Below are 113,293 nucleotides of genomic sequence, written 5' to 3'. Positions count from 1 at the left end.
TTCGCCTACCAACAACCTAAATACTTCGTAGTACCTTGCCTCTTTTCTTGTAGGAAACTTCCGAAACTGGAAATGTAGCCCCGTCTCCTCGTACGACCCTGACTTAACTGGGCTAAGGTGCGCGCTTTATTCAGTTCGCAGGGGATTTATTCATGAACTCCGTTTTCATTGTCGACGATCATCCGGTCATCCGCCTCGCCGTTCGAATGCTGCTGGAGCATGAAGGTTATAAAGTTGTAGGAGAAACCGACAACGGCGTCGACGCGATGCAAATGGTCCGTGAATGTATGCCGGACCTGGTCATTCTGGACATCAGCATTCCCAAGCTTGATGGGTTGGAAATTCTTTCACGCTTCAACGCAATGACCGCCCCGATCAAGACGCTGGTGCTCACGGCGCAATCACCGACGCTGTTTGGCATCCGCTGCATGCAATCTGGTGCCTCTGGCTATGTGTGTAAACAGGAAGACCTCAGTGAACTGATCAGCGCAATTAAGGCCGTACTGTCCGGCTATAACTATTTCCCGAGCCAGGCGTTGACGCCCCTGCGTCATGATGATCCGCGCAGTATCGAGCTGGATCTTTTCAAAAGCGTCAACGATCGCGAATTGATGGTGCTGCAACTTTTCGCGCAGGGTCGTACCAACAAAGACATCGCCAAAGGCATGTTTCTCAGCAATAAAACCGTCAGCACGTATAAAAAACGCTTGATGCAGAAGCTCAAGGTCAAGTCCCTGGTAGATCTGATCGAGATGGCCAAGCGCAACGCACTGGTCTGAGAAATAACAGCATGTACAGATGTCTACGCGAACTTCTTCTGCTGTCGTGCGCAGGACTCTATGCCGCGACCCTCATGGCCGCCCCGCAGTTGCCCGAGCGCTATACGCTGCTGAGTCGGGCGACGGCGGATCCCATGCAGATCAGACTCGACGCTCCCCATCGCGCCTGGCTGCAAGGTCGTCAGGAGCTGGTCCTGGGTACATCCGCACCGGATTATCCCCCGTTCGATCTTTCCACCAGTGGCCGCGATTATGAAGGCATGACTGCCGATTACGCGGGTGTCGTCGCCCAGGCGACCGGTTTACCGATGAAGGTATTGCGCTTCAGTTCCCGTGGCGAAGCGATTGCCGCGCTCGAAAGCGGGCAAATCGACTTGCTCGGCAGCGCCAACGGTTTCGAGGCCAGCAATCCGGGTATCGCCCTGTCGAAACCCTATGCAGTAGACCAGCCCGTCCTGGTTACCCGGACGGGCGACAGCCCATCCCTGACCGAAGATCTCGAAGGGCTGCGGCTGAGCATGGCCTATCACTACCTGCCCCTGGATGAAATCAGAAAACTCTATCCCAAGGCGCAGATCACCACCTACACCTCCTATCAGAACGCCATCAATGCCGTCGCCTTCGGCCAGGCCGACGTATTTCTCGGCGACACCGTTTCTACCCACTATCTGATCAACAAGGGTTACCTGAGCAACGTCCGCATGGCCAGCTTCGGAAAACACGAAACCTACGGTTTCAGTTTCGCGGTCCGCCGGGATAATGCCCTGCTGCTGGAAATCCTGAACGCTACGCTGAGCCAGCTCCCGATTGCGGAGCAGACGGCGATCTCAAAACGCTGGAGTGCCGGCAGCGACCTGTACCTCACGGATCAGCGGATACAACTGACTGACCGCGAACAACGTTGGCTGACGAAGCATCCCGTCGTTCGCGTGGCCGTAAACGAAACGTTCGCGCCGTTTACGTTCTTCGATCCGGACGGTGATTTTCGCGGTATCAGCGCCGACCTGCTGGAACTGATCAGGCTGCGTACCGGCCTGCGCCTGGAGATCCAGCGGCGCCAGACTGACGGCGAAATGATCTCCGCGGTGGTGAACGGCGAGGCCGACATGATTGCCGCGCTCCTGCCCAGCAGCGAACGGCAACAGTTCTTGAAGTTCAGCCGTCCCTACCTCGACAGCGCCTTTGTCCTGCTGACCCGCAAGCAATCCGACACGCCCGCGACCCTCGACCAGCTCGCCGGCAAGCGTCTGGCAATCGCCGCGGGCAATCCCATCATCGACTGGCTGCGCAGCGAATATCCGCATATCCAACTGGTCGAGGCCGCCGACTCCCTGCGGGCCGTCGATATGCTTGCCCAGGGTGAGGCCGATGGCAGCGTCAGTTCGCTGGTCATGGCCAATTATTTCCTGTCTTCCCACACGCTGCGCGACACATTGCAGATCAGCAGCACCGTAGGCACCCGACAAGCCCTGTTCTCGTTGGCCAGCGCAACGAACTTACCAGAGTTGAGCTCGATCCTGGACAAGGCCCTGACCAGCATCGAACCCGCCGAACTGGGGGTCATCAACAACCGCTGGCGAGGGCATATCTCGGCGGCGGAGCTTACCTGGCGCACCTATCACCGGCTGTTCCTGCAGTTTGTCGCAGGCGCCGGCCTGTTGTTGCTGCTGTCCCTGGCGTGGAATGCCTATATGCGGCGGCAGATCAGGCAACGCCAGAAGGCGGAGCTGGCGCTCAACGACCAGCTTGAATTCATGCATGCCCTGCTCAACGGCACCCCCCATCCGATCTACGTGAGGGACCGCCATGGGCTTCTGCAAAGCTGTAACGACAGTTACCTGGAATCGTTCAACGCAACACGCGAAGAAGTAATCGGCAAGGACGTCGCGGCGGTATCCATGAGCAATGCTTTCGAAGCGCAGGAATATCGGGCGGACTACCAGCGTGTCATGGCCGAAGGCACCGCCTTGATCACCGACCGGCCGCTGCACATTGGCGCTCGGAAGCTGACGATCTATCACTGGATCCTCCCCTACCGTAACGCCGCGGGACACGTGCAAGGCATCATCGGTGGCTGGATCGACATCAGTGAACGGCGCCAGCTTGTCGAGGAACTGCATGCCGCCAAGGAACAGGCCGACGCCGCCAATCGCGCGAAAAGCACCTTCCTGGCGACCATGAGCCATGAAATCCGTACGCCTATGAACGCAGTGATCGGCATGCTGGAACTGGCCCTCAAGCATGCCGACAAGGGACAGGTCGACCGTTCGACCATAGCGGTCGCGTACGAATCGGCCTCAGGCATGCTGGAGCTGATCGGCGATATCCTGGACATTGCCCGCATCGAATCAGGCCACCTGACCCTGGCCCCCGAACGAGTGAATGTCAGCGCCTTGCTGCGCTCGGTGGTCCGGGTATTCGAGGGACTGGCCCGGCAAAAGAATCTGCTGTTGTCACTGCAAGTAGAGCCCGCCGACGACAAACACGACGTCCTGATAGACCCGTCGAGATTCAAGCAGGTGATCTCGAACCTGATCAGCAATGCCTTGAAATTTACCGAACAGGGCGAGGTGAAGGTCCGCGCCAGGCTTTCCCGAACCGCTCACGAAAATACGTTGCGGATGCAGATAGAAGTCAGCGACAGCGGCATTGGCATCAGCCCGGAGGACATGCAGCGCCTGTTCGAACCGTTTGCCCAGGCCGACAACAGCAGTCGGATGGCCCGCAAAGGCGCGGGGCTGGGCCTGGTGATCAGCCGCCAGTTGTGCCAGATGATGGGCGGTGAGTTGTCCCTGGACAGCCAACCGGGCGTCGGTACCCAGGTCCGGCTTACCCTGGAGCCGAGCATCCTGGCCGAAACGACGATCGGCGTCCCGGCGGAGCCTGCGGTCGAAACGGCCACGGCCCGATTGAGCGTCCTGGTGGTGGATGATCACCCGGCCAATCGTTTATTGATGACGCAGCAACTGGAATACCTCGGTCATCGCCACTCCCTCGCCAACGATGGCGCGCAAGGGCTCAAGGCTTGGCATGAGGGTGATTTCGACCTGATCATCGCCGACTGCAACATGCCCGTCATGAGCGGTTACGAGCTTGCCAGGGCCATCCGTCGGTACGAGGCCGAACATCAACAGCCGCGCTGCACCATCCTCGGGTTCACCGCCAATGCGCAACCCGAGGAGAAGCAGCGCTGCAAGGAGGCCGGAATGGACGACTGCCTGTTCAAGCCGATCAACCTGAGCACCCTGAGCCAATGGATGAACACGATCAAGCCCGCGAGCCGCCCAGCCGTGTTCAATGTCCGGAGCCTGCACATGCTCACCGGCGGCGACCCGATCTCCGTCCGGCGGCTGCTGGCGGAACTGCTCAGCAGCAACCGTTCCGACCGCCAGGAGCTGCTCCAAGCCGCCCGTACCGGCCCTTCCCAAGCGCTCGCCGAAACGGCGCACAAGATAAAAGGTGTCGCCCGTATCGTGCAGGCAAATGTGCTGATCGAATTGTGCGAGGCTCTGGAAATCGCCTGTCATCAGGAGCAGGCGCCCGGACAAATCGACGCCTGCGCGAAAGCGCTCCACCGGGCGATGACCGAACTGGAACAGGCGCTGGAAACGGAGATCGCCAAGACAGGATAATCCAGTGTTTACTATGCTGTTGGCTCAGCAGTGCGTATCAGGGGGCGATCTCCCCCCGAACACTTGGAGTGACGGATATGCCCAGCGCACCGCGTCCGGAAAAACGCCGGTTTCCCCTGCACGTCCATATCAGCGTGATGTTTACCCTGCTCTTGCTGCTGACCGGCGTCGTGCTGGGCGTCTTCAACTATCGGCAAACCACCCAGATCATCCTGTCCAGCAGCGAAAAGCTGTTCAATCGAATTGAACAGGACGTACGCCTGGACCTGTACGACACCTACGAACCGATCCGTCATCTGCTGGGCCTGCTGGCCGATTACCCGGCGACGCGTGCGCCTGGGATGGCGCAACGGCTGGACCTGCTCGTGCCGTTCAGCCAGGCGCTGCGAGACAACCCGAACCTGGCGTCGCTGTACCTGGGTGACAGCAAGGGCGAGTTTTTCATGGTCCGGCCGTTGCGCACCGATGCCTTGAGGGCTGCGATGAAGGCACCGGTCGGCGCGCTGTATCAGGTCTGGACCGTGGAGCGCGCCGGCAACGAAGGCCTGGTTCGCTCGCAATCGCTGTTCTATGACCGGGACCTGAACCTTCTCAGCCGCCTGCAACATCCTGACGAAACCTACGATCCGCGCAGCCGGGGCTGGTTCCGTAGCGCCTTGAACAGCCATGAACAGATCACCACCGAACCCTACGTGTTCTTTTCCACCCGAAACATCGGCACCACCCTTGCGCGGCGCAGCGGCGAGCAGGCCGTCATCGGCGCTGACCTGACCCTGGCCGCCCTGTCCCAGACATTGGCCAAGCACAAGGTGAGCGCCGGCACCGAAATTGTCCTGATCGATCCCCAAGGCAACGCGGTGGGCTATCCGGACAGTCCCCGATTGATCGCCGACATTCAGTCGTCCCGCCTGATCAAGGCGCGTGACCTTGCCCCGGCCATCGCCGCTGCGCTCGATGACCACACTGACACGCCACGCCTGGAAGCGGCCGGACGCCAATGGATCGTTTCCCGCAGCCACATGCAGGAGGGCGGGCCGCAGGGTCTGGAGTTGGCCTTGCTGGTGCCGGAGGACGAACTGCTCGCCGATGCCTATCGCCTGCGCTGGCAAGGCGCGCTGATCACCCTCGCCACGTTGCTGATGTGCCTGCCCCTCGGCTGGCTGACCTCGCGAATCCTGGTCAAGCCCTTGCGCGCACTGGTCAAGGAAGCCGACGCCATTCGCAGCTTCGATTTCAACTACCCGGTGTCCCGCCGTTCTCCGGTGCTGGAGGTCGATCAACTGGGTGTTTCGATGGCCCGCATGAAAGAAACCCTGGCGAGTTTTTTCGAGATCACGGCCAGCCTGCGCGCTGAAACCCGCTTTGCCCCGCTATTGGAGCGGGTGTTGTTCGAGACGGTGAAAATCGGCCAGGCCCAGGCCGGCCTGATCTATCTGCGCGAACACGACGAGGAGCAAGTCAAGCCCTACGGGCTGGTGATCGATGGGACGCCTCGGGACCTGCAAGCCTTCGCCCTGCGAGGCTACGCACTGAATGGCGCGGACAGCCCGCCGTGGTTACAGGAACTGGCGACGGCGGAGACCCTGGTGTCCTCGCTGGGCTTCGAGCAGGCTGCCGATTTGCGCAGCGTCCTGCTGGAGCTGGATGCCCCGCGCGTGCACCTGATCGGCATCCGCTTGCGTAACCGCCATCAGGAAACCGTTGGCATCTTGTTGCTGTTGATCACAGACAGCGGCGCCGAAGCCGACCTGGAGAAACTCCAGCCGGACCGCATCGCCTTTCTCCAGGCCGTTTCCGGCACCGCGACGGTGAGCATCGAAAGCCAGCGCCTGCAAGCCAGGCAAAAGCAGCTGCTGGACTCATTCATCCAACTGCTCGCCGGGGCGATCGATGCCAAGAGCCCTTACACCGGCGGCCATTGCCAGCGAGTGCCAGCCCTGACGCTGATGCTCGCCCAGGCCGCGGCCGCCAGCCGGGCACCGGCGTTCGACGCCTACCGGCCAACGGACGATGAATGGGAAGCGCTGCACATCGCTGCCTGGCTGCATGACTGCGGCAAGGTCACCACACCCGAGTATGTAGTGGACAAGGCCACCAAGCTGGAAACCCTGAACGACCGGATCCATGAAATCCGTACCCGCTTCGAGGTACTCAAGCGCGACGCCTGGATCGATTACTGGCAGGCCCTGGCAACCGGTGGCGAATCGTCAGCCCTGGCCCGCCAGCGCGACGCGACGCTGGCCGCCCTCGATGATGACTTTGCCTTTGTCGCACGCTGCAACCTGGGCTCCGAAGCCATGGCCGAGAGTGATTTGCAGCGTCTGCAACGCATCGCCCGGCGCACGTGGACGCGCACCCTGGATGACCGCCTGGGAGTTTCCTGGGAGGAAAGCCGACGCCAGGCGCGCACACCCACGCCGACGCTTCCGGTGACTGAATCGCTGCTGGCGGACAAACCCGAGCATTTGATCGAGCGGCATGCAGCCGAGCTGATTCCGGCAGACAACCCATGGGGCTTCCAGCTCGATGTACCGCGCTGGAAATACAACCGCGGCGAACTCTACAACCTCAGCATCACGCGCGGCACACTGACCCGCGAAGAACGTTATGTGATCAACCACCATATGGTGCAGACGATCCTGATGCTCAGCCAGCTGCCCTTCCCCAGTCACCTGGAAAACGTTGCGGAAATCGCCGGCGGCCATCACGAGAAAATGGATGGCAGCGGTTATCCGAAGCGACTCAAGCGCGAGCAGATGAGCCTGCCGGCTCGAATGATGGCGATTGCCGATATCTTCGAAGCGCTGACCGCAGCGGATCGCCCGTATAAAAAAGCCAAGAAACTGAGTGAAGCCCTCGGCATCATGGCCACCATGTGCCGCGACGCCCACATCGATCCCGAGCTGTTCCAGCTGTTTGTCGACGAGCGAATCTACTTGCGTTATGCCGAGGAGTTCCTGGACCCGAGCCAGATCGATGAGATCGACCCGGGCAGCCTGCTGGTCAAGGCCGGGCTGAAGGTGTGATCAGCAATCGGTCAGCCGCAGGAAGATTGCCGCCAGTTGCTCGATGCCGGTCTGGTCGTGCTCGGTGAAGCGCGCCGGTTTCGGACTGTCCAGGTCCAGCACGCCGATCAGGCGTCCCTCTTTGACCAGCGGCACCACCAGTTCGCTGTTCGAGGCGCTGTCGCAGGCAATGTGCCCGGGAAACGCGTGGACATCTTCGACACGCTGGGTTTGGCGAGTCGCTGCCGCCGTGCCGCAGACACCACGACCGAAGGGAATGCGCACACAGGCAATCTGGCCCTGGAACGGCCCCAACACCAGTTCCTCGTTACGGTTGAGGTAGAAACCGGCCCAGTTCAGATCATCCAACTGACTGAACAGGAAAGCCGAGAATTGCGCGGCATTGGCGATGAAGTCGCGTTCATCCGCCAGCAACGATTGCAGCTGTGCCGACAACAGGCCGTAGCCTTCGAGGCCTTCACCGGTATGGGTCAAATCGATCATGCCTTGTGCCCCAGGAGTTTGAGCCCCACCCAATAACGGGCAAATTGATAGGCGCAACGTCCGTTGCGGTTGCCACGTCCGGTTGCCCAGCGCACCGCCTCCACATCCAGTGCTTCGTCACGCTGCCAGTCGAGCCCGGCCTTGGCCGCCAGCTCGCCGATCCAATGCTCTACCACATCGAGGAAATGCTCCTGGGTAAACGGATAGAACGACAGCCACAACCCGAAGCGGTCGGACAAGGCGATCTTGTCTTCCACCGCCTCGCTGGGGTGCAGCTCGCCGTCGACCCGTTTCCAGTTCTCGTTGTCGCTTTCCTTTTCCGGTACCAGGTGACGGCGGTTCGAGGTGGCGTACAGCAGCACATTGTCCGGCGCCTGTTCCAGGGAACCGTCGAGCACACTCTTGAGCACGCGGTAGTCGCCTTCGCCGGACTCGAACGACAGGTCATCGCAGAACAGCACAAAACGCTGGGGCAGTTTTGCCACCTGCTCGACTAGCCGGGGCAGATCGGCCAGGTGGTCACGCTCGATCTCGATCAAGCGCAGGCCCTGCCCGGCATGCTCAGCCAGCAAGGCCCGTACCAGCGACGACTTGCCGGTGCCGCGCGAGCCCCAGAGCAAAGCGTGGTTGGCCGGCATGCCATCGATGAACTGACGGGTGTTGCGGCCCAGTTGTTCAACCTGACGGTCGACACCGATCAGGTCCGACAGGCGCATGTCGAGGCTGACCGTCAACGGCATCAGGAAACCGCTGCGCCCGTCACGTTGCCAGCGCGCGGCCAGGGTCTGGTTCCAGTCGATGTCGGGCCGCGGGGCGGGCAACAAGGGCTCGATACGGGCAAGCACCGCATCGGCGCGCTCAAGAAAAGCATTCAATCGGGCGTCCACGTCTTTTCCTCGGACAAGTTCACGGTAATGATGACGCTACAGCGACGAAACGACGAGGCCAGCTGCGGGTCTGTTTCAGACAATGCAAACCGGCCGCACCGGTATTCGGAAATGATCAGCTATGCTTGACCGGCGAAGGGAAACGTAAGTGGTTCACCATCCCATGGACATCAGATTCACCCAACGGCTGTCGTACAAACAGGCTCGACTGACCGTCATGGTGGGTTTCGTGCTGGGCACCTTCCTAAGCCTGGTACAGATCGGCATCGATTATGCCAGCGAAGACGCGTCGATCAACCGTGAAATCCTCTCGTTGCTGGAAATCAGCCACAACCCGGCCTCGCGCATCGCCTATAACATCGATGCCGAGCTTGCCCAGGAATTGGCCCTGGGCCTGTTGCGCTCGCCGGCCATCGTCGGCGCCGAACTGATCGATAACAACAATACGGTGCTGGCCAGCGTCAAGCGACCCGAGCTGCAAAGCAGCTACCGATTTATCAGCGACTCGCTTTTTGGCGCCCAACGACAGTTCGAAGACCGGCTCTACCTGAATCATTCGCCGGGCGAGTCCCTCGGCGTGCTGCGACTGGATGTAGACACTTATGCGTTCGGCAGCCGTTTCCTGCGCCGGGCCGAGGTGACACTGCTCAACGGTTTCGCCCGCAGCCTGATCCTGACCGGCCTGCTGCTCGCGCTGTTCTACGTCATGCTGACCAAACCCTTGGTGCGGGTTATCCGCGAACTCAGCAGCCGCGACCCGGGCAGCAGCGAACAGCGCCCGCTGGAATGTCCTTCCGGCCACCAACACGACGAAATCGGCGTGCTGGTCTCGGTCGCCAACCAGCAGTTCGAGAATGTCTCCACTGAAATCCAGCAACGGCGCGCGGCTGAAAATCGTCTGACCGATTACCTGGCGCAACTGGAGAATATCGTTTCGGCGCGCACGGCCGAGCTAAAGGCCATCAATGCCCGGCTCAGCCAGTCCAACGAGGAGCTGGATATTGCCCGGCGCACCGCCTTGGACATGGCTGACGCGCGCTCCGCGTTCCTGGCCAACATGAGCCATGAAATCCGCACCCCCCTAAATGGCTTGCTCGGGATGATCGCCCTGTCCCTGGATGGCCCGTTGACGGCCGAGCAACAACAACAGCTGTCGATAGCGCATGACTCCGGCAAGGTATTGGTCGAACTGCTCAACGACATTCTCGATCTGTCCAAATTCGACGCCGGCCAACTGGAACTCGAACGTATCCCGTTCGACCTTGGCGCGCTGGTCGAAGACACCGCCAACCTGCTGTCGCAGAACGCGGCGCCAAGCGTCGAACTGGCGTGTCTGATCGACCCGCAGTTCCCAGCCCAGGTACTGGGCGACCCGACCCGCGTTCGCCAGATCGTCAGCAACCTGCTTTCCAACGCGTTGAAGTTCACCCGTTTCGGTCGGGTCGATGTGCGCTTGAATCACTATGAAGGCGGCGTGCGGGTCGAGGTCTGGGACACCGGCATCGGCATTCCCCAGGAGGACCAGGCGCGGATTCTCCAGCCGTTCACCCAGGCCGGCGCGGGCATTACCCGCCAGTTCGGCGGCACCGGGCTGGGCCTGGCACTGACCTACAACCTCTGCGAGGCGATGCGGGGCCGGTTGACGATCAGTTCCGAGGCGGGCTTCGGAAGCCAGTTCTGCGCCGACCTGCCGCTGCCCGCCCACAGCCCGGCCGCGCCCGTCGAGACCTTGCGGGGCAACGTGGTCGCCATCACCACCGCCAACAGCGGGCTGGCCGAATTGCTGGGCATGTTGCTGCCGGTCTGGGGACTGGACTACATACAACGCACCGTGGACGACGGCTTGCTGGGGCTCAAGCCGGACATCCTGATCACCGATTGCCCGGAATGCCTGTTCAATTTACGCCCGACCTTCGACGCCCCGATCCTGCTCGTCACCGCCTATGGCAGTTTCATGCCCAGCGAAGAAGCCGCCGCCCTCGCGCCTTTGCTGCAGCAGGCCCGACCGCTGGCGCGCCACGCGCTTTACCAGATCCTGCGCCGGGCCCTGCAAAGCGAGGCGACGACCATCAACGACGCGCAGATCGAAGCACTGGCGCCCTCGCGGCGTGGCCGGGTGCTGCTGGTGGAGGACAACCCGGTCAACCAACTGGTGGCCAAGGGCATGCTGGTCAAGCTGGGCTGTGAGGTAGTGGTCGCGGCCCATGGCGCCGAAGCCCTGGACCAGCTCGAACAGCAAGCGTTCGACCTGGTCCTGATGGACTGCAACATGCCGGTCATGGATGGTTACGAAGCCAGCCGGCAGATTCGCCGCAGCGGCCGCTGGCCGGACCTGCCAATCGTCGCGCTGACGGCCAACGCGATGCCCGAGGAGCGCGAACGCTGCCGGGCCGCCGGCATGAGTGATTACCTGTCCAAGCCGTTCCGTCGCGAGGAACTGGCGGCATTGCTGGACCAGTGGGTGCCGACTACGTCAGCCCTTTGATCTGCTTGAGCAGGTGATCCAGGCCATCGCGCAACTCGCCCACGCGATCCAGATCGATCCCGCTGTCGCACAGCAGGCGCGCCTTGAGCGGGCCGACCTGCTTGCGCAAGGCGCGGCCCGCATCCGACAGGCTCAAATGCACCTCTCGCTCATCCTGGACCGAGCGTTGGCGGCGGATCAGACTCAGTTGCTCCAGGCGCTTGAGCAACGGTGTCAGCGTGCCGGAATCCAGCAGCAGACGCTCTCCAAGCGCCTTGACCGTGGGCTGCTCCGGGGTGTTGTCCTGCCATTCCCACAGCACCAGCATCGCCAGGTACTGCGGATAGGTCAGGCCAAGCTGATCGAGCATCGGCTTGTAGCCACGAATCACCGCCCGTGATGCGGCGTAAAGCTTGAAGCACAACTGACTGTCGAGCTTCAGCGAATCGACTGACAGGTCGCTCATTTGAGCAGGGCTTCGATCTCGCCGGTGAGATCCTCGGGCTTGGTGGTCGGGGCGAAGCGCTTGACCACCTGGCCGTCCTTGCCAATCAGGAACTTGGTGAAATTCCACTTGATGCCCTTGGACCCCAGCACACCGGGCGCCCGCTGCTTGAGCTGGACAAATAGCGGATGGGCGTTGGCCCCGTTGACATCAACCTTCTTGAACAGCGGAAAACTCACGCCGAAGTTGAGCTCGCAAAATTCGGAGATCGCCCCTTCGTTGCCTGGTTCCTGCTTGCCGAACTGGTTGCAAGGAAAGCCCAGCACCACCAGGCCCTGGTCCTTGTAGGATTGCCACAAAGCCTCAAGGCCTTTGTACTGCGGGGTGAAGCCGCATTGGCTGGCGGTGTTGACCACCAGCACGGCCTTGCCGGCGAAATCGGCGAGCGTCTTCTGCTCGCCCTTGATGGTGGTGCAGGGAATGCTCAGCAGATTGTCGGTCATGGGACGGCTCCAGAGGGAAGTTGGATGCCGAAGATAGCGAGCAATTAAATTGTGTGCAATTTAATTTAGCTGCAAAACCGAGTCCTGTGGCGAGGGGATTTATCCCCGCTGGGTCGCAAAGCGACCCTGGAAGGTTGGATACTCTCGCTCTGCACACAGAAGAATGGGGCTGCTTCGCAGCCCAGCGGGGATAAATCCCCTCACCACAAAGACTGTGCCGATTACTCGCGAGGCACGAGATCCAGGCACACCGAGTTGATGCAGTAACGCAGGCCAGTGGGCGGTGGGCCGTCGGGGAAGACATGGCCCAGATGCGCGTCGCATCTGGCGCAGACCACCTCGGTGCGAATCATGCCGTGGCTGACATCTCGCACCTCCACCACCGCGCTACCTTCGATCGGCGCGTAGAAACTCGGCCAGCCGCAGCCGGAATCGAATTTGGTCGTCGAATCGAACAACGGCTCGTTGCAGCAGATGCAGTGGTAGATGCCGTCGGTCTTGGTCGCGTTGTACTTGCCGGAAAATGGGCGTTCGGTGCCTTTGAGGCGACAGACGTTGTACTGCTCCGGGTCGAGCATCTCACGCCATTCTTCAAGGGTTTTCTGCAACTTTTCCATCGTCCTACCTCGGCAATTGAAAAAGCCCGATCCGACGCTTTTCCGCAGATCGGGCGGCACGTATGATTGCGCCTCGTCAGGCGCCAGTCTGGCAGTCACGTCATGCGCATTCAAATGGATTGTGGCGCATCTACCGCGTCCGGCCCGGGCACAGACGCAGGATCCCCAGTACGGTAGTTCATACGCCGCCTGGATCGTTCATTTTCGGGAACACATCGCCATGCAGGTCAGCAAATCGAACAAGCTCGCCAACGTCTGCTACGACATTCGCGGCCCGGTGCTCAAGCACGCCAAACGCCTGGAAGAGGAAGGCCATCGCATCCTCAAGCTGAACATCGGCAACCCGGCGCCCTTTGGTTTCGAAGCCCCCGATGAAATTCTCCAGGACGTCATCCGCAACCTGCCGACCGCGCAAGGCTACAGCGACTCCAAGGGCCTGTTCAGCGCCCGCAAGGCCGTGATGCAGTATTACCAGCAGAAGCAGGTCGAAGGCATCGGCATCGAGGACATCTACCTGGGCAACGGCGTGTCCGAGCTGATCGTGATGTCGATGCAGGCCTTGCTCAACAACGGCGACGAAGTGCTGGTGCCGGCGCCGGATTATCCGCTGTGGACCGCCGCCGTCAGCCTGTCCGGTGGCAACCCGGTGCATTACCTGTGCGACGAGCAGGCCAACTGGTTCCCTGACCTGGCGGACATCAAGGCCAAGATCACCCCGAATACCAAGGCCCTGGTGATCATCAACCCGAACAACCCGACCGGCGCGGTGTACTCCCGCGAGGTGCTGCTGGGCATGCTCGAACTGGCCCGACAGCACAACCTGGTGGTGTTCTCCGACGAGATCTACGACAAGATCCTCTACGACGACGCCGTGCACGTCTGCACCGCCTCGCTGGCACCGGACCTGCTGTGCCTGACCTTCAACGGCCTCTCCAAGTCCTATCGTGTCGCCGGCTTCCGCTCCGGCTGGATCGCCATCTCCGGCCCCAAGCACCACGCTCAGAGCTACATCGAAGGCATCGACATGCTGGCCAACATGCGTCTGTGCGCCAACGTGCCGAGCCAGCATGCGATCCAGACAGCGTTGGGTGGCTACCAGAGCATCAACGACCTGGTCCTGCCCCAGGGCCGTTTGCTGGAACAGCGCAATCGCACCTGGGAACTGCTCAATGACATCCCCGGCGTCAGCTGCGTCAAGCCGATGGGTGCGTTGTATGCCTTCCCGCGAATCGACCCGAAGGTCTGCCCGATCCACAACGACGAGAAATTCGTCCTCGACCTGCTGCTGTCGGAGAAATTGCTGGTCGTCCAGGGCACAGCGTTCAACTGGCCATGGCCGGACCATTTCCGCGTCGTGACCCTGCCGCGGGTTGACGACCTCGATCAGGCCATTGGCCGCATCGGCAATTTCCTCAAATCCTACCGTCAATGATCCAGACGGAGTGCGGGGCGTTCGCCTCGCGCTCTGTTTGATTCAGCAACATATCCATTTTCCTGCCTTCGCAGGTTTCTGGCGCGGGGACTCGTTGTCCGATGGACGACGAGACGCAACGTTCACGGGGCGCAGCGGCCACATTTCTTTTCCGGCGCAACTTTCAGAAAAGTCTTTCAAACAATGAGGACCGCTGTAGGACACAGTTTGAAATAGAAGGCGAGTTGAATAGCCTGCGGCAGCACCTTATATACCCCGCATAACGCTACATCTTTAGCATGAGGAGATTGCTACCACCATGATGCGCATCCTGCTGTTCTTGGCCACTAACCTGGCGGTCGTGCTGATTGCCAGCATCACCCTGAGCCTTTTCGGCTTCAACGGGTTCATGGCGGCCAACGGGGTTGATCTCAACCTCAATCAGCTGCTGATCTTCTGTGCGGTGTTCGGTTTTGCCGGTTCCCTCTTCTCGCTGTTCATCTCCAAGTGGATGGCGAAGATGAGCACCGGCACCCAGATCATCAGCCAGCCGCGCACTCGTCACGAACAATGGCTGCTGCAGACCGTCGAGCAGTTGTCCCGTGAAGCCGGGATCAAGATGCCGGAAGTCGGGATCTTCCCGGCGTACGAAGCCAACGCCTTCGCCACCGGCTGGAACAAGAACGACGCCCTGGTCGCCGTCAGCCAGGGCCTGCTGGAACGGTTTTCGCCAGATGAAGTGAAAGCTGTGCTGGCCCACGAGATCGGCCACGTCGCCAACGGCGACATGGTGACTCTGGCGTTGATCCAGGGTGTGGTGAACACCTTCGTCATGTTCTTCGCCCGCATCATCGGCAACTTTGTCGACAAGGTGATTTTCAAGAACGAAGAAGGCCAGGGTATCGCCTACTACGTGGCGACTATCTTCGCCGAGCTGGTCCTGGGCATCCTCGCCAGCGCCATCGTCATGTGGTTCTCGCGCAAACGCGAGTTCCGCGCCGATGACGCCGGTGCGCGACTTGCAGGCACCAGCGCCATGATCGGCGCCCTGCAGCGCCTGCGTGCCGAACAAGGCCTGCCGGTGCACATGCCCGATACCTTGAACGCCTTCGGCATCAACGGCGGCATCAAGCAGGGCCTGGCTCGCATGTTCATGAGCCACCCACCGCTGGAAGAGCGAATCGACGCACTGCGTCGTCGCGGCTAACCGCCAACTGATACAAGAAAGCCCGCAGCGATGCGGGCTTTCTTTTGCCTGCTAAGTCAAAAGCGGCAGCGGGCCCGTCCGGGACGGGGTCATTGAGCGCACCCCACGACTGGACACCAGATATGCCCGTTCATCCAGCCGCTTCACGCCCGCCTGCAAGAACTTCCAACTCTCGCCCAGCACATCCTGCTCCTGCAGGACTTGCAATTGCCAAGCCCTGCCCAGCAACCGCTGCACCTCTTCATGTCCTACCGAAAACGGCGGCCCAGGCATCTCGTCCTGGTTGTAGTCCAGGGTAATCAGCAGCCCGACGCAGTCCGGCATTATGTTCTGCAGATGGGCCGCATAGCGCTCGCGCATCGGTGCAGGCAGGGCGATCAGTGCCGCACGGTCATACAACGTCGCGCAATCCGCGACGTCCAAAGGCGTCAACGCAAAGACATCACCGCAGCGGATCTCGATGGCACCAGAACGAAATACCTTGAAGGCGCCCTCCTCACTCACGTTTGGCTCAAGCTGATGCTCCTGGAAAAAATCAGTGACGGCCTTTTCCGATAGCTCCACCCCCAGCACGGAAAAACCTTGTTGCGCCAACCACAGCAGATCCAGCGTCTTGCCGCACAAGGGCACTAATACTCGAGTTTCTTCAGGCAATCCCAACTGTGGCCAGAAACGCTGCAAGTAAGGGTTCACTTCCGGCAGATGAAAACCGATCTGGTTGGTTGACCAACGCTTGTGCCAAAACTCGGGGTCCATGGGAATCCCTCCATAAATTCGATCAAAACGGGTTAAAACTTATATTAGATTTCGATCGTTGACCTGACCGAAGATGAACCCATCTTAACGCTCAGGAGCCCGTCCATGCTGCCCAGCCTGTTTATCTCCCATGGTTCACCGATGCTTGCCCTGGAACCCGGCGAGAGCGGCCCGGCCTTGGCTCGCCTGGCCGCGCAAATGCCGAAGCCCAAGGCCATCGTGATTGTGTCCGCCCATTGGGAGAGCAATGAACTGCTGATCAGCGCCAACCCGCGACCGCGCACATGGCATGACTTCGGTGGCTTCCCGAAAGCGTTGTACGAAGTGCAATATCCGGCGCCAGGCGATCCCCTGCTGGCAACGCAGGTCGCCGAACTGCTCAATGCAGCGCAATTGCCGGCACGCCTGGAGACAGGGCGGCCATCGGACCATGGCGTCTGGGTGCCGCTGTCGTTGATGTACCCCGAGGCCGATATTCCCGTGGTACAGGTTTCCCTGCCCAGCCAGCGCGGCCCGACACTGCAGACGCAGGTCGGCCGGGCTCTGGCAGGACTGCGCGAACAGGACATCCTGCTGATCGGTTCCGGCAGCATCACGCATAACCTGGGGGATCTGGACTGGAACGCCGGCCCTGACAGCATCGAGCCCTGGGCCAAGGCATTCCGCGATTGGATAGTGGCGCAACTGGCGGCCAACGACGAGTTCGCGTTGCATGATTACCGCCGCCAGGCCCCCAATGCGGTGCGTAGCCATCCCAGCGACGAGCACCTGCTGCCGCTGTATTTTGCCCGGGGTGCGGGTGGGAAATTCAGTATTGCCCATGAAGGGTTCACGATGGGAACGTTGGGGATGGACATTTATCGGTTTGATTGACGTACCGAGTCGCTCCAATTCGCGAGCAGGCTCGCTCCCACAGGCAATACAAATCCAGTGTGGGAGCGAGCCTGCTCGCGAATGGCGTCACCCATCTATCCCACCAGCAAATGACAGGCAAAAAAAATCCCCGAACCAGTCGGGGATTTTCTCATGCTCGATCAATCAGCCTGCGGGCCGATCAATCCTCGCGATAACGACGCAGCTTGAGCTGCTTGCCAGCCACGCGAGTGTCCTTGAGCTTGGTCAGCAACTTTTCCAGGCCTTCTTCCGGCAGTTCCACCAGGCTGAAGCTGTCACGCACCTGGATGCGACCGATCGCTTCGCGGGCCAGGCCGCCTTCGTTGAGGATCGCGCCCAGCAGGTTCTTGGCGGCAATGCCGTCACGAGCGCCCAGCGCGGTACGGCAGCGGGCACGGCCTTCGCCCAGCGGGATCGGCGCGCGACGCTCGCGATCACCACGGTCCGGACGATCACCGGTACGCTCGGGACGATCGCCACGCGGTGCGCTGTTCGGCACCAGTGGACGTTCCTTCTCGATCGCCGCCAGGGTCAGCGCCTGACCGTTGGTAGCCTTGCGCAGCAGGGCAGCGGCCAGGGCACGCGGGGTGCAACCGATGTCGGCGGTCAGGCGATCGAGCAGATCACCATGGGTCGATTCGGCGTCAGCCACCAGCGGCGACAGGCTGTTGGTCAGTTTCTTGATGCGGGCATCGAGAACGGCCTGGGCGTCCGGCAGGCGAACTTCCGCGACCTTCTGACCGGTTACACGCTCGATCACTTGCAGCATGCGGCGCTCACGCGGAGTCACCAGCAGCAGCGCGCGACCTTCCCGACCGGCACGGCCGGTACGGCCGATACGGTGGACGTAGGATTCCGGATCGTACGGCATGTCCACGTTGAACACGTGGGTGATGCGCGGAACGTCCAGACCACGGGCAGCAACGTCGGTCGCCACAACGATGTCCAGACGGCCATCCTTGAGGGAATCGATCACGCGCTCGCGCTGGTTCTGGGCAATGTCACCGTTCAGCGCAGCGGCTTTGTAGCCTTTGGCTTCCAGGGCGCTGGCCAGGTCCAGGGTCGCTTGCTTGGTGCGCACGAACATGATCAGGGCGTCGAAGTCTTCCACTTCCAGCAAGCTGAGAACGGCGGAAGTCTTCTGGTCAGCGTGAACCAGCAGGTGAGCCTGCTCGATCGCGGTAACGGTCTGGGTCTTGGTCTGGATCTTCACGTGTTGCGGATCGCGCAGGTGGCGCTCGGCAATGGCACGGATCGATTGCGGCAAGGTGGCCGAGAACAAAACAGTCTGGCGAGTCGCTGGCAGGGCCTTGAAGATGACTTCCAGGTCATCCATGAAGCCCAGCTTGAGCATTTCGTCCGCTTCGTCGAGAACCAGGTGGTTCACGGTAGCGAGGACTTTCTCGTCACGACGCAGGTGGTCGCAGAGACGGCCCGGGGTGGCGACAACGATCTGCGCGCCATTACGGATTGCTTTCAGTTGTGGGCCCATCGGGGCGCCGCCGTAAACGGCCACAACGGTAACGCCAGGCATTTGCTTGGAGTAGGTTTCGAAAGCGGTTGCTACTTGCAGCGCCAACTCACGGGTTGGCGCCAGGATCAGGGCTTGCGGCTCGCGCTTGGCAGGATCGATGCGATGCAGGATCGGCAGGGCGAACGCAGCGGTTTTACCCGTACCGGTTTGCGCCTGGCCAATCATGTCGTGGCCGGCCATGATGATCGGGATCGATTGCTGCTGAATAGCCGAAGGTTCTTCGTAGCCAGTCGCAATGACGGCAGCAAGAATGTTCGGGTTGAGATTAAAAGCGGCGAAGCCGCCGGTTTCCTGGGTCATGGGTCTGCCTCTAAGTGCATCCGCAAAGACCCATGCTCCAAAGCTGCGCATGCCGTGTTGAGACTCAAGAGTCGCCCTGGCTGCTTTGTCGGCGGGGATTTGCGAAAACGAATGAATGAAAAAGAACGTCGTGGAAGCATCCGTTGTGCGGACATGCAACCGAAGCTGGCTTCGGGGAATTGCGCTACCGTGACGCGGCCCGGCTAAAGGCCGGCGCGCACTATACCGGAATTCGTTGAAAAAGGGAGATTTTTTTATCGACGAAGGGTGTGGTGACGCGCTGTCCAGCAGGCGTTGGGGGCGTTAGCTAAAACGATTCATCTTTGGATGGCTAAGCCCCTGTGATGAGCTCCCTGTGGCGAGGGAGCTTGCTCCCGCTCGGCTGCGAAGCAGACGCCTGGCTTGATATCTGGAATCGAAGGGGCCGCTTCGCGGCCCAGCGGGAGCAAGCTCCCTCGCCACGGGGGAACCCAACCAAAAGAATGCTGGAAAATCCGATCAAGTCGCCGGGCGGATCGCCTTGATCAACGATTGCAACGAATAACCCAGCCGCGGCGCGAGCCCTTCGGCACGGGCGACCAGACCTTGCATGTCCAGTACCTGGTCCAGGTCCGCCGGCACGATCAGGATGACGTTGCCCTCCTTCACCGGCAACTCCCAGTAGTGCCGGTGATACAAGCCGCGCAGGAGCGCCGCGCCCAGCGGCTTGCCATCGTCGGTGGCCCACTGGTTGATCACCAGCCAGCCGCCGGGATTGAGGCGCTTCTGGCAGTTTTCCAGAAATCCCCAGGCCAGGTGACCGACGCCGGGACCGACATCGGTATAGAGGTCGACGAAAATCAGGTCCGCCGGCTCCGCCGTTTCAAGCAGCTCCAAGGCATCACCGACACGAATGTACAGGCGCGGATCATCGTCCAGCCCGAGGTATTCGATGGCCAGGCGCGGCACGTCGGGGCGCAGTTCGATGGCCTCGACATCTTCCAGCGGCAGGAACTTGAGACAGGCCTGGGTCAGCGTACCGGCCCCCAGCCCGAGGAACAGCGCGCTCTCCGGTTGCTCGTGGCACAACGCACCGATGAGCATGGCGCGGGTGTAGTCATATTCGAGCCAGCTCGGATCAGCCGTGAACACGCAGCTCTGCTCGATCGCATCGCCAAATTCGAGAAACCGGTAATCGGCCACTTCGAGTACGCGGATCATGCCGAACTCGTCGTGCACCTCGGCGAGCAAATGCTCGACGCGCTCCTCTGTCATTTCCTCTCCTGATGTTGCCGTGCTGGCTCAAGCCCGCGCAAACGGGGCAAAGGCGCGATTGTCGGCGAAGCGAGCGGAACAGGTCACGCACTAATTTGCTGATAACATGAGCGCCCGAGCGTAAATCACCTAGAGATCATGATGAGCCAACCCTGGAGCCCTGACAGCTGGCGCGCCCTGCCGATCCAGCAACAACCCCGCTACCCCGACGCGGCGCATCTGCTGCAGGTGGAGCAGACCCTGGCCAGTTATCCGCCGTTGGTGTTTGCCGGTGAAGCCCGGGAATTGCGTCGTCAGTTTGCCGAAGTCGCCCAGGGTCGGGCATTCCTGCTGCAGGGCGGCGATTGCGCCGAGAGCTTTGCCGAATTTTCCGCCGCCAAGATCCGCGACACCTTCAAGGTGCTGCTGCAAATGGCGATTGTCATGACCTTCGCCGCCGGTTGCCCGGTGGTCAAGGTCGGGCGCATGGCGGGCCAGTTCGCCAAACCGCGCTCGGCCAACGATGAGACGATCGATGGCGTGACACTACCGGCCTACCGGGGCGACATCGTCAACGGCATCGGCTTCGACGAGAAAAGTCGCGTGCCGGATCCGGAGCGGCTTTTGCAGTCCTATCATCAGTCCACCGCGACCCTCAACCTGCTGCGGGCGTTCGCCCAGGGCGGGTTCGCCGATCTGCACCAGGTGCATAAGTGGAACCTGGACTTCATCGCCAACTCGGCCCTGGCGGAAAAGTACAGCCACCTGGCCGACCGCATCGACGAAACCCTGGCATTCATGCGCGCCTGCGGCATGGACAGCTCGCCGCAACTGCGCGAGACCAGTTTTTTCACCGCCCACGAAGCGTTGCTGCTCAACTATGAAGAAGCCTTCGTACGTCGTGACAGCCTGACCAACGATTATTACGACTGCTCGGCCCACATGCTGTGGATCGGCGATCGTACCCGCCAGCTGGACGGAGCGCACGTGGAGTTCCTGCGGGGGGTGAACAACCCGATCGGGGTCAAGGTCGGCCCGAGCATGAACCCTGACGACCTGATCCGCCTGATCGACGTGCTCAACCCGGATAACGACCCCGGTCGACTGAACCTGATCGCGCGAATGGGCGCCAACAAGGTCGCTGATCACCTGCCGCAACTGTTGCGCGCCGTGCAGCGTGAAGGCAAGCAGGTGCTGTGGAGTTCCGACCCGATGCACGGCAATACCATCAAGGCCAGCAGCGGCTACAAGACCCGCGATTTTGCGCAGATTCTTGGCGAGGTAAAGCAGTTCTTCCAGGTGCATGAAGCCGAAGGGACCTACGCCGGCGGGATTCATATCGAGATGACCGGGCAGAACGTCACCGAATGCATCGGCGGCGCCCGACCGATCACCGAAGATGGATTGTCGGATCGTTACCACACGCACTGCGACCCGCGGATGAATGCCGATCAGTCGCTGGAACTGGCGTTCTTGATTGCCGAGACGTTGAAGCAGGTTCGGCGGTAGATCAGCAGAGCTTTTTTCGCCTGCTCAATCGCTTCGCGAGCAGGCTCGCTCCCACAGGTGATTGGCTGCGGACACAAAAGCCGTGGTCACCGTAAATCCCTGTGGGAGCGAGCCTGCTCGCGAAGGGGCCAGCTCAGCCACCGTCACCCCGCGCCAACGCCACCGCCAACCGCACCCCACCCTCCCGCTGGCAATTGAGCTGCACCCGCTCCAGTCCCAACCAGTCAGCCATGCGCCGCAGATTCATCGCCAGCGCCTGCATGCCCTCCTCGTCAAGCCCCGGCTCTTCCTCGTGCACGGCATGCACGGCCAGCCGCCCCAAGGCCCGCTCCGCACGAAGATCGACCCGCGCCGCAATCCGCTCATTGTGCAAAAAAGGCAAGACGTAATAGCCATACACGCGCTTGTGCACTGGCGTGTAGATTTCCAGCCGATAGCGGAAGTCGAACAAGCGCTCGGTGCGGCTGCGCTCCCAGACCAGCGAGTCGAACGGCGACAGCAAGGCACTGGCAGCGACCTTGCGGGGGATTTTCACGGTGGGTTGGCACCAGGCCGCCTGCTTCCAGCCCTGCACCTGACATCGCAACAACTCACCCGCCTCCTCCAACTCGGCCAGTCGAGCGCGGGTGTCGGCCGGATCCAGGCGGAAGTAATCACGCAGGTCCTTCTCGGTGCCGACGCCCAAGGCCTGCGCCGCATGCAGGAGCAACGCGCGTTGGGCCTGGGCTTCGTCCGGCTGCGGTTGGCGCAGGACCGACTCGGGCAGCACCCGCTCAGGCAGATCATAGAGCCGCTCGAACCCACGCCGCCCGGCTACGGTGACTTTGCCCGCGGCGAACAGCCATTCCAGCGCATGTTTCTCGGCGCTCCAGTCCCACCAGGGACCGGCCTTCTCCTGACGTGTGGACAAGCTGCCGGCGCCAAGCGCGCCCTGCTCCTGAACCGCCTGAAGGACCCGATGAATCACGTTCTGCTGCTCACGACCAAACCGCGCCAACTGCTGGTAAATGCCTTCGCCACGGGCCGCCCGCGCCATGCGCCAACGCATCAGCGGATACATCGTAACCGGCAGCAACGAAGCTTCATGCCCCCAATACTCAAACAACGTGCGGCGGCGCCCCTGGCTCCAGGCTGCCTGATCGAGCAAGTCGCGATTGTAGTGACCAAGGCGGGAGAACAGCGGGAGGTAATGCGAGCGCACCAAGGCATTGACTGAATCGATCTGCACGACGCCGAGGCGCTCGATCAGACGGTTGAGGCGCGCGGGTTGCACCGAAGCTGGCGATGGCCGCCCATCGAATCCCTGGGCGGCCAATGCCAGGCGTCGGGCCTGTTTGAGGGTAAAGGACACAGTCGCGGGCATGGAGATCTCCTTGTCTGCTCGCAACCTACCTCACCATTAAGCGGTTTGTGTAGGGAAGGATGGCTCATTTGTGCATCGGGTCATCCCAGAATGGCCGAACCACTTCCTTTTCAACATCGGCACGGCTGACACCTATGTCCTTGAGCGCCTCATCGCTCATCGAGGCGAGCAGTTCACGCTCGTGGTGCAATTCGTACCAGCGGCTAAACTTGTGCAACAGCGCGCTGAGCGAAAAACCGTGGGATGAGAATTTATCAATCAGCAAATAACCTTTTTGACCTTTCATCGTGATGTCCTCCGTTGGGGATGGCTCTAGTCTCGCGCCAGGGATAAGATCAATCCAACGAATGTTTCTTATGCAATACATCTCGGAGATTGATCAATTGTCGAGTTACCCGAGCATCGATACGGAAGTGCTGCGGACCTTCGTCGCCATCGCCGACCAGGGCGGCTTCACTCGCGCCGGGGAGCTGGTCAACCGTACGCAATCGGCCGTCAGCATGCAGATGAAGCGCCTGGAAGAGGACGTCTTGCAGCGCCGCCTGTTCGAGCGCGACGGGCGGCAGGTCAAGCTCACCGCCGAGGGCCAGGTGTTGCTGGGTTATGCCCGGCGGATCCTCAAGCTGCACAGTGAAGTGTTCAACACGCTGCGCGAACCGCACATGGTCGGCACGGTCCGCATCGGCACGCCGGACGATTATGTGATGCGGTTTTTGCCGGGAATCCTGCAGCGCTTCGCCCAGTTCTATCCACTGATCGAAATCGAAGTGCACTGCGAATCGTCCAAGCAACTGCTGCTGCGCCAGGATCTCGACCTGTCCATCGTCACTCGCAAACCAGGCGACGAGATCGGTCAGTTGCTGCGCAAGGAACGTTTTGTCTGGGCCGAGGCGGCCTGCTTCAACACTCATGAACAAACACCGCTGCCGCTGGCGATGTTCAACAGTGATTGTTTCTGTCGGCAATGGGCGTGCAATGCGCTGGACGCCATGGGGCGTGATTATCGCGTGGCGTACAACAGCTCAAGCCTGTCGGCGATCATGGCGGTGGTCGGCGCGGGTCTGGCGATCACCGCGCAACTGGAGAGCCTGCTGACCCCGGACATGCGCGTCCTCGGCGAGGCCGAGAACCTGCCGGAGCTGCCCGAGGCCAGCATCATGTTGATCCGCAACCTGCACAATCCGTCGCCGATCACCGAGTGCCTGGCCGAACACATCGTCGAAGGTTTCAAACTTTAAGCAGGAGCAACACCGCGCACAGCACCAGGAAACCGCAGAACAGCCCGCGCAGCAATCGCTCCGGCATCGCGTGGGCGACCTTCACCCCCCAACTGATGCTCATCAGCCCACCGACAGCCAGGGGCAGCCCGATCCACCAGTTCACCTCATGGTGAAACGCATAGGTGGCAAGGGTCACACCCGTGCTGGGCAAGGCCAGCGCCAGGGACAACCCTTGGGCGACGACCTGGGAAGTGCCGAACACGCTGGTGAGTATTGGCGTGGCGACAACTGCTCCGCCCACCCCAAACAGACCGCCCATGGTGCCCGATGCCGCGCCCAGCACGGCGAGCCAAGGCCAGCCGTGGCGCATCCGCGCCGAAGCCGGCGCCGTCGCCGCGAACATGCGAATCAGGTTGTAGGCCGCCAGGACCACCAGGAACACCACAAAACCAATCCGCATGCTTTGCGCGTCAATGCCCACGGCCCAGATGGAGCCAAGCCACGCGAAGCAGAAGCCCATGGATGCCAGCGGCAGGACATGGCGCATTTCGATACGATTACGCTGGTGATAACGCCACAGCGCCAGCATCACGTTGGGGACGACCATCACCAATGCCGTACCTTGGGCGAGATGCTGATCCAGGCCGAACCATACACCCAGCACTGGAATCGCGATCAGCCCGCCACCAATACCGAACAATCCCCCCAAAGTGCCCAGCGCGGCGCCCAACAGCAAATACAGCATGACCTCGATCACAGACGACTCTCCCCTTAATCAGGGCGCCTATCCTACCCAGTTGGTGGTCACCAGGAAACGTAACGGCTGATCAATACGTCAGAATTATCTGGTGCATTAAAGGCTTGTCCGCTAGATTCGTAAGGATCATTGATGAAAGGTTTTGCCATGACTACCCAACACGACACCCCCGATCCTTGCGAAGCCCTGCTGCTGGAAAACCAGGTCTGCTTCGCCCTGCACTCCACGTCGCTGTTGATGACCAAGGTCTACAAGCCCCTGCTCCAGGCGTTGGGCCTGACCTATCCGCAGTACCTGGCGATGATGGTGCTGTGGGAACAAGACGGGCTGACCGTCGGCGAAATCAGTAACCGCCTGCTCACCGACCCTGGCTCCCTGACCCCGCTGCTCAAGCGCCTGGAGGCCGAAGGCCTGTTGAGTCGCACCCGCAGCCGTGAAGATGAACGCGTGGTCATTGTCGAGCTGACCGAACAGGGCCGCGCCCTGCAGAAAAAGGCCCTCGACATCCCCCAATGCATCCTCGCCGCCAGCGGCCAGACGCTGGAACAACTGAAAAAACTGCAACATGACCTGCAGGAACTGCGCGGGCATTTGCAGGACAGCCTTTGATTTTCTGACGCAACCAATCCTGTGGGAGTGAGCCTGCTCGCGAAGGCTCCGGCACCTCCAACATCGCCGCCAACTGAACCACCGCTTTCGCGAGCACGCTCGCTCCCACATTGACCTTTACTGGTCACAAAATCTGTGGCCACCACCAATCCCCTGTGAGAGCGAGCCTGCTCGCGAAGGCGCCGGCATCTCCAGCATCGCCGCCAACTGAACCACCGCTATCGCGAGCAAGCTCGCTCCCACATTGACCTTCATTGGTCAAAAAAACTGTGCATATCAGCAATCCCATATTGAACACCAGTGATCACAATATCTTGTGCCCACCACCAATCCCCTGTGGGAGCGAGCTTGCTCGCGAAGGCGCCGGCACCTCCGGCATCGCCGCCAACTGAACCACCGCTTTCGCGAGCAGGCTCGCTCCCACATTGACCCTCACTGACCACAATATTAGTGCCCACCACCGATCCCCTGTGGGAGCGAGCCTGCTCGCGAAGGCGCCGGCCGAACTGCCAGACCTCGTACATCAAAAAAATTCATCCCCCCTAAACCGCTCTAAACCAAGGCTTTCAGCCATCCAGGGTTGATCTGTTCAGACGCATCTCAAAAATTTATCTTGCGCGCAAAATACCTGTGCATTACATTCTCTCCACACCTACTTAGCGCACAAACATTTAGCGCAACAAACCAACCATAAAACGAGGCGTCCACCATGAAAACTCTCTACACCGCAATCGCAACTTCCACCGGCGGCCGTGACGGTCGTGCCGTCTCCAGCGACAACATCCTCGACGTCAAACTTGCTACGCCCAAGGAACTCGGCGGTGCGGGTGGTGCTGCGACCAACCCAGAGCAACTGTTCGCCGCCGGCTACTCGGCCTGCTTCATCGGCGCGCTGAAATTTGTCGCCAGCCAGAGCAAACGCAAGATCCCAGACGACGCCTCGATCACCGCTCACGTCGGCATCGGCCAGATCCCCGGTGGTTTCGGTCTCGACATCGACCTCCACATCAGCCTGCCAGGTCTCGACCAGGCCGACGCCCAAAGCCTTGTGGAAGCCGCTCACCAGGTTTGCCCGTACTCCAACGCCACCCGCGGCAACGTTGATGTTCGCCTGCACGTAACCGTCTAAACCCCTACCCCGGACCGACCTTCAAGGAGATTCACATGAACACCCTCAGCAAAGCCCTGACCGGCACCCTTCTCGCCCTGAGCATCAGCAACGCCTTCGCCGACGGCATCGTCGAGCACAACACCCAAGCGTTCCTCGACGCACTGAATGCCGGCACCGGCAAACCGCTGGAGCAGCTGTCGCCCAAGGACGCCCGTGCCGTACTGGTCGGCGCCCAGGCGGGGGTGAAGTTGACGCTGCCCAAGGCCGATGTCAGCGAGAAAACCATCCAGGTCGATGGCCAGTCGATCAGTCTGACCGTCGTTCGTCCGGCCGGGGTCAAGGGTGAGCTGCCCGCGTTCATGTTCTTTCACGGCGGTGGCTGGGTACTGGGCGATTTCCCCACCCATGAACGACTGGTTCGGGACCTGGTGGCGGGTTCGGGTGCCGTTGCGGTGTTCGTCAACTACACACCATCGCCCGAGGCGCATTACCCGGTAGCGATCAACCAGGCCTACGCCGCGACAAAGTGGGTGGCCGAGAATGGCAAACAGATCAATGTCGATGGCAAGCGCCTGGCCGTAGCGGGCAACAGCGTCGGCGGCAACATGGCGGCGGTCGTCGCGCTGATGGCCAAGGACAAGGGTACGCCGGCGATCCGCTTCCAGGCATTGTTGTGGCCGGTGACCGACGCCAGCTTCGAGACGGCGTCCTACAACCAGTTCGCCGAAGGGCACTTCCTCAGCAAGAACATGATGAAGTGGTTCTGGGATAACTACACCACCGATGCCGGGCAGCGTAACGAGATCTATGCCTCGCCATTGCGGGCAACTACCGCACAACTCAAGGGCCTGCCGCCGGCGCTGGTGCAGACCGCCGAGGCTGATGTGCTGCGCGACGAAGGTGAAGCCTACGCTCGCAAACTGGACGCGGCGGGTGTACCGGTTACAGCCGTGCGCTACAACGGCATGATCCACGATTATGGCTTGCTTAACGTGGTGAGCCAGGTACCGGCGGTGCGTTCGGCGATGCTGCAGGCGTCCGAGGAACTCAAGCAACACCTGAAGTAATGGTGGAGCCACAGAGCCCGGATCGAAAGTAAAGGAAATAAAAAGCCCGACTCAATGGTCGGGCTTTTCTTTCATACAGAAGGCTTCGCTTATTTAGCGCGGCCTTTGTAGGAACCGCCTTCGCGGGTATCGATCTCGATTTTGTCGCCGATTTCGATGAAATCAGCAACTTGCAGCTCAGTACCGTTGCTCAGCTTGGCAGGCTTCATGACCTTGCCGGAAGTGTCGCCGCGAGCGGAACCTTCAGTGTAGTCAACTACACGCACGATAGTGGTCGGCAGTTCCACGGAAACCAGGCGCTCTTCGAAGAATACGGCTTCGCAGACGTCGGTCATGCCTTCTTCAACGAATGGCAGGACGCTTTCGATGTCTTCGGCGTTCAGTTCGTACATGGTGTAGTCAGTGGTGTCCATGAACGTGTAGGTATCGCCGCTGATGAAAGACAGGGTCGCCTCTTTACGGTCCAGGATCACGTCGTCCAGCTTGTCGTCCGCACCGTAGACGGTTTCGGTTTTGTAGCCGGTCAGCAGGTTTTTCAGCTTGGTCTTCATGATCGCGCTGTTACGACCCGACTTGGTGAATTCAGCTTTCTGAACCAGCCAAGGATCGTTGTCGATACGAATCACGGTACCGGGTTTGAGTTCTTTACCAGTTTTCATTGCGAATATCCGAATTTGGATGGGATTTACAAAAATCTAGGCCGCGTATCATATCCAATTTCGGTAAAACTTCACCAGCGCCGTGGCAAGATCGGCTCGAGAGGCCTGTTTCTGGCACCACGCCTGGGCATGTTCGGCGAGCACCTGGTGTTGCTCGCAGGCGGCGCTCCAGTGCTCTGCCACGCCTTGGCCGGCGTTCCAGGCCCGCCAGAGACCGCTGATCGCTTTTTCCGCAGCCTCCGGGAGCCCCTCGGTATACAAGCGGAGAAACGCCTCGAGTTTTTCCAGGTGGACGTCTTCTTCCTGTTGATAGATATGCCAGAGCAGCGGCCGGCCGGCCCACTGCGCGCGCACGAAGGAGTCTTCGCCACGCACGGCGTTGAAATCACAGCACCACAACAGTTGGTCGTATTCATCCTGGCGCACGAAAGGCAGCACCTGCACAGTCAGGGCGCCACGGCGATGCACGGCACCGGCTTTCAGGCCGTCGATACCAACCCAACGCTCCACATCGGCGAGGATCCGGCTTTCCGGAACCAGCACATGCGACGGACGAGCATCCGTCGCCAGCGCATCAAACCAGCTGGCCAAACCGTCGTTCTCATAGGCAAACAGCGAAATCAGCCGCGCCCCGGACTCGCGCTCGACGCCCAATCCTTGCAGGAAAGCCCTTTGTGCCTCGCCATCCTGCTGAAATTCTCGACGACGCTCCAACAAGCCGGCCTCACGCAGCAAGCCACCGGTGCCCTCCTGAAAGCCCGGAAAAAAGAAATATTTCTGCACATGTTTGTACTTCACCGACGGCAAACCGTGACAACCGATCACCCAGTCCTCGGCGCTCAGGTAATCGAGGTTCATCCACAAAGGCGCCGCCGGACGCTCGGCCATCGCGTCCATGTAGGCGCTGGGCAACTGGCAGGCAAATGCGGCGATCACTACATCGGCAGCTTCGGTGGGCTGCCAGTCCTTGGGCCAGTGACGCACCTGTACGCCTTGCTGCCATTGCTCGGTCAGCGTGACATCGATAGACGGACATAACCGCTCGAAGGCGCGCAGGTCGTCGACCCACAGCCGCACCGCGCATCGATGCTCGGCGACCAATTGCCGAGCCAGGCGCCAGGTGACGCCGATGTCGCCATAGTTATCGACGACGGTGCAAAAAATATCCCAACGCACAGTCATTCCCGACTCCCTGTGGTAAAGCCTGATTGTCCCGCATTAAAGCCGTGGAGCAGAAGGGCCGACGGCGATTAATCTTCATGCGACAATCAACGCATCCTCCATGTTCATCGCCAGGAAGCAGACATGCCCGACCACTCCTCTCCCCGCCTCACAACGTTGCAACTGACGCTGGGCATCGCCTTGGGTTTGTGGCTGGGATTCCTTGCCATCGTGCTGACGGGATGGCTGCTGTCCAGGTTTCTGTTCGATGAGCAACTGGCCCCGGTGGCCGCCGCGGTTCATCAATTGGCGCAGCCGCCGGCAGCACCGCCAGCCCCGGAGCCGACCCCAACGCCAACCCCAATGTTCGAGCAGTATCAACAGAACCTGCAGAAGAACGAGCAACGCCAGGCCCTCGACCAGGCCCGTAGCAACCCTCGCAACCTGTCCAACCCAAAGTGTCAATTCTGGCTCCAACAGGACCAGAACGCGCCTAGCGAGAAAAGCCGCGCCAATGTCCTACAGTTCTGCGAATGAACATGAACAAACAGACCGTCCACCAACTGATTCTCGACAAGCTCAGGATTGACCTCGATATCGCCGAACGCGCCGCGCAGACCGCCTACGAAACCGCGACCCACGAGGAAAATATCGCCGAAAACAAATACGACACCCTGGGCCTGGAGGCTTCATACCTTGCCGCCGGGCAAGCCAGGCGCGTGGAGGAAATCCGCCAGGCACTGGTGCTTTGCCAGAACCTGGCGCTAAGACCGTATGATGAAGAACGCGGCATCCAGGTCGGCACATTGATCGGGCTGGAAGATGAGGAGGGTCGCCAGCAGTGGCTGTTCCTGGGACCCGACGCGGCGGGGCTGAAGGTCTCGCTGGTGGGGCAGCCGATTACCGTCATCACCCCTCGCTCACCACTGGGACGAGGCCTGTTGGGCAAATTCGAAGGGGATGAAGTGGAGATCGTCGTGGCAGGCGCCCGGCAACAGTTCGCTGTCACCGAGGCGGTCTAGAGGTCTGTTTAATGCACCGGCAGTTCGACGCCGTCGAACAGTTCTTCGAGTTCCTGCTTGTTGTGGCACTGGATGGCCTTGGCCATGACTTCCCGGGTCAGGTGCGGGGCAAATTTCTCGATGAAATCGCACATGAATCCGCGCAGGAACGTACCGCGGCGGAAACCGATCTTGGTCACGCTGGATTCGAACAACTCGCTCGCATCCAAAACCACCAGATCATTGTCGAGCTTGGTGTCGACCGCCATCTTCGCGACGATGCCCACGCCCAGTCCGAGGCGCACATAGGTCTTGATCACGTCGGCGTCGGCAGCGGTGAACACCACTTTCGGCGTCAGGCCGCGATGGCTGAAAGCTTCGTCGAGTTTTGAACGACCGGTGAAACCGAACACATAAGTCACGATCGGGTATTCGGCCAGCGCTTCGAGGGTCAGCTTCGGCAGCTTGGTCAGCGGGTGCCCCTGAGGCACGACCACGCAGCGGTTCCAGCGATAGCACGGCATCATCACCAGGTCCCCGAACAGTTCCAGGGCCTCGGTGGCAATGGCGAAATCGACGGTGCCGTCAGCGGCCATTTCGGCGATCTGCATCGGCGACCCCTGGTGCATGTGCAGCGCCACGTCCGGGTATTGCTTGATGAAATTGCTGATGACCGGCGGCAAGGCATAACGCGCCTGAGTGTGGGTGGTCGCGATGGACAGGGTGCCTTTTTTCTCGTTGGAGAATTCCTGGGCGATCTGCTTGATGCTTTCGACCTTGCGCAGGATCTCGCCGGCGGTGGTAATGATGCGTTCACCGGCGGGAGTGACGCGAGTCAGGTGCTTGCCGCTGCGGGCGAAGACTTCGACGCCCAGCTCGTCTTCCAGGAGGCGGATCTGCTTGCTGATGCCAGGTTGCGACGTGTAGAGGCTTTGAGCGGTTGCGGAAACGTTGAGGTCGTGGTGCGCCACTTCCCAGATGTAGCGCAGTTGTTGAAGCTTCATATGTATCCCTCAAAGCAGTTGGACGTCACGGGCATCAGCGACGGTGTATATAACTATATGAATGGTCGCACCAATAAATCTAGAACTTTTTATAAAAAGCCATCATTTAGCCTCAAGCTTCGCCCTGGCGCCTGCGCTGGACCAGCGGCACCAGGTAGACCGGCACGCGGGATAACTGCAATACCCGCGCGGCAGTCCTGCCCAACGGCGTCTCGCCGCTCGCCCCCTGGCAATGACTGCCTACGATCAGCAAATCGACAGAGAGTTTCGCAGCCTGTTCAAGAATGACCTGGGAGGGGTCGCCCTGGAACACCCGAACCGACTTGATCAATTTCAGGTCCTGCTGCCCCTCGCCCAACTCTTCGCGAAAATTGTCGAGGACCCGCTGCTCGATGTTAGCCATCACCGTACTCAGACCCTGGCGATGGAATTCGTTCAACGCCTGCTCATCGAGATAGCTCTGCAACACCGATTCGGCGAACAGCCCCATCGGCTCTACCGCATGCACCACATACAACTCGGCTTCAAACGTCCGTGCCAACGCCAAGGCATGCTGCATCACATACGGGGCGTACAGCCCCAGGTCCGTGGCATACAGCATCGAACGAATCATGTGACCTCCTCGAGTGCCAGGATGGCGGAGATTGATTCAGCTTAGCAGCGCCCCGGGGAACGGGCGCTCAGGGCTTCACTTCGTTACTGATGCCGTGGGGCACATGCCCGGTGGCGACCACTTCCCGGGCAAGCTCGCAGTGCCCGGTCTGGTCGTCGAAAAACACGTCGGCGGCAAAGGCTTCGAGGAAGGCGGACTTGGTCAGACCACCGAGAAACAGCGACTCGTCCAGGCGGATGTCCCATTCGCGCAGCGTGCGGATGACCCGCTCATGGGCCGGCGCCGAACGGGCGGTGACCAGCGCGGTCCGGATCGGGCAGGCGTCCTCGGGGAATTCGCGTTGCAGCGCATTGAGCGCCGCCAGGAACCCCTTGAACGGCCCTCCTCGCAGCGGCTCGCGCGCGGCCTGGCGTTCGCTGGCCTGGAACGCCTCCAGGCCACCAGCCTGATAGACGCGCTCAGACTCGTCGGAAAACAGCACCGCGTCGCCGTCAAAGGCAATGCGCAGCTCTTCGCTGGCGGCGCGGCTGGCACCGCCCGAAAGGATCGTCGCCGCGGCAAATCCGGCATCCAGGGCACTGCGTACATCTTCAGCGTGAGTGGACAGGAACAGATCACAGCCGAAAGCCTTGAGGTACGGGTATGGGCTGCGACCGCCGACAAACGCGGCACGGGAAATCGCCAATCCATAGTGGTGAATCGAGTTGAAGACCCGCAGGCCGGTGTCGGCGCTGTTACGCGAAACCAGGATGACCTCGACGCGGGCACGGCCCAGGTGCTCGTTGAGGTTGAGCAGTTTCTGCACGAGCGCGAAGGCATCCCCCGGCTCAAGGACTTCATCCTCGTGTTCGATCTGGTATTGCCGATAGGCTTCGACGCCCCCCGACAGGTAAACCTTGTGGCTTTCGCTCAGGTCGAACAGCGCTCGCGACGAAATCGCCAGCACCAGCCTGTCATCGATATTGTTTGCCATGCTTCCCCCGTTTCGTCCGATCAGTGTTTGCGTCGATCGATGAACGCCAGCGCCTGATACAAGGCTTCGATTTTCGGCAACTCGCACCCCGCCGCCCTGGCCCTCGCCAGTGGCCGAGCGTAGATCGCCTCCAGCTCCAACGGGCGCCGTTGGGAATAGTCGTGGTACATGCTGGGCCAATAGTCGGGCATTTTTCCGGTCATCGTGAACAGATATTCCGCGTAGCCTGGCGCGATCTCATGACCGCAGGCTTGTGCGCCACGTACCACTTCAGCCATCAGCGCCTGGATCAGTCCACGACTGTGGTCGTCTGCCATCAACGGCGTGGTGCTCGCGCCGAGCAGAACCGAAAGGCCGTTATAGGGCACGTTCCACACCAGTTTCTGCCAGCGTGCCTGCCCGAGGTCTGGCATGGCCTGGGAATCCAGGCCCGCAGCCCGGAACAGCCCCGCGCCCTCCTCGACGATCGCCATGCGTGCGGCCTGATCCGTCCCAGGACCGCTGTGGTAACCGATGTTGATTGCTCCGAGCGCCTGGTGGGCAATGACGCCCGGGCCGAGCCGATTCACGCAGATCAGGCACAAGCCGCCAAGCAGGTGCAGTGAATCGGGTAACAGTGGCCGCAGTTCCTCTTCGACATCGAGGCCATTCTGCAGCAACAGGACTTTCGCGCCGTCGGCCGCGGCCTGGATGATGGCTGGGGCCAGGTCGGCATTGCTGGTGGTCTTGGCACCGACCAGCAGCCAGTCGCAAGGCGGCATGTCGGCCGCCGAGCGATAGGCCTGGGCCGGCTGGAGCGTCAGCGCGCCATGCACCGCGCTGTCGACCCGCAGGCCAGCCTCGGCCACGGCGGCAAATTCGCTGCGCAGCAGAAAGTGAACGTCGTAGCCGGCACGAGCCAGCATCACGCCATAGAACCCGCCAATCGCGCCTGTGCCGATCACCCCGATCCTCGGTTTACCGCCTGCCTGCATCACACGACTCCTCTGGTGAACAATCCCTGCACACTATCAGCGCGAGCGGCCAGGCATGCAAACGTCCTTACACCCGGTTACCTATTCCTTCGCGGGCCGACTCGATCACGGTTACCCGGAAAATAGGGGAGTAAACCCGCCCCTGCCCATTGTCGAGCCACCTCTTAACGCGCTAAGGTTCGGCTCCCCGCCGCGCTTAAATCCGCTGTGCACCGCCGCGCGGGGATCGCTGGCGGCCGGCACCCGTGACCTGACGAGTAACACGATGGCTGATTTACCGATCAATGACCTTAACGTCGCCTCCAACGAGACCCTCATCACGCCTGACCAGCTCAAGCGCGATATCCCCCTGAGCGATGCTGCGCTGCGCACCGTGACCAAGGGCCGGGAAGTCATCCGCAACATTCTCGACGGCACCGACCATCGCCTGTTCGTGGTCATCGGGCCCTGCTCGATCCATGACATCAAGGCCGCCCATGAATATGCCGAGCGCCTGAAAGTGCTCGCGGCGGAAGTCTCCGACACCTTGTACCTGGTGATGCGGGTGTATTTCGAAAAGCCCCGGACCACCGTCGGCTGGAAAGGCCTGATCAACGACCCTTACCTGGACGACTCCTTCAAGATCCAGGATGGCCTGCACATCGGTCGCCAGTTGCTGCTGGACCTGGCCGAAATGGGCTTGCCCACCGCCACCGAAGCCCTGGACCCGATCTCCCCGCAATATCTGCAGGACCTGATCAGCTGGTCGGCCATCGGCGCGCGCACCACCGAATCCCAGACCCACCGCGAAATGGCTTCCGGCCTGTCATCTGCAGTGGGCTTCAAGAACGGCACCGACGGCGGCCTCACCGTGGCGATCAACGCCTTGCAATCGGTGTCCAGTCCTCACCGTTTCCTGGGCATCAACCAGGAAGGCGGCGTTTCGATCGTCACCACCAAGGGCAACGCCTACGGCCACGTCGTGCTGCGTGGCGGCAACGGCAAGCCGAACTATGACTCGGTCAGCGTCGCGCTGTGCGAGCAGGCGCTGAACAAGGCGAACATCAAGCCGAACATCATGGTTGATTGCAGCCACGCCAACTCCAACAAGGATCCGGCATTGCAGCCGCTGGTGATGGAAAACGTCGCCAACCAGATCCTCGAGGGCAACCAGTCGATCATCGGCCTGATGGTCGAAAGCCACTTGAACTGGGGCTGCCAGGCGATTCCGAAGGACCTTGCCGATTTGCAGTACGGCGTCTCCATCACCGATGCCTGCATCGACTGGAGCGCCACCGAGAAGACCCTGCGCGGCATGCACGCCAAACTCAAGGACGTGCTGCCAAAGCGTCAGCGCAGCTGATCGGGTTTTATTCCCAAACTTCAACACATAAAAAAACGCCGGGCTTCTCAGTCCGGCGTTTTTTATCGGGAATCATTGCGTCAGAGCTTCGCCGCGTGCCGCTGGTGCCGCTCCATGTAGCGCTCCACATAGGAGCAGGACGGGATCACCGTGTAGCCCATTTCTTCAGCGTACTTCAACGCCTCTTCGGTCAACTTCGCAGCAATCCCCCTGCCACGCAGCGCGTTAGGCACGAAGGTGCGATAGATGTCCAGGGTCTGTTTGCCCAGGTCCATGTAGGTCAGATAGGCACGATGACCGTCCACAATGGTCTCGAACTGATGACCAGCCTGGTCATGGTGGATGGAAACCGCCTCGCTCATCACTACTCCTCGCGGGTCTGAATGCCGACCCCTACCTTACCGATGTTTTTCCGGCGAAGGAACATCTACGCCACCCCGTGCCTGTCTGGTCACCGAGCGCAAAAAACCAATCGCTCAAACCCGAGCACGTCGTGAATAGTAGGCACCAATGACGCAAATGCTCAAGGCACGCCTGTCACCGAGGTGTTAAACCTCGACGGGTTTATCGATTGAGCGACACGGTCGCGCGGTAGTCGGCCAAGGCGCAATAGGTGAACATCGCCAGTTGTTGAGTCTTGGACGAGCGCCGATTGTTAAAGTCACCGTCACCGGCAATAAAAAGATGCCGGGACGATTGCACAAAAAATGAACAAAACTCTAAGGGAATCAATAAACAGCGACTTTAGCGCAGGCCTGTGAGTTGCCGCGTCAACGGAACTTTTCTTCATCGCCGTGCTCCATTCCGGGGCTTGGCGCTGGGTATTTTTCAAACACCGCTCGGAAAAGTTGCTTGAAAAAGAATCACCGCCTACAATTTTTTTGCTTCTTGCGCTACGTCAGTTTACTTACTACAAGTAATGAGTAGTATGTACGCCGGCTAACTCCTCACTCTGGGGAGACAGTCACTAAATAGAAAGTCCTTTGAAGGGGAACACGATGAACAACGTTCTGAAATTCTCTGCTCTGGCCCTGGCCGCAGTTCTGGCTACCGGTTGCAGCAGCGCATCGAAAGAAACCGAAGCACGTCTGACTGCCACCGAAGACGCAGCAGCTCGCGCCCAAGCTCGTGCAGACGAAGCCTACCGCAAAGCTGATGAAGCTCTGGCTGCTGCTCAAAAAGCACAACAGACTGCTGACGAAGCTAACGAGCGTGCTCTGCGCATGCTGGAAAAAGCTAGCCGCAAGTAATAGTCCTTCGGGATTGTTATCGAGCCGACCCATTACTGGGTCGGCTTTTTTATTGCCCGGAGTTTTCCCCGGCGATAAAAAACCCGCCGACATCCTTGGATGTGGGCGGGTCAGGTTGGCGCGTCGCCCTATTGCGTCAGGTCGATCGGCGCGCTCGATACCATCGGTGCCGAGGCACTCGGAACAGCGATCTCTATCGGCAGGCCGTCTTCAGCGGCCACCACGTCACGCACCACATCCCAGTTCATGCGCAAGTTGCTGGTGATGTCCTCACGCTTGAGCATCGCGTTGATGACCGCGGTGTGTTTGTCCACCACCGACGGGTTGCCCTTGTCGTCCAGCGGAGTGTGGGCTTCCAGGTAAACCTTGCCGCCACTCAGACCCAGTTTGTACGGGTCGTTGATGATCCGGACCGAAGTCCCCACCGGCACCATGCCGGCCATCTCCAGCACGTTGTTGTTGAACATCCGGAAGCAGCCGTGGCTGGTACGCATGCCAATGCCGAATTTCTTGTTCGAGCCATGGATCAGGTAACCCGGCGTCCCCAGCGTGAACTTGAACGGGCCCAGCGGGTTATCGGGGCCTGCCGGAACCACATTTGGCAAGGGATCGCCGTCGGCGGCATGTTCAGCCTTGATCGAGGCCGGCGGGGTCCACGTCGGGTTTGGCGTCTTGGCGATGATGCTGGTGTGGGCGATGGGCGAGCCCCAACCTTCGCGACCGATTCCCAGCGGGAAGGTGTAGACCACGTTCCGCCCCTTGGGGAAATAATAGAGGCGGTATTCCGCGAGGTTGATCACGATGCCTTCGCGCGGGCCCGGTGGCAGGATGAAACGGGTCGGCAAGACGATTTCAGTGCCAGCACCCGGCAACCACGGATCAACGCCCGGGTTGGCGGCGACCATCTCGGTGTAACCCAGGTCATAGGTGGTGCCCAGGTCAGCGAAGGTGTCTTCGTACTTGGCCTTGATGACCTGCACCTGGCCGATGATGTCTTCACCCGGTGGCGGCAGAGGCAACTCCAATGCAGCAACGGGACCCGCCATACACAGGGCGGCAAGAGACAGGCAGCGGGCGACGGCAGGCAAGCGCGGCAACATCCGGGAAATCCTTCGCAGATCGAACAGAGGGTATGAAAACGCGATTGTACACTGCGTCCCGTTATTTCGGGGAGAGCGGTGCCGAAGCGTCCGATGTGTAGCATTCTGGACGGGAGCGCAATCCCGTGGGAGCGAGCCTGCTCGCGAATGCGATGGATCAGCTTGCATGGATGCCCGACGTGCGGCCGCCCTCGCGAGCAGGCTCGCTCCCACAAGGGCGTCGGATCAAGGGATCACAACTCGAACCGCAGCTCCGGCCAGATCGGCGAGGTACCGCGCTTCTGCGATTCCAGGATCGCCCGGCACAAGGAGCAGAGGCGATGGTCCTGGAAAATCCTGCGGTCGACGGCCGACCAGCGTGGCTGCGCCGGCAAAAGACTGCCGCAAAGGGTCCGGTCGGCCGAGCCGCCGAGCTCCAGCTGCCGGGTCACCAGATGCACCCGCACTTCCTGGCAGGCGAACAGATCCAGCTGTTCGTCAGGCTCGATCAGTTGGTAGGCAAACAGGGACCAGGCGGGACGCGGCATCGGGGGCTCCAAATCGGGGGCGCCACATTAGCCGAAAGACCGCCTGTAGAAAAGCGTCAAAGCAGCGGTTTCAGCGTCGGCCAGACATTTTCCAGCAACTTGCCCTGGGCCGCGACGGACGGGTGCAATCCGTCGCCCTGCATCATTCCCTGGACGCCGCCGACATCCTTGAGGAAAAACGGCACCAGCGGGACTTTTTTCTCCTCGGCCAAGGTGCTGTAGACCTTCGAGAAAGCCTCGGTGTAGCGTCGCCCATAGTTCGGCGGCAACTGCATGCCCAGCAAAAGCACCTTGGCACCGCTGGCGCGGGAGCTGTCGATCATCGCTGCAAGGTTTTGTTGCAATTGTGTTGGCGGCTGTCCACGCAGGCCATCGTTGCCTCCCAACTCCAGGACCACCAGCTCCGGCTTATGGGCTGCAAGCAGCGTCGGCAGGCGCGCCAGGCCGCCTGCGCTGGTGTCGCCACTGATCGATGCATTGACCACTTTATCGTCGAAACCCTCGGCCTTGAGCCGTTGTTCCAGCAACGACACCCAGCCTTGGCGGGTATCCAGGCCGAAAGCCGCGCTGATACTATCGCCAACGATCAGGACTGTACCCGCCGCTGCGTTCTGGACCATGCACATCAAGGCCAGGCCGGCACTCAAAAACCACACTCGCATCGGATTCTCCATGGGCTCAAGCATTCTCACCGCGAAGGACCTTAGCAAAGTGGTTCCCAGCGCGGAAGGTGAACTGACCATCCTGCACGAACTCAGCCTGGAACTGAACAAGGGCGACAGCCTGGCCATCGTCGGCGCGTCCGGTTCCGGCAAATCCACGCTCCTTGGACTGCTGGCCGGCCTCGACCTGCCCAGCAGCGGTGAAGTGACCCTCGCAGGCCAAGCCCTCAGCGCACTGGACGAAGACCAGCGCGCCCGGGTTCGCGCCGAACACGTCGGTTTCGTTTTCCAGTCGTTCCAACTGCTCGACAGCCTCAACGCGCTGGAGAACGTCATGCTGCCGCTGGAACTGGATGGCCGCAAGGATGCCCGGGAACGCGCTACACAACTGCTGCAACGGGTCGGCCTCGGCCAACGGCTGACGCATTCGCCACGCCAGCTCTCGGGCGGCGAACAACAACGCGTCGCGATTGCCCGCGCCTTTGCCGCCGAGCCCGACGTGCTGTTCGCCGACGAGCCGACCGGCAACCTCGACAGCCACACCGGCGAACGCATCAGCGATCTGCTGTTCGAGCTGAACAAGGAACGCGGCACCACCCTGGTGCTGGTGACCCACGACGAACGCCTGGCCCATCGCTGCCGGCGCCTGATCCGACTTGAAGCCGGCCTGATGGTCGCGCCCCTGGAGCCTTGATGGCACGCTTGCCCTTGTTGCGCCTGTTCAGCCTTGCCCTGCGCCAGTTGCTGCGCGATGCCCGCGCCGGCGAGTTGCGCGTGCTGTTCTTCGCCCTGCTGGTGGCCGTGGCGGCGAGCACCGCCATCGGTTACTTCGGCGCCCGCCTGAACGGCGCGATGATGATGCGCGCGACCGAATTTCTCGGCGCCGACCTGCTGCTCGAGGGCAGCTCCCCTGCCCGCCCGGAGCAGATCCGCAGCGGCACCGAACTGGGCCTGGAACATGCCCGAGTGGTGGAGTTCTCCAGCGTTGTCGCCACCGACAACGGTATCCAGCTGTCCAGCGTCAAGGCAGCCGATGACATCTATCCCTTGCGCGGGGAACTGAAAAGCGCCCCGGCGCCCTTCGCCCCGGAAGAGACCGGTGGACGACCAGCCCCCGGGGAGGCCTGGGTCGAAGCACGGCTGCTGACCGCGCTGGACCTGAAGATCGGTGACAGCATCGATGTCGGCAACAAGACCGTTCGCCTCAGCCGCGTGCTGACTTATGAGCCGGACCGAGCCGGTAACTTCTACAGCCTGACCCCGCGCGTCATGATCAACCTCAAGGACCTGGACGCCACGGGCGTGGTGCAACCCGGCAGCCGGGTCAGCTATCGCGACCTGTGGCGCGGCCCGGCGTCGGCGCTGCAAACCTATCGCGACCTGGTCAAGCCAGGTCTTGAGCCGAACCAGCGCCTGCAGGACGCTCGCGACGGCAATCGCCAGATCGGCGGCGCCCTGGGCAAGGCCGAGCGCTACCTGAACATGGCCAGCCTGGTGGCGGTGCTGCTGTCCGGCGTTGCCGTGGCCCTCTCCGCCAACCGTTTCGCCACTCGACGCTTCGATGCCAGTGCTTTGCTGCGCTGCCTTGGCCTGTCGCGCCGGGAAACCATGGTGCTGTTCAGCCTGCAACTGGCCGTGCTGGGCCTGTTGGCGAGCATCAGCGGTGCGCTGCTGGGCTGGGTGGCCCAGTTGGGATTGTTTGCCTTGCTGCATGACTTGCTACCCACCGCCGTTCCCCCGGGTGGCCTGTTGCCAGCGATCGCCGGGATCGGCACTGGGCTGGTGGCACTGGCGGGTTTTGCCTTGCCGCCGCTCGCTGCACTGGGCCGGGTCCCACCGTTGCGCGTACTGCGTCGGGACATGTTGCCGATTCCCTCCAGTAGCTGGGTGGTCTACGGTGCGGCCCTCGGTGCGCTCGGGCTGATCATGTGGCGCCTGAGCCTGGACCTGGTGCTGACTTTCGCGCTGCTCGGTGGTGGGGTGATTGCCGCACTGGTGCTCGGCGGACTGCTGTTGCTGGTGCTGCAGAGCCTGCGTCGGATGCTGGCCCGGGCCTCGCTGCCCTGGCGGTTGGGACTCGGTCAGCTGTTGCGCCATCCCTTGGCGGCAGCCGGCCAGGCCCTGGCGTTTGGCCTGATCCTGTTGTCCATGGCCTTGATCGCGCTGCTGCGCGGCGAGTTGCTGGACACCTGGCAAAACCAGTTGCCAAAAAACGCCCCGAACTATTTCGCCTTGAACATCCTGCCCAACGACAAGCAAGCCTTCACCGACAAGCTGATGGCGTTGTCGGCGCAGTCGGCCCCGCTCTACCCCGTGGTACCGGGACGGCTGATCAGCATCAACGGCGAGCCGGCCAAGGAGTTCGTCACCAAGGATTCGGCCGGTGACCGTGCGCTGCAACGCGACTTAAGCCTGACCTGGGCGGCGGAGCTGCCGGCGGGCAACGTCGTCACGGCCGGGAACTGGTGGCCGCAACAGCCACCGGACGATATCCCGGGGGTTTCGGTGGAAGGCAAGGTGGCCGAGAACCTCAAGATCAAACTGGGCGACCGCCTGGTGTTCAACGTCGGCGGCCTCAACCGGGAAGCCAAGGTCACCAGCCTGCGGGAAATCAACTGGGACAATTTCCAGCCGAACTTCTTCATGATTTTCCAGCCCGGTACGCTGAAGGACCTGCCGGCGACCTACCTCACCAGCTTCTACCTGGCTCCCGGCCATGACCAGCAGATCGTCGACCTGTCCCGCGCCTTCCCGGCCGTGACGATCCTGCAAGTCGAGGCGTTGCTCGAACAGCTGCGCAGCATCCTGGCCCAGGTGACCCTGGCCGTGGAATACGTATTGCTGTTTGTGCTGGCGGCGGGGATGGCGGTGCTGTTCTCCGGCTTGCAGGCCACCCTCGACGAAAGGATCCGCCAAGGCGCGCTGCTGCGTGCCCTGGGCGCCGAGCGGCCGCTGTTGACCAAGGCCCGGCGCATCGAATTCGGCCTGTTGGGTGCGGTCAGCGGTTTGCTCGCGGCGCTGGGTTCGGAACTGGTCAGCCTGGTGCTCTACCGTTATGCCTTCGACTTGCCGTGGCATCCGCATCCATGGCTGCTGGTATTGCCGCTGGTGGGCGCGTTGCTGATCGGTGCGGCGGGCGTATTTGGCACTCGCCGGGCGCTCAACGCCAGCCCACTGACAGTGTTGCGCGAGGGTTGATAGACTTCGGGCCTCGCCATCACTAGAAGTTGCCATGAGCCGCTATCGTCCACCCCGTACCGCCGGCACCGCGCTGATCACCCCCGAGGGTGAAGCGCGGATGCGCGCTGAACTCCATGAACTGTGGCATGTCCGCCGCCCCCAGGTGACCCAGTCGGTCAGCGAAGCGGCGGCCCAGGGTGATCGCTCGGAAAATGCCGAATACACATACGGCAAGAAAATGCTGAGGGAAATCGACAGTCGCGTGCGTTTCCTCACCAAACGCCTCGAAGCACTCAAGGTCGTCAGCGAAAAGCCCAGCGACCCGAACAAGGTGTATTTCGGCGCCTGGGTCACCGTTGAGGATGAGGACGGCAAGGAATCGCGCTATCGCATTGTCGGGCCTGACGAGCTGGACCTGAAGCAGAACCTGATCAGTATCGACTCGCCCCTGGCCCGCGCCCTGATTGGCAAGGCGCTGGACGCTGAAGTCAGGGTCCAGGCGCCAACCGGAGAAAAGCTCGTCTACATCGTCGATATCAGCTATCCGTAGCCCGACTCGCCTCAACGGCGAGTGATCAGCCCCTGCCGTGCAACACGGGTCAAGTGCCGGATCATTTCGGCAGCATCCGCCGCCGTTGGCGACTGGATCACCGCCAGGTCGAAACTGTCATTGGCGAAACGCGCCAGCGATTCACCGTCTTCGACAAACTGGATCAGGAAAGCCGCGGGGCCGTGGCTGCGTCGCGGCCAGCCGTCGAGATAACGCAACAGCGTTGGCTGATGGGTACCGCCCAGGAGAATTTTCGGATTGCGTTGCAGCAGGTTCGCCGTGATCGGCGCCAGGCGTACGAGGGGGCTGGGTGCGTTCATTGTGTCGTGTCTCTGCCTCAAAAGTCTGCATGGCAGGTGAGAGGCAACACCGAACCAGCGCTTTAGCGGTATTTCGAAGCCTTGTTTCATGGCTTCTGTCGGTGACTGGATGAGTCACCTGGCGCCCCGCAAGTAGCTGTTTAAATCGGCGCATGAGCGGCATCCTAGAGAAGCTGACTGACCAGTGTCAAGAATCGATGCGCACAAAAAAGGCCCGTACTGGACGGGCCTTGTTGTCTTGGGCGAGTTATCGACGGGCGATGGCGTTATCCGCCGACAGCTTGCCTGCACCTTCGATCAACACCGCGATACTGCCGGCCAGCAAGGCCAGGGCAAACTCATAACCGTTGTTGGCCATGAACAGACCGTTGCCGATGTGCACGGAGAAAATCGCCACCAGTGACAGGAAGGCCAGACCCAAAGCCGCCGGGCGCGTCAGCAGGCCGATGATCAAGGCCAGCCCGGCGAAAAACTCGGTGCCACCGGCCAGGGTTGCCATCAGGTAGCCAGGCGTCAGGCCGATGCTGTCCATCCATTGCGCCGTGCCCGCCAACCCGTAGCCGCCAAACAGCCCGAACAGTTTCTGCGAGCCATGGGCGGCAAAAATGACCCCGACGACGATGCGCAGGACAGTCAGGCCGTAGCCGGCGCGGGAAAACAGAACCTTGTTGATGAAAGTGCTCATGAGGTGCATTCCTTGGGAGATGTGTGTGTTGGGCGCCATATTAATCAAATAATCGTGAGCAAAAAGCGCAAAAAACCCACCAAACCAATCTATAAATTAGATTATTTAGTCGAAGCCACTTTCCGCTCTTGCGGCTCCAGGGATTCACGCTCTCGATCAAACGCCAGGTAATACTTGTTCACGCTGTTAACGTAGCTGACGGCGCCCATGCCCACCTGCTCCATGGCTATTCGCTCGACCTGGAAAAACCACTGGTCAGGGTTCAAGCCTCGCCGCCGGGCCTCGGCTCGCATGCCTTGGACGCGTTCCGGCCCCATGTTGTACGCAGCCAGGACAAACGCCATGCGTTCGCGCTCGTTGAGCTTGGGGCTGGAGAAGAATTTGCGGCGGATCATGGCCAGGTATTTGGCGCCGGCCTGCACATTGGCATCCAGGTCCTGGATGTTGTTGACCCCGACCCGCTGGGCCGCGGACGGCGTGATCTGCATCAGGCCGGTTGGGCCGCTGCCGCTGCGCGCGTTGGGTTGCAAGGCTGACTCCTTGAACGCCAGGGCCGCCAGGTTGAGCCAGTCCATGCCCTGGGCCTGGGCATGTTTTTGCAGCACCGGCCGAAGTTTTTCCAGGCGTTGGCGATTGGCCCGGGCCAGCGGATAGTGAACCTGGTACAAGCGTCGGTAGATACGCAGGAATGCAGCGTCCTGGTTGTCGGGGACTTTATAGGTGGTGAGGAATCGATCAATGCTCGCCCGCAGCATGGCGGCGTCGCGGCGGACGAACCAATATTCATCGCTCGGCTCGCCGATGAGCACCTGGCGGTCGAAACGCAACTTGGGCAGGATCTTGCCCCAGCGTTCGGCAATGGGTTGTTCCACGATGGTGAGGTGGAAGATCCCGCCCTGGACCATCTCCAACACGTCTTCCACCGCCAGGGTGGGATCGACCCATTCGATTTTCACCGGCGGCAACTTGAGCAACGCCAGCTTCTGGTTGATCTGGCTGACCGCATCCCCCGCCGCGCTGCCGTTGGGCAGCGCCAGGGTCTTGCCAGACAATTGCTCCACGCGCGAATAACGCTTTTCGCCCTTGATCCCCACCAGCAGCAACGGCACATCCGTGCGTATCGGCTCACTGGCGCTCACCGCATGGCCGGCTTGCGGCTCAAGCAGTTCGCCTGGCGCCACCAGATCCCCTTCCCCGCGCTGCAGTGCGCCGAGCAATTGATCCTTGGCCTTGGGAATGATTTTGAGGGTGATTTCCTGGCCATCCCGGGCATGACCATTGAGGTACTGTTCGAAGGCCCGCAAGCGATGGTATTCGACGCCGATGGGCTGGCCCTGGACTTCACCGGAGCTGTTGCGGCTCTGGTTGACCAACACCTTCAGTACCCGGCTGCTACGGATCTGCGCCAGGTCACGCACGGTGCCCGGCGCTACCACTTGCAGCGGTCCGGGCAGGCGTGCTTCGGCCGCCATTGGCAACAGCAGCGAGCAACACAGCAGTAGCAATACCTGGGGACGAACCATCCACACTCCGGAAGGATGTTGCCGAGCCAACCCGGTGGCAAACCGTGGTTGATTCGGCAAAACAGAGCACCGTGGGGCGCTGAAAAGTGCGAAAGACTGGCACAGCGATGGCATTGATACCACCCCGACCTGTCTCGTGGCCTCAACAGACAGCCGCAACTCATTGTAGTTCTTGGCTTTTTTTATAAATCTACAGCTCTGGTATGCTTTCCGACCTTTGGGCCGAGGTAGCACCATGCAACTCATCGATATCGGCGTCAACCTGACCAACCCCAGTTTCGCCGAAAAACACCAGGCGGTGCTTGAGCGCGCCTATGCCGCCGGGGTCTGCCAGTTGGTGCTGACCGGCACTAGCATCGAGGGCAGCGAACAGGCCTTCGAACTATGCCGGCAGCTCGACGAGGACGGGACGCGACTGTTTTCCACCGCCGGCATCCACCCCCACAGCGCCAGCGACTGGACAGCTGACAGCGCCAGGCATTTGCACGAGCTGCTCAAGCAGGACCGTGTGCGCGCGGTGGGTGAATGCGGGTTGGATTTCAATCGTGATTTCTCGCCCCGCCCGCAGCAGGAAAAAGTCCTCGAAGAACACCTCGCGCTTGCCGTGGAGTTGCAAATGCCGGTGTTTCTCCATGAGCGCGACGCCGACCAGCGACTGCTGGAAATTCTTCGGGATTTTCGCGACCGATTGCCCGCCGCTGTGGTGCATTGTTTTACCGGTGAGAAAAAAGCGCTGTTCAGTTACCTGGACCTGGACTTGCACATCGGCATTACCGGGTGGATCTGCGATGAGCGCCGAGGCACACATCTGCATCCGTTGGTGCGGGAAATTCCCCGCGGCCGGCTCATGCTCGAAAGCGACGCCCCGTATCTGCTGCCCCGCACCCTGCGCCCAAAGCCCAAGAACGGTCGCAATGAGCCGGCCTATCTGACAGACGTATTGCGTGAAGTGGCCTTGCACCGGGGCGAAAGCGAGGAAGACCTGGCGGCCCACAGCACGGCGTGCGCGCGGGCGTTTTTCGGCTTGCCGGTGATTTCCTGACCGGAATGGGCCCCTGTGGGAGCGAGCCTGCTGGCGAAAGCGGTCTGTCAGTCAGATTATCTGCAGTAGATCGATCGCCTTCGCGAGCAGGCTCGCTCCTACAAGGGTTCCCTGGTATCCATTGACCCACATCAAAACCCCGCCCCCTGGATAGCAGCAGAATACTGGCACCTTGCCAAAACTGTTTCCGCTATCAGAGAAGACCTTCCATGGGTGCCTGGCTTAGCAATATCTCGCTGAAGTACAAATTCTGGGCGGTCAATGCGGTCGCCTTTGTCACCACATTGCTGTTGGTGCTTTATGCCATGCACCTTGAACAGCAGGTCCGAGGGGTCAGCCTGGGCCAGGTGTTCGGCGAACGCTTCAGTCAATATGCCGTGGCAGTATTCGTGCTGATGCTGGCGATGTTGGGAGCATCGCAGCTATTGATCCGCTTTCTCCTCAGTCAGCTCAACACGTTGAAAGACGTGATGCTGCATGTGGAGAAAAGTGGTGACCTGTCCGCCCGCGTGCCTTTGGCCTGCAAGGACGAAGTGGGCCAGATGGCCGCTGCGTTCAATGCCATGCAGGCCGGCTACCAGCGGGTGGTCGACACCGTTGCCAGCACTGCTCGACAGCTGGATAGCGGCGCGACGCGCCTGGCTTCGAGCATGAACGATGTGCGCCAGGGCATGCTCGGCCAGCAGAGCGAAACGGATCAGGCCGCCACGGCCATCAATGAGATGACCGCCACGGTCTATCACATCGCCCAGCACGCCGGCGCCACCCGCGACCTGTCGAAAACCACCGATATCCTGGCGGGTAACGGACGGCAAGTGGTCAGTCGCGTGCAGCAATCGATCACCGGGCTGTCCACTGGCGTGCAGCAGACCGCCGAGATGATCCAGCGCCTGGCCGAAGACAGCCAGAAGATCAACGGTGTGGTCAATGTGATCCACAGCATCGCCGAGCAGACCAACCTGCTGGCACTCAACGCCGCCATCGAAGCGGCGCGAGCCGGCGAAATGGGCCGGGGTTTCGCAGTCGTGGCCGATGAAGTCCGCAACCTCGCCAAGCGGGTCCAGACCTCGACCGACGAGATCACCGCCATGGTGTCGGCCTTGCAGGCAGGCACCCGCGATGCGGTGGAGTTCATGCAGCAAAGCTCGCAGAAGGCTGATGACTGCGTGCAACAGGCTTGCGAGGCCGGCGACGCGTTGCTGCAGATCACCGAGGCGGTGGCGCAGATGCGCGAGAGCAACACGCAGATCGCGGTCGCAGCCGAACAGCAAAGCCAGGTGGCCGAAGACATGAACCGCGCCGTAGTGAGCATCCGCGACGTGACCGAAAATACCGTGCGCCAGACCGTGGATTCGGCCACCACCAGCGATGAGCTGGCGACGCTGGCGAGTGAGTTGAACAAGGCGATTGGGCAGTTGAAGCTTTAACTCCAGATCTGCTGCATAGCTTCTCCTCACAAAGGAAGCCTCCTCATCAGGGCTGGCCTGATCACAACAGCCTTATGCCTATGACGCCTATCGTTACGATAGCCAACCGTGATTCGCCGCTCTGCCCGGCCCGGCCTATTCTTGGGTTATTCGGATTTCACGGACTCAAGGATAAAGCATCATGGGCAAACGTCACCCCAACCTTCCGGCCTGGCAATGGCGCGCCTACCCCGAGAATCACCGCCACCCGACCAACCTGGTGTTGCATCTGATCGCGGTGCCGCTGTTCATTGTCGCGTTTCTGTTGATCGTATCGGGCGTCTTCAGCCTGAGCCTGGGCGATGTCGCCATCGGCGTGATCGGTGTACTCGCCGCACTCGGATTGCAGCGCCATGGCCATGGTCTTGAGGCGCAGGCCTCAGAACCTTTCAGCGATCGCAAGGACGCCATGTCGCGCCTGCTGGTGGAACAATTCCTGACCTTCCCACGCTTTTTCCTCAGCGGCGGATGGTGGCGCGCCTGGCGGGATCGCCACCGTCACTGAATCGCCGTAACGCCTTAGCCGAAAATCGTCACCGTCTGCCGGCTCATGGCGATCAAGCGGCCATCGGCGCTCCAGAACTTCGCCGCGACATGGCCATACCCATCCTGGGCGTGCTCGATCTCGGCCAGGTACTGGCACCAATCCAATGTCGTGAGCTCAAGCAATGGCTGGACGAACTCGATGGTCCAGGTCAGCGTGCTGCCCGGTGCCATTTGCGTCAGGTGAGGCAACAACGCCGGCGGCCAGGCGTCCACCAACGCCAGGATATGGCCTTCGTCCAGCGCCTCCTCTTTCACATCACCGCGCAAGCGCACCCAGCCGCCCATGCTTCGGGACTTGTTACCGGAAAACGGCAGGCCGCCGACGCTCCAGCGCATCGCCAGATGCCGCATGAATTCCGGTGTCCCGCCTTTGATGTAGGGCAGTTCCTGGCATTGCTCGACGTCCTTGAACGGCGGCGCGGGATCAGCCTGTACTGCCACCACCGAGGTTCGCGATGCGCCAAAGCTGCCTTGCACCACAGTCACCACCTGGCCTTTCTGCACAGCGCGCCCCAGCACCTGGCTGACAGCCTTGCCCTCACGCAATATATCGACCTCGAAACTGACCGGGACATCCGGTTCGACCGGGCCGACAAAGGTGATCGCCAGCGAGCGCACCGGGCGGTCGGCCGGAACCCGGGCACGCATCGCCTCGTATTGCAGCGCCGCCACCAGGCCGCCAAAACTGGCCCGGCCCTGACCCCACTCAGGTGGAATGGTGACGGCGCCTGGCTGATGACGCACGGCATCGATCAAATCGGAAAAGCGCATGGCAACCTCGAAAAGACGGGAAAACGATGATGGATATTAACTATCCCGAGCGGGCAGTACAGCGCTCATTCCGGCCAAAGAGGCTGACAGAAAAGCCGTGTGTTCTGAATACGCCTTGATTCCCTGTGGGAGCGGGCTTGCTCGCGAATGCGTTGGGCCAGTCACCACTGTGCTTGCTGATCCGCCGCTTTCGCGAGCAAGCCCGCTCCCACAAGGATTACGCAGGAGTCAGGATTTCTCGAAGCAGCTTACGAGGAGTTTTTCGAGTACCCGGTCGGACTTGGCTTCGGCCTTTTCCATGGTGATCCGCCAAACCGGTACGCAGGCCCGCAAGTCGGCTTCCTGCTCGGCACGCGCCAGCCATTGCCAGCAATCATGCCAATCGCCCAACGCGCCTTGGGCGGCCTTGAGTCGGGGCATGGCCGCTTCCGGCAAGCGGTCGAGTTCGGGATAGGCTTCGATGGCATAACGCACGCGCTTGATCAGCAGGCGCAGTCGGTGGCGGTCGTGAGCCGGATCGCGCAAGGCCTCGCCGAGCTTTTTCCACTGTTTGTCGAGGCGCTTTTCGACGCGTTTGCGCAACCCCACAAGCAGACCCTGGCGCTGGGCAGCACGGATGAAGCGTGGGAACGCATCGAGGATCATCAGCAAATGCGCCAACTCCGGACTGCTGGCCACGGCGGGATAGGCCTCGGCCATTTGCAGCTGGCGTCGTTGCGCGGCCTCGGTCTTGCCGTGCTGCTGAAGATAAGCTGCCAGCACCTCACGGTCGCGCAAGGGGGTGGTCAGGCTGCCGACTGCCGATGCGGCTGTCTCCAACTGCTCGACGCCGGGCAACCCGCGCAGCGGACGAAGCAGGCTGCGCAGACGGCGGACGGTGGTCCGCAGGTCATGCAGAGCTTCGCTGTCGGTGTGAGCATTCAAGCGGGCCTGACAGGCCAGCAGGCGGACTTCCAGGCCCAGAATCCGGGCCACCAGCCGATCAATCATCGGGCTACTCCGTACGCAGCTTCGAGTTTCGAGCCACAAGCCGCAAGAAAAAGCAGTTTCGCTTCTGCTTACAGCTTGCAGCTCGCCGCTGTGTTTATCGCCCCGCGCGGGATTCGCGAATGTAGAAACGCGCCTTCTCGGCTTTCTTGGCGCAGCCCTCGAAAGCTTCGAATTGCTGCTGGGTCTTGGCCCCGGTCAGCAATGAAAGAGCCTTGGAGTAGCTGACGGTGCCAGCGAAGCCTTCGGCCTTGGCCAGGTCAAGTTCGCGCCACGCGCTGTCGAGCTGGCTGCCGCAACTGTCGCGGTAAGCGGTCTTGCCGGCACAACCGGCCAGGGCCAGAACCATCAGGGACGCCACCAGGGGCAGGCAGATCCGGGCTTTCATCGATAACACCTCAAGTCAGGTCAACAGTCGTGCTGGTAAGACGGTTTCGCCGGCAAAAAGTGCCTCGGCGCGGCCGCTATATTCAAGTGGGCACGAGCATACGCAAATGCTGCTGCGACGTGTCAAAAAACGACGCCTGCGCCACAGCGATTGAGCCGGCCCGTCGATGAGTGCATTGTTGACGTCTGTTTGACAAGAGGCCTGCTCATGACAAAACGTGTCGCATTGGTATTGGGCTCGGGCGGCGCCCGGGGCTATGCCCATATCGGAGTGATCGAGGAAATCGAACGACGCGGCTATGACATCGCCTGTATCGCCGGTTGTTCCATGGGTGCGGTCGTAGGCGGGATCTACGCGGCGGGCAAACTCGAAGACTACCGCAACTGGATCGAAAGCCTCGACTACCTGGATGTGCTACGGCTGGTGGATGTCAGCTTTCGCCTTGGGGCCATTCGCGGCGAAAAAGTCTTCGGGCAGATCCGCAAGATCGTCGGCGAGCTCAATATCGAAGACCTGCGCATTCCTTACACGGCGGTAGCCACCGACCTGACCAACCAGCAGGAAATCTGGTTCCAGGAAGGTTGCCTGCACCAGGCGATGCGCGCCTCGGCGGCGATTCCCAGCCTGTTCACCCCGGTGATGCAAGGCAACCGCATGCTGGTGGATGGCGGCTTGCTCAATCCGCTGCCGATCGTGCCGGTGGTGTCGAGCCATTGCGACCTGATCATCGCGGTCAACCTCAACGCCACCAACCAGAAACAATACCGGTTGCCTGTGATCCAGCGCCCCGCCGCGTTCCGGCGGCGCTTCGACACCTTGGTCAGTTCCCTCGGTTCACGGTTGCCGTTTCGCCGCAAACAAGCCGAGCAACTGTTGCTGTTGGAACAGGAAGCGCTGAAGGCCGAGGCGGCCGATATCAACCCATGGCTCGATTCCGCCGAGCCGGAAGGCCAGCAACCGGCCGCCGCGCCGGAAATCGAAGGCGCGCCGAAATCCGCCACCGGATCTTTCATCATCGATAACGTCGGACCGGCCTCGTTGCTCGACCTGATCAACCAGAGCTTCGAGGTGATGCAGACCTCGCTGGCCCAATACAAGATCGCCGGCTACCCGCCGGATGTGCTGATCAACGTGCCAAAACGGGTGTGCCGATTCTTCGAGTTCTACAAGGCACCGGAGCTGATCGCGCTGGGACGGGAGATAGCCAGCGATACGCTGGATCGGTATGAGAGCGAGCAGAGCTAACAATCGCAAGACTCCCGTGGCGAGGGAGCTTGCTCCCGCTGGGCTGCGAAGCGGCCCTAAAACCTGAACACTCGGTGTGTCAGGAAAAAATCATGTCTGAAGTTTTTGGGGCTGCTTCGCAACCCAGCGGGAGCAAGCTCCCTCGCCACAACAGCACTTGGCTTGAAACTCAAGCTCCACCCTCCTCCAACAACCGATACCCCACGCCCGCCTCAGTCACGATGAACCGCGGCCGGGTCGGGTCGTCGGCGAGTTTCTGCCGCAGGTGACCGATGACGATGCGCAGGTAATGGCTGTCCTCGACGTGGGTCGGGCCCCAGATGTCCTTGAGCAATTGTTGCTGGGTGATGACCCGCCCCGGATGCCGCGCCAGTTGCGCCAGCACCGCGTATTCCTTGCGGGTCAGGGCCACTTCGGCGCCGTCCAGCAGGACCCGGCGGTAAGCCAGGTCGACCGTCAGCGGACCGAACGTCAATGCCGCCGACGGTGCCTCGCCCGCCGGCGCCTGGCGCAGGAGCGCGCGCACGCGGGCGAGGAACTCCTGGATGCCGAAAGGCTTGGTCACGTAGTCATTCGCACCGTTGTCCAGCGCCTCGACCTTCTGTGCTTCGCTGGCGCGTACTGACAGGACCAGCACCGGCACGGCAGACCATTGGCGAAACTCGCGCAGTACCTGCTGGCCGTCCATGTCCGGCAGGCCAAGGTCGAGCACCAGCAGATCAGGCTTGTTCAACGCCGCCTGGGCCAGGCCCGCTGCGCCGGTCTCGGCTTCGAGCACCTTGTAGCCTTGCGAGGTCAGGCTGATCCGCAGGAACTTGCGGATCTGCGGTTCGTCATCGATGACCAAAAGGGTCGCGTTCTGGCTCATGGGGTCCGTTCATTTCCATCAAGTGGCGAGAGCATAACGCAGCGCCAGTCAGGCTTCATCGTCCATGCCCGGTTGTGCCTGCAAGGGCAGGTGCAAGGTGATGCAGGTGCCGCGCCCATCGAGCCCCTCGTCGACGCTGATCCGCCCGCCATGGGCGCCGACCATGCCCTGACAGATCGCCAGCCCCAGCCCGGTGCCCTGCCCGCCACGGTCGCCGCGCGCAGCGGTGTAGAACATGTCGAAGATTTTCTCACGCTCCGGCTCGGGAATTCCGGGCCCTTCATCGGCCACGGCGAAGCATATTTCATCGGTCGTCGCTGCGGCGCTCAACAGCAACCGACCATGGGCCGGCGAAAACCGCGCGGCGTTTTCCAGCACGTTGACCAGCGCCTGTTCGATCAGCGCCGCATGGACATACAACAGCGGCAAGCCGGTTGGCACCTCGATGCTGACCGCCAGTGGCGCCAGTACCGCCCGCAACCGGTTCAACGCACTGGCAACGATATCGGCCGGCGATACCCAATCGCGCGCCAGCTTCAGCGCACCGTGGCCGAGGCGGGTCATGTCGAGCAGGTTCTGGATATAACGATCCAGGCGCTCGGCTTCGTCGCGGGTGCCTTCGAGCAATTCGCGACGGTCCTGCAGCGGGATCGCCTCGCCCAGCGCCAGCAGGCTGTCGATGCTGCCGCGCATGGAAGTCAAGGGCGTGCGTAAATCATGGGAGACGGAGGCCAGCAAGGCGCTGCGCAATTGCTCGGTTTCGCCGTGCAGCCGCGCCGCTTCCAGGTCCTGCGCCAGCTGCGCCCGAGCCAGCGCCTGGGCCAGCGGCTGGCTGAGCGCCGCCAGCAAGCGGCGACGCTGACCGCTCAACGGCTTGCCGTCCTTCAGGCAGACTCCCAACAGGCCCAGCGGGCCACCCTCGGACGACAAGGGCCACCACCACCAGCGCCCGGACGGCAGCGTCGCGGTGCCGGCGCCGGCCGGCTGATCGTGCTGCCAGGACCAGTCGGCGGCAGCGCGCTCGGCCTCGGTGAAGGTCAACGGTTCTGCCGTCTCGACGTGCCAGCCGTGCTGTGCGTCGCGCTTGAGCAGGCACAGTTGCAGATCGCCCTCGCTGTTGAGGTGTTGCACGGCGGCGCTGATTACGGCCTGGCGATCGGTCGCGGCCGTCAGTTTGCGCGACAGATCCAGCAGCTCAGCGGTTTCCTGCTGGGTGTCGCGCAGCGCCTGCAATTGCCGACGCTGGCGCGCCGCGAGGTTGCCGGTCAGGGCGGCCATCAAGAGGAAAAACACCAGCGTCAGTACGTCTTCTTCGCGCTGGATCGTCAGGGAGAAATTCGGCGGGATGAACAGAAAGTCGTACGCCAGGAACGACAGCGCCGCACAGGCCAGCGCCGGGCCGAGGCTGCTGCGCACCGCCACCAGCAACACCGCCATCAGGAATACCAGGGAGATATTGGGCAACGCAAGCAACCCGGAAATCCCCCAGGCCAGGGCACTGGCGGCCAGCGTAGCGACCACCGCCAGCGCATAGTCGAACCCGGTCTGGACGGTGCCCGGACGCAGGCGGGGCGGCGGCGGTGCTTCATCGCCGTCCAGCACGTTGATCTCCAGCCCACGGGCATCGCGCAGCAATCGCGAAGCCAGGCCGCCGCCGAACAGGCGCCTGCGCAAACGCCGGCGGGACTGGCCGACCAACACCAACGTGGCACGCCGTTGCATCGCGTGCTGGATGAGCGTCCTGGCGACCTCTCCCGCCCGCAGCAGCACCACCTCCCCGCCAAGGCGTTCCGCCAGTTGCTGGGCGCTCTGCAGACGCTGGCGCGAGGACTCGTCCCGTGCCGTGCCGTTGTCTACATGCACCACGCTCCAGGGCAGATGCCGGCGCTGGGCGACCCGGCTGGCGTGGCGCACCAGCCGTTCGGCCTGGTGATCAGCGTCCACGCCCACCAGCAACCGGCCCTGGACCGCCGGAGCCGACTGGCCCAGTTGCCGATAACCCTGGGCCAGGTCGTTGTCCACTTGCGCGGCAGCGGTCTGCATGGCCAGCTCACGCAGGGCGGTGAGATTGGTCTGGGTGAAAAACGCATCGATCGCCGCGCGGGCCTGTTCCGGCACATAGACCTTGCCGTCGCGCAGACGCTCCAGCAGTTCGCGCGGTGGCAGGTCGATCAGCAGCAGCTCATCGGCTTCCTGCAAGACCCAGTCCGGCAAAGTCTCGCGCACCTGCACTCCGGTGATGCCACGAACCTGATCGTTGAGGCTTTCCAGATGCTGGACGTTGACCGTGGTGAAGACGTCGATACCGGCGGCGAGCAGTTCCTGGATGTCTTGCCAGCGCTTGGCATGGCGGCTGCCGGGGGCGTTGCTGTGGGCCAGCTCGTCCACCAGCGCCAGGCTCGGGCGAGCGGCAAGCAGGCCGTCGAGATCCATCTCCTCGAGCATCACGCCGCGGTATTCCGAACGCACCATCGGCTGTTGCGCCAGGCCATTCAACAAGGCTTCGGTCTCGGCGCGCCCGTGGGTCTCGACGACCGCGGCGATGACGTTTGTTCCTTGGCGCAACCGGGTATGGGCCGCTTGCAGCATGGCGTAGGTCTTGCCCACGCCTGGGGCGGCGCCGAGGAAAACCTTGAGGCGGCCACGGTCGTTGCGTGGCAGGTTGGCTAACAGTGCATCGGCGCGGCCGGAGTCGCTCATGCTATGTCTCTTTCAGATTTGATCAAGATACCCTGTGGGAGCGAGCAGGCTCGCTCCCACAGCGGTTTACAGGTTTTCCAGGGCCAGGTTCAGCGCCAGCACGTTCACCACGGGCGGGCCCACCAGGGACCGCTCGATATGGCTGTCAAGCAACTGCTGCAACGTCGACACCGGCAAGTTGCGCGCCGCGGCGACACGCGCCAGTTGATAGGCAATCGCGGCCGGAGGCAAGTGCGGATCCAGGCCGCTGCCGGAAGTGCTCAGCAGCGCCAGGGGCACCGGTCCCTGGCCGGGCACTTGCAGCTTGCCGGCGTCATCGATGACCCGGGCGGCCAGCGCCGGGTTGCTCGGGGAAAAGTTGCTCGCGCCGCTGGCGACCGTGGCGAAGGCGCCGGCCGAAGGGCGCGGATGAAACCAGGCATCGCCGGTGAAGTCCTGGGCGATCAACCGGGAACCGCGGACCTTGCCGTCGGCATCGTGGATCAGACTGCCGTTGGCCTGCTCCGGAAAAGCGATTTGTGCCACGCCGGTGACGAACAGCGGGTAGGCGACGCCGGTGATCAGGGTCATCAGGAGCAAGAGGCTCAGGGCCGGGCGAATCATGGTGAACATTTCAAATCCTCAGTTGAAAACACATCTGTGATGGATGTCTTCAGGCTCAAACCAACCCCAACCCCGTCAGCAGCAGATCAATCGCCTTGATCCCCACGAACGGCACCGCGATCCCGCCGAGGCCGTAGATCAGCAGATTGCGTCGCAGCAACGCCGCCGCACTTGCCGCCTGCACTCGCACGCCACGCAAGGCCAAGGGGATCAGCACGACGATAATCAGGGCATTGAAGACAATGGCCGAGAGGATCGCGCTCTGTGGGCTGTTCAGGTGCATGACGTTCAACACGCCGAGCTGTGGATAAATCGAAGCGAACAGCGCCGGCAGGATCGCGAAGTACTTGGCGATGTCATTGGCGATGGAAAAGGTTGTCAGCGCCCCGCGGGTTACCAGCAATTCCTTGCCGATCTGGACCACGTCCAGCAACTTGGTCGGGTCACTGTCGAGATCGACCATGTTGGCCGCCTCCCGCGCCGCCTGGGTGCCGTCGTTCATCGCCATGCCGACATCGGCCTGGGCCAGGGCCGGGGCGTCGTTGGCGCCGTCGCCGCACATGGCGACCAGCCGGCCGTCGTTCTGTTCGTGACGGATGCGCGCCAGTTTTTTCTCCGGCGTGGCCTCCGCCAGTACATCATCGACACCCGCCTCGGCGGCAATCGCGGCAGCGGTCAGCGGGTTGTCACCGGTGACCATGACGGTGCGGATGCCCAGCTTGCGCAGCTCGGCAAAGCGCTCGCGGATGCCGGGCTTGACCACGTCCTTGAGGTGAATGGCACCGAGCAATCTGCCGTCCACGCAGACCAGCAACGGCGTGCCGCCGCTCTGGGCGATCCTGTCGATTTCCCGCGCCAGTACCGGCGGCAGCTCGTTGCGTGGCAGGCCGATGAAACTCAGCAAGGAATCCACCGCGCCCTTGCGATAGACGCGCCCCTGATAATCCACGCCGGACAACCGCGTCTCGGCGCTGAATGGCACCGCCGTCAGCGCGTCCAAAGCCGGCTCGGGTTGGGGATGCAAGCCGCGCAGATACTCGACGATGGATTTGCCTTCGGCCGTATCATCGGCCAACGAGGCGAACAACGCGCCTTCAGCCAGCTCCTTGGCGCTCACCCCAGGGGCGGCATAGATCGCCGCACAGCGACGGTTGCCAAAGGTGATGGTGCCGGTCTTGTCCAGCATCAGCACGTGGACATCGCCCGCCGCCTCCACCGCGCGGCCGGATTTGGCGATGACGTTCAGGCGCACCAGACGGTCCATCCCGGCGATGCCGATCGCCGACAGCAGCCCGCCGATGGTGGTGGGAATCAAGGTCACCAACAGTGCTACCAGAAACACCAGCGGCAGGCTGCCATTGGCGAAATGGGCGAACGGCTGCAGCGTCACCACCACCAGCAGGAAGATCAGCGTCAGGCCGATCAGCAGGATGTCCAGCGCCACCTCGTTCGGGGTTTTCTGGCGCTTGGCGCCTTCGACCAGCGCAATCATGCGGTCCAGGGTGGATTCGCCGGGATTGCTGGTGATGCGTACCAGCAACCAGTCGGAGACCAGCCGCGTATTGCCGGTGACGGCCGAGCGATCCCCGCCGGATTCACGAATGACCGGTGCCGACTCCCCGGTGATCGCCGCTTCGTTGACGGCCGCGATGCCCTCGATCACTTCCCCGTCGCCAGGGATCATTTCCCCTGCGGCGACACGCACCACGTCACCTTTGCGCAAACGGGTGGCGGGAATCACTTCAAAGCCGTCCGCCGTCTGGCGACGAGCGCTGAGGCCTTCGCTGCCGGCCTTGAGGCTGTCGGCACGGGCCTTGCCACGACCCTCGGCCAGGGCTTCGGCGAAGTTGGCAAACAACACGGTGAACCACAGCCACAGGGCGATCTGCGCAGCGATGAAAGTCGGCACGGCGTCGTCGGGAACCAGGCAGAGCACGGTGGTGAGGATTGCGGTCAGCTCCACCACCAGCATCACCGGGGCGCGGTGCAACTGACGCGGATCGAGCTTGACGAAGGCTTGCACCAGCGCCGGCCGCCACAGCGCCGACAGCTGGGTTTGCGGTTGTTCCGGCGCCTTGGCGACGACGGTTTTGCTCATTGGCATATTCATCATCTGTTCCTCAGAAACCCATGCTCAGGTGTTCGGCGATCGGCCCCAGGGCCAGGGTCGGCAAGAATGTCAGGCCACCCACCAGGAGGATGGTCACGGTCAGCAGGGTCACGAACAGCGGGCCGTGGGTCGGGAAGCTGTTCTGGCCGATCGGTGCGGTTTTCTTCAGCGCCAGGCTGCCGGCCAACGCCAGCACCGGCAGGATGTAGCCGAAACGGCCAATCAACATGCCCAGGCCCAGCATCAGGTTATGGAACGGCGTGTTGGCGCCGAAACCGGCAAACGCAGAACCGTTATTCGCCCCCGCCGAGGTGTAGGCGTAGAGCAACTGACTGAAGCCATGAGCGCCAGGATTGCTCACCGCCGCGGCGGGCCCGGGCAGGCTTGCGGCAATCGCGCCGAGCACCAGCACACTCACCGGCATCACCAGCAGCGTCACCACCAGCAACTGCACTTCCCGGGCGCCGAGTTTCTTGCCCAGGTATTCCGGCGTGCGACCGATCATCAACCCGGCCAGGAACACCGCGATCAATACGTTGAGCAGCATCCCGTAGAGCCCGGCGCCAACACCGCCGAAAATCACTTCGCCCAGCATCATGTTCACCAGCGCGACCATGCCACTCAGCGGGTTGAGGCTGTCGTGCATCGCATTGACCGAGCCGTTGGACGCCGCCGTGGTGGTCACCGACCAGAGCACCGTGGCCGTGGTGCCGAAACGTGACTCCTTGCCTTCCAGCGGCGCGGCCTGTTCAACGGCCGCGTGATCAAGGGCCGGGTTGGGTTGGAATTCCGCCCACAGCGACGTTGCGCCGCCGATCAGGAACAGCGCCAGCATGCAGGCGATGATCGCCCGACTCTGGCGCAGGTCCTTGACGTAATGGCCGAACGTGAACACCAGCGCCGCCGGGATCAGGATGATCGACGCGACTTCAAACAGATTGCTCCAGGCCGTCGGGTTCTCGAACGGGTGCGCCGAGTTGACACCGAAAAAACCACCGCCGTTGGTGCCCAGTTGCTTGATCGCAATCTGGCTGGCGGCCGGGCCCAATGGAATCACCTGGTCGACGCCCTGCATCGTCACCCCGTGCACATACTGCGCGAAGGTTTGCGGCACGCCCTGCCACACCAGAAACAGCGCCAGCAGCAGGCACAGCGGCAACAGCCCATAGAGGGTGGCACGGGTCATGTCGACCCAGAAATTGCCCAACGTCGTCGCGGACTTGCGCCCGATCCCACGACACAGCGCCACCAGCACGGCCAAGCCGGTGGCGGCGCTGACGAAGTTCTGCACCGTCAGACCGACCATCTGGCTCAAATAACTGAGGGACGCCTCGCCGCTGTAGGACTGCCAGTTGGTGTTGGTCACGAAGCTGACCGCCGTATTGAAGGCCTGGGTCCATTCCATGCCGGGCAGGTTTTCCGGGTTAAGTGGCAAATGACCCTGCAACAACAGGATCGCAAACAACAGCAAAAATCCCGCCAGATTGAACGCGAGCAAGGCCAGGGTGTACTTCTGCCAACTCTGCTCGGCAGTCGGATCAACGCCGGCCACCTTGTAGCAACCGCGCTCCACCGGCCCAAGAATCGGCGACAGCCAGGTACGCTGGCCCTCCATCACCCGGTAGTAAAACCGTCCCAGAAACGGTGCCGGAATCAGCACCAGAGCAAAAAAGCCGAGGATCAGCCCGAAGTCATAACCGTGCATAACCGCTCCTAGTTCCGATCCGCGCGCAACAGCGCAACCAGCAGATAAATGAACAGCGCCACTGCCAGCAGCAATGACACCCCGTCCAGAACACTCATGGGATTTCTCCGTGGTACGGCGTCATGCCGTGTGTGGGGGGATTGTCGGCAGGGAGGGTGTAAAGGCGCGAGATCGAGGCAGGGGGTGGGGGATAAAGAATCTGTAAAAATCGACTTGATGGTTGGCTGGGCGGGGCCCTTCGCGAGTTTGCTCGCTCCCACAACGGCTCTGTTGTGAACAGAGATTTTGCGTCTACCGAAGATCCCTGTGGGAGCGAGCTTGCTCGCGATGAGGCCAGCCCAGGCACCTACGCTCCGAACTGGGGCATAAATCCGGCCAATCCAGCAGTGAACATTCCCGATACGACACGATTTCGCCTATTACGACCGGTTCCAGCCCTGTGGCACGTCCACTGCACTGCCCTCTCCCCAGCGCTTTTGCTATTTATCGAGGGGAGCCACCGATGAACACACAACTCAAACCCACCCTGGGCACCCTGCACTTATGGGGCATCGCCGTTGGCCTGGTGATTTCCGGTGAGTATTTCGGCTGGAGTTACGGCTGGGGAGTCGCCGGGACGCTGGGCTTTCTGGTGACGTCGTTCATGGTCGCGGCCATGTACACCTGCTTCATCTTCAGCTTTACCGAACTGACCACCGCCATTCCCCACGCTGGCGGACCGTTCGCTTACAGCCGTCGAGCCTTTGGCGAAAAAGGCGGCTTGATCGCCGGCCTGGCAACCCTGATCGAATTTGTCTTCGCACCACCGGCCATTGCCTTGGCCATCGGCGCCTACCTGAATGTGCAATTCCCGGCGCTCGACCCGAAACACGCTGCCGTTGGCGCCTACATCGTGTTCATGGGCCTGAACATCCTCGGGGTGAAACTGGCCGCGACCTTCGAGCTGATCGTCTGCGTGCTTGCCGTCGCCGAGTTGCTGGTCTTCATGGGCGTGGTCGCACCCGCGTTCAGTTTCAGCAGCTTTGCCCTGAACGGCTGGGCCGGTTCCGACGTGTTCGGTGCACCGGCCATTGCCGGAATGTTCGCCGCCATTCCCTTCGCGATCTGGTTCTTCCTCGCCATCGAAGGCGCGGCCATGGCCGCTGAAGAAGCCAAGGATCCGAAACGCACGATCCCCAAAGCCTACATCAGCGGCATCCTGACGTTGGTGTTCCTGGCCATGGGCGTGATGTTCTTCGCCGGTGGCGTCGGTGACTGGCGCACCCTGTCAAACATCAACGATCCCCTGCCGCAAGCCATGAAAACCGTCGTCGGTGAAAGCTCCGGCTGGTTGCACATGCTGGTGTGGATCGGCCTGTTCGGCCTGGTAGCCAGTTTCCACGGGATCATCCTTGGCTACTCACGCCAGTTCTTCGCCCTGGCCCGCGCCGGTTACCTTCCCGCGTCCCTCGCCAAACTGTCACGCTTCCAGACCCCACACCGGGCCATCATCGCCGGCGGCCTGATCGGCATCGCGGCGATCTACAGCGACGGCCTGATCAACCTCGGCGGCATGACCTTGACCGCGGCCATGATTACCATGGCCGTGTTCGGCGCAATCGTCATGTACATCATGAGCATGCTCAGCCTGTTCAAACTGCGCAAAACCGAACCGAATCTCGAACGTACGTTCCGCGCCCCCGGCTATCCGATCGTACCGGGGATCGCCCTGGCACTGGCGGTGGTGTGCCTGGTGGCGATGGCCTGGTTCAACACGCTGATCGGGCTGATCTTCCTCGGCTTCATGGCAGTCGGCTTCGTCTATTTCTTCCTCACGGCACAACTGCGCGCAGACGCGCCGGCCGATGCGATGCTGACCGGGCTCTGAAAGCGTAACCGACATAACGGGCGTAGTATGGAACCACTTCGAACAGCCTTCGCTCATAAGTGGTAGAGGCAATGGCCAGCGAAATACTCGCTTGGCCACTGCCCCACTCAAGGAGAGCCCTATGCCCTGGTATGCCTGGTTGATCCTGATCGTCGCCATCGGCTCGATCGTTGGCGGCCTGATGATGCTGCGTGACACCGCCAACAAAGTGGAGCTGACGGATGAGCAACGCAAACGTGTTGCCGAGCGCAATGCGGAAATGGATGCGAAGGAGGCCAAGGATCGCTGAGCTGCTGTTGTGGCGAGGGAGCAAGCTCCCTCGCCACAACAAACCAGCAAACACAATTACTTCTCCCAATCCGCCTTGGCAATATGCAACCCATGCAGCCCCTTGTAAGCCGCCCGCTCCGGTTGACTCCAGCCCTGCAGCAACGAATCCTCCAACCGGTAAACCTCCACCCCCAGCGGACGACAGACGCTTAAAGGATCCTCGGCATCCGGCCCCCACATGGCCAACGACAGATCCCCCCCAGGACAGGTCGATAACGCGCACAACAAATCAATCTCTGCGAAGAACTCCAAGTAATCACCCTTCTGCGCCGGACACGCCTTCATGAAATACATGTCGTCATGATTCAGCCCGGTGCATTGGAAAATATTCAACACATCGTGCACATCGAACTCGGTCAAACCATGAGGCAATACCGCCCGGGTCAGATTCGAGTGGCAATGATGATGGAAATCCTCACCGGTCAGCATCTTGTTCACGTAAGGATCACAACGCGTCCCCAACAGATCATGTAGACGCCCGCCATGCTCGTCGATGCCGTAGCCGGCCAGGCTGTCATCAGTAATCGTCACCAGTGGACGTAGAAACGGCAAGTTCGACCACAACCGATCGTGGGTGCTGACATGCGCACCCTGGAGTTGCCGAGTACGGGCAGCCCACAGGCGCTCTCGCGGATCATGGGCATTCCAGACGTTGAAGTCTCCCACCTGCGGCCCCACCGGTGTGGTGACGCGAAACACATGCCCCGCTGGCACATGCCAAGCGCGACCGGTGCGGATCGGCACCTCGAACTGCTCGATGAGCGTGCGCTTGCCCTGCTCGGCGCGGATGCGCTCGTAGAAGGGTTGGTCTACTTGCAAGGCTGAGCCTTTGCTGACCTGGTAAGCAGCTGGGTAGTCTTTGTACATGGCGAGGTCCTTCGTTCATTGAGGTGTGGCGCAAACCAACAGGTGCAGAAGCAACTGTTCGGAATCGTCGAGATAAAGGTTCATCCCCTCCAGGGCTGCGAGCTTGTTGCCTTCAGCCAACCAGTCATGGATTTGTCGATCTCGGGCGAGCCAAGGCGCCTGGAAGCGCGCCTCATCAGTAGCGGAACAAAACACCAGGCGCATCTGGGCAACCACGTTAGTGAAAAACTCATCAAGCAAAGGACTGCGCATCAGCCCAACGATGTGCTGGTGGAACGCCAAGCCGTGGGTTCCGACGGCGCGCCAGTCCTCGCGCTCACGAGCCAGCTCAGCCGCTTCAAGGGTTTCGAGCATCCGGTCGGACTGATAGTCGCTCAAGGGCTTGCTGGCCATGATGGCCTGCAGCTCCAAGGTACGACGGACCTTGAACAGATCCCGGACGTCATCGACATCCAACCTACGGACCATCACGCCTTTGTTACGCACGTAACGGGTCAACCCTTCCTGGCCGAGACGATGCAAGGCTTCGCGGATGGTATTGCGTGATGCGTTATAGGCGGATGCCAGGTTGTTTTCTATCAGCGCCATGCCTGGAACCAGCCGACCACCGATAATATCGGCTCGCAGTTCGAGGGTGATCTGGTCGGCCAGGGAGTGAGAGCTAGTCATGGGTAAGCCTGGGATTGTTGAACAATCGTTTGCCAACAACCAACCATTTATCGTGCCAGATCGACCAGATATAAAAAGGCCAGTCGATTCGACCGGCCTCCTTCGTTACCTCAATTCACTTCCAGTTTGTCGCGGTTCCTGTCGAGGATCGCCTTTCCGATCCCTTTGACCTCCAGCAGCTCCTCCACTGAAGAGAAAGGTCCATTACTATCCCTATATGCAACAATCGCCTCCGCCTTACCCTTGCCTATGCCGGACAGTTCCCGCTGCAATGTCGCAGCATCTGCCCCATTGATATCGACCTTGGCGCTTTGCGTGGTGACCGGTTGCTCCACCGCTTGTGCCGCAGCCATTGACATCGGCTTGGCCGCTGGGGCCGCGATAGCAACGATCGAGGCGCTGGTAAGCAAGGCAAAGATCACCGAGTAGAGGTAGCTTGTACGCATAAGTGACGCTCCATGACATCGTTAAGAGAAAAGCAGCTTTTCCGAAGCTGCTTCTCAAACTTAGGCGATGATGAATGGCTGTCAAAAATGTGTACGTTTCGAAGTGTGTAACAATCAGGGTTCGAGACGGCGCTGCTGGTACACCCAGTCGACGATCTCGCCGTCGGGTGTATAGCCGTGGACAGTCTCGCGCAGCAGCTGTCGCACTCGAGTGTAATCATCTCCCTCGACCGCGACGAGCAACTCGCCCAACTTGAGCTTGAGTACGTCCCAAGGCAGATGATCCTCGTTGGCGGTCATGATCATCGGATGCTCGGTAGCCGCAACGTTGTCGCCGATCAGCAGCTCCTCGTACAGCTTCTCACCAGGCCGCAGGCCGGTGAACTCGATGGAAATGTCACCCTGGGGATTGCGCTCCGAACGGATGCTCAAGCCGGAAAGATGAATCATCTTCTCCGCAAGCTCGACAATCTTTACCGGTTCGCCCATATCCAACACGAAGACATCCCCACCCTGCCCCATGGACCCCGCCTGGATCACTAACTGCGCAGCTTCGGGGATCGTCATGAAATAACGGGTAATTTTCGGGTGGGTGACCGTCAGCGGCCCCCCAGACTTGATCTGGCTGTGGAACAAAGGAATCACCGAACCCGAGGAACCCAATACATTGCCAAAGCGAACCATCGTGAAACGGGTCTTGTTTACCCGCGATACATTAGCCCTGTCGCCAAACAACACAGGCGCAACCTCCCGACTCAAGGCCTGAAGCGTCAACTCAGCCAAACGCTTGGTGCTACCCATGACATTCGTCGGCCGCACCGCCTTGTCGGTGGAAATCAGAACAAAATTGGAAACCCCCGACTGCAGTGCAGCCTGCGCCGTGTTCAACGTACCTATAACGTTGTTCAACACGCCCTCGGCAATGTTGTGCTCTACCATCGGCACATGCTTATACGCCGCCGCGTGGTAAACGGTGTCCACCTTCCAGGTTTTCATCACATCCAGCAATTTTTCCGGATGACGGATAGAACCCAGGATTGGTAACAACTTGATCGAAGTAGACTCGCGATCAGTACGCTGCTGCAGCTCGGAAAGAATGCTGTAGAGATTGAACTCACTGTGATCGAACAGCAGAAGCGTGGTCGGCCCCAAGGAAAATATCTGCCGGCACAGCTCCGAACCGATTGAGCCCCCAGCGCCTGTCACCATCACTGTCTTACCCTTGACGCAACGCTTGAGCAAGTCAGGGCGAGCCGGTACGGCATCCCGACCGAGCAGGTCGGCGATGTCAACTTCCTGGATATCGTCCACTTTTACCCGGCCACTGGCCAGATCGGAAAAATTGGGTATGCTGCGGACGTGCAATGGAAACCGCTCAAGCAGTGAGAGAATTTCTCGGCGACGTGCACGGGTCGAGGATGGCAAAGCAAGAAGAATTTCCTGAGCCCCCGTCGTATCAATCATCTGCTGGATATGTCTGGGTTTATAGACCTGCAGACCGGAAATGGAACGATCACAGATGCTTGGATCGTCGTCGATGAAGGCCACAGGACGCATCACACGCCCCATACGTAACGCAGCTACGAGCTGATTACCGGCCACCCCCGCACCATAGATGGCGACCTTGGTCAGCCCTTGATCACGATTGGTGAACGGTACGTGCTGAGCGGCGGTGAACCAGTCCCCCATGAAATACTGCCGCATGCACAAACGTAGCCCGCCAATAATCACCAGGCTCAACCACCAGTAATTGAAGATAATGGAGCGCGGGACCACCGAGTTGTGATTGCTGTACCAAAATACAACCACTGCCAGAATGAGCGCGGAAAGACTTACCGCCTTGATAATTGCAATCAGCGCATCGTTGCCGAAATAGCGCATCACTGCTCGGTACATGCCAAAGCGGATGAACAACGGGATCGCGATCACGGGCGCGCTGACGAACAACCAGACGTGCGTCTTGAGCGGATCGGTTATGTCCTCAATCCCCAAGCGAACCACGAATGCTCCCCACAGCGAGAGCCAAACCAGAACCACGTCTGCAACTACCTGAATCAGACGCTTCTTCTGACGAGGCATACCCAGCAGGTATAATCGTAGTCTATCCATCATCCGCTTTTCCTTTTTTCAGTCATTCCCGAACCCTACCGGAATGCACCAACAGTCATCGCGCCTTAGGAAAGGTAGTGGCCGTTTAGTGGCAAAATACCGTACACCAACGATAAGCAGGCATTTTGACGCTAATGGGTAGAGACCAAACCTTCCAAACCGATAAAATACACGCTTCAAGGCGTTTTCACCTATCAGCCCGCCCTACAGTTTGGTCGAGCAAGGCTACCCGTTTTGCCCAGCCTATCCCTAACCCCGAGATGCGAGGACGCATGGATCCGCAAACACTCCGCGCTGGCAATGCAGGCACTGAGCCACTCGTCAAGAATGCTGAAACGCCGCCCTCCACATTTGAAATAGCTATTTTTTTATGCACGTATAATGGTCGACTATTTCTCAAAGATCAAATTGACTCGATCATTGCTCAGACCTATGAAAACTGGACGATATATATTTCAGACGATGGTTCGACTGATGGAACTCTCGAACTCCTGAAGCACTACCAGGCGCTGGTCGACACCCAGCGCATACAGATACTCAGCGGCCCCCGCAAAGGATTTGCTGAAAACTTCATGTCGCTCATTAGAAACACCGAAATCAGCGCGGATTTTTTTCCTTTTGCGACCAAGACGATATCTGGTTTCACAATAAGCTGGAAAAAAGTGTCGCTCAGCTCCAATCGCTCCCCACCCATCTTCCCGCTCTTTACTGCTCTCGCACTCGCCTGGTTGATGCGCATCAGAAAGTATTGGGGCTCTCATCTCATTTCAAAAAAAGTCCGTCCTTCCAGAACGCACTGATCCAAAGCCTCGCCGGCGCCAATACCATGCTACTCAATAACGCTGCCAGAACTATTCTAAGTAAAGTCCCGCATTACACGCACGTTGTCGCACACGACTGGCTGGCCTATCTCTTGACAACCGGCTGTGGCGGAACCGTTATCTACGACTCCGAACCTACCCTGGATTACCGCCAACACGAGGCCAATGTCATCGGTGTGAACACTGGCCTTAAAGAGCAGCTGACACGAGCGACCAAGTTGATCGACGGCCGTTTTAAACAATGGAGCGACTCCCATATCGAAATCCTTGAGCTGCTCGAGCGAGAACTGACACCTACACATCGGCAGGTATTCGACGATTTCAAACAAGGGCGCCAAGGGTCTCTGTTCAAGAGGCTCTACCTCTTCAAGAGAGCGGGTGTCTATCGCCAGACCCTGGGAAGTAACATCGGGCTATTCCTGGCCGTTCTCCTGGGCAAAATCTGACCATCAAACGGATCACGACCGGGCGCCTCTTTCCAAGGTCGCACAGAAAGGACACACTAAAAAACAAGCAGGGCCTGAAGCAGCAATCACAGCAAAACTTACCCGACCCTGCCGATCCTCAGAGCAATTTGTGGCCCCGGACCAAATCGCTTTTCTTCTCCTCGCTGATGACTGCCACATCAGATAAAACCGCCTGCATTTTTTCAATACCTTGCTGACCGCGACGAACGTCCGTTATGACGACACCTGTTGAACTCAGTTCTTTAGAGACTGCGTCCAGATACTCATCAATCGGATAATGAAAGCCCCACGACTTACGCGATATCACGCAATCAAAGGGCCCTGCCCCCTCAAGACTCCAGGCACCTACTTCACACAAGGAGATATTTTTCTCTTCAACCCCGTTCAAAAGCAGAAACTGCTTGGTTATTTCCAGCGACGCCGTAAATTTATAAGTTTCATTAAAGCCAGTAGGCGCAATGTCCGCAGGCGTCAGGCTTTTCATGTCAACTGACTGATCGAACAGATAAAGCTTCGGTTTCTCACCCTGTAGATAATTGTGAATCAATAACGGAACCAACCCAATGCCACATCCAATATCCAAAATATTTGCGCATTTTTCAGGAAGGTATGGCAGGACGTTTTTGACGTACGCCTTGCTGGCTGTGACAACGGAATCAAGAAACGCTGTTTGAAACTCTTCGTTGCCTTTCAGAATCTCGAAAATATCTTCCCCTTCCCGTTCATATTTCCGGCGAACCTCGGCGGAAGCGCTCTGTGCCAAGAGCACCTGAAGCGCAGCCATGGGGTATTTCAAGCCTTGGAATTCGATAGCTTCGTTAGTCATATCCGTCCTCGAAACATGGGGTACAATAGCCTCTCGATCGGCCAATAGCGCCTGCAATGCAGTGAAAGCCTGCCAGGAACGCACACCTTAAATCTCTAAGGAATGCATGATGGTGGGCATCTTGCCATAAAGCCTGGTAATGGTCATTAGCGATAGCTGTCGCGGAAAGCCCAAGCGTATCCACCACCTTACGCGCTCAAATAGCTCACGGACACTGGAAGGGTAGATTCATGACAAAAAATCTAGTCGCACAAGCGACATTGGTAGGTAGCGACCAGCGCGGACAGTTGAAACATCAACGCCCGCTTGTGATCTGGTTTACCGGCCTGAGCGGCTCGGGCAAATCAACTCTGGCCAACGCCTTGGAACTTGCCTTGGCCGATAGCAAGCGACATACCTATTTATTGGACGGCGACAACATTCGTCTGGGACTGTGTCAAGACCTTGGATTCAGCGACGCCGACAGGAAAGAAAATATCCGACGCATCTCTGAAGTAGCCAAGTTGTTTATTGATGCTGGCCTCATAGTTATTACCGCCTTCATTTCACCTTTCCGTAGCGACCGCGACCTGGCCAGATCGGTCATCGGGGAAGATTATTTTATTGAGGTTTTCATCGATACCCCTCTCGCCGAATGCGAGCGTCGAGATCCTAAAGGATTGTACGGCAAAGCGAGGCAGGGACTTATCAAGAATTTCACAGGGATTGATTCTGCCTATGAAGCACCTGAAAATCCTCATATTAAAATAGATACCACCTCGGAGTGTTTGACCGACTCCGTGAACCGCATACTTGAATATATTGACGCTCGGATAAAAACCAACACGGCCTGACACGCCAGAAAGATCCGCTTATCTATAATCCTGGCGAACAGCTGTGCTTTCGTTATTTACAGGCTAGTTACGCTTCGAGTCTGCCACCTCGAGCCGTGCTGTCCCATCCGGACGCTTCGGATATAGCTTCTTCAACGAAAGCAAAGGCTTCTCCAGACACACAAACGAAAGACTAGCCAAACCCAAGGAAAACAAGCTCACCACAATAAAAACCAAATAAGGCTGCAGCACCTCAGGAAAATATTCCTTATTTCGAGCCACCCACTCAACCCCACCGGGCCTGGCAATATAATGTATGACGTACACGCCATAACTGATACGCCCGATCCATTTAAAGACACTCAACTCCAGCAGCCGCACCAAGCCACCCTGCTGGTTCTGCGAGACGTAAGCAATCAACGTCACAGAAAACAGTGCAAAACACAAGTGCGCCAAGGAGGTATAAAGTACATCCTGATTTATTCTTGCACGAAAAAAATAAAAATAAACGGATGCTGCAGTCAGGCACAGGAAGCCTGCCAGCACCGCTGACCCGCTGCCCACCCAAGTCACAGTGGACCGTTTATATGCTAATAACGCTCCCAGACAGAGCCCCTCGACGCAGCCCCACAATGGATGTGTCGCGTAGTTCCATACATAAAAACCACCGCGAGCAGAAAATGAGTAGGCAAAAAGCATTTTCAAAATGATGCCGCCTATAAAAAACATGACGATCCATAGAAAAGAACGTCGCGGCGCCAAAAGAATCAAAAAAAACGGAATAATAAAATAAAACTGCTCTTCAACCGCTAACGTCCAAAAATGGTCGGCATTCCCAAACGACACATCAGCAAAAAAAGAATAATTCGAGACATAGAATAATAGCCAATACGGATTGGCTGCGACATATGGATCTTTCGCCACCCAATAAAGATACGCCAGCGCCAGATAATATAGGGGAAAAATCCTTAAAGCCCTTCGGTAATAGAAGGTGGCAAAGGCAGAAAACCTGCCAAGTGAACCATCATCGACGTGACGCTGCAGTTCCAGAAGGGACCTTGTCACCAAAAATCCGCTAATGACAAAAAAAAGAATTACACCTACGCGTCCGAAATGAAAATAATCAAGTATTGAATCGGGACGAGGCCAAAGATGAGAGATCAACACCATCAGCACGCCCAGGGCACGCATCCCATCCATACCACTGATCTGTTGCTGTCCCGCATATTCTTGGTTCATATTCTGCCTTGCCTCAACAAACCTTATAGTCTCCACGGCCTCTATCGAAGCTTATACTATGTTTAATGCAGCCAGGCTAATCATCCGAAACGCGCTTATCCTGCTCGACCACAGCGTAAGAACCACGAAGCTACACCTTGCCCGCCTTCAATAGGTAAGCGATAAAAACAAGCGGAAGGTATGCCCAGAGAATTCCCGCAACAGCACTCAAATAACCGAGTTGAACCAGGATCGAAACAGGTAACAGAAAAAATACGTTTACATAGACAACCGTGCCAGTTACTTTTTTATGCCCCCAACGACGAGCCGCCTTTTGGTATCCATGGCTACTATGGGCCTCATAAATTTTACACCCTCCGATCAGGCGTCGAACAAGCGTCCATGTTGCATCAACAATAAAAACCCCTAGGAGTATCAACCAACTCCAAAGCAACTCTGGCTTGCTCCAGGCAGCTTGCAGCACCATCGCCCCAATAATGATTCCGAGGAAACCGCTACCTGCATCCCCCATGAAAATACGTGCAGGCGGATAGTTCCAACACAGGAAGCCGGCGACAGCTACCGACAGCATCAGCGGAGCCCAGATCAGCTCGTGAGCATCGCCTATCCAGTAAAGCAAGCTTCCGCCCAAGCATACGCTGATCGCTTCAGCACAGGCCAAGCCGTCAATACCGTCCATAAAGTTGTAAAGATTGAGCATCCAGACCAGAGCAACTGTTCCAAGTACCCCAGCAATCCATCCCGGCTCAAACAAAACACCAAACAGCTCAATAGGCGGAACCCCGTCAAACCAGAACAGAACCCAAGCGGCTGCCATGAAATGCCCCAGCAAACGCCACCGGGCCGGAATATGCCCATGATCGTCAACAAAACCGATTACCGCGACTACCATACCGGCGCCCAGCATCGCAATTAATTCCGAGCTTGGTAATGAACCTAGTAATGTCAGAACCGGAAGAACCAGCATCAAGGCCAGAACGATCGAGACACCACCACCACGAGGCACCGGAACCGAATGAGCGCTACGCTCATTCGGAATATCCATCAGACTTCGCGACAACGCATATTTGCGCAAAAGCCAAGTACCTGCCCAAGTGGCAGTAAACACCATTATTAATAAAAACCCATAAATCATCGTAGTTCTCGATTCCGATAATGGCCGGCCGGCCACCTCAACGTCCATTCAGCCCAGCACGTCAGCACCTTAACTCTCTGCCCGCCGGTCAGAGCCCGGATCTGGCCGCACGCCCTTGACACCAAACAAAGCCGCTGCCCAGCAGATCAAGAAAAACAGACATTTGTCCCGAACCCGTCGCCGACAGCGCCAGGCACTAAAAGACAATTTTAATAATTGCACGCGCTCCATGCTCAGCCAACTTTGGACAAAAGGATCGGTAGTTTCCCCCACCAGACGAGTAATCAGCCGGATCTGAGAGAACCACCAGCCATCGTGAATTGTCTGATAACGTAAAATCAGCGATCTCAATCCGACGTTGGCCCCGAACTGATTGCTCTCATGTTGACGGTATTGCAGGGATGGCTTTGGATCAATGAACCATTTGAAGTTGCGGCTACGCGCAAAAGCGTAGCAATACCAATCATGCAAACTGACGCTCTGCAGATCAGCCCAGTTGGCCAGAATGGATTTCTTTATAGCCGATGCCACCTGTTGACTCATTACATAAGTACAACCTGGGCCCGCCGCCTCGAATAGATAGTCCCACCGGACCTGAGCTTGAGCTTTGTCAAGCAACCGGGTTTTTCCATCCGGCCAAAAAGCAGTGACATTACTGGAATAGACGTCTACACCATGTGCCTGGATGGCGTGGGTCGCACGCTCAAGCTTGTCTTCATGCCATATATCATCCTGGTCGGCGAAAGCCACATAGTCATAACCTTCAAAACTTACATCACGAAGTAGCCTGAAAAAATTACGTGCCGCTCCACCCAAGGTTTCACTGGGAGGTAATATTTCTACACGTTTATTCGTGGCAGCATAACGTGTGCACCACTCACTGGTACCGTCAGTGGATGGATCGATACTAATAAAGACAGTCACGTCACTCGCCGACTGGCAAAGGATCGAAAGCAGCTGCTCTTCGATCCACCGTATGCCATTGCAGGCAGCCAGCAAAACCGCAACCCTGGGATATGTCACTGGCATTATTCCTGCTTATCGTCAAACCAGGTTTAACGACTTAGCTTCGGTCAGTGGGAAGGTGAGTTCAGCAGCTTTTGCAAATACTGACCATAACCAGTCTTCTTCAACGCATCCGCTTGGGCACCTAGCTGCTCGGCAGTAATCCAGCCGTTGTTATAGGCAATTTCTTCCAGGCACGCCACCTTCAGTCCTTGACGCTGTTCGATGGTGTGCACGAAATGACTCGCCTCCAGTAACGAATCATGAGTACCCGTGTCCAGCCAGGCAAAACCACGACCAAGCATTTCAACATTAAGGGACTGTTGCTCGAGGTAGACCCGATTGACATCGGTAATCTCTAATTCGCCACGCGCAGAGGGCTTGATGCTCTTCGCAATTTTGACGACCTGATTGTCATAAAAATACAATCCTGTCACCGCATAGCTGGATTTCGGTTCGAGAGGTTTCTCTTCAATACTCAAGGCCCGACCATCGGCGTCAAACTCAACCACCCCGAAACGCTCAGGATCCGAAACGTGATAACCAAAAACGGTAGCGCCGTGTAGTTGTGTGCTGGCAGAGCGTAAGTTGTCAGAGAAATGCTGACCATAAAAAATGTTGTCGCCTAAAATCAAGCAACATGGATCAGAACCAATAAACTCTTCGCCAATAATGAAGGCTTGCGCCAAGCCATCCGGACTGGGTTGCTCGGCATAGCTCAGTTTGATTCCATAATGAGTGCCGTCACCTAACAGCTTGCGAAAGCACGGCAAGTCTTCAGGGGTGGAAATAATCAGAACTTCACGCATGCCGGCAAGCATCAGCACTGACAACGGATAGAAAATCATCGGTTTGTCGTAGATGGGAAGCATCTGTTTCGATACGCCCAACGTCAACGGATGCAGCCGCGTACCCGAACCGCCAGCAAGAATAATACCTTTACGATTTGTTCCGGTCATTTATTTAGAACTTCCCTAAGCATTCGGGTTACGCCACTTTGCCAATCCGGCAAGCGTAGTGAAAAATTATCGCGCAGTTTTTGAGTATTCAGACGAGAGTTTAGCGGCCGACGCGCGGGGGTAGGGTAATCACTGGTTTCGATCGGGTTCACAGTAGTCACCATCAATGACTCTCCCTGGCTGCGAGCGAAGTCAATGACATAGCTGGCATAGCCATGCCAAGACACCTCGCCACTGGCAGCCAAGTGGTAAACACCGCTTAACTCAGGACATATCATGGCTTTCTGAATCGCCAAGGCAGTCACGTCGGCGATCAGATCCGCGCCAGTAGGTGCTCCAACCTGGTCAGCGATAACATTCAAAGTCTCACGTTCCTTGCCCAGACGCAGCATGGTTTTCGCAAAATTGTTACCCCTGGCACCGTATACCCAACTGGTGCGGAACAGTAGGTATTTACAACCTGAAGCGATAATTGCCTGCTCACCGGCGGATTTGCTTGCGCCGTAGTGATTCACCGGAGCTACTGCATCGGTCTCTTGCCAGGCCTTGGTACCCTGGCCGTTGAAGACGTAGTCCGTTGAATAATGAATCAGCCATGCGCCTCGGGACGCCGCCTCCTCAGCCATGACTCGACTGGCAGAGCCGTTGACCAGTTGAGCCAGCTCGGTTTCGGACTCGGCTTTATCAACAGCAGTATAAGCCGCCGCATTGACAATTATGTCAGGCCTAACCTGACGAATCGTCGCACGCAGCATGTCAAGGTTGGACAGATCGCCACTCAGGCCCTCGGAGGAATGACGATCCAGGGAGATGAGATCACCCAGTGGAGCAAGCGAACGCTGTAGCTCCCATCCTACCTGCCCGTTTTTTCCGAAAAGAAGAATTTTCATGCCTTACCTGATCGATCGCTATAGTTCTGATCAATCCACTGCTGGTAGCTACCACTCTTCACGTGCATCACCCATTCATTGTTTTCCAGATACCACTCAACGGTCTTACGGATACCGCTTTCAAATGTCTCCTCTGGCACCCAGCCCAATTCTCGTTGGATCTTGCTGGCATCGATGGCGTAACGCTGGTCGTGGCCTGGGCGGTCCTGAACATAAGTGATCAGCTGGGCATGAGGACGATGAACAGACTCGGGGCGCAATTCATCCAGCAGCGCACACAATGCATGCACAACTTCAATGTTCTGCTTTTCGTTGTGACCGCCGATGTTGTAAGTCTCGCCAATCACACCTTCCGTTACCACCTTGTATAGGGCCCGGGCATGATCTTCCACATAGAGCCAGTCACGTATCTGATTGCCTTTGCCGTACACCGGCAGGGGCTTGCCTTCCAACGCATTGAGAATGATCAGCGGAATAAGTTTTTCGGGGAAATGGCAGGGGCCGTAATTGTTCGAGCAGTTGGTCACCAGCGTCGGCAAGCCGTAAGTACGGCTCCAGGCGCGGACCAAGTGATCAGAACTGGCCTTGCTGGCAGAATAAGGCGAGCTTGGCTGATAGGGGGTTGTTTCGGTGAACAAGTCTTCCGGCCCCTCGAGGTCACCATAGACTTCGTCCGTAGAAATGTGATGGAAACGGAAATTGGCTTTTCGTGCTTCATCCAGCGCAGTCCAATAATGGCGGGCGGCTTCAAGCAACGTGTAAGTGCCGATGATGTTCGTCTGAATGAACTCGGACGGTCCGGAGATCGAACGGTCCACATGGGACTCCGCAGCCAGATGCATGATCGCATCAGGCTGGTGATCATGCAGGACGCGATCCATTTCAGCGCGGTCGCAGATATCTACGCGCTCAAAAGCATAACGGGGACTCTGGCTGACTTCGGCCAAGGATTCCAAATTGCCGGCGTACGTGAGCTTGTCGACATTCACGACCGTATCTGTGGTATTGGAGATGATATGACGAATGACCGCAGAGCCGATAAACCCGGCGCCGCCAGTGACTAAGATTTTCACGCGAACCATACCCTTGAGCTGTCAACAGGCTGCCAACCGAGCGCTGTCTAATCCATGAACACAAAGCCATTTTCTGTGGGGCTTTGTTACGCTGACTGGACACGTATACGCCATGCCCGATCAAGCGGAACATTTTACAGATTAATGGACTATTTACTAACGGATATAGACTGTCCGGCGTTCACTGGGTCTCGCCGAAATGCCTGACCAGCCTTCAGACCAGACGCTTACGCTTGATGCGACCCACTAACCATCCGAGTAACGGACCGAGCAGCATGCCAAGCAACAACGCAACGACACTGATGACAGATACCGGCAATTGAGGCCCAGCCCAGCCCAGAAATGACAAGGAAACCGGCTCTTGGTTTTCCAAGACAAATGCGAGAACAATGAGAATTGTCAGCAGCACGAACACCGCAAAAAGAATACGTTTTAGCTTAGTCACTTTCCTGCTCCTCGTTCAGGCGCAGTCAAACGCCCTCCTCCTCTTCGTTCACACGATCCCGAAGCTCCTTGCCCGGCTTGAAATGCGGAACAAATTTTCCATCCAAGCTAACGGACTGGCCGGTTTTGGGATTACGGCCTACACGTGGCGCCCGATAATGAAGAGAGAAGCTGCCAAAACCACGAATCTCGATTCGATCGCCTGTGGCCAGGCATTGGGACATTTGCTCAAGCATGGTCTTGATGGCCAGCTCCACATCCTTGGATGAGAGTAGCCCTTGATGGGTGACAATCCGTTCGATCAACTCCGACTTCGTCATGTTTTTCCCTTCTTTTTCAAGCAGCTAGGAAAATCGCTTAACAGGTTTTAGCATGACCGGAGGGATTTGAACAGCCTATGTATTGACATATATTCAAGGCTGGGCAGATGCCCCGTTTTTGTGCAGATATCCAATGTGACCCGCGCTCATCGACAGATAACCAACATGGTGCGAGTCAGATAGCCGGCTGGATTGATACCAAAAGGGTAAATATCTTCGTCCCTGGCGTCATCGGTACGCGTGATGACTTTGTATCCTGCACCTTTGCATTCTTTCGCCGCGCGCTTATGGCATTTGTCCCAACCAGAACCCAACCCGGAACAGTCGACCTGTACGCCGCTGACCCCACGCACTGCTCGTGTCTTCGCCTGTGTACTACAACCGACGAGCATCAGAACGACCAATACGACCATTAGCTTTTTCATTCATTTCCTTAGAAACGGGACATCAGGTTTTACCCATAACGATCCAGCCAACGCCAACGCAATTAAACGACTACCTTGTTACAGAAAGGACACCCTCTCGCAAGAAATGGTTTCGCCACGGAAACATATCAACGGCTGGGACGACGCGCCGAACTGAACTTCCGCCCAGCATCTACCAGCGCCATACCCGCATCCATGGGCGCTCGCCAGCCTAAAACATCCCGCGCCTTGCTGGAGTCGATAACAAGACTTGCACATAGCTGTTCAAACGCCCCCCGCATGCCCACCGCGCGAGCCCCCCATCGCATCAGGCCCTCTGGCGCAGGAAAAAGCAAAATCCCCTTGTCCATACCTTCCGCCAACCGCTCAATAATCTGCGCGGTCGAAAAATCCATCCCATCAGCTACCAAAAATGTTTCGTTAGCAGCAGCCGGATGCTGGGAGCACAGGAAAATGAAGTCCACCAGATTCTCCAATGCAATCATGCTGCGACAATTATGGATAGAGGCGAATGGCATCGGAAGCCCTGTGGCAACCAACTTCAGAAGACGACGAAAGTTGCCTGGAGCATGGCCAGCGTATACAAGCGGCGGCCGAATGATGACGAGTTCCATACCGGAGCCTTTCAGCAATCCGGTCATCGCTTGCTCGGCCTCCCATTTTGAAATTGCGTAGTCCGCCTTTGGGGAAGGTACTGACTCTTCGTTGAATGGAACTCTCCCTGTAGCAGAACCATTTACACCGATAGAGCTGATAAAGACGAAGCGCTTTACACCAGAGGCAAGCGCCTTACGAGCCAGGCTCACCGTGTACTCGACATTATCGACCCGATACATATCCAAGGATGAACCCGAAGAATCCTTTATTACATGGGCACGACCAGCTAGATGAATCACTGTAGCAACATCATCAGGGAAAGACGGATCGCCTCCACTGGCACAGACGAACTGCTGTACGGCGCTTGGAAGCTCTTGGCTCCGCCGACGAACCAGGGCGATGACCTCCGCCTCCTGTCGCAGCAAGAGTTGCCGTATAAGGGCTTGGCCAATGAACCCGGTAGCGCCCGTAACCAGTACTTTTTCTGAAGTCATCAATAACCTGCTCCGAGGATCCACGAGCCGCCCCGCCCCGGACAGTCAGCTTCCAACCGGTGCGTGTCCGTTCTCCGACCATAAGCGTTGCTCATATGCACCTCCAGGGTTTGCGCTAGCCAAATGCTGAGCAAGAAAAAGGGCGACCGAAGTCGCCCTTTTTTATGGTCTGACAGAACTCAGTTCTGCTTTTCCATCTGTGCACGCAGCAGGTCGCCCAGAGTGGTAGGACCAGGAGCATCAGTAGCTGGCTTCTCGCGCAGGCTCTGGATTGCTTCTTTCTCTTCAGCATCGTCTTTCGACTTGATGGAGAGCTGGATTACGCGGCTCTTGCGGTCAACGCTGATGATCTTGGCTTCTACTTCTTCGCCTTCTTTCAGGACGTTGCGCGCGTCTTCAACGCGGTCACGGCTGATTTCGGAGGCTTTCAGAGTCGCTTCGATATCGTCGGCCAAGGTGATGATGGCGCCTTTGGCGTCAACTTCTTTCACGATGCCCTTAACGATTGCGCCTTTGTCGTTCTCTTGAACGTACTCGGAGAACGGATCGCTTTCCAGTTGCTTGATACCCAGGGAGATGCGCTCGCGCTCTGGGTCAACCGACAGGATAACGGTGTCCAGCTCGTCGCCCTTCTTGAAGCGGCGTACGGCTTCTTCGCCCACTTCGTTCCAGGAGATGTCGGACAGGTGAACCAGGCCGTCGATGCCGCCGTCCAGACCAATGAAGATACCGAAATCGGTGATCGACTTGATGGTGCCGGAGATTTTATCGCCCTTGTTGAACTGGCCAGAGAAGTCTTCCCATGGGTTGGACTTGCACTGCTTGATGCCGAGGGAGATACGACGACGCTCTTCGTCGATGTCCAGAACCATGACTTCCACTTCGTCGCCGACTTGTACGACTTTCGAAGGGTGGATGTTCTTGTTGGTCCAGTCCATTTCGGAAACGTGTACCAGGCCTTCAACGCCTTCTTCCAGCTCAGCGAAGCAGCCGTAGTCGGTGAGGTTGGTAACACGAGCGGTAACGCGAGTGCCTTCTGGGTAACGGGCTTTGATAGCGACCCATGGATCTTCACCCAGTTGCTTGAGGCCCAGGGAAACACGATTGCGCTCGCGATCGTACTTCAGAACCTTGACATCGATCTCGTCGCCAACGTTGACGATTTCCGAAGGATGCTTGATACGCTTCCAGGCCATGTCGGTGATGTGCAGCAGGCCATCGACGCCACCCAGATCGACGAATGCGCCGTAATCGGTGAGGTTCTTGACGATACCCTTGACCTGCTGGCCTTCCTGCAGCGATTCCAGCAGAGCTTCACGCTCGGCGGAGTTCTCGGCTTCCAGGACACTGCGACGGGAAACGACAACGTTGTTGCGCTTCTGGTCCAGCTTGATGACCTTGAATTCCAGCTCTTTGCCTTCCAGGTGCGTGGTGTCGCGCACTGGACGGACGTCAACCAGGGAACCTGGCAGGAACGCACGGATGCCGTTAACGTCGACAGTGAAGCCGCCTTTAACCTTACCGTTGATAACGCCCTTGACCACTTCCTCAGCTGCGAAGGCCGCTTCCAGAACGATCCAGCATTCAGCACGCTTGGCTTTTTCACGGGACAGCTTGGTTTCACCAAAGCCATCTTCAACCGAGTCCAGCGCAACGTGAACTTCGTCACCGACGTTGATGTTCAGTTCGCCAGCGTCGTTGTAGAACTGCTCAAGCGGGATCAGCGCTTCAGACTTCAGACCAGCGTGAACGGTTACCCAGCGAGCCTGGTAATCGATATCAACGATAACGCCGGTGATGATGGAGCCTGCCTGAAGGTTCAGGGTTTTCAAGCTTTCTTCAAAGAGTTCCGCAAAGCTTTCGCTCATTTTAATTCCTGTTGATTAGGGCGAAGTAAACGCCCATCTCCACACCCCAGACGATGTGGGTTAGTTTCATATAAAAGAAGCGCCGCAGGACTATGACTGGTCCCCTGCGGAGCTTCCTGTCACCCGGCGATATCGCGAAGCGCGATCTCGCTCATGATGCGTTGCAACACCTGATCAATGGACAACTCCGTGGAATCCAGCTGAATCGCATCGGCCGCCGGCTTTAGCGGGGCTACTGCGCGCTGGGTATCACGCTCGTCGCGTGCACGGATCTCATCTAGCAGACTCGACAGACTAACATCCTCGCCTTTGCCCTTCAACTGCAAATATCGGCGGCGAGCCCGCTCCTCCGCGCTGGCGGTGAGGAATATCTTCAGCGGCGCATCCGGAAATACCACCGTGCCCATGTCGCGGCCATCGGCCACCAGTCCCGGCGGCTCCTGGAACGCCCGTTGACGCTGCAGCAGCGCTTCGCGCACCGCCGGCAGCGCGGCGACCTGGGAGGCCCCGGCGCCAACGCTTTCGGTACGGATGACGTCGCTGACTTCGTCACCTTCCAGGATGATGCGCTGCAACTGGCCATCGGTGGCGGCGATGAACTGCACGTCCAGATGGGCGGCCAGGGCCTTGAGCAGTTCCTCGTTGGTCAGGTCGACGCCATGGTTCTTGGCGGCGAAGGCCAGCAAGCGATAGAGGGCGCCGGAATCGAGCAGATTCCAGCCCAATTGCTTGGCCAGCATGCCGGCGATGGTGCCCTTGCCCGAGCCGCTTGGGCCATCAATGGTGATGACCGGTGCCTTGATGTTCACGACTGTGCCTCTTGTGCTACTCGAATACCGACCTGCGCGCACAACGCCAGGAAGTTCGGGAAAGACGTGGCGACGTTGGCGCAGTCATGGATGCGGATCGGCGCGCTGGCGCGCAGGGACGCAACACTGAATGCCATGGCGATGCGATGGTCGCCATGGCCATGGACTTCGCCACCGCCAATCTGGCCACCATCAATGATGATGCCGTCCGGCGTCGGTTCGCATTTGACACCAAGGGCCAGCAGGCCGTCGGCCATCACCTGAATGCGATCCGACTCCTTGACCCGCAGCTCTTCGGCGCCGGTCAGCACTGTGCGACCTTCTGCGCACGCCGCCGCCACGAACAGCACCGGGAACTCGTCGATCGCCAGGGGAACCAGCGCCTCGGGAATCTCGATGCCTTTGAGTTTAGCCGCTCTTACGTGTAAGTCTGCAACGGGCTCGCCACCCACTTCACGCTGGTTTTCCAGAGTGATGTCGGCGCCCATCAGGCGCAGGATGTCGATCACGCCGGTACGGGTCGGGTTGATCCCGACGTGTTCGAGTACCAGGTCGGAGCCTTCGGCGATCGACGCGGCCACGAGGAAGAACGCCGACGAGGAAATATCGCCCGGCACTTCGATGTGGGTCGCGGTCAGCTTGCTGCCCGATTCGACAGAAGCGGTAGCGCCGTCAACGCTGACCGGATAACCGAAGCCACGCAACATGCGCTCGGTGTGGTCGCGGGTCGGCGCCGGCTCGGTGACGGTGGTCTTGCCTTCGGCATACAGACCGGCGAGCAGCAGGCAGGACTTCACCTGGGCGCTGGCCATCGGCATGGTGTAGGTCAGGCCCTTGAGCTTGTTGCCGCCGCGAATGGTCATCGGCGGGCGACCGTCAGCCGCGGTCTCGATCACCGCACCCATTTCCCGCAGCGGGTTGGCGACGCGGTTCATCGGACGCTTGGACAGCGAGGCATCGCCGGTCAGGGTGCTGTCGAAATCCTGGGCGGCCAGCAGGCCGGACAACAGGCGCATCGACGTGCCGGAGTTGCCCAGGTAGATCGGGCCCGGAGCGGGCTTCAGACCGTGCAGGCCAACACCATGGATGGTTACGCGGCCGTGGTGTGGCCCCTCGATGACCACGCCCATGTCGCGGAACGCTTGCAGCGTTGCCAGGGCGTCTTCACCCTCGAGGAAACCTTCCACCTCGGTCACGCCCTCAGCCAGGGAGCCGAGCATGATCGAGCGGTGGGAAATCGATTTATCGCCCGGTACACGAATCCGCCCACTCAGGGAGCCACCAGGTTGTGCCAGGAAAATCAGATCGTTGGAGTTCATAGCGTCCACATAGGCCCGACGGGCCAGGATTTTACTGAAATGCTCGCGGGCCACCCTGGCGCGCGTGAAAACGCCCAGCAATTGGTGCCCGTCCCCTGCATCGACCGCGTCGCGCAAGGCGTCGAGATCGCTGCGAAATGTATCGAGTGTGCGCAGGACAGCTTCGCGGTTGGCGAGGAAGATGTCGTGCCACATGACCGGGTCGCTACCCGCGATTCTCGTGAAATCGCGGAAACCGCCGGCAGCGTAACGGAAGATCTCAAGATTTTCATTGCGTTTGGCCAATGAATCCACCAGACCGAACGCCAACAAGTGCGGCAAATGGCTGGTAGCGGCCAATACTTCGTCGTGTCGCTCGACCTGCATGTGCTCGACATCGGCCCCCAGCTCGCGCCACAGACGGTCCACCACCGACAATGCCGCGGGATCGGTCTGGTCCAGCGGCGTCAAAATGACCTTATGACGACGGAACAGCTCGGCGTTGGATGCCTCTACCCCGCTCTGCTCGGAGCCGGCAATCGGATGACCGGGCACGAAGCGCGCCGGCATGCCGCCGAACGCCTCGGTCGCCGCCCGCACGACATTGCCTTTGGCGCTGCCGACATCGGTGAGAATCGCTTGCCCGAGGTCCATGCCGGCCAACCGGGCCAGCAGTTTCTCCATGGCCAGGATCGGCACCGCCAGCTGGATCACGTCAGCCCCTTGGCAGGCGACCAGCAGGTCATCCTCGCAGCGATCCACCACGCCCAGCTCGACGGCGAGCCTGCGCGATTGCGGATCGAGGTCGACCCCCACGACTTCCCGGCACAGCCCGCTTTCACGCAGGCCCTTGGCGAACGAACCGCCGATCAATCCCAGGCCGACCACCACCAGGCGACCGATCATAGGTGTCGCAGGTTGCAGCGAGGTGACATCAACCACGAGCCAGGACCTTGCTCAGCGCCTCCAGGAAACGGCTGTTTTCCGCCGGCAGGCCGACGGTGACCCGCAGGTGATTCGGCATGCCGTAATTGGCCACCGGACGGACGATCACGCCTTCGCGCAGCAAGCCGTGGAACACCGGCGCCGCGACGCAGCCCACGTCGACACAAATGAAATTGCCCTTGGAAGGAATCCAGCTCAGCCCCAGCTCACGGAAGCCGGCTTCCAACTGCTGCATACCGGCCTCGTTCAAGCGGCGGCTCTCGGCCAGGTAGGCCTCGTCCTGCAAGGCGGCGCAGGCGGCGGCCAGGGCGAAGCTGTTGACGTTGAACGGTTGGCGCACGCGGTTCAGCACATCGGCCACCACTGCGGTGGAGAGGCCGTAACCGACCCGCAGCGACGCCAGGCCATAGGCCTTGGAGAACGTGCGCGACACCAGCAGGTTCGGATACGCGGCGAGGAAATCCAGGCCGTCGGGCAGGTCGCTGCCCTCGGCGTACTCGATGTAGGCCTCGTCCAGCACCACCAGCACGTGCTCGGGCACGTCCTGCAGGAAGTCGTCCAGGGCCTGGGCATCGAACCAGGTGCCGGTCGGATTGTTCGGGTTGGCGATGAAGACCACGCGGGTATTGGCGTCGATGGCGACCAGCATGGCCGGCAGATCGTGCCCCCAATCCTTAGCCGGAACCACATGGGCATCGGCACCAACGGCCTGGGTGGCAATCGGATAGACCGCAAACGCATGCTCGCTGAACACAGCGTTCAGGCCCGGCGCCAGATAGGCACGAGCGACCAATTCGAGAATGTCGTTGGAGCCGTTACCCAGGGTCACCTGGCTCAGCTCGACGCCGCAGCGCTCGGCCAGCAGGCTTTTCAAGGCAAAGCCATTACCGTCGGGGTAGCGGGTCAGCTCGGCCAGCTCGTCGCGGATCGCCGCCAATGCCTTGGGGCTCGCGCCCAGCGGGTTTTCGTTGCTCGCCAACTTGACGATGCTGGCCGGATCCAGATCCAGCTCGCGAGCCAGTTCGTCCACAGGCTTGCCTGGAACGTAAGGCGAAAGTTGTTGCACGCCTGGCTGCGCCAGTGCGAGGAAGTTGCCACTCATTGCTATCCGCCCTTAAAGAACTGCCTTGGGGTAGGAACCCAGCACTTTGAGTGCCACTGCTTCCTGACTGATTTTCTCCAGCACACCTTTGACCAGCGGATCGCGGTGGTGGCCGACAAAATCGATGAAGAACACGTAGGTCCATTTACCGCTGCGCGACGGACGGGTCTCGATCCGCGTCAGGTCGATCCCATTGTCGTGGAACGGCACCAGCAATTCGTGCAGCGCGCCCGGCTTGTTGCTCATGGAAACGATGATCGAGGTCTTGTCGTCGCCGGTCGGTGGGACTTCCTGGCTGCCGATCATCAGGAACCGGGTGGAGTTGTCCGGACGGTCCTCGATTTTCTCGGCCAGGCGCGTCAAGCCGTAGAGGCCTGCCGCCATATCGCCGGCGATGGCCGCCGAATTCCATTCACCCTTGACCCGCTTGGCCGCCTCGGCATTGCTCGACACCGCCACGCGCTCGACATTCGGATAATGCGCGTCCAGCCATTTGCGGCACTGGGCCAGGGACTGGGCGTGGGAATAGATGCGGCTGATGCTGTCGGTCTTGGTGCTCTCGCCCACCAGCAGGTGGTGGTGGATCCGCAGCTCGACTTCGCCACAGATCACCATGTCGTGTTCGAGGAAGCTGTCCAGCGTGTGGTTGACCGCGCCTTCGGTGGAGTTTTCCACCGGCACCACACCGAAATTCACCGCGCCAGCGGCCACTTCGCGGAAGACTTCGTCGATGGCCGCCATCGGTTTGCTGATCACCGCATGACCGAAATGCTTCATGGCGGCAGCCTGGGTGAAGGTGCCTTCCGGCCCCAGGTACGCGACTTTCAGCGGCTGTTCAAGGGCCAGGCACGAGGACATGATTTCGCGAAACAGCCGCGCCATCTCTTCGTTGCCCAGCGGCCCCTTGTTGCGCTCCATGACACGCTTGAGCACCTGGGCTTCGCGCTCCGGCCGGTAGAACACCGGCACTTCGCCTTCAGCCAGGGAAGCCATCTTCACCCGCGCGACTTCCTGGGCGCAGCGTGCACGCTCGCTGATCAGTTCCAGGACTTTTTCGTCCAGGGCGTCGATGCGCAGGCGCAGCGCCTTGAGTTCTTGCTCAGACATCAGCCGTGTTCCTTCTCGAACTCTGTCATGTAGGCGACCAGCGCATTGACGGCGTTGATGTCTACAGCGTTGTAGATGGAGGCGCGCATGCCGCCGACCGAGCGGTGGCCCTTGAGGTTCAGCAGGCCGCGCTCATCGGCGCCGGCCAGGAACGGCTTGTCGAGACGGTCGTCCGCCAGGCGGAACGGCACGTTCATCCAAGAGCGGTCGGATTTGTTGATCGGGTTGCTGTAGAGGCCGCTGGCGTCGATGAAGTCATACAGCGTGCGCTGTTTCACTTCGTTGAGCTTGCCAATGGCTTCGACACCGCCCTGCTCTTTCAGCCACTCGAACACCAGGCCGGACAGGTACCAGGCCAGGGTCGGCGGGGTGTTGTACATCGAGCCGTTGTCGGCCGCGACCTTGTAGTTGAGCATGGTCGGGCACAGGGAACGAGCGCGACCGAGCAGGTCTTCGCGGATGATCGCGACCAGGATGCCGCTCGGGCCGATGTTTTTCTGGGCGCCGGCGTAGATCATGCCGAAACGGGAGATATCCACAGGACGCGAGAGGATGTCCGAGGACATGTCGGCCACCAGCGGCACGTCACCGGTTTCCGGGATCCAGTTGAATTCCAGGCCACCGATGGTTTCGTTCGGCGCGTAGTGCACGTAGGCCGCGTCCTTGGACAGGTTCCACTCGTTCTGGCCGGGGATCGCGAAATAGTCGTAAGGCTTGGCGGTGGCGGCAACGTTGACGTGGCCGTAGCGCGACGCTTCTTCGATGGCTTTCTGCGACCAGATACCGGTGTCGATGTAGTCGGCCTTGCCACCTTCCGGCAACAGGTTCAACGGAATCTGCGCGAACTGCTGGCTGGCGCCGCCCTGCAGGAACAGCACTTTGTAGTTGGACGGGATGTTCAGCAGATCACGCAGGTCCTGCTCGGCCTTGGTCGCGATGGACACGAACTCATCGCTGCGATGGCTCATTTCCATGACGGACAGGCCCTTGCCATGCCAGTCGAGAAGTTCACCCTGGGCGCGCTTCAGGACCGCTTCAGGAAGCGCCGCCGGGCCGGCACAGAAGTTATAGGCTCTCTTGCTCACATCCAATCTCGCTCTGATCTGGTGGTCACTTAAATCTTCTGATTTGCACCGCTCCCACAGGGGCTACCGCTCACTCAAGGCATGGATGAATCCGTGGCGAGGGAGCTTGCTCCCGCTGGGCTGCGCAGCGGCCCCTCTTTGTTGTGAGCGCTTCGCACTCAAGCGGGAGCAAGCTCCCTCGCCACGATAAATCAACAAGCCTCAAGAGAGGGGTAGTCCCATAGGGAATGTGCAGTGTCGCAAATTTTCAAACGGAACAAACAACAAGGGGGCGAATCTTCATCCGCCCCCTGTGTGTCCGCTTAGTCCTGCGGTTCTTCTTCGTCTGCGGCGGCATCGAGCTGTTGATCGCCGACGGCGTCATCGACATCGGCACCGAGGGTGCCGTCGAACGCCACGCCTTCCTCGCCTTCCAGCTCCTCGCCTTCGACTTCCGACGGCTCCTGGACCCGTTCAAGCCCGACCAGCGTTTCGTCGCTGGCGAGTTTGATCAGCGTCACGCCCTGGGTGTTACGACCCAGGCTGGAGACTTCGGCGACGCGCGTGCGCACCAGGGTGCCCTGGTCGGAGATCAGCATGATCTCTTCGCCATCGAGCACCTGGACCGCGCCGACCAGGCGGCCGTTACGCTCGTTGCTGACCATGGCGATCACGCCCTGGCCGCCACGCTTGTACTCGGGGAACTCGCTGATGGCGGTACGCTTGCCGTAGCCCCGCGCGGAAGCGGTGAGGATCTGGCTGCCTTCTTCCGGAATCAGCATGGAAATCAGCTTTTGCCCTTCCGGCAGACGCATGCCGCGAACACCACGGGCGGTACGGCCCATGGCGCGGACGTCGGATTCCTTGAAGCGCGTGACCTTGCCGCCGTCGGAGAACAGCATGACTTCGCGCTCGCCGTCAGTGATGGCAGCGGAAATCAGCACGTCGCCTTCGTCCAGTTCCAGGGCGATCAGGCCGACGCTGCGCTGGCGACTGAAGGATTCCAGCGGGGTCTTCTTCACGGTGCCCTTGGCGGTCGCCATGAAGATAAAGTGACCTTCTGTGTATTCCTCCACCGGCAGCATGGTGGTGATGTATTCGTCACTGTCCAGCGGCAGCAGGTTGACCAGCGGACGACCACGGGCGGCGCGGGATGCTTCAGGGATTTCGTAGGTCTTGAGCCAGTACACCTTGCCCTTGCTGGAGAACAGCAGCAGCGTGGTATGGCTGTTGGCGACCAGCAGGTGAGCGATGTAGTCCTCGTCCTTGACGCCGGTCGCCGACTTGCCCTTGCCGCCGCGACGCTGGGCCTGGTAGGCGGCCAGCGGCTGGGTCTTGGCGTAGCCACCGTGGGAAATCGTCACCACGCGCTCTTCTTCCGGGATCATGTCGCCCAGGGTCAGGTCGAGGCGCGCATCGAGGATCTCGGTGCGGCGCACGTCGCCGTACTCGGCGCGGATCACTTCCAGTTCTTCGCGAATCACTTCCATCAGGCGCGTGGCGCTGTTGAGGATGCGGATCAGCTCGCCGATCTGGTTGAGGATCTCCTGGTACTCGGCCAACAGCTTCTCGTGCTCCAGGCCGGTCAGGCGGTGCAGGCGCAGTTCCAGGATGGCTTGCGCCTGTTCCGGGGACAGGAAGTACTTGCCTTCGCGCAGGCCGTATTGCGGGTCGAGGTTTTCCGGACGGCACGAGTCGGCGCCGGCGCGCTCGACCATCGCCACCACCGCGGTGGATTCCCAAGGGGTGCTGATCAGCGCTTCCTTGGCTTCCGACGGGGTTGGCGAGGCCTTGATCAGGGCGATGACCGGGTCGATGTTCGACAGGGCAACGGCCTGGCCTTCAAGGATGTGGCCGCGTTCGCGAGCTTTACGCAGTTCGAATACGGTCCGCCGGGTGACCACTTCGCGACGGTGACGCACGAAGGCTTCCAGCAGGTCCTTGAGGTTCAGGATCCGCGGACGGCCGTCGATCAGCGCGACAATGTTGATGCCGAACACGCTTTGCAGCTGGGTCTGGGCGTAGAGGTTGTTGAGGATCACCTCCGGCACTTCGCCACGGCGCAGCTCGATCACGACGCGCATGCCGTCCTTGTCGGACTCGTCACGCAGCTCGGTGATGCCTTCGAGTTTCTTTTCTTTCACCAGCTCGGCGATCTTCTCGATCAGGCGGGCCTTGTTCAGCTGGTACGGCAGCTCGGTGATGACGATCTGCTGGCGGCCACCGACCTTGTCGATGTCCTCGACGGTCGAGCGGGCGCGCATGTAGATGCGGCCGCGACCGGTGCGATAGGCCTCGATGATACCGGCGCGACCGTTGATGATCGCCGCCGTCGGAAAATCGGGACCGGGGATGTATTGCATCAGCTCATCGACGGACAGCTCGGGGTTGTCGATGAGGGCTAGGCAACCGTCGATGACTTCACCGAGGTTGTGCGGCGGGATGTTGGTCGCCATGCCCACGGCGATACCGCTGGAGCCGTTGACGAGCAGGTTCGGGATACGCGTCGGCATGACCGCCGGGATCATCTCGGTGCCGTCGTAGTTCGGCACCCAGTCGACGGTTTCCTTGTGCAGGTCGGCCAGCAGTTCGTGGGCCAGCTTGGTCATGCGCACTTCGGTGTATCGCATGGCCGCGGCGTTGTCGCCGTCCACCGAACCGAAGTTGCCCTGGCCGTCCACCAGCAGGTAGCGCAGGGAGAATGGCTGGGCCATCCGAACGATGGTGTCGTACACGGCAGTGTCGCCGTGGGGGTGATACTTACCGATCACATCGCCGACGACACGGGCGGATTTCTTGTACGGCTTGTTGAAGTCGTTGCCCAGTTCGCTCATCGCGAACAGCACGCGCCGGTGCACGGGCTTCAAGCCATCGCGCGCATCCGGCAGCGCCCGCCCGACGATCACGCTCATCGCGTAGTCGAGGTAGGACTGTTTCAGCTCGTCTTCGATATTGACCGGGAGGATTTCTTTGGCCAGTTCGCCCATGAGAAGCCTGATTCCTTTTTCTGGTGAAACCTCGCTACATCCAGATGGGATGAACGAAGCTCGCCGCTGCAGGACAAGTGCCGTGCAGCGACTTACGACAAATCAACGAGTTATGCCATGGATCTGCGCAGTAAAGGCCACCTCGCGAGGCAGCCTTGGAAACCGCCGGATGTTATCACAAGAGCCGCCACGCACCTATCCCCCTGATGCGCATGGTGCGTAGTTAGTTGACCGATGACAGGCTGGAACGGGACGAGAGGGGCTCAGAGGCGCTGAAACGCAGATTTTGTGGCTGGATTTGGATTTTTTCTGACTTTGCCGGCCCTATCGCGAGCAAGCTCGCTCCCACAATGGAGCCATATCACAATCAAATGTGGGAGCGAGCTTGCTCGCGATGGGGCCAGCTCAGGCGCCGAAAGCCTTCAATGCAACCGCTTGCGACACATCAATTGGGCCATCTTGGCGGTATCCGGCCGCTCGACGATGCCCTTTTCCGTCACGATCGCATCGATCAGGTCCGCCGGGGTCACGTCGAACACCGGGTTGAACGCATCGGCATCCGCCCCGACCCGCTTGCCGCCGACTTCCAGCAGCTCGCGCCCGTCGCGCTCTTCGATCGGGATGTCATCACCGCTGGCCAGGTTCATGTCGATGGTCGAGCTCGGCGCCACCACCATGAAACGTACGCCGTGGTGCATGGCACAGACCGCCAGCTGGTAAGTGCCGATCTTGTTCGCCACGTCGCCGTTGGCCGTGATGCGGTCGGCGCCGACGATGACCCAGGTCACGCCCTTGGTCTTCATGATGTGGGCAGCGGCGGAATCGGCGTTGAGCGTCACCGGAATGCCCTCGTTCGCCAGCTCCCATGCCGTCAACCGTGAACCCTGCAGCCATGGACGGGTTTCGTCGGCGTAGACCCGTTCGACCATGCCCTCCAGAAACGCCCCGCGAATTACCCCGAGGGCCGTTCCGAAGCCGCCGGTGGCCAGGGCCCCAGTGTTGCAATGGGTCAAGATGGCCTGGGCGTTGCCCTGGTGCTTGCGGATCAGGTCGACGCCAAGCTGGGCCATGGTCAGGTTGGCTTCGCGGTCACTTTCATGGATCGCAATGGCCTCAGCCTCCAGGACCGCTAGCGGTTCGGCATACTCCTTCAAGCGTCCCAACCGGTCCCGCATGCGATCCAGCGCCCAGAACAGATTGACCGCCGTCGGCCGGGAATCGGCCAGCAAGGCGAAATCCGCTTCCAGCGCCGCTTGCCAATCGCCGCCCTCGGCCATCCGCGCTCGCGCCGCCAGCACCACGCCATAAGCGGCGCTGATACCGATGGCTGGCGCACCGCGCACCACCATCGAACGAATGGCCTCGGCCACACCGGCCACGCTGGTGTAGGCGATCCAGTTTTCCTCGAACGGCAAAACACGCTGATCCAGCAGGTAAAGAGCGCCATCGCGCCAATCGATGGCCTTCACCTTCTCCGCAGCCAACAGTCGATCGCGCATCCCTCACCCCGCACTCAAGAACAAAAGCCGCCGATTATAGCGATCCCTCCGCGAAGACGCTCGGGTATACTTCGTCATCCTTTATAACCCATGGAACCGTTCCACGATGCCCAAGCCTGCCGTTGCGCTCGACTTATTATTGCTGCCGACCTGGTTGGTGCCTGTCGAACCCGCCGGTATCGTGCTCAAGGATCATGGCCTGGGCATTCGCGACGGTTGCATCGTGTTCATCGGGCCACGGGCCGAAGCCATGCAATGCGCTGCCACGGAGGTTCGCGAACTGCCCGGCATGCTGCTCAGTCCGGGCCTGGTCAATGCCCACGGTCACGCGGCAATGACATTGTTCCGTGGCCTGGCCGACGACCTGCCGCTGATGACCTGGCTCGAACAGCACATCTGGCCCGCCGAGGGTAAATGGGTCGACGAGGCTTTCGTCCGCGACGGTACTGACCTGGCGATCGCCGAGCAGATCCAGGGCGGCATCACCTGTTTCTCCGACATGTACTTCTATCCCAAGGTGGCCAGCGAACGCGTGCATAACAGTGGCATCCGCGCGCAGATCGCCATTCCAATCCTCGACTTTCCGATCCCCGGCGCCGCCAGCGCCGACGAAGCCATTCGTCAGGGCATCGAATTGTTTGGCGACCTCAAGCACCATCCGCGGATCAAAGTCGCATTCGGCCCTCACGCCCCGTACACCGTCGGCGATGACAACCTGGAAAAGATCCGCGTGATCGCCGAGGAACTGGACGCGGCCATCCACATGCATGTTCATGAAACCGCCTTCGAAGTGCAGCAGGCTGTGGATAACACTGGCGAGCGGCCGATGGCCCGGTTGGCGCGCGTTGGCCTGCTGGGGCCGCGCTTCCAGGCGGTGCACATGACCCAGGTCAGCGACGAGGACCAGGCGCTGCTGGTAGAACACAATTGCAGCGTGATCCATTGTCCGGAATCGAATCTGAAGCTGGCCAGCGGTTTCTGCCCGGTGGAACGCCTGTGGCAGGCCGGCGTCAACGTCGCGGTCGGCACCGATGGCGCGGCGAGCAACAACGACCTCGATCTGCTGGGCGAAACCCGCACCGCCGCCCTGCTGGCAAAGGCTGTCGCCGGTTCGGCCACGGCCCTGGACGCGCACCGGGCGTTGCGCATGGCCACGCTCAATGGCGCCCGCGCGCTGGGCATCGAGGCGATCGTCGGCTCTCTGGAAGTCGGCAAGGCCGCCGACCTGGTGGCCTTCGACCTGTCCGGCTTGGCGCAACAACCGATCTATGACGCGGTGTCGCAACTGATCTACGCCACCGGCCGCCATTGCGTGAAACACCTCTGGGTGGCCGGCAAGCCGTTGCTGGAGGATGGCCGCCTGACGCGCATGGACGAATCGCAGCTGATCGCCACGGCCCAGGACTGGGGCCGTCGGGTCAGCGGCCAGAACGAATAGCACAGCCCTTGAGCCACGGCTCGGGACCATCGATTTTTCAAGTTTTTCGAGGAGCTGCACATGAGCAACGTCGACCACGCTGAAATTGCCAAGTTCGAGGCCCTGGCCCATCGCTGGTGGGACCGCGAAAGCGAATTCAAGCCGCTGCACGACATCAACCCGCTGCGCGTCAACTGGATCGACGAGCGCGTCGGCCTGGCCGGCAAGAAAGTCCTCGACGTCGGCTGTGGTGGCGGCATCCTCAGTGAAGCCATGGCCCTGCGCGGCGCCACCGTAATGGGCATCGACATGGGCGAGGCGCCGCTGGCGGTGGCGCAACTGCATCAGCTGGAGTCCGGCGTCAGCGTCGAATACCGGCAGATCACCGCCGAAGCCCTGGCCGAGGAAATGCCCGGCCAGTTCGACGTGGTCACCTGCCTGGAAATGCTCGAACACGTACCGGACCCGTCATCGGTGATCCGTGCCTGCTTCCAGATGGTCAAGCCCGGCGGCCAGGTGTTCTTCTCCACCATCAACCGCAACCCGAAGGCGTACCTGTTCGCGATCATCGGCGCCGAATACATCATGAAGCTGCTGCCACGCGGCACCCACGACTTCAAGAAATTCATCCGGCCTTCGGAGCTGGGCGCCTGGAGCCGCATGGCCGGGCTGACCGTCAAGGACATCATCGGCCTGACCTACAACCCGCTGACCAAGCACTACAAGCTGGCTGCCGATGTGGACGTCAACTACATGATCCAGACCCTGCGCGAGGAATAAGTCGATGCGTCTCAAAGCGGTTCTCTTCGACATGGACGGCACGCTGCTCGACACCGCGCCAGACTTCATCGCCATCTGCCAGGCCATGCGCGCCGACCGTGGCCTGCCGCCGATGAACACCCAGCACATCCGCGACGAGATTTCCGGCGGCGCCCGGGCGATGGTCGCAGTGACGTTCTCCATGGACCCGGAATCGCCGGGTTTCGAGGAGTTGCGCCAGGAGTTCCTCGACCGCTACCTCAAGGGTTGCGCGGTCCACAGCCATCTGTTCGATGGGATGGCCGAAGTACTGGCCGATATCGAGGCGGCGAATCTCATATGGGGCGTGGTCACCAACAAGCCAGTGCGCTTCGCCGAGCCGATCATGCAGCAGTTGGGCCTGGCTGAGCGGTCGAAAGTGCTGGTCTGCCCCGACCATGTGAAAAACAGCAAACCGGACCCCGAACCGCTGATTCTCGCTTGCAAGATGCTCGACCTCGATCCGGCCAGCGTGCTGTTCATCGGCGACGACCTGCGGGACATCGAGTCCGGCCGCAGCGCCGGGACCAAGACCTGCGCGGTGACCTATGGCTACATCCACCCGGACGACAACCCCAAGCACTGGGGCGCGGATGTCGTGATCGACCATCCCCTGGCGCTGCGCGAAGTGCTGGATAACGCGTTGTGCAGTTGCTGACCTGACGCTGGCGAGATTGCTTTTGTGGTGAGGGGATTTATCCCCGCTGGGGTGCGAAGCGCCCCCCAAAAATCTGCCATGCACTGCATCAAACAAGTTGTGAGGAGGGCCGCTTCGCGACCCAGCGGGGATAAATCCCCTCGCCACAAAAGCCGGTTTCGTGCAGTTTTCAATTGTTGAGGTTTTTTATGTTTGACTACTCCGCCCGCCCCGACCTGCTCGAGGGCCGGATCATCCTGGTCACCGGTGCCGGTCGCGGTATTGGCGCCGCTGCCGCCAAGGCCTATGCCGCCCATGGCGCCACCGTGCTGTTGCTGGGCAAGACCGAAGCCAACCTGACCCAGGTCTATGATGAAATCGAGGCGGCTGGTCATCCGCAGCCAGCGGTGATCCCCTTCAATCTCGAAACCGCCCTGCCCCATCAATACGATGAACTGGCGGCAATGATCGAGACCGAATTCGGTCATCTGGACGGCCTCCTGCACAACGCCTCGATCATCGGCCCGCGCACGCCGCTGGAACAGCTTTCCGGCGAGAACTTCATGCGGGTGATGCAAGTGAACGTCAACGCCATGTTCATGCTCACCAGCACTTTGCTGCCGTTGCTCAAACTGTCCAAGGATGCATCGGTGGTGTTCACGTCCAGCAGCGTCGGTCGCAAGGGCCGGGCTTATTGGGGCGCTTATGGCGTGTCCAAGTTCGCCACCGAGGGGCTTATGCAGACCCTGGCCGACGAAGTCGACACCGTAGCGCCGGTGCGCTCCAACAGCATCAACCCCGGCGCCACCCGCACCAGCATGCGCGCACAGGCCTATCCGGGAGAAAATCCGCTGAACAACCCGACGCCCGAAGAAATCATGCCGGTGTACCTGTACCTCATGGGCCCGGACAGTACCGGCGTCAACGGCCAGGCTTTCAACGCGCAGTAAGCGCCAGACTCGACGTCGCGGCGGTTTGCCGTCGCGGCGCGCCTCTCTTCGATCCCCCGGCCAGGCGAAACGCCAAAGCCCTGCCGCCGTTGCTCACGCTACGAGCCTGCAACTTATTGATTCCTCGACAAGTTTTATCACTATGAACTGAATGGCACGACTTTCGCTCTAATCCATTCAAACACGCCGTGTCCGGCGAGTCAGGACATTGGGACGAGACCTCCGCCAGCACAGCGAAGCGGACTAGACTCAACTCAGTGTCCTTCGGGACTGATGGATCAGTACGACGCGCAGCCCAGAGCCGCTTCACCCCCGCCGGTCAGGACCGATTCAGTTCAGGGGCTCACGCCATATGAAAACGCCCACACAGACCAATGCTATTGATTTCGACAGCGCCAAGTTGCAGCGCCTGGGCCTCACCCAGCCGTCGGCGCTCGTGACGCGGCCGATCAGCCTGACGCAGCTGCGTCAGCAATTGGGCCAGCAGTTGCAGACCAGCCTGGAGCCGCAAAGGATTCTCGGTTTGTTCTTCCGTGAAATCCAGCGGCTGGTGCCTCTGGACGCACTGGTTTACCAGCACAAACCCAGCGACCTGCGCCTGGAGTTTGGCCAGCGCGGGCACCACAACCTCAGCTACAACCTCAGCCATGAGGGCGAGCATCTGGGTGAGCTGGTGTTTCGGCGCAACCAGCGCTTCAGCAGCGCGGAACAGAGCGACCTGGAGTCAATCCTGTCGGCACTGTTTTTCCCGCTGCGCAATGCACTGCTCTACCGCGCCGCCACCCAGAGCGCCCTGCGCGACCCACTGACCGGCACCGGCAACCGCATTGCCATGGACCAGACGCTGGAGCGGGAAATCGACATGGCCAGGCGGCACATGCAGCCGCTGTCGTTGCTGATGCTGGACATCGACCATTTCAAACGCATCAACGACAGCCATGGGCACGGGGTCGGCGACGAAGTACTCAAGGCCGTTGCCGACTCGATCAAGGGCCAGTTGCGCAATGTGGATATGGTGTTCAGATTCGGTGGTGAGGAATTCCTGATCCTGCTGGCCAACACCAGCCGGGAAGCGGCGGCCATGGTCGGTGAACGGCTGCGTTATGCCGCCCAGGCCCAGGATTATTTTGCCGACGGCACGAGGATCGAATTGACGGTGAGCCTGGGCTGCGCGACGTTGCTGCCGGGCGAGTCCGCTGAAAGTCTCGTGCGCCGGGCGGACAATGCGCTGTATGTAGCCAAGCGCGAGGGGCGGAACCGGTTGACGATGGCGGGCTGAAACCAGGCTTCTCTGCTGGCCGACACTCCGCTTTCGCGAGCAGGCTCGCTCCCACCCAACTCCACAAAACCAATGTGGGAGCGAGCCTGCTCGCGAAGGGGCCGGACCAGTCAACGCAAGGTTGCCAGGCAGACCGCTATCGCGAGCAAGCTCGCTCCCACAGGGTGAAGCTATCGGGTATCAGTTACTGGCCAGCGCCAGCCGTTCACGGCCAGCCGAGGCTTTTTCGCCAGCGCCCGAGTGTTCCAGCTGCATGCACCTTTCCAGAAACAGATACATGTAGTCGTAGCTCTTGCAGACGGCCTGGCGCAGTTCCATCTGCAACGCCTTGCTCGGGTTCATGCCCGCCAGCGTACAGATGATTTCCAGCGCTTCCCACGGGTGGGCATCGTCATACTGGGCATGCATCTTCAGCCACTTCATGGCCCGCTTGCGATCTTCCTCGGCGAACGCCGACGCATAGACACCGGTAGAGCAGACCAGTGCCGACCACTCCCCGGTCGCCCCCTCGATGGCGTAGTTGGTCGCGGCAATAGCCACGATCAGCGAGTCCGCCGAACTGGTGTGCCAGCACCAATGGCTCAACGCATGAAGCTCAGGCGGTACCTGCTGCGCCTGCAGGTCTTCGAGCGTCACGCCGTGAGCAGCGCTCCAGTTGACCCAATAATCGGCATGATTGAGCTCGACACGAATGTTGCGCATCAACCAACGACGCGCCATGTCCTCGCCGGGGTGGCGGGCGAAGCGGGTCTTGGTGAGGTTCTGTGCCATGTACAAGGCGAACTGTTCGACGACCGGCCAACCACCGATGAGGTAGTGGCGCATGGTCTTGGCGCTGAGCTTGTTGTCGCGCATGCGTTGATACAGTTCGTGTTCGACAACCCGGCGCTTGCTCTCGCTGCAGTCGGCAATGAGCTGCTGTGCCCATTGTGGATAACTGGCGGCGTCCATGAGCGGGCCTGTTCGGTTGAATGTGTCGATCACTGTCGGGCTCCTTCTGATTGTGATTTTTTTCGGATCAACAAGAGGTTCAGCGAAACGTGCCGGGGGCCTTGAACAACAATGGCTGAGGCCTGGCCGGCCGGCATTGCAACGTGTCACAAGTAAACAGTTGTGGACGCTCGATGACATAACCCTGGGCGAAATCCACGCCGATTTCCAACAATGCCTGTTCGATCTGAGTCGTTTCCACGAACTCGGCAATGGTGCGCTTCCCCATGACATGGCCGATGTGATTGATCACCTCGACCATTGCCCGGTTAATCGGGTCGTCCAGCATATCCTTTACGAAACTCCCATCGATCTTCAGGAAGTCTACAGGTAAATGTTTCAAGTAAGCGAATGAAGACATTCCGGCACAAAAGTCATCCAGCGAGAAGTAACAACCCAAGCTCTTGAGTTCGTTTATAAAACGAATCGCGCTGCCCAGATTGGAAATGGCACTGGTCTCGGTGATTTCAAAACAAATCATTTCCGGGGGAATCGAGTAGGCAGCGAACTGTTTACGCAGGAAATCCAGGAACGCCTGATCGCCAATGGTGGTGCCTGACAGGTTGATGGCACACATGGCCAACGGACCTTGCCGCGACTCATTCAGGCATTGGCGAATGATCTTGAACACATTCTCCACGACCCAGCGGTCCAGCGAGGTCATCAAGCCGTAACGCTCCGCCGCCGGAATGAAGCTGTCCGGCAGGATCATTCGCCCTGCCTCGTCATGCAGGCGCAACAGGATCTCGATATGTCCGCCATCGTGGTCACCGGGGCCCAACGCGGCGATTTCCTGGGCGTAGAGGCAGAAACGGTTTTCCTCCAGCGCCATGTGCAAGCGCTGCACCCAGGCCATTTCGCCAAAACGCAGGGACAACTCCGAGTCGTCGGCATGGTAGACCTGGACCCGGTTGCGCCCTTTCTCCTTGGCCATATAGCAGGCCATGTCCGCGGCCCGCAATGAGGCTTCCAGCGTCGTCGGGCTTTGGGCGATGTGCACCAGGCCGATGCTCACGGTGGTCACGAATGGCCGGCCTTTCCAGACAAAATGCAGGTTCTGCACGGTCTGGCGCAGGCCCTCGGCGATCTTTTCCGCCGCCTCGGGCGAGCAGTTTTCCAGCAGGATGCCGAACTCGTCCCCGCCCAGCCGGGCAAGCGTGTCGTTTTCCCGCAACCCCGATTGCAGCAAGGCACAGATGTGTCGCAGCAACTCGTCGCCCGCCGCGTGGCCGCAGGTGTCGTTGACCAGCTTGAACTGGTCCAGGTCGAGAAACATCAACGCGTGGCGCCCGACCTGGCGCGTGAGGTTGTGCAGGGCCTGTTCGAGGCGGTATTCGAATTCCCGGCGGTTCGCCAGGCCGGTCAGGGCGTCGTGGGTAGCCTGCCATGACAGGTTGGCAATATACTGGCGCTCCTGGGTCATGTCATGCAGCACCAGCACCGCGCCGCTGACTTTGCCGGCATGACGGATCGGCGCCCCCACCAGGGTCACCGACACCGTGCTGCCGTCGAGTCGCTGGATCAACTTGGAATGCTCGCTGCCGCCGCCGAGTCGTCCGCTGAGGATGTGCTCGATCAACGTCAGGCCTTCGGTCTGGGCATTGTCGTCGAGCAGGTTGAACAGCGCCGCCAGGGGCAGCCCGGTGGCGTGCTCGGCTTTCCAGTGGGTCATCGCTTCGGCAGCGGGATTCATGTACGCAATGGCGCCTTCGACGTCGGTGGTGATCACGCCATCGCCAATCGATTGCAGGGTGATCTGCGCCCGTTCCTTCTCCAGTTGCAGCGCATTGGCGAAGACCTGCCGTTGTGCCAGTAACTTGTGCGTGCGCAACAGCGCCAGCACGATCAATCCCAGCGCGGTGGCGAAATTGGTCACCAGCAACAGGCGCAGGATAAATCTCGATCCTTCGCCCAGCGCGTCGCTGAATGCCTTGGCGGCAGGGGTAACGGAATCGTTGATGGCGAAAATCTGCGCTTTCCAGCCGCGGACATCGGCCTCGGAGGCTTCTCCCATCGTGATGCTGCGATGCATCTGCCGGGCGACGTTATCCAGTTCGGTCAGGTAACCATCGCCAACCGTCCACAGATCGATGGCTTCTTCCAGATAACTGAAATGGCGAAAGTTGAGGTACAACCAGATCAGGCTGGCCACGTCGTCCGGATGATTGCCGCCCTGGAGAATCCCGACCCGCGCCGCTTCGAGATCCGGCGGCTGGCGATCCAGGGCCACGCGTAGATCGTGTCCACCCTCGGGCACGGCGATGGCCTGCTGGTATTTGCGAAAGATCGCCTCGTCACGGCTGTCGGCGTAAAGATTGAGGTAATAGATAGCGTCCTTCTGGCCCTTGGACCAAAGGCTCTCCCCCGCCACGTAGCCGCGAACTGCGGACAGGACATAAAGGCTGACGCCTCCTAGCAATGCTTGAAATAGCACGACGGCGATAAAGGGCCAGACGATGCCCAACAACCGAGGCGTTCCGAGAGTCCGCTTTTGCTTCATGAGGTCCCTTGCACAGGCATTGCCAATAGAGCACCCGCGAGAATTCCGTTCCTGACTCAACAGCCTAGGCTAGTTTTCGACCCTTCGAAGGACTGGATGTTCGGATCGCCCGGCTCAGGATGGAGATTTGGAAAAATCGACGGATTTGGCTGATTTTTTTCCGATACTAAGCACAGAAAAGTGCACGAAACTCAAGGTCGCTGTATTTGTTGCAAATGACCGTAGAGCCGGGCGTACAGGCCACCCTCGGCAATCAGCTGCAAGTGGTCGCCGTCTTCGGCGATCTGCCCGCCGTCGAACACCAATACCCGGTCAGCCTGTTTCACTGCCGACAACCGATGGGCGATGATCAACGTGGTGCGCCCGCTCAGGAACCGCGCCAACGCCTGGTGAAGGTTGTATTCCGTAGCCGCGTCCAGCGCGGACGTGGCTTCGTCGAGAATCACCACGCGCGGATCGGCCAGGACCATGCGGGCGATCGCCAGTCGCTGGCGTTGCCCGCCCGACAGCCTCACACCGGAACGCCCGACGATGCTCTCCAGCCCCATCGGAAGCGCCCGCACTGTTTCGTCCAGTTGGGCAATCGCCAGGGCTCGCCAGCACGCCTCATCGCTGCGCTCGCGGCCCATGGACAGATTGGCGCGCACCGTGTCGTTGAACAGCGCCGGATGTTGCAGGACCACCGCGACATTTTCGCGGATGATTTCCAGGCCGATCTCTTGTTGCGTTGCGCCGCCGAAGCGGATGCTGCCGGACTGTGGTGTGTAGAGCCCCAGCAGCAGTTGCACCAGGGTGCTTTTGCCACCCCCGCTGGCCCCGACGATGGCGACCTTTTCCCCCGGCGAAATGGACAGGTTCAATTGGTCGAGCACCTTTTCCTCGCCATAACCGAAGCTGAGCTCCTGGATGTCGATGCCCACGGTGTCGCGCCCCTTGAAGGGATCGACGCCACCGCTGTACTGGGGCTCATCGGCGCGGGCCAGCAGTTCGTTGATACGGTTCAATGCCCCACCCGCCGCGTAGTAGGCGTACTGCAAGTTAAGCAGTTGCTCGACCGGGCCGATCATGAACCACAGGTAGCTGAACACCGCGAGCATCTGGCCGATCGACAGATCGGAGAACAGCACGGTCAGCATGGCCGCCGCGCGAAAAATATCGATGCCGAACTGGAACAGCAAACCACTGGCGCGGTTCGAGGCGTCGGTTTTCCACTGCGAGCTCACTGCGTAATCGCGTACTTCCCGGGCGCGCGTGCCCAGGCGTCCAAGGAAAAACCCCTGGCGATTGCCGGCGCGCACTTCCTGGATCGCATCCAGGGTTTCGGTCAGGGCCTGGGTGAAGCGCGAGGTGCTGTCATTCTCCAGCTTCTTGAGGTGCTTGACCCGTTTGCCCAACTGCACCGTGGCGTAGATCACCAGCGGGTTGAACAGCAGGATCAGCAGCGCCAGTTCCCAATGCATCCATACCAGGATGCCCGCGGTGCCTACCAGGGTCAGCATCGCCACCAGGAACCGGCTCAGGGTTTCGCCAACAAATTTGTCGAGGGTGTCCAGGTCGGTGACCAGGTGCGTCGTCACCGTACCGCTGCCCAGGCTTTCGTATTCGCCAAGGGAAATCCGCTTGAGGCGCTCGATCAACCGGATTCGGATGCGATAGACGATGTCCTTGGCGAGACTGGCGAACAGCCGCGCCTGCAACACGTTGAACAGCAATGCGCCGCAGCGCAGGGCCAAGGTCACCAGCAACATCAATCCGATGTAGCCGGCAGCGCTCTGCCAAGCGCTCGGCAACGCCTGATTCATGACCTTCAATGCCGCGTCGCCGTGGCCCAGCAGCACTTCGTCCACGAGCAGCGGCAGCAATAATGGGATCGGTACGCTGCACAGCGTCGCCAGCACGGCGACGCCGTTGGCGATCCATAGGGCTTTTTTGTGCGTAAGGGCCAGGCGACGGATTTCCGTCCAGCTCAACCGGTCGATGCGCCGCGAGGTCGATGCGTCATCTGCGGGCAGGTCAGGCACAGGCCGCACGCTCCAGCCAGCGCCCCAGCAATGGCGACAACTGGTCCAACGGTTGGTAGCCGTTGGTCAGCAAGGCCAACTGGCCGTCCCGTTCGGCCAGCATCGTAGGGAATCCGGCGATGCCAAGGTCTTGCACCCAGGTGAAGTCGGCGGCGGTGGCGGCATGCTGGTCGGCGCGGTCGAATGCCGCGGCAAACTCGATGCGTGGCAGCCCGGCCTGTTCGGCCAGTTCCACCAGGACGCTGGCGTGGGTCACGTCGCGGCCTTGCACATAAAACGCCTGCTGGATCAGCTTCAGTAACTGCCAGGCCAGGTCCGGCGCCAGGCTGCGGGCCGTCACCAAGGCGCGGCATGCGGGTTCGGTGTCGTAGACAAAACCGTCCGGCAACGCGCCTTCAAGCTTGAACGGCTGGCCGGTGGCCTGGGTAACGGCCTGCCAGTGTTCGAGAATGTAGCGTCGGGTCGTCGGCTCGAGAGCCGAACCGCTGCCGGTGCGCAAGCCGCCCACCACCAGGTGCAACTCCACGCCCGCCGCCTGCGCCTGCTCGGCCAACGCTTCGGCCACTGGGGCGAAGCCCCAGCACCAGGAACACATCGGGTCCATCACATACAGCAGGCGCGACGCCATGGCTCAAGCCTCGGAAGATGATTGCTTGTAGTTGTAGCCGATCGGATGCGGCATGTTGCGCGCCTTGGCCAGTTCGATCTGCTTTTGCCGGTCGATGGCGCTGCGGCGGGTCTTTTCGCTCAGCTTGTCCCAGCAATGCGGGCAACTGATGCCAGGCGAATAATGCTCCGAAGCACGATCCTCTGCGCTGATCGGGGTGCGACAGGCATGGCACTGATCGTAGTCGCCTTCGCTGAGATCGTGGCGCACGGTCACGCGGTTGTCGAAGACAAAGCAGTCGCCGCGCCATTTGGTCTCTTCCTGGGGCACCTCTTCGAGGTATTTGAGAATCCCGCCCTTTAGGTGGTAGACCTCTTCGAAACCCTCGTTGAGCATGAAGCTCGAGGCTTTTTCACAGCGAATGCCACCGGTGCAGAACATCGCGACTTTCTTGTGCCGGGCCGGGTCGAAGTTGGCTTTGATGTACTCGGGAAACTCACGGAAGCTGGCGGTCTTGGGATCGATCGCGCCTTCGAAGGTACCGATGGAGACTTCGTAATCGTTGCGCGTGTCGATCAGCAGCACTTCCGGATCGCTGATCAGCGCGTTCCAGTCTTGCGGTTCGACATAGGTGCCGACCCGCTTGTTCGGGTCCACGCCTTCTACGCCGAGGGTGACAATCTCTTTCTTGAGCTTGACCTTGGTGCGGTAGAACGGCTGCTCGTCACAGTACGACTCCTTGTGGTCGATGTCGTCCATGCGCGGGTCGTTCTTGAGCCAGGCCATCAGCCCGTCGATGCCTTCGCGGGTGCCGGAAACGGTGCCGTTGATGCCTTCCTCGGCAATCAGCAGGGTTCCTTTGATGCCGTTGTCGAGCATCGCCTTGAGCAGGGGCTCACGCAGCTCGACGTAATCTTCCAGGGTGACGAACTTATACAGTGCCGCCACGACAATCGGTGGTGTCATGGATATCTCTCCAGGTGGCTACCCTCGCAAAGGGTGAACCGGATGCGAAAAAAAACGCGCCGGGGTGAGCGGCGCGTTGCGGATTCTAGCAAAAAACATGTGGCTTTAGGAGCAAGAGCCTTTGTCTCAAATATCAGTGCTTACTGCCACCGGCACAGGTCGGCGATGCCGGGGCTGCGTCGATCTGCGCCCATTCTTCAGGCGTGTAGGTGTGCAGCGCCAGCGCATGGAATTCGCCCATCAGCTCGCCCAACGTACCGTAGACCTTCTGGTGCCGCTTGACCCGATTGAGCCCCTCGAACTGCTGGCTGACCACCACTGCCTTGAAGTGGGTCTCAAGCCCACGGCTGTGCATGTGGCTTTCATCGAGCACTTGCAGGTGCTCGGGCTGCAGCAGCCCGAGAGTCGATTCAATGCGTTGTTGCATGCTCATGCCAGGGCTCCGCTTATGGCTTTTTCTTGGCCGGGGCGGCGGCTTTCGGCTCAAGCTCGGCGGTCATGTCGGCCAGCAGCTTGTTGACCACCGGCACCGCGCTTTCCAGCTTGGCCTGGGTCAGTTGCGCCGATTGCTGGGTCAGCTGCGGCATTTTTTCCAGGACTTTCTTGCCCAGGGGAGACTGATAGAAGGACACCAGGTCCTTGAGCTCCGATTCGCTGAAGTTGGAGGTGTAGAGCTTGACCATGTCCGGCTTGAGCTTGTTCCAGCCGATCGCCTGGTCCAGCGCGGCATTGGCCTTGGCCTGGTAGGTTTCCAGGGTGGCCTTTTTCGACTCGGGAGCCTTGGTCTGCTCAAAGCGCTGGGCAAACATCTGCTGTACTTGCATGTACACCGGGGTACCCAGCTTGTCAGCGTGCGCCAGGGTCAGGAACGCTTCGGCACTGGCGTTGTGGCTGGCGGTATCGGCAAGAACAGGGCCGCTGGCACACACCAGAGCAACTGCGGTACAGATGGCACGAAGACGGGTCATCGAGTTTCCTTTTCTAACAGGCGAGGTAAAACCCCAAGGGCGACCATTCTGCGCCTAAAAAACGCCGGGGCTCAACCCTGTACTTGGCTCGACTGATTGACGGGCCGAACCGGCCAGCCCTAGATTGAGGGAACCGGTGACGCCCGTCAGGGCCTAAACTGCGCATTCAGCCCTACAGGAGTTTGACCCGATGAGCCGTATCGAAACCGACAGCCTTGGCCAGGTTGAAGTCCCGGATGAAGCCTATTGGGGCGCCCAGACACAGCGCTCGATGATCAACTTTGCCATTGGCAACGAACGCATGCCGCTGTCGGTGCTGCATGCCCTGGCGCTGGTCAAGAAAGCCGCCGCGCGGGTCAACGACCGCAACGGTGACTTGCCCGCCGACATCGCCCGCCTGATCGAACAGGCGGCCGACGAGGTGCTGGCCGGCCAGCATGACGATCAGTTTCCCTTGGTGGTCTGGCAGACCGGCAGCGGGACCCAGAGCAACATGAACGTCAACGAGGTGATTGCCGGGCGCGCCAACGAGCTGGCGGGCAACCCCCGTGGCGGCAAGAGCCCGGTGCATCCCAACGACCATGTCAACCGGTCCCAGAGCTCCAACGACTGCTTCCCCACCGCCATGCACATCGCCGCCGCCCAGGCCGTGTACCAGCAATTGCTGCCGGCCATCAGCGAGTTGTCCGGCGGTCTCGCGGAACTGGCGGCGCGCCACATGAAACTGGTCAAGACCGGCCGCACCCACATGATGGATGCCACGCCGATCACGTTCGGCCAGGAACTGTCCGCCTTCATTGCCCAACTCGACTACGCCGAGCGGGCGATCCGCGCTTCGTTGCCGGCGGTCTGCGAGCTGGCCCAGGGCGGCACGGCGGTGGGCACCGGGCTCAATTCGCCGCACGGTTTCGGCGAAGCGATTGCCGCTGAACTCGCGGCGCTGTCCGGGCTGCCGTTTGTCACCGCGCCGAACAAGTTCGCCGCACTGGCAGGTCATGAACCGCTGACCACGTTGTCCGGCGCGTTGAAAACCCTGGCGGTGACGCTGATGAAAATCGCCAATGACCTTCGGCTGCTGGGCTCCGGGCCACGGGCGGGATTTGCCGAAGTGAAATTGCCGGCCAACGAACCGGGCAGCTCCATCATGCCTGGCAAGGTCAACCCGACCCAGTGTGAAGCCTTGTCGATGCTGGCGTGCCAGGTATTGGGCAATGACGTGACGATCGGTTTTGCCGCCAGTCAGGGACACTTGCAGTTGAACGTGTTCAAGCCGGTGATCATCCACAACCTGCTGCAATCGATCCGCCTGCTGGCCGATGGCTGCAGCAACTTCCAGCAGCACTGCATCGCCGGCCTCGAACCGGATGCCGAGCAGATGGCCGCGCACCTGGAGCGTGGTCTGATGCTGGTGACGGCGCTGAATCCGCATATCGGCTACGACAAGTCGGCGGAGATCGCCAAGAAAGCCTACGGCGAAGGGCTGACGCTACGGGAGGCAGCGGTGCAGTTGGGGTACCTGACCGATGAAGAGTTCGACGCCTGGGTCAGGCCGGAGAACATGCTGGAGGCGGGTGGCCAGGGCTGAGTTTCGATGGACTGAGATACCGCTTCGCGAGCAGGCTCGCTCCCACAGGATTTGGGTTGGCTGCATTATTGTGCCGATTTGAAACCCATGTGGGAGCGAGCCTGCTCGCGAAGGCGATGTGTCAGTCAACTCGTGTGCCGGCTGATCCACCGCTTTCGCGAGCAAGCCCGCTCCCACAGGATTTGGGTTGACTGCATTATTGTGCCGATTTGAAATCCATGTGGGAGCGAGCCTGCTCGCGAAAGCGATATGTCAGTCAACTCGTGTGCCGGCTGATCCACCGCTTTCGCGAGCAGGCTCGCTCCCACAGAGGGCTAACGCCCCAGCGCCAGGCGTTCGCGCCGGGCCCTGAGCCCGGCGATGAGCGATGGCCCCAGCGCCACCAGCGCCGACCCCAATACCACCAGCACTGCCCCACCGTAACCCAGCAGATTGATCTGCTCGGCATGCACATAGTCGGGCCACCACCAGGCAGCCATCGCCACGGCCGCGAAGGTCACCAGCGGCGTGATCGCCAGCGTCGCGCTGACCCGCGAAGCCTCCCAATGCGCCAACGCCTCGGCGAACGCGCCATAGGCAATCAGCGTATTGAGGCAGCAGGCCAACAATAGCCAGCCTTGCAGCGGGCTCAGTTGCAACGCTTCCAGTGGATGCACCCAGGGCGTGAGCAACAGCGCGCAGAACAGGTAGATCACCATCATCACCTGCAGTGAATTCCACACCGTCAGCAATTGCTTCTGGCCCAGGGCATAGAACGTCCAGACGGTCGAGGCCAGCAATACCAACAGAACGCCAGCGGTGTACTCGCTCAGGGATGTCAGCAATTCGACGAGGCGCTGATTGAAGAACAGCGCAAAACCGATCAGCAGCACCAGCAAACCAATGCCCTGCCCCACGCTGAAACGCTCCTTGAATACAAACAGGCTGGCGACCAGCAGCATGATCGGCCCCATCTGCACCACCAGTTGGGCGGTGCCGGGGCTCAGGCGGTTCAGGCCCATCAGGTACAGCACATAATTGCCCACCAGCCCCAGCACCGCCATGCCTACCAGCCAACCGCCACGGGGCCCGAGCACCTTGCGGCTGGGCAGGCGTCGGGTTGCCGCCAGGTAGATGAACAGCAGGCCACCGGACACCGTCAGCCGAAACCAGGTCACCGTCACCGGATCCATCACCTGCAGCACTTGCTTGAGCTTGATCGGCAGGATTCCCCACAACAAGGCGGTCAGCAGGGCGAGGAACAGGCCGTAGACCCAGCGACCGGACGATATGTGCATGCAACCCTCGAAGCCAAGACATGAACGACCATTCTAGGTCCGAATCGCTCGGCAACACAGGGACAGTTGGCGCTGCGACGCTGATGGAATTGTAAGGGTCGTAGCCGTCGATCGGCTGGACAGGCACAAAACGGCGGCACCACATATGCTCAATTGAAACGACCACGCAGCCCCCAATGGAGACCGAAATGCCTGGAACGCGCGCCGAAGATACAGATGCTCCCAAGACGATTTACCGCAGCAGCGATCGGATCGTCCGGGAGAATGGCAAGTTCTATTTCGATACGCGCGAAGGCACCCAGGAAGGTCCGTTCGAAAGCCGCGAGGCTGCGGAGCGGGAGATAGCGGCGTATATCCAGCGGATGCTGCAGCTGACCAAGGTTGCCAGCTAAGCAGAAAAACCCGTGGCGAGGGAGCTTGCTCCCGCTGGGCCGCGAAGCGGCCCCCTACGGTTTACCCCAGGAAAAAAGCGGCGACTGCTTCGCAGCCGAGCGGGAGCAAGCTCCCTCGCCACGAAAGGCTGCGTTTATCTGACCGCCTCGAACAACCCCGTCGCCCCCATCCCGCCGCCCACGCACATGGTCACGACGCCGTAGCGCAGGCTGCGCCGTTGCAGCTCCCGCACCAGATGCCCCACCTGCCGCGAGCCGGTCATGCCGAACGGGTGACCGATGGAAATCGAGCCGCCGTTGACGTTGTATTTCTCGTTATCGATCTCCAGTCGATTGCGGCTGTACAGGCACTGGGATGCAAACGCCTCGTTGAGCTCCCACAAATCGATATCGCCGATCTGCAAACCCTTGGCCTGGAGCAATCTAGGCACCGAGAACACCGGGCCGATGCCCATCTCGTCCGGCTCGCAGCCGGCCACGGTAAAGCCACGGAAAAATGCCTTGGGCTTGAGCCCCAACGCCAGGGCTTTTTCCAGGCTCATCACCAGGGTCATCGAGGCGCCGTCGGATAACTGCGAAGAGTTGCCCGCCGTCACCGAACCGTCTTCGGCGAACACCGGTTTCAGCCCGGCCAGGCTTTCATACGTGGTATCGGGGCGGTTGCAATCATCGCGATCAACCACCCCGTCAACGATCTGCACCGCACCGGTGGTCTTGTCCTCGACCCGGTATTTCACCGCCATCGGCACGATTTCATCGTCGAACAGCCCGGCTGCCTGGGCCCGGGCCGTGCGCTGCTGGCTCTGCAAGGCGTAGCGGTCCTGCTCATCGCGGCTGACCTGGTAACGGCGCGCGACGATCTCGGCGGTCTGGCCCATGGGGAAGTAGATCCCTGGCACCTGCTCCTTGAGCAACGGGTTGATCAGGTTGTCAGTGTTGACGCTTTTCATCGTCAGGCTGATGGATTCCACGCCACCGGCGACGATGATCTCGCTGCAGCCGGAGGCGATCTGGTTGGCGGCGATGGCGATGGCTTGCAGGCCCGAGGAACAGAAGCGGTTCAGTGTCATCCCGGCCGTGCCGATGCCCAGCTGCGAGAGCACCGCCACGTTGCGCCCGATGTTGTAGCCTTGGGCGCCTTCGTTGGAACCGGCGCCGACGATGCAGTCCTCGACACTGGCCGGGTCGATATCATTTCGCGCCAGCAACGCGTTGACGCAATGGGCCGCCATGTCGTCCGGGCGGGTCATGTTGAACTTGCCGCGAAAGGACTTGGCCAGGCCGGTCCGTACGCTGTCGACGATCACCACTTCACGCATCGCGGATACCTCATTGTTGTTATCGGTTCAGGAGTGGATTCGAGGATAAATCCAGCCCATAACCGAACGCGACAATCATTCACCCCGCGTATGCGCCGCCATCGGCCTATTTCTTTTTGCGCGCCTGCCTGGCGGAACGTTCGAACGCGGCCTCCAGCGCGTCGTTGAGCGTACGCAATACCTTGACCCGGGCCCAACGCTTGTCATTGGCTTCCACCAGGGTCCACGGTGATATTTCGGTGCTGGTGCGATCGACCATGTCGCAGACCGCCGACCGATAGGCATCCCACTTGTCACGGTTGCGCCAATCATCCTCGGTGATCTTGAAGCGCTTGAACGGGATTTCCTCGCGTTCCTGGAAGCGCTCCAGTTGGGTTTCCTTGTCAATGGCCAGCCAGAACTTCACCACCACCACGCCGGCATCGGCCAGTTGCTCTTCGAAGTCGTTGATTTCACCGTAGGCCCGCAGCCAGTCGGCACGGCTGCAAAAACCTTCGACCCGCTCCACCAATACCCGCCCGTACCAGGAGCGGTCGAACATGGTGAACTTGCCCCGCGCCGGAATGTGCCGCCAGAAACGCCACATGTAGGGGTGGGCGCGTTCTTCCTCGGTGGGCGCGGCAATCGGCACGATGCTGTACTGACGCGGGTCGAGCGCCGCGGCGACCCGGCGGATCGCCCCACCCTTGCCCGCCGCGTCGTTACCTTCGAACACCGCCACCAAGGCATGCCGGCGCATGCGCTTGTCCCGCAGCAGCCCGGCGAAGCGGGCCTGCTCGGTGATCAACTGCTCCTCATAATCGGCCTTGTCCAGGCGCAGCGTCATGTCGAGGCTGTCGAGCAAGGTCACTTGGTCGTCCAGTGCCGGCAATGCTGCCACGTTGACTTTTTCCGGGCTGATCTTCGGTCGGTCCAGGGCCTGGCGCAGGCCTTCGAGCAAAATCTGCCCGACCGCGAGGCTGCGATAACAGGCATCCACGCCTTCGATCACATGCCAGGGTGCGTAGTCGCGACTGGTGCGGCGCAGCACGCGCTCGCCGTATTTGACGAACTTGTCGTAGGTCTGGGACTGCTGCCAGTCGAGCGGACTGATGCGCCAGCTGTGCAGCGGGTCGTCCTTGAGACTTTTCAGGCGGGCCTTCATCTGTTTCTTGGAGAGGTGGAACCAGAATTTGAAGATCAGCGCACCCTCATCGCAGAGCATCTTCTCCAGACGCTCGGCGCCGTTGATTGCCTGATCGAGCCGCGGGTCCTTGAACTCGCCATGCACCCGCCCTTGGAGCATCTGGCTGTACCAGTTGCCAAAAAAGATCCCCATCCGCCCCTTCGCTGGCAGCATCCGCCAATAGCGCCAGGCCGGCGGCCGCGCCAGTTCCTCGTCGGTCTGCTGGTCGAAGGTGCGCACCTCGATCAGCCGCGGATCCATCCACTCGTTGAGCAGCTTTATCGTCTCGCCTTTGCCCGCGCCTTCGATGCCGTTGATCAGGATGATGACCGGGAAGCGGCCTTGCTGATGCAACTCGTACTGAGCTTCGAGCAACGCTTCACGCAATGCCGGCACCTCGGCTTCATAGGTTTCTTTGTCGACGACGTGACCGATTTCAGCGGATTCGAACATGGACAGCTCCTTCCAGGAATGGGGCAAGACTAGCGGATTGGATACGCCGCTGCGCAGCAGATTCCCTTCAGACGTGCCCACGCTTGCCGTGGATCAGGCATTGCCGCGCTGATCGGCTAGAATGGCGACCTTGTTTTGACCGAGCCAGCCATGACGCCCATCCAGCACCACGCCCAACTCGACTGGGATGACCAGGGTCGCCCCCGCTCCCGGGTATTCGGCGACGTGTATTTCTCCGACCAGTCGGGCCTGGAAGAAACCCGCTACGTGTTCCTTGCGCAGAACAACCTGGCCGAGCGTTTCGCCGCGCTGATGGAGCACGGACGACTGGTGATCGGCGAAACTGGATTTGGCACCGGGCTGAATTTTCTCTGCGCCTGGCAGCTGTTCGAAGAATGCGCACCGACCGGTGCGCGCTTGCATTTCGTCAGCGTCGAAAAATTCCCCCTGAGCCCCGAGGATCTGCGTCGGGCCCTTGCCCTGTGGCCGGAGCTCAAGTGCCAGGCTGATCAATTACTTAAGCAGTACGTCGCGATTCACCAGGGTTTCCAGCGCATGACCCTGGCGGGCGGTCGAGTAACATTGACCCTGTTGATTGGCGATGCCCTGGAGCAACTGCCGCAGCTGGACGGACAGATCGACGCCTGGTTCCTGGACGGTTTTGCCCCGGCGAAAAACCCGGAGATGTGGACCGCCGAGCTGTTCGCCGAACTGGCGCGGCTGGCAGCGCCCGGCGCCACCCTTAGCACCTTTACCAGCACCGGTTGGGTGCGCAGGCTGCTCAATGCGGCGGGCTTCAAGATGAAGCGCACCCCGGGCATCGGCCACAAGTGGGAAATCCTCCGTGGGGTATTTCTCGGCTGGCCGGACCAGGTGCCCAAACCCGCCCCGGCCAAGCCCTGGTATGCCCGCCCCGCCCCGCCGGCTGGCGAACGCCATGCGCTGGTGATCGGCGGCGGCCTGGCCGGTTGCGCCAGCGCGGCGAGTCTCGCGGCCCGCGGCTGGCGAGTGACCTTACTGGAGCGTCACGCCGGGTTGGCCGAGGAAGCGTCCGGCAATCCCCAGGGCGTGCTGTACCTCAAATTGTCGGCCCACGGCACGGCGTTGTCGCAGATGATCCTCAGCGGTTTCGGCTACACCCGGCGCTTGCTCGAAAACCTGCAACGGGGCCTCGACTGGGACGGATGCGGAGTCTTGCAGCTGGCCTTCAACGAGAAGGAAGGCCAACGCCAGCGCCAACTGGCCGAGGCGTTTCCAGGGGGTCTGCTGCGAATTGTCGATCGCGCCGAAGCCGAGGCGCAGTCCGGCATCGGCCTGGCCTGTGGCGGCCTGTTTTATCCCGAAGGCGGCTGGGTACATCCGCCAGCCCTGTGCCGCTGGCAAGCCTCGGCTGCTGCGATTACCGTGCAGCCACATCGCGAAGTGCTTGAACTGCGACGTGTCGACGGCCAATGGCAGGCTTGGGACGGCGAACGTTGCCTGGCCAGCGCCCCGGTGGTAATCCTCGCCAGCGCCGCCGAGATCAAACGCTTCAAACCGGCCGCCGGGTTACCCCTCAAGCGCATTCGCGGGCAGATCACGCGGCTGACGCAAACCACCCGCAGCCAAAGCCTGGCGACGGTGGTCTGCGCCGAAGGCTATGTGGCGCCGTCGCGAATGGCCGAGCACACCCTGGGCGCCAGTTTCGATTTCCACAGCGATGACCTGACCCCCACCGCCGCCGAGCACGCCGGCAACCTGCAAATGCTCGAAGAAATCTCCCACGATCTGGTGGACCGCCTGAACGCCGATACCCTCGATCCGCAGCGCCTCGAAGGCCGCGCGGCGTTCCGTTGCACCAGCCCCGATTACCTGCCGATTGTCGGACCGCTGGCTGACAGCCGGGCGTTCGTCGAAACCTACGCGGCCCTGGGCAAGGATGCGCGCCAAGTGCCGGACACGCCGTGCCCCTGGCTCGACGGCCTGTACGTCAACAGCGGGCACGGCTCCCGAGGCCTGATCACTGCGCCGCTGTCGGGCGAACTGATCGCCGCCTGGCTGGACAACGAACCGCTGCCACTGCCGCGAAGCGTCGCCGAGGCCTGCCACCCGAACCGGTTTGCCTTGCGGGCGGTGATTCGGGGCAAGGCCAATTGACGACTGGCCATCTTTCCCCTGTGGGAGCGAGCCTGCTCGCGAAAGCGGTAAGATCAGCCACCATCGGGGCGCCTGACACAACGCTTTCGCGAGCAGGCTCGCTCCCACGGGGTGTTCGTCGGTCTGAATGACCTGCGATCCCCACCCGTCGGCTTATAACGCATCGATATAAAACTCAGAGCAATCCCTCCGGTCAGTTTCAGAGTACCCACCATTTCGGTGTGTACGGCTTGACCCCTCCCCAACGGAAAAACCGGTAAGGACTTATGTGCGGATTAGCTGGAGAGTTACGTTTCGATCAACAACCTGCGGACCTTGCGGCCGTAGAGCGCATCACCCATCACCTGGCCCCTCGCGGCCCTGACGCGTGGGGCTTTCATAGCCAGGGGCCGATCGCCCTCGGCCACCGGCGCCTGAAAATCATGGACCTGTCCGATGGTTCGGCCCAGCCGATGATCGACAATCAACTGGGCCTGTCCCTGGCATTCAACGGCGCGATCTACAACTACCCGGAACTGCGCAGCGAACTCGAAGGCCTGGGCTACACCTTCTACTCTGGCGGCGACACCGAAGTGTTGCTCAAGGGTTATCACGCCTGGGGCGAAGCCCTGCTGCCCAAACTCAATGGCATGTTCGCCTTCGCCATCTGGGAACGCGACGCCAGGCGGTTGTTCATTGCTCGCGACCGTCTCGGCGTCAAGCCGCTGTACCTGTCGCGTACCGGCCAGCGCCTGCGCTTTGCCTCGGCGCTGCCGGCCCTGCTCAAGGGTGGCGACATCAATCCGGTGCTTGACCCGATCGCCCTCAATCACTATCTGAATTTCCACGCGGTCGTCCCGGCGCCACGCACCTTGTTGGCGGGCATTGAAAAACTGCCACCGGCGACCTGGATGCGCATCGAAGCGGACGGTCGCACCGAGCAGAAAACCTGGTGGACGCTGCCCTACGGCCCACGGGCCGATGAACAGAACCTCAACCTGGAAGACTGGATCGATCGCGTGCTCGACAGCACCCGCGAAGCCGTCGCCATTCGCCAGCGCGCCGCCGTCGACGTGGGCGTGCTGCTCTCGGGCGGCGTCGATTCGAGCATGCTCGTCGGCCTGTTGCGCGAAGTGGGCGTGGAAGACCTGTCCACCTTCTCCATCGGCTTCCAGGACGCCGGCGGCGAGCGCGGTGACGAGTTCCAGTATTCGGACCTGATCGCCAAGCACTACGGCACCCGCCACCATCAGTTGCGCATCGATGAGAAAGAAATCATCGAACAGCTGCCGGCTGCTTTTCGCGCCATGAGCGAGCCGATGGTCAGCCACGACTGCATCGCCTTTTACCTGCTGTCGCGGGAAGTCGCCAAGCACTGCAAGGTGGTGCAAAGCGGCCAGGGTGCTGACGAACTGTTCGCGGGTTACCACTGGTATCCGCAAGTGGACGGCGCCAGTGACCCGTACGCCGCCTATCGCGCCGCGTTCTTCGACCGCAGCTATGAAGAATATGCCGCGACCGTGCAGCCTGGATGGCTGACGGCCAACGACGCCGCCGGTGACTTCGTCAAGGAGCACTTCGCCCGGCCGGGCGCCGATGCGGCCGTCGACAAGGCCCT

Annotated in this window: 103 protein-coding genes (1 of these 103 cut by a window edge); 37 read left to right on the top strand and 66 right to left on the bottom strand. The window is 60.4% G+C overall.

Annotated elements, in window-relative coordinates; all coding sequences use genetic code 11:
* Positions 1-152 precede the first annotated feature (152 nt).
* From J3P96_RS09120 to J3P96_RS09110, 3 genes are all read left to right on the top strand, one after another.
* A complete protein-coding gene (locus tag J3P96_RS09120; RefSeq protein WP_305499795.1) occupies positions 153-779 on the top strand; it encodes a response regulator transcription factor in 627 nt (208 codons plus the stop codon).
* Positions 780-790: 11 nt separating this feature from the next.
* A complete protein-coding gene (locus J3P96_RS09115) occupies positions 791-4,411 on the top strand; it encodes a transporter substrate-binding domain-containing protein (RefSeq protein ID WP_434656582.1) in 3,621 nt (1,206 codons plus the stop codon).
* Between the two features lie 77 nt (positions 4,412-4,488).
* A complete protein-coding gene (locus J3P96_RS09110; RefSeq protein WP_434656580.1) occupies positions 4,489-7,437 on the top strand; it encodes an HD domain-containing phosphohydrolase in 2,949 nt (982 codons plus the stop codon).
* Here the strand turns inward: J3P96_RS09110 and J3P96_RS09105 are convergent, their stop codons facing one another.
* Together J3P96_RS09105 and J3P96_RS09100 are read right to left on the bottom strand one after the other, a co-directional pair.
* Positions 7,438-7,920 carry a GAF domain-containing protein gene (locus J3P96_RS09105; protein WP_434656579.1) on the bottom strand — a complete coding sequence of 161 codons (483 nt, stop codon included), beginning with the start codon at positions 7,918-7,920 and terminating at the stop codon, positions 7,438-7,440.
* Complete coding sequence (locus J3P96_RS09100) at positions 7,917-8,807, bottom strand: ATP-binding protein (RefSeq protein WP_434656577.1); 891 nt, start codon at positions 8,805-8,807, stop codon at positions 7,917-7,919. The genes J3P96_RS09105 and J3P96_RS09100 overlap by 4 nt, the downstream gene beginning before the upstream one ends.
* Before the next feature lie 163 nt (positions 8,808-8,970).
* Between J3P96_RS09100 and J3P96_RS09095 the strand changes: the two genes are divergently transcribed.
* Positions 8,971-11,292, top strand: a complete 2,322-nt coding sequence (locus tag J3P96_RS09095) for a response regulator (protein WP_434656576.1) — start codon at positions 8,971-8,973, stop codon at positions 11,290-11,292.
* On the opposite strand, the gene J3P96_RS09090 is transcribed toward J3P96_RS09095, so the two are convergent.
* The 3 genes from J3P96_RS09090 to msrB form a co-directional block, all read right to left on the bottom strand.
* Positions 11,276-11,737 carry a MarR family winged helix-turn-helix transcriptional regulator gene (locus J3P96_RS09090; protein WP_434656575.1) on the bottom strand — a complete coding sequence of 154 codons (462 nt, stop codon included), beginning with the start codon at positions 11,735-11,737 and terminating at the stop codon, positions 11,276-11,278. The genes J3P96_RS09095 and J3P96_RS09090 overlap by 17 nt on opposite strands.
* A complete protein-coding gene (locus J3P96_RS09085; RefSeq protein ID WP_434601396.1) occupies positions 11,734-12,219 on the bottom strand; it encodes a glutathione peroxidase in 486 nt (161 codons plus the stop codon). Before J3P96_RS09085 ends, J3P96_RS09090 begins: the two co-directional genes overlap by 4 nt.
* Before the next feature lie 221 nt (positions 12,220-12,440).
* The gene (gene msrB, locus J3P96_RS09080) at positions 12,441-12,836 is read right to left on the bottom strand and encodes a peptide-methionine (R)-S-oxide reductase MsrB (RefSeq protein WP_434629465.1); all 396 of its coding nucleotides are present in this window, start codon (positions 12,834-12,836) and stop codon (positions 12,441-12,443) included.
* Between the two features lie 220 nt (positions 12,837-13,056).
* On the opposite strand from msrB, the gene J3P96_RS09075 reads away from it, so the two are divergent.
* Together J3P96_RS09075 and htpX are read left to right on the top strand one after the other, a co-directional pair.
* Complete coding sequence (locus J3P96_RS09075; protein WP_018603142.1) at positions 13,057-14,268, top strand: pyridoxal phosphate-dependent aminotransferase; 1,212 nt, start codon at positions 13,057-13,059, stop codon at positions 14,266-14,268.
* Between the two features lie 298 nt (positions 14,269-14,566).
* Positions 14,567-15,454: a protease HtpX gene (gene htpX, locus J3P96_RS09070; RefSeq protein ID WP_003183732.1), complete on the top strand. Its 888-nt coding sequence runs from the start codon at positions 14,567-14,569 to the stop codon at positions 15,452-15,454.
* 51 nt (positions 15,455-15,505) lie between these two features.
* On the opposite strand, the gene J3P96_RS09065 is transcribed toward htpX, so the two are convergent.
* Entirely contained in the window at positions 15,506-16,210 is a 705-nt protein-coding gene (locus J3P96_RS09065) for a thiopurine S-methyltransferase (protein ID WP_434656573.1), read from the bottom strand.
* A gap of 105 nt (positions 16,211-16,315) precedes the next feature.
* Here J3P96_RS09065 and J3P96_RS09060 point away from each other — a divergent pair, with 105 nt between their 5' ends.
* Entirely contained in the window at positions 16,316-17,083 is a 768-nt protein-coding gene (locus tag J3P96_RS09060) for a DODA-type extradiol aromatic ring-opening family dioxygenase (RefSeq protein WP_434656571.1), read from the top strand.
* Between the two features lie 181 nt (positions 17,084-17,264).
* Here J3P96_RS09060 and J3P96_RS09055 read toward each other — a convergent pair whose 3' ends face one another.
* Both J3P96_RS09055 and J3P96_RS09050 read right to left on the bottom strand, forming a co-directional pair.
* On the bottom strand, positions 17,265-18,938 hold the full coding sequence (locus J3P96_RS09055; RefSeq protein WP_305499776.1) for a DEAD/DEAH box helicase: 1,674 nt from the start codon (positions 18,936-18,938) through the stop codon (positions 17,265-17,267).
* A 498-nt stretch (positions 18,939-19,436) separates the two neighbouring features.
* Positions 19,437-20,192 carry a spermidine synthase gene (locus tag J3P96_RS09050; protein ID WP_434656570.1) on the bottom strand — a complete coding sequence of 252 codons (756 nt, stop codon included), beginning with the start codon at positions 20,190-20,192 and terminating at the stop codon, positions 19,437-19,439.
* A 141-nt stretch (positions 20,193-20,333) separates the two neighbouring features.
* Between J3P96_RS09050 and J3P96_RS09045 the strand changes: the two genes are divergently transcribed.
* Positions 20,334-21,680, top strand: coding sequence for a class II 3-deoxy-7-phosphoheptulonate synthase (locus J3P96_RS09045; protein WP_434656569.1), 1,347 nt, complete (start codon positions 20,334-20,336; stop codon positions 21,678-21,680).
* A 133-nt stretch (positions 21,681-21,813) separates the two neighbouring features.
* Here J3P96_RS09045 and J3P96_RS09040 read toward each other — a convergent pair whose 3' ends face one another.
* Entirely contained in the window at positions 21,814-23,043 is a 1,230-nt protein-coding gene (locus J3P96_RS09040; protein ID WP_434656568.1) for a winged helix-turn-helix domain-containing protein, read from the bottom strand.
* Between the two features lie 64 nt (positions 23,044-23,107).
* Positions 23,108-23,329, bottom strand: coding sequence for a DUF1127 domain-containing protein (locus J3P96_RS09035; protein ID WP_305499769.1), 222 nt, complete (start codon positions 23,327-23,329; stop codon positions 23,108-23,110).
* 97 nt (positions 23,330-23,426) lie between these two features.
* On the opposite strand from J3P96_RS09035, the gene J3P96_RS09030 reads away from it, so the two are divergent.
* Positions 23,427-24,281, top strand: coding sequence for a LysR substrate-binding domain-containing protein (locus J3P96_RS09030; protein WP_420764840.1), 855 nt, complete (start codon positions 23,427-23,429; stop codon positions 24,279-24,281).
* On the opposite strand, the gene J3P96_RS09025 is transcribed toward J3P96_RS09030, so the two are convergent.
* Complete coding sequence (locus tag J3P96_RS09025; protein WP_434631224.1) at positions 24,271-25,008, bottom strand: sulfite exporter TauE/SafE family protein; 738 nt, start codon at positions 25,006-25,008, stop codon at positions 24,271-24,273. The genes J3P96_RS09030 and J3P96_RS09025 overlap by 11 nt on opposite strands.
* Positions 25,009-25,167: 159 nt before the next feature.
* On the opposite strand from J3P96_RS09025, the gene J3P96_RS09020 reads away from it, so the two are divergent.
* From J3P96_RS09020 to J3P96_RS09010, 3 genes are all read left to right on the top strand, one after another.
* Positions 25,168-25,629 carry a MarR family winged helix-turn-helix transcriptional regulator gene (locus J3P96_RS09020; protein ID WP_434572811.1) on the top strand — a complete coding sequence of 154 codons (462 nt, stop codon included), beginning with the start codon at positions 25,168-25,170 and terminating at the stop codon, positions 25,627-25,629.
* Between the two features lie 709 nt (positions 25,630-26,338).
* The gene (locus J3P96_RS09015) at positions 26,339-26,758 is read left to right on the top strand and encodes an organic hydroperoxide resistance protein (RefSeq protein ID WP_434656567.1); all 420 of its coding nucleotides are present in this window, start codon (positions 26,339-26,341) and stop codon (positions 26,756-26,758) included.
* A 35-nt stretch (positions 26,759-26,793) separates the two neighbouring features.
* Complete coding sequence (locus J3P96_RS09010) at positions 26,794-27,807, top strand: alpha/beta hydrolase (RefSeq protein ID WP_434656566.1); 1,014 nt, start codon at positions 26,794-26,796, stop codon at positions 27,805-27,807.
* Positions 27,808-27,896: 89 nt separating this feature from the next.
* On the opposite strand, the gene J3P96_RS09005 is transcribed toward J3P96_RS09010, so the two are convergent.
* Both J3P96_RS09005 and earP read right to left on the bottom strand, forming a co-directional pair.
* Positions 27,897-28,466 carry an elongation factor P gene (locus J3P96_RS09005; RefSeq protein ID WP_025113141.1) on the bottom strand — a complete coding sequence of 190 codons (570 nt, stop codon included), beginning with the start codon at positions 28,464-28,466 and terminating at the stop codon, positions 27,897-27,899.
* Positions 28,467-28,514: 48 nt separating this feature from the next.
* Positions 28,515-29,648, bottom strand: coding sequence for an elongation factor P maturation arginine rhamnosyltransferase EarP (earP, locus tag J3P96_RS09000; RefSeq protein ID WP_434656564.1), 1,134 nt, complete (start codon positions 29,646-29,648; stop codon positions 28,515-28,517).
* A gap of 123 nt (positions 29,649-29,771) precedes the next feature.
* On the opposite strand from earP, the gene J3P96_RS08995 reads away from it, so the two are divergent.
* Positions 29,772-30,164: a hypothetical protein gene (locus tag J3P96_RS08995; RefSeq protein WP_305499758.1), complete on the top strand. Its 393-nt coding sequence runs from the start codon at positions 29,772-29,774 to the stop codon at positions 30,162-30,164.
* Between the two features lie 2 nt (positions 30,165-30,166).
* Positions 30,167-30,649: a GreA/GreB family elongation factor gene (locus J3P96_RS08990; RefSeq protein WP_434656562.1), complete on the top strand. Its 483-nt coding sequence runs from the start codon at positions 30,167-30,169 to the stop codon at positions 30,647-30,649.
* Positions 30,650-30,657: 8 nt separating this feature from the next.
* Here J3P96_RS08990 and cysB read toward each other — a convergent pair whose 3' ends face one another.
* The 4 genes from cysB to J3P96_RS08970 form a co-directional block, all read right to left on the bottom strand.
* Positions 30,658-31,632 carry an HTH-type transcriptional regulator CysB gene (gene cysB / locus J3P96_RS08985; protein WP_003183769.1) on the bottom strand — a complete coding sequence of 325 codons (975 nt, stop codon included), beginning with the start codon at positions 31,630-31,632 and terminating at the stop codon, positions 30,658-30,660.
* Between the two features lie 112 nt (positions 31,633-31,744).
* The gene (locus J3P96_RS08980) at positions 31,745-32,245 is read right to left on the bottom strand and encodes a universal stress protein (protein WP_305499752.1); all 501 of its coding nucleotides are present in this window, start codon (positions 32,243-32,245) and stop codon (positions 31,745-31,747) included.
* Between the two features lie 67 nt (positions 32,246-32,312).
* Entirely contained in the window at positions 32,313-33,218 is a 906-nt protein-coding gene (locus J3P96_RS08975; protein ID WP_434572801.1) for a 5'-nucleotidase, read from the bottom strand.
* A 20-nt stretch (positions 33,219-33,238) separates the two neighbouring features.
* Positions 33,239-34,192, bottom strand: a complete 954-nt coding sequence (locus tag J3P96_RS08970; RefSeq protein ID WP_434656560.1) for a putative 2-dehydropantoate 2-reductase — start codon at positions 34,190-34,192, stop codon at positions 33,239-33,241.
* 265 nt (positions 34,193-34,457) lie between these two features.
* Between J3P96_RS08970 and J3P96_RS08965 the strand changes: the two genes are divergently transcribed.
* Complete coding sequence (locus J3P96_RS08965) at positions 34,458-35,534, top strand: 3-deoxy-7-phosphoheptulonate synthase (protein WP_305499748.1); 1,077 nt, start codon at positions 34,458-34,460, stop codon at positions 35,532-35,534.
* 80 nt (positions 35,535-35,614) lie between these two features.
* Here J3P96_RS08965 and J3P96_RS08960 read toward each other — a convergent pair whose 3' ends face one another.
* On the bottom strand, positions 35,615-35,896 hold the full coding sequence (locus J3P96_RS08960; RefSeq protein WP_186610534.1) for a GNAT family N-acetyltransferase: 282 nt from the start codon (positions 35,894-35,896) through the stop codon (positions 35,615-35,617).
* Positions 35,897-36,532: 636 nt separating this feature from the next.
* Here J3P96_RS08960 and oprI point away from each other — a divergent pair.
* Entirely contained in the window at positions 36,533-36,784 is a 252-nt protein-coding gene (gene oprI / locus J3P96_RS08955; RefSeq protein ID WP_011335311.1) for an outer membrane lipoprotei OprI, read from the top strand.
* A 128-nt stretch (positions 36,785-36,912) separates the two neighbouring features.
* Here the strand turns inward: oprI and J3P96_RS08950 are convergent, their stop codons facing one another.
* The 3 genes from J3P96_RS08950 to J3P96_RS08940 all read right to left on the bottom strand — a co-directional run bounded on the left by J3P96_RS08950 (position 36,913) and on the right by J3P96_RS08940 (position 39,073).
* Positions 36,913-37,884 (bottom strand): L,D-transpeptidase family protein, encoded by a 972-nt coding sequence (locus tag J3P96_RS08950; protein WP_305499745.1) that lies wholly within the window; start codon positions 37,882-37,884, stop codon positions 36,913-36,915.
* Positions 37,885-38,117: 233 nt separating this feature from the next.
* Positions 38,118-38,411 carry a hypothetical protein gene (locus J3P96_RS08945; protein ID WP_024776677.1) on the bottom strand — a complete coding sequence of 98 codons (294 nt, stop codon included), beginning with the start codon at positions 38,409-38,411 and terminating at the stop codon, positions 38,118-38,120.
* A gap of 56 nt (positions 38,412-38,467) precedes the next feature.
* Positions 38,468-39,073, bottom strand: coding sequence for an arylesterase (locus tag J3P96_RS08940; protein ID WP_305499743.1), 606 nt, complete (start codon positions 39,071-39,073; stop codon positions 38,468-38,470).
* A gap of 10 nt (positions 39,074-39,083) precedes the next feature.
* Here J3P96_RS08940 and J3P96_RS08935 point away from each other — a divergent pair, with 10 nt between their 5' ends.
* The 3 genes from J3P96_RS08935 to greB are packed head-to-tail and all read left to right on the top strand — an operon-like array spanning position 39,084 to position 42,803.
* Positions 39,084-39,767: an ABC transporter ATP-binding protein gene (locus J3P96_RS08935; protein ID WP_305499741.1), complete on the top strand. Its 684-nt coding sequence runs from the start codon at positions 39,084-39,086 to the stop codon at positions 39,765-39,767.
* Positions 39,767-42,271, top strand: coding sequence for an ABC transporter permease (locus J3P96_RS08930; protein WP_305499740.1), 2,505 nt, complete (start codon positions 39,767-39,769; stop codon positions 42,269-42,271). The genes J3P96_RS08935 and J3P96_RS08930 overlap by 1 nt, the downstream gene beginning before the upstream one ends.
* A 34-nt stretch (positions 42,272-42,305) precedes the next feature.
* Entirely contained in the window at positions 42,306-42,803 is a 498-nt protein-coding gene (gene greB / locus J3P96_RS08925; RefSeq protein ID WP_305499739.1) for a transcription elongation factor GreB, read from the top strand.
* Positions 42,804-42,814: 11 nt separating this feature from the next.
* On the opposite strand, the gene J3P96_RS08920 is transcribed toward greB, so the two are convergent.
* The 3 genes from J3P96_RS08920 to J3P96_RS08910 form a co-directional block, all read right to left on the bottom strand.
* A complete protein-coding gene (locus tag J3P96_RS08920) occupies positions 42,815-43,123 on the bottom strand; it encodes a class I SAM-dependent methyltransferase (RefSeq protein ID WP_434656557.1) in 309 nt (102 codons plus the stop codon).
* A 247-nt stretch (positions 43,124-43,370) separates the two neighbouring features.
* Entirely contained in the window at positions 43,371-43,808 is a 438-nt protein-coding gene (locus tag J3P96_RS08915; RefSeq protein WP_434572789.1) for a DoxX family protein, read from the bottom strand.
* A 101-nt stretch (positions 43,809-43,909) separates the two neighbouring features.
* Entirely contained in the window at positions 43,910-45,331 is a 1,422-nt protein-coding gene (locus J3P96_RS08910) for a transglycosylase SLT domain-containing protein (protein ID WP_434601407.1), read from the bottom strand.
* Between the two features lie 235 nt (positions 45,332-45,566).
* Between J3P96_RS08910 and J3P96_RS08905 the strand changes: the two genes are divergently transcribed.
* The 3 genes from J3P96_RS08905 (at position 45,567) to J3P96_RS08895 (ending at position 48,344) form a co-directional block, all read left to right on the top strand.
* Positions 45,567-46,373, top strand: a complete 807-nt coding sequence (locus tag J3P96_RS08905; RefSeq protein ID WP_434656556.1) for a TatD family hydrolase — start codon at positions 45,567-45,569, stop codon at positions 46,371-46,373.
* 209 nt (positions 46,374-46,582) lie between these two features.
* A complete protein-coding gene (locus tag J3P96_RS08900; RefSeq protein ID WP_434656554.1) occupies positions 46,583-47,800 on the top strand; it encodes a methyl-accepting chemotaxis protein in 1,218 nt (405 codons plus the stop codon).
* A gap of 181 nt (positions 47,801-47,981) precedes the next feature.
* A complete protein-coding gene (locus J3P96_RS08895) occupies positions 47,982-48,344 on the top strand; it encodes an Mpo1-like protein (RefSeq protein WP_305499732.1) in 363 nt (120 codons plus the stop codon).
* A 14-nt stretch (positions 48,345-48,358) separates the two neighbouring features.
* Here J3P96_RS08895 and J3P96_RS08890 read toward each other — a convergent pair whose 3' ends face one another.
* From J3P96_RS08890 to J3P96_RS08880, 3 genes are all read right to left on the bottom strand, one after another.
* Positions 48,359-49,156 (bottom strand): acyl-CoA thioesterase, encoded by a 798-nt coding sequence (locus J3P96_RS08890; protein ID WP_434629409.1) that lies wholly within the window; start codon positions 49,154-49,156, stop codon positions 48,359-48,361.
* A gap of 228 nt (positions 49,157-49,384) precedes the next feature.
* Entirely contained in the window at positions 49,385-50,146 is a 762-nt protein-coding gene (locus J3P96_RS08885) for a CHAD domain-containing protein (RefSeq protein ID WP_434656553.1), read from the bottom strand.
* Positions 50,147-50,240: 94 nt separating this feature from the next.
* Complete coding sequence (locus J3P96_RS08880) at positions 50,241-50,531, bottom strand: hypothetical protein (protein WP_014337256.1); 291 nt, start codon at positions 50,529-50,531, stop codon at positions 50,241-50,243.
* Between the two features lie 207 nt (positions 50,532-50,738).
* On the opposite strand from J3P96_RS08880, the gene J3P96_RS08875 reads away from it, so the two are divergent.
* Positions 50,739-51,776 (top strand): patatin-like phospholipase family protein, encoded by a 1,038-nt coding sequence (locus tag J3P96_RS08875; protein WP_305499728.1) that lies wholly within the window; start codon positions 50,739-50,741, stop codon positions 51,774-51,776.
* A 169-nt stretch (positions 51,777-51,945) separates the two neighbouring features.
* On the opposite strand, the gene J3P96_RS08870 is transcribed toward J3P96_RS08875, so the two are convergent.
* The 6 genes from J3P96_RS08870 to kdpF all read right to left on the bottom strand — a co-directional run bounded on the left by J3P96_RS08870 (position 51,946) and on the right by kdpF (position 59,860).
* Complete coding sequence (locus tag J3P96_RS08870) at positions 51,946-52,644, bottom strand: response regulator (RefSeq protein WP_305499726.1); 699 nt, start codon at positions 52,642-52,644, stop codon at positions 51,946-51,948.
* Positions 52,645-52,692: 48 nt separating this feature from the next.
* On the bottom strand, positions 52,693-55,344 hold the full coding sequence (locus J3P96_RS08865) for a DUF4118 domain-containing protein (protein ID WP_434656552.1): 2,652 nt from the start codon (positions 55,342-55,344) through the stop codon (positions 52,693-52,695).
* Positions 55,345-55,410: 66 nt separating this feature from the next.
* Entirely contained in the window at positions 55,411-55,956 is a 546-nt protein-coding gene (gene kdpC, locus J3P96_RS08860; RefSeq protein WP_434656550.1) for a potassium-transporting ATPase subunit KdpC, read from the bottom strand.
* Between the two features lie 46 nt (positions 55,957-56,002).
* Entirely contained in the window at positions 56,003-58,057 is a 2,055-nt protein-coding gene (kdpB, locus tag J3P96_RS08855) for a potassium-transporting ATPase subunit KdpB (protein WP_434656548.1), read from the bottom strand.
* Positions 58,058-58,067: 10 nt separating this feature from the next.
* The gene (gene kdpA, locus J3P96_RS08850; RefSeq protein ID WP_434656547.1) at positions 58,068-59,762 is read right to left on the bottom strand and encodes a potassium-transporting ATPase subunit KdpA; all 1,695 of its coding nucleotides are present in this window, start codon (positions 59,760-59,762) and stop codon (positions 58,068-58,070) included.
* Between the two features lie 8 nt (positions 59,763-59,770).
* Positions 59,771-59,860, bottom strand: coding sequence for a K(+)-transporting ATPase subunit F (kdpF, locus tag J3P96_RS08845; RefSeq protein ID WP_003218754.1), 90 nt, complete (start codon positions 59,858-59,860; stop codon positions 59,771-59,773).
* A 404-nt stretch (positions 59,861-60,264) separates the two neighbouring features.
* Between kdpF and eat the strand changes: the two genes are divergently transcribed.
* Together eat and J3P96_RS08835 are read left to right on the top strand one after the other, a co-directional pair.
* On the top strand, positions 60,265-61,629 hold the full coding sequence (eat, locus tag J3P96_RS08840; protein WP_434656546.1) for an ethanolamine permease: 1,365 nt from the start codon (positions 60,265-60,267) through the stop codon (positions 61,627-61,629).
* Between the two features lie 121 nt (positions 61,630-61,750).
* Positions 61,751-61,918, top strand: coding sequence for a DUF2897 family protein (locus tag J3P96_RS08835; protein WP_003183831.1), 168 nt, complete (start codon positions 61,751-61,753; stop codon positions 61,916-61,918).
* A 56-nt stretch (positions 61,919-61,974) separates the two neighbouring features.
* Here J3P96_RS08835 and J3P96_RS08830 read toward each other — a convergent pair whose 3' ends face one another.
* The 4 genes from J3P96_RS08830 to J3P96_RS08815 form a co-directional block, all read right to left on the bottom strand.
* Entirely contained in the window at positions 61,975-62,826 is an 852-nt protein-coding gene (locus J3P96_RS08830) for an urea carboxylase-associated family protein (protein WP_434629384.1), read from the bottom strand.
* A gap of 15 nt (positions 62,827-62,841) precedes the next feature.
* Positions 62,842-63,495 (bottom strand): GntR family transcriptional regulator, encoded by a 654-nt coding sequence (locus J3P96_RS08825; RefSeq protein WP_434656544.1) that lies wholly within the window; start codon positions 63,493-63,495, stop codon positions 62,842-62,844.
* A gap of 110 nt (positions 63,496-63,605) precedes the next feature.
* Positions 63,606-63,941, bottom strand: a complete 336-nt coding sequence (locus J3P96_RS08820; protein WP_434656543.1) for a ComEA family DNA-binding protein — start codon at positions 63,939-63,941, stop codon at positions 63,606-63,608.
* Between the two features lie 114 nt (positions 63,942-64,055).
* On the bottom strand, positions 64,056-66,053 hold the full coding sequence (locus tag J3P96_RS08815; RefSeq protein WP_434656541.1) for a polysaccharide biosynthesis protein: 1,998 nt from the start codon (positions 66,051-66,053) through the stop codon (positions 64,056-64,058).
* A 269-nt stretch (positions 66,054-66,322) separates the two neighbouring features.
* On the opposite strand from J3P96_RS08815, the gene J3P96_RS08810 reads away from it, so the two are divergent.
* Both J3P96_RS08810 and J3P96_RS08805 read left to right on the top strand, forming a co-directional pair.
* Positions 66,323-66,850, top strand: a complete 528-nt coding sequence (locus J3P96_RS08810; protein ID WP_434656540.1) for a glycosyltransferase — start codon at positions 66,323-66,325, stop codon at positions 66,848-66,850.
* A 26-nt stretch (positions 66,851-66,876) separates the two neighbouring features.
* The gene (locus tag J3P96_RS08805; RefSeq protein WP_434656538.1) at positions 66,877-67,317 is read left to right on the top strand and encodes a hypothetical protein; all 441 of its coding nucleotides are present in this window, start codon (positions 66,877-66,879) and stop codon (positions 67,315-67,317) included.
* Positions 67,318-67,435: 118 nt separating this feature from the next.
* On the opposite strand, the gene J3P96_RS08800 is transcribed toward J3P96_RS08805, so the two are convergent.
* Positions 67,436-68,164, bottom strand: a complete 729-nt coding sequence (locus J3P96_RS08800; RefSeq protein ID WP_434656537.1) for a class I SAM-dependent methyltransferase — start codon at positions 68,162-68,164, stop codon at positions 67,436-67,438.
* A gap of 230 nt (positions 68,165-68,394) precedes the next feature.
* Here J3P96_RS08800 and cysC point away from each other — a divergent pair, with 230 nt between their 5' ends.
* On the top strand, positions 68,395-68,997 hold the full coding sequence (gene cysC / locus J3P96_RS08795; RefSeq protein WP_434656535.1) for an adenylyl-sulfate kinase: 603 nt from the start codon (positions 68,395-68,397) through the stop codon (positions 68,995-68,997).
* A 63-nt stretch (positions 68,998-69,060) separates the two neighbouring features.
* On the opposite strand, the gene J3P96_RS08790 is transcribed toward cysC, so the two are convergent.
* The 18 genes from J3P96_RS08790 to mtnA all read right to left on the bottom strand — a co-directional run bounded on the left by J3P96_RS08790 (position 69,061) and on the right by mtnA (position 90,236).
* A complete protein-coding gene (locus J3P96_RS08790) occupies positions 69,061-70,215 on the bottom strand; it encodes an acyltransferase family protein (RefSeq protein WP_434656533.1) in 1,155 nt (384 codons plus the stop codon).
* 130 nt (positions 70,216-70,345) lie between these two features.
* On the bottom strand, positions 70,346-71,350 hold the full coding sequence (locus J3P96_RS08785; RefSeq protein ID WP_434656532.1) for an MraY family glycosyltransferase: 1,005 nt from the start codon (positions 71,348-71,350) through the stop codon (positions 70,346-70,348).
* A 69-nt stretch (positions 71,351-71,419) separates the two neighbouring features.
* Complete coding sequence (locus J3P96_RS08780) at positions 71,420-72,379, bottom strand: glycosyltransferase (RefSeq protein ID WP_434656531.1); 960 nt, start codon at positions 72,377-72,379, stop codon at positions 71,420-71,422.
* A gap of 44 nt (positions 72,380-72,423) precedes the next feature.
* Entirely contained in the window at positions 72,424-73,314 is an 891-nt protein-coding gene (gene rfbA, locus J3P96_RS08775; protein WP_305499701.1) for a glucose-1-phosphate thymidylyltransferase RfbA, read from the bottom strand.
* Entirely contained in the window at positions 73,311-74,204 is an 894-nt protein-coding gene (rfbD, locus tag J3P96_RS08770; RefSeq protein WP_434656529.1) for a dTDP-4-dehydrorhamnose reductase, read from the bottom strand. The genes rfbA and rfbD overlap by 4 nt, the downstream gene beginning before the upstream one ends.
* Entirely contained in the window at positions 74,201-75,277 is a 1,077-nt protein-coding gene (gene rfbB / locus J3P96_RS08765) for a dTDP-glucose 4,6-dehydratase (RefSeq protein WP_434656527.1), read from the bottom strand. The genes rfbD and rfbB overlap by 4 nt, the downstream gene beginning before the upstream one ends.
* Before the next feature lie 214 nt (positions 75,278-75,491).
* Entirely contained in the window at positions 75,492-75,722 is a 231-nt protein-coding gene (locus J3P96_RS08760; RefSeq protein WP_434656526.1) for a lipopolysaccharide assembly protein LapA domain-containing protein, read from the bottom strand.
* Positions 75,723-75,747: 25 nt separating this feature from the next.
* Positions 75,748-76,041: an integration host factor subunit beta gene (gene ihfB, locus J3P96_RS08755; protein ID WP_025805547.1), complete on the bottom strand. Its 294-nt coding sequence runs from the start codon at positions 76,039-76,041 to the stop codon at positions 75,748-75,750.
* Between the two features lie 146 nt (positions 76,042-76,187).
* Complete coding sequence (locus J3P96_RS08750) at positions 76,188-76,466, bottom strand: hypothetical protein (RefSeq protein ID WP_434656525.1); 279 nt, start codon at positions 76,464-76,466, stop codon at positions 76,188-76,190.
* 128 nt (positions 76,467-76,594) lie between these two features.
* Complete coding sequence (locus J3P96_RS08745; RefSeq protein ID WP_434658132.1) at positions 76,595-77,557, bottom strand: NAD-dependent epimerase/dehydratase family protein; 963 nt, start codon at positions 77,555-77,557, stop codon at positions 76,595-76,597.
* A 179-nt stretch (positions 77,558-77,736) separates the two neighbouring features.
* Entirely contained in the window at positions 77,737-79,425 is a 1,689-nt protein-coding gene (rpsA, locus tag J3P96_RS08740; protein WP_186704721.1) for a 30S ribosomal protein S1, read from the bottom strand.
* A 119-nt stretch (positions 79,426-79,544) separates the two neighbouring features.
* Positions 79,545-80,234: a (d)CMP kinase gene (cmk, locus tag J3P96_RS08735; protein WP_434572729.1), complete on the bottom strand. Its 690-nt coding sequence runs from the start codon at positions 80,232-80,234 to the stop codon at positions 79,545-79,547.
* Positions 80,231-82,438 carry a bifunctional prephenate dehydrogenase/3-phosphoshikimate 1-carboxyvinyltransferase gene (locus J3P96_RS08730; protein WP_305501208.1) on the bottom strand — a complete coding sequence of 736 codons (2,208 nt, stop codon included), beginning with the start codon at positions 82,436-82,438 and terminating at the stop codon, positions 80,231-80,233. The genes cmk and J3P96_RS08730 overlap by 4 nt, the downstream gene beginning before the upstream one ends.
* A gap of 28 nt (positions 82,439-82,466) precedes the next feature.
* The gene (hisC, locus tag J3P96_RS08725) at positions 82,467-83,579 is read right to left on the bottom strand and encodes a histidinol-phosphate transaminase (RefSeq protein WP_434656524.1); all 1,113 of its coding nucleotides are present in this window, start codon (positions 83,577-83,579) and stop codon (positions 82,467-82,469) included.
* A 12-nt stretch (positions 83,580-83,591) separates the two neighbouring features.
* Positions 83,592-84,686, bottom strand: a complete 1,095-nt coding sequence (pheA, locus tag J3P96_RS08720; protein WP_305499689.1) for a prephenate dehydratase — start codon at positions 84,684-84,686, stop codon at positions 83,592-83,594.
* Complete coding sequence (gene serC, locus J3P96_RS08715; protein WP_434656523.1) at positions 84,686-85,771, bottom strand: 3-phosphoserine/phosphohydroxythreonine transaminase; 1,086 nt, start codon at positions 85,769-85,771, stop codon at positions 84,686-84,688. The genes pheA and serC overlap by 1 nt, the downstream gene beginning before the upstream one ends.
* 302 nt (positions 85,772-86,073) lie before the next feature.
* Complete coding sequence (gene gyrA, locus J3P96_RS08710) at positions 86,074-88,737, bottom strand: DNA gyrase subunit A (protein ID WP_434656521.1); 2,664 nt, start codon at positions 88,735-88,737, stop codon at positions 86,074-86,076.
* A gap of 422 nt (positions 88,738-89,159) precedes the next feature.
* Entirely contained in the window at positions 89,160-90,236 is a 1,077-nt protein-coding gene (mtnA, locus tag J3P96_RS08705) for an S-methyl-5-thioribose-1-phosphate isomerase (protein ID WP_434656520.1), read from the bottom strand.
* Positions 90,237-90,342: 106 nt separating this feature from the next.
* On the opposite strand from mtnA, the gene J3P96_RS08700 reads away from it, so the two are divergent.
* The 5 genes from J3P96_RS08700 (at position 90,343) to J3P96_RS08680 (ending at position 95,317) form a co-directional block, all read left to right on the top strand.
* Positions 90,343-91,674 carry a TRZ/ATZ family hydrolase gene (locus tag J3P96_RS08700; RefSeq protein ID WP_434656519.1) on the top strand — a complete coding sequence of 444 codons (1,332 nt, stop codon included), beginning with the start codon at positions 90,343-90,345 and terminating at the stop codon, positions 91,672-91,674.
* Positions 91,675-91,734: 60 nt separating this feature from the next.
* A complete protein-coding gene (gene ubiG / locus J3P96_RS08695) occupies positions 91,735-92,433 on the top strand; it encodes a bifunctional 2-polyprenyl-6-hydroxyphenol methylase/3-demethylubiquinol 3-O-methyltransferase UbiG (protein ID WP_305499685.1) in 699 nt (232 codons plus the stop codon).
* Between the two features lie 4 nt (positions 92,434-92,437).
* Positions 92,438-93,109 carry an N-acetylmuramic acid 6-phosphate phosphatase MupP gene (mupP, locus tag J3P96_RS08690; RefSeq protein ID WP_434601438.1) on the top strand — a complete coding sequence of 224 codons (672 nt, stop codon included), beginning with the start codon at positions 92,438-92,440 and terminating at the stop codon, positions 93,107-93,109.
* 188 nt (positions 93,110-93,297) lie between these two features.
* On the top strand, positions 93,298-94,038 hold the full coding sequence (locus J3P96_RS08685) for a YciK family oxidoreductase (protein ID WP_434601439.1): 741 nt from the start codon (positions 93,298-93,300) through the stop codon (positions 94,036-94,038).
* A 352-nt stretch (positions 94,039-94,390) separates the two neighbouring features.
* A complete protein-coding gene (locus J3P96_RS08680) occupies positions 94,391-95,317 on the top strand; it encodes a GGDEF domain-containing protein (RefSeq protein ID WP_434656518.1) in 927 nt (308 codons plus the stop codon).
* 180 nt (positions 95,318-95,497) lie between these two features.
* Here the strand turns inward: J3P96_RS08680 and J3P96_RS08675 are convergent, their stop codons facing one another.
* The 7 genes from J3P96_RS08675 to J3P96_RS08645 all read right to left on the bottom strand — a co-directional run bounded on the left by J3P96_RS08675 (position 95,498) and on the right by J3P96_RS08645 (position 103,369).
* Positions 95,498-96,268 carry a TenA family transcriptional regulator gene (locus J3P96_RS08675; RefSeq protein ID WP_434605177.1) on the bottom strand — a complete coding sequence of 257 codons (771 nt, stop codon included), beginning with the start codon at positions 96,266-96,268 and terminating at the stop codon, positions 95,498-95,500.
* Positions 96,269-96,347: 79 nt separating this feature from the next.
* On the bottom strand, positions 96,348-98,807 hold the full coding sequence (locus tag J3P96_RS08670) for an EAL domain-containing protein (RefSeq protein WP_434656516.1): 2,460 nt from the start codon (positions 98,805-98,807) through the stop codon (positions 96,348-96,350).
* Between the two features lie 191 nt (positions 98,808-98,998).
* Entirely contained in the window at positions 98,999-100,828 is a 1,830-nt protein-coding gene (locus J3P96_RS08665; RefSeq protein WP_434656515.1) for an ABC transporter ATP-binding protein, read from the bottom strand.
* Complete coding sequence (locus J3P96_RS08660) at positions 100,821-101,456, bottom strand: DsbA family protein (RefSeq protein ID WP_434572708.1); 636 nt, start codon at positions 101,454-101,456, stop codon at positions 100,821-100,823. The genes J3P96_RS08665 and J3P96_RS08660 overlap by 8 nt, the downstream gene beginning before the upstream one ends.
* A gap of 3 nt (positions 101,457-101,459) precedes the next feature.
* Complete coding sequence (locus tag J3P96_RS08655; protein WP_434572706.1) at positions 101,460-102,401, bottom strand: rhodanese-related sulfurtransferase; 942 nt, start codon at positions 102,399-102,401, stop codon at positions 101,460-101,462.
* 133 nt (positions 102,402-102,534) lie between these two features.
* The gene (locus tag J3P96_RS08650) at positions 102,535-102,834 is read right to left on the bottom strand and encodes a BolA family protein (protein ID WP_434656514.1); all 300 of its coding nucleotides are present in this window, start codon (positions 102,832-102,834) and stop codon (positions 102,535-102,537) included.
* A 13-nt stretch (positions 102,835-102,847) separates the two neighbouring features.
* On the bottom strand, positions 102,848-103,369 hold the full coding sequence (locus J3P96_RS08645; RefSeq protein ID WP_030141033.1) for a DUF2059 domain-containing protein: 522 nt from the start codon (positions 103,367-103,369) through the stop codon (positions 102,848-102,850).
* Positions 103,370-103,559: 190 nt separating this feature from the next.
* Between J3P96_RS08645 and J3P96_RS08640 the strand changes: the two genes are divergently transcribed.
* Positions 103,560-104,954, top strand: a complete 1,395-nt coding sequence (locus J3P96_RS08640) for a class II fumarate hydratase (protein ID WP_434656513.1) — start codon at positions 103,560-103,562, stop codon at positions 104,952-104,954.
* Positions 104,955-105,268: 314 nt separating this feature from the next.
* Here J3P96_RS08640 and J3P96_RS08635 read toward each other — a convergent pair whose 3' ends face one another.
* Positions 105,269-106,231 (bottom strand): DMT family transporter, encoded by a 963-nt coding sequence (locus J3P96_RS08635; RefSeq protein ID WP_305499672.1) that lies wholly within the window; start codon positions 106,229-106,231, stop codon positions 105,269-105,271.
* 188 nt (positions 106,232-106,419) lie between these two features.
* Between J3P96_RS08635 and J3P96_RS08630 the strand changes: the two genes are divergently transcribed.
* The gene (locus J3P96_RS08630) at positions 106,420-106,623 is read left to right on the top strand and encodes a DUF6316 family protein (RefSeq protein WP_305499671.1); all 204 of its coding nucleotides are present in this window, start codon (positions 106,420-106,422) and stop codon (positions 106,621-106,623) included.
* 134 nt (positions 106,624-106,757) lie between these two features.
* Here the strand turns inward: J3P96_RS08630 and J3P96_RS08625 are convergent, their stop codons facing one another.
* Positions 106,758-107,942 carry a thiolase family protein gene (locus J3P96_RS08625; protein WP_434572700.1) on the bottom strand — a complete coding sequence of 395 codons (1,185 nt, stop codon included), beginning with the start codon at positions 107,940-107,942 and terminating at the stop codon, positions 106,758-106,760.
* 106 nt (positions 107,943-108,048) lie between these two features.
* Positions 108,049-109,560 (bottom strand): polyphosphate:AMP phosphotransferase, encoded by a 1,512-nt coding sequence (gene pap, locus J3P96_RS08620; protein WP_434629294.1) that lies wholly within the window; start codon positions 109,558-109,560, stop codon positions 108,049-108,051.
* Between the two features lie 150 nt (positions 109,561-109,710).
* Between pap and mnmC the strand changes: the two genes are divergently transcribed.
* A complete protein-coding gene (gene mnmC / locus J3P96_RS08615) occupies positions 109,711-111,696 on the top strand; it encodes a bifunctional tRNA (5-methylaminomethyl-2-thiouridine)(34)-methyltransferase MnmD/FAD-dependent 5-carboxymethylaminomethyl-2-thiouridine(34) oxidoreductase MnmC (RefSeq protein ID WP_434656511.1) in 1,986 nt (661 codons plus the stop codon).
* Between the two features lie 266 nt (positions 111,697-111,962).
* Positions 111,963-113,293, top strand: the 5' portion of a protein-coding gene (locus J3P96_RS08610; protein ID WP_434656509.1) for an N-acetylglutaminylglutamine amidotransferase. Its footprint extends 442 nt past the window's final position; the window shows 1,331 of its 1,773 coding nt (coding positions 1-1,331); its start codon is at positions 111,963-111,965; its stop codon lies off the right edge, out of view.

Origin of the sequence: Pseudomonas sp. R3-56, assembly GCF_051132075.1 — a bacterium.
Lineage (GTDB): Bacteria > Pseudomonadota > Gammaproteobacteria > Pseudomonadales > Pseudomonadaceae > Aquipseudomonas.
Note: the sequence above shows the minus strand (reverse complement) of the source record. Positions and strands in the feature narration are given on the sequence as shown.

What these genes read in the sequence shown, in the direction of transcription:
- J3P96_RS09120 (WP_305499795.1), top strand. Translation starts at nt 153, where the DNA reads ATGAACTCCGTTTTCATTGTCGACGATCATCCGGTCATCCGCCTCGCC.
- J3P96_RS09115 (WP_434656582.1), top strand. Translation starts at nt 791, where the DNA reads ATGTACAGATGTCTACGCGAACTTCTTCTGCTGTCGTGCGCAGGACTC.
- J3P96_RS09110 (WP_434656580.1), top strand. Translation starts at nt 4,489, where the DNA reads ATGCCCAGCGCACCGCGTCCGGAAAAACGCCGGTTTCCCCTGCACGTC.
- J3P96_RS09105 (WP_434656579.1), bottom strand. Translation starts at nt 7,920, where the DNA reads ATGATCGATTTGACCCATACCGGTGAAGGCCTCGAAGGCTACGGCCTG.
- J3P96_RS09095 (WP_434656576.1), top strand. Translation starts at nt 8,971, where the DNA reads ATGGACATCAGATTCACCCAACGGCTGTCGTACAAACAGGCTCGACTG.
- J3P96_RS09090 (WP_434656575.1), bottom strand. Translation starts at nt 11,737, where the DNA reads ATGAGCGACCTGTCAGTCGATTCGCTGAAGCTCGACAGTCAGTTGTGC.
- J3P96_RS09085 (WP_434601396.1), bottom strand. Translation starts at nt 12,219, where the DNA reads ATGACCGACAATCTGCTGAGCATTCCCTGCACCACCATCAAGGGCGAG.
- msrB (WP_434629465.1), bottom strand. Translation starts at nt 12,836, where the DNA reads ATGGAAAAGTTGCAGAAAACCCTTGAAGAATGGCGTGAGATGCTCGAC.
- J3P96_RS09075 (WP_018603142.1), top strand. Translation starts at nt 13,057, where the DNA reads ATGCAGGTCAGCAAATCGAACAAGCTCGCCAACGTCTGCTACGACATT.
- htpX (WP_003183732.1), top strand. Translation starts at nt 14,567, where the DNA reads ATGATGCGCATCCTGCTGTTCTTGGCCACTAACCTGGCGGTCGTGCTG.
- J3P96_RS09065 (WP_434656573.1), bottom strand. Translation starts at nt 16,210, where the DNA reads ATGGACCCCGAGTTTTGGCACAAGCGTTGGTCAACCAACCAGATCGGT.
- J3P96_RS09060 (WP_434656571.1), top strand. Translation starts at nt 16,316, where the DNA reads ATGCTGCCCAGCCTGTTTATCTCCCATGGTTCACCGATGCTTGCCCTG.
- J3P96_RS09055 (WP_305499776.1), bottom strand. Translation starts at nt 18,938, where the DNA reads ATGACCCAGGAAACCGGCGGCTTCGCCGCTTTTAATCTCAACCCGAAC.
- J3P96_RS09050 (WP_434656570.1), bottom strand. Translation starts at nt 20,192, where the DNA reads ATGACAGAGGAGCGCGTCGAGCATTTGCTCGCCGAGGTGCACGACGAG.
- J3P96_RS09045 (WP_434656569.1), top strand. Translation starts at nt 20,334, where the DNA reads ATGAGCCAACCCTGGAGCCCTGACAGCTGGCGCGCCCTGCCGATCCAG.
- J3P96_RS09040 (WP_434656568.1), bottom strand. Translation starts at nt 23,043, where the DNA reads ATGCCCGCGACTGTGTCCTTTACCCTCAAACAGGCCCGACGCCTGGCA.
- J3P96_RS09035 (WP_305499769.1), bottom strand. Translation starts at nt 23,329, where the DNA reads ATGAAAGGTCAAAAAGGTTATTTGCTGATTGATAAATTCTCATCCCAC.
- J3P96_RS09025 (WP_434631224.1), bottom strand. Translation starts at nt 25,008, where the DNA reads ATGCTGTATTTGCTGTTGGGCGCCGCGCTGGGCACTTTGGGGGGATTG.
- J3P96_RS09020 (WP_434572811.1), top strand. Translation starts at nt 25,168, where the DNA reads ATGACTACCCAACACGACACCCCCGATCCTTGCGAAGCCCTGCTGCTG.
- J3P96_RS09015 (WP_434656567.1), top strand. Translation starts at nt 26,339, where the DNA reads ATGAAAACTCTCTACACCGCAATCGCAACTTCCACCGGCGGCCGTGAC.
- J3P96_RS09010 (WP_434656566.1), top strand. Translation starts at nt 26,794, where the DNA reads ATGAACACCCTCAGCAAAGCCCTGACCGGCACCCTTCTCGCCCTGAGC.
- J3P96_RS09005 (WP_025113141.1), bottom strand. Translation starts at nt 28,466, where the DNA reads ATGAAAACTGGTAAAGAACTCAAACCCGGTACCGTGATTCGTATCGAC.
- earP (WP_434656564.1), bottom strand. Translation starts at nt 29,648, where the DNA reads ATGACTGTGCGTTGGGATATTTTTTGCACCGTCGTCGATAACTATGGC.
- J3P96_RS08995 (WP_305499758.1), top strand. Translation starts at nt 29,772, where the DNA reads ATGCCCGACCACTCCTCTCCCCGCCTCACAACGTTGCAACTGACGCTG.
- J3P96_RS08990 (WP_434656562.1), top strand. Translation starts at nt 30,167, where the DNA reads ATGAACAAACAGACCGTCCACCAACTGATTCTCGACAAGCTCAGGATT.
- cysB (WP_003183769.1), bottom strand. Translation starts at nt 31,632, where the DNA reads ATGAAGCTTCAACAACTGCGCTACATCTGGGAAGTGGCGCACCACGAC.
- J3P96_RS08980 (WP_305499752.1), bottom strand. Translation starts at nt 32,245, where the DNA reads ATGATTCGTTCGATGCTGTATGCCACGGACCTGGGGCTGTACGCCCCG.
- J3P96_RS08975 (WP_434572801.1), bottom strand. Translation starts at nt 33,218, where the DNA reads ATGGCAAACAATATCGATGACAGGCTGGTGCTGGCGATTTCGTCGCGA.
- J3P96_RS08970 (WP_434656560.1), bottom strand. Translation starts at nt 34,192, where the DNA reads ATGCAGGCAGGCGGTAAACCGAGGATCGGGGTGATCGGCACAGGCGCG.
- J3P96_RS08965 (WP_305499748.1), top strand. Translation starts at nt 34,458, where the DNA reads ATGGCTGATTTACCGATCAATGACCTTAACGTCGCCTCCAACGAGACC.
- J3P96_RS08960 (WP_186610534.1), bottom strand. Translation starts at nt 35,896, where the DNA reads ATGAGCGAGGCGGTTTCCATCCACCATGACCAGGCTGGTCATCAGTTC.
- oprI (WP_011335311.1), top strand. Translation starts at nt 36,533, where the DNA reads ATGAACAACGTTCTGAAATTCTCTGCTCTGGCCCTGGCCGCAGTTCTG.
- J3P96_RS08950 (WP_305499745.1), bottom strand. Translation starts at nt 37,884, where the DNA reads ATGTTGCCGCGCTTGCCTGCCGTCGCCCGCTGCCTGTCTCTTGCCGCC.
- J3P96_RS08945 (WP_024776677.1), bottom strand. Translation starts at nt 38,411, where the DNA reads ATGCCGCGTCCCGCCTGGTCCCTGTTTGCCTACCAACTGATCGAGCCT.
- J3P96_RS08940 (WP_305499743.1), bottom strand. Translation starts at nt 39,073, where the DNA reads ATGCGAGTGTGGTTTTTGAGTGCCGGCCTGGCCTTGATGTGCATGGTC.
- J3P96_RS08935 (WP_305499741.1), top strand. Translation starts at nt 39,084, where the DNA reads ATGGGCTCAAGCATTCTCACCGCGAAGGACCTTAGCAAAGTGGTTCCC.
- J3P96_RS08930 (WP_305499740.1), top strand. Translation starts at nt 39,767, where the DNA reads ATGGCACGCTTGCCCTTGTTGCGCCTGTTCAGCCTTGCCCTGCGCCAG.
- greB (WP_305499739.1), top strand. Translation starts at nt 42,306, where the DNA reads ATGAGCCGCTATCGTCCACCCCGTACCGCCGGCACCGCGCTGATCACC.
- J3P96_RS08920 (WP_434656557.1), bottom strand. Translation starts at nt 43,123, where the DNA reads ATGAACGCACCCAGCCCCCTCGTACGCCTGGCGCCGATCACGGCGAAC.
- J3P96_RS08915 (WP_434572789.1), bottom strand. Translation starts at nt 43,808, where the DNA reads ATGAGCACTTTCATCAACAAGGTTCTGTTTTCCCGCGCCGGCTACGGC.
- J3P96_RS08910 (WP_434601407.1), bottom strand. Translation starts at nt 45,331, where the DNA reads ATGGTTCGTCCCCAGGTATTGCTACTGCTGTGTTGCTCGCTGCTGTTG.
- J3P96_RS08905 (WP_434656556.1), top strand. Translation starts at nt 45,567, where the DNA reads ATGCAACTCATCGATATCGGCGTCAACCTGACCAACCCCAGTTTCGCC.
- J3P96_RS08900 (WP_434656554.1), top strand. Translation starts at nt 46,583, where the DNA reads ATGGGTGCCTGGCTTAGCAATATCTCGCTGAAGTACAAATTCTGGGCG.
- J3P96_RS08895 (WP_305499732.1), top strand. Translation starts at nt 47,982, where the DNA reads ATGGGCAAACGTCACCCCAACCTTCCGGCCTGGCAATGGCGCGCCTAC.
- J3P96_RS08890 (WP_434629409.1), bottom strand. Translation starts at nt 49,156, where the DNA reads ATGCGCTTTTCCGATTTGATCGATGCCGTGCGTCATCAGCCAGGCGCC.
- J3P96_RS08885 (WP_434656553.1), bottom strand. Translation starts at nt 50,146, where the DNA reads ATGATTGATCGGCTGGTGGCCCGGATTCTGGGCCTGGAAGTCCGCCTG.
- J3P96_RS08880 (WP_014337256.1), bottom strand. Translation starts at nt 50,531, where the DNA reads ATGAAAGCCCGGATCTGCCTGCCCCTGGTGGCGTCCCTGATGGTTCTG.
- J3P96_RS08875 (WP_305499728.1), top strand. Translation starts at nt 50,739, where the DNA reads ATGACAAAACGTGTCGCATTGGTATTGGGCTCGGGCGGCGCCCGGGGC.
- J3P96_RS08870 (WP_305499726.1), bottom strand. Translation starts at nt 52,644, where the DNA reads ATGAGCCAGAACGCGACCCTTTTGGTCATCGATGACGAACCGCAGATC.
- J3P96_RS08865 (WP_434656552.1), bottom strand. Translation starts at nt 55,344, where the DNA reads ATGAGCGACTCCGGCCGCGCCGATGCACTGTTAGCCAACCTGCCACGC.
- kdpC (WP_434656550.1), bottom strand. Translation starts at nt 55,956, where the DNA reads ATGTTCACCATGATTCGCCCGGCCCTGAGCCTCTTGCTCCTGATGACC.
- kdpB (WP_434656548.1), bottom strand. Translation starts at nt 58,057, where the DNA reads ATGAATATGCCAATGAGCAAAACCGTCGTCGCCAAGGCGCCGGAACAA.
- kdpA (WP_434656547.1), bottom strand. Translation starts at nt 59,762, where the DNA reads ATGCACGGTTATGACTTCGGGCTGATCCTCGGCTTTTTTGCTCTGGTG.
- kdpF (WP_003218754.1), bottom strand. Translation starts at nt 59,860, where the DNA reads ATGAGTGTTCTGGACGGGGTGTCATTGCTGCTGGCAGTGGCGCTGTTC.
- eat (WP_434656546.1), top strand. Translation starts at nt 60,265, where the DNA reads ATGAACACACAACTCAAACCCACCCTGGGCACCCTGCACTTATGGGGC.
- J3P96_RS08835 (WP_003183831.1), top strand. Translation starts at nt 61,751, where the DNA reads ATGCCCTGGTATGCCTGGTTGATCCTGATCGTCGCCATCGGCTCGATC.
- J3P96_RS08830 (WP_434629384.1), bottom strand. Translation starts at nt 62,826, where the DNA reads ATGTACAAAGACTACCCAGCTGCTTACCAGGTCAGCAAAGGCTCAGCC.
- J3P96_RS08825 (WP_434656544.1), bottom strand. Translation starts at nt 63,495, where the DNA reads ATGACTAGCTCTCACTCCCTGGCCGACCAGATCACCCTCGAACTGCGA.
- J3P96_RS08820 (WP_434656543.1), bottom strand. Translation starts at nt 63,941, where the DNA reads ATGCGTACAAGCTACCTCTACTCGGTGATCTTTGCCTTGCTTACCAGC.
- J3P96_RS08815 (WP_434656541.1), bottom strand. Translation starts at nt 66,053, where the DNA reads ATGATGGATAGACTACGATTATACCTGCTGGGTATGCCTCGTCAGAAG.
- J3P96_RS08810 (WP_434656540.1), top strand. Translation starts at nt 66,323, where the DNA reads ATGGATCCGCAAACACTCCGCGCTGGCAATGCAGGCACTGAGCCACTC.
- J3P96_RS08805 (WP_434656538.1), top strand. Translation starts at nt 66,877, where the DNA reads ATGCTACTCAATAACGCTGCCAGAACTATTCTAAGTAAAGTCCCGCAT.
- J3P96_RS08800 (WP_434656537.1), bottom strand. Translation starts at nt 68,164, where the DNA reads ATGACTAACGAAGCTATCGAATTCCAAGGCTTGAAATACCCCATGGCT.
- cysC (WP_434656535.1), top strand. Translation starts at nt 68,395, where the DNA reads ATGACAAAAAATCTAGTCGCACAAGCGACATTGGTAGGTAGCGACCAG.
- J3P96_RS08790 (WP_434656533.1), bottom strand. Translation starts at nt 70,215, where the DNA reads ATGAACCAAGAATATGCGGGACAGCAACAGATCAGTGGTATGGATGGG.
- J3P96_RS08785 (WP_434656532.1), bottom strand. Translation starts at nt 71,350, where the DNA reads ATGATTTATGGGTTTTTATTAATAATGGTGTTTACTGCCACTTGGGCA.
- J3P96_RS08780 (WP_434656531.1), bottom strand. Translation starts at nt 72,379, where the DNA reads ATGCCAGTGACATATCCCAGGGTTGCGGTTTTGCTGGCTGCCTGCAAT.
- rfbA (WP_305499701.1), bottom strand. Translation starts at nt 73,314, where the DNA reads ATGACCGGAACAAATCGTAAAGGTATTATTCTTGCTGGCGGTTCGGGT.
- rfbD (WP_434656529.1), bottom strand. Translation starts at nt 74,204, where the DNA reads ATGAAAATTCTTCTTTTCGGAAAAAACGGGCAGGTAGGATGGGAGCTA.
- ihfB (WP_025805547.1), bottom strand. Translation starts at nt 76,041, where the DNA reads ATGACGAAGTCGGAGTTGATCGAACGGATTGTCACCCATCAAGGGCTA.
- J3P96_RS08750 (WP_434656525.1), bottom strand. Translation starts at nt 76,466, where the DNA reads ATGAAAAAGCTAATGGTCGTATTGGTCGTTCTGATGCTCGTCGGTTGT.
- J3P96_RS08745 (WP_434658132.1), bottom strand. Translation starts at nt 77,557, where the DNA reads ATGACTTCAGAAAAAGTACTGGTTACGGGCGCTACCGGGTTCATTGGC.
- rpsA (WP_186704721.1), bottom strand. Translation starts at nt 79,425, where the DNA reads ATGAGCGAAAGCTTTGCGGAACTCTTTGAAGAAAGCTTGAAAACCCTG.
- J3P96_RS08730 (WP_305501208.1), bottom strand. Translation starts at nt 82,438, where the DNA reads ATGATCGGTCGCCTGGTGGTGGTCGGCCTGGGATTGATCGGCGGTTCG.
- hisC (WP_434656524.1), bottom strand. Translation starts at nt 83,579, where the DNA reads ATGAGTGGCAACTTCCTCGCACTGGCGCAGCCAGGCGTGCAACAACTT.
- pheA (WP_305499689.1), bottom strand. Translation starts at nt 84,686, where the DNA reads ATGTCTGAGCAAGAACTCAAGGCGCTGCGCCTGCGCATCGACGCCCTG.
- gyrA (WP_434656521.1), bottom strand. Translation starts at nt 88,737, where the DNA reads ATGGGCGAACTGGCCAAAGAAATCCTCCCGGTCAATATCGAAGACGAG.
- mtnA (WP_434656520.1), bottom strand. Translation starts at nt 90,236, where the DNA reads ATGCGCGATCGACTGTTGGCTGCGGAGAAGGTGAAGGCCATCGATTGG.
- J3P96_RS08700 (WP_434656519.1), top strand. Translation starts at nt 90,343, where the DNA reads ATGCCCAAGCCTGCCGTTGCGCTCGACTTATTATTGCTGCCGACCTGG.
- ubiG (WP_305499685.1), top strand. Translation starts at nt 91,735, where the DNA reads ATGAGCAACGTCGACCACGCTGAAATTGCCAAGTTCGAGGCCCTGGCC.
- mupP (WP_434601438.1), top strand. Translation starts at nt 92,438, where the DNA reads ATGCGTCTCAAAGCGGTTCTCTTCGACATGGACGGCACGCTGCTCGAC.
- J3P96_RS08685 (WP_434601439.1), top strand. Translation starts at nt 93,298, where the DNA reads ATGTTTGACTACTCCGCCCGCCCCGACCTGCTCGAGGGCCGGATCATC.
- J3P96_RS08680 (WP_434656518.1), top strand. Translation starts at nt 94,391, where the DNA reads ATGAAAACGCCCACACAGACCAATGCTATTGATTTCGACAGCGCCAAG.
- J3P96_RS08675 (WP_434605177.1), bottom strand. Translation starts at nt 96,268, where the DNA reads ATGGACGCCGCCAGTTATCCACAATGGGCACAGCAGCTCATTGCCGAC.
- J3P96_RS08670 (WP_434656516.1), bottom strand. Translation starts at nt 98,807, where the DNA reads ATGAAGCAAAAGCGGACTCTCGGAACGCCTCGGTTGTTGGGCATCGTC.
- J3P96_RS08660 (WP_434572708.1), bottom strand. Translation starts at nt 101,456, where the DNA reads ATGGCGTCGCGCCTGCTGTATGTGATGGACCCGATGTGTTCCTGGTGC.
- J3P96_RS08655 (WP_434572706.1), bottom strand. Translation starts at nt 102,401, where the DNA reads ATGACACCACCGATTGTCGTGGCGGCACTGTATAAGTTCGTCACCCTG.
- J3P96_RS08650 (WP_434656514.1), bottom strand. Translation starts at nt 102,834, where the DNA reads ATGAGCATGCAACAACGCATTGAATCGACTCTCGGGCTGCTGCAGCCC.
- J3P96_RS08645 (WP_030141033.1), bottom strand. Translation starts at nt 103,369, where the DNA reads ATGACCCGTCTTCGTGCCATCTGTACCGCAGTTGCTCTGGTGTGTGCC.
- J3P96_RS08640 (WP_434656513.1), top strand. Translation starts at nt 103,560, where the DNA reads ATGAGCCGTATCGAAACCGACAGCCTTGGCCAGGTTGAAGTCCCGGAT.
- J3P96_RS08635 (WP_305499672.1), bottom strand. Translation starts at nt 106,231, where the DNA reads ATGCACATATCGTCCGGTCGCTGGGTCTACGGCCTGTTCCTCGCCCTG.
- J3P96_RS08630 (WP_305499671.1), top strand. Translation starts at nt 106,420, where the DNA reads ATGCCTGGAACGCGCGCCGAAGATACAGATGCTCCCAAGACGATTTAC.
- J3P96_RS08625 (WP_434572700.1), bottom strand. Translation starts at nt 107,942, where the DNA reads ATGCGTGAAGTGGTGATCGTCGACAGCGTACGGACCGGCCTGGCCAAG.
- pap (WP_434629294.1), bottom strand. Translation starts at nt 109,560, where the DNA reads ATGTTCGAATCCGCTGAAATCGGTCACGTCGTCGACAAAGAAACCTAT.
- mnmC (WP_434656511.1), top strand. Translation starts at nt 109,711, where the DNA reads ATGACGCCCATCCAGCACCACGCCCAACTCGACTGGGATGACCAGGGT.